Origin of the sequence: Planctomicrobium aquicomposti (assembly GCF_051466325.1) — a bacterium.
In the GTDB taxonomy this organism is placed as follows: domain Bacteria; phylum Planctomycetota; class Planctomycetia; order Planctomycetales; family Planctomycetaceae; genus Planctomicrobium.
On the sequence record NZ_CP195792.1, the window covers coordinates 864,643 to 962,500 of the forward strand.

At 59.9% G+C, this 97,858-nt stretch carries 58 protein-coding genes, 4 tRNA genes and 2 rRNA genes (2 of these 64 running past the window's edge); 30 read left to right on the top strand and 34 right to left on the bottom strand.

What is annotated here, in order from left to right; translation table 11 throughout:
• Both SH664x_RS03330 and SH664x_RS03335 read right to left on the bottom strand, forming a co-directional pair.
• Positions 1-351: the 5' portion of a YebC/PmpR family DNA-binding transcriptional regulator gene (locus SH664x_RS03330; RefSeq protein WP_437205040.1), read on the bottom strand. 405 nt of this gene lie to the left of the window's left edge; only the first 351 of its 756 coding nucleotides appear in the window; its start codon is at positions 349-351; its stop codon lies off the left edge, out of view.
• Positions 352-805: 454 nt separating this feature from the next.
• Positions 806-3,073, bottom strand: coding sequence for a tetratricopeptide repeat protein (locus tag SH664x_RS03335; protein ID WP_437205041.1), 2,268 nt, complete (start codon positions 3,071-3,073; stop codon positions 806-808).
• Positions 3,074-3,456: 383 nt separating this feature from the next.
• Between SH664x_RS03335 and SH664x_RS03340 the strand changes: the two genes are divergently transcribed.
• The 4 genes from SH664x_RS03340 to SH664x_RS03355 all read left to right on the top strand — a co-directional run bounded on the left by SH664x_RS03340 (position 3,457) and on the right by SH664x_RS03355 (position 8,538).
• Positions 3,457-4,902, top strand: coding sequence for an acyltransferase family protein (locus SH664x_RS03340; RefSeq protein WP_437205043.1), 1,446 nt, complete (start codon positions 3,457-3,459; stop codon positions 4,900-4,902).
• 146 nt (positions 4,903-5,048) lie between these two features.
• Positions 5,049-5,690, top strand: coding sequence for a hypothetical protein (locus SH664x_RS03345; protein ID WP_437205045.1), 642 nt, complete (start codon positions 5,049-5,051; stop codon positions 5,688-5,690).
• 202 nt (positions 5,691-5,892) lie between these two features.
• Positions 5,893-7,767, top strand: coding sequence for an ArnT family glycosyltransferase (locus SH664x_RS03350; protein WP_437205047.1), 1,875 nt, complete (start codon positions 5,893-5,895; stop codon positions 7,765-7,767).
• 192 nt (positions 7,768-7,959) lie between these two features.
• The gene (locus SH664x_RS03355) at positions 7,960-8,538 is read left to right on the top strand and encodes a metallophosphoesterase (protein ID WP_437205048.1); all 579 of its coding nucleotides are present in this window, start codon (positions 7,960-7,962) and stop codon (positions 8,536-8,538) included.
• A gap of 65 nt (positions 8,539-8,603) precedes the next feature.
• Here SH664x_RS03355 and SH664x_RS03360 read toward each other — a convergent pair whose 3' ends face one another.
• Positions 8,604-10,406 carry a tetratricopeptide repeat protein gene (locus SH664x_RS03360; protein WP_437205049.1) on the bottom strand — a complete coding sequence of 601 codons (1,803 nt, stop codon included), beginning with the start codon at positions 10,404-10,406 and terminating at the stop codon, positions 8,604-8,606.
• A gap of 50 nt (positions 10,407-10,456) precedes the next feature.
• Complete coding sequence (locus SH664x_RS03365) at positions 10,457-11,389, bottom strand: YybH family protein (protein WP_437205050.1); 933 nt, start codon at positions 11,387-11,389, stop codon at positions 10,457-10,459.
• A 1,423-nt stretch (positions 11,390-12,812) separates the two neighbouring features.
• Here SH664x_RS03365 and SH664x_RS03370 point away from each other — a divergent pair.
• The 4 genes from SH664x_RS03370 to SH664x_RS03385 all read left to right on the top strand — a co-directional run bounded on the left by SH664x_RS03370 (position 12,813) and on the right by SH664x_RS03385 (position 21,047).
• Complete coding sequence (locus SH664x_RS03370; protein WP_437205052.1) at positions 12,813-14,141, top strand: DUF1501 domain-containing protein; 1,329 nt, start codon at positions 12,813-12,815, stop codon at positions 14,139-14,141.
• A gap of 235 nt (positions 14,142-14,376) precedes the next feature.
• Entirely contained in the window at positions 14,377-16,794 is a 2,418-nt protein-coding gene (locus SH664x_RS03375) for a PPC domain-containing protein (RefSeq protein WP_437205054.1), read from the top strand.
• 35 nt (positions 16,795-16,829) lie between these two features.
• Positions 16,830-19,316 carry a DUF1549 domain-containing protein gene (locus tag SH664x_RS03380; protein ID WP_437205055.1) on the top strand — a complete coding sequence of 829 codons (2,487 nt, stop codon included), beginning with the start codon at positions 16,830-16,832 and terminating at the stop codon, positions 19,314-19,316.
• Between the two features lie 141 nt (positions 19,317-19,457).
• Complete coding sequence (locus SH664x_RS03385; protein ID WP_437205057.1) at positions 19,458-21,047, top strand: c-type cytochrome domain-containing protein; 1,590 nt, start codon at positions 19,458-19,460, stop codon at positions 21,045-21,047.
• A 198-nt stretch (positions 21,048-21,245) separates the two neighbouring features.
• Here the strand turns inward: SH664x_RS03385 and SH664x_RS03390 are convergent, their stop codons facing one another.
• Positions 21,246-21,785: a hypothetical protein gene (locus SH664x_RS03390; RefSeq protein WP_437205058.1), complete on the bottom strand. Its 540-nt coding sequence runs from the start codon at positions 21,783-21,785 to the stop codon at positions 21,246-21,248.
• Positions 21,786-22,138: 353 nt separating this feature from the next.
• On the bottom strand, positions 22,139-23,707 hold the full coding sequence (locus SH664x_RS03395; protein ID WP_437205059.1) for an Rne/Rng family ribonuclease: 1,569 nt from the start codon (positions 23,705-23,707) through the stop codon (positions 22,139-22,141).
• 1,205 nt (positions 23,708-24,912) lie between these two features.
• On the opposite strand from SH664x_RS03395, the gene SH664x_RS03400 reads away from it, so the two are divergent.
• Complete coding sequence (locus tag SH664x_RS03400; RefSeq protein WP_437205060.1) at positions 24,913-26,067, top strand: SDR family oxidoreductase; 1,155 nt, start codon at positions 24,913-24,915, stop codon at positions 26,065-26,067.
• A gap of 447 nt (positions 26,068-26,514) precedes the next feature.
• Here SH664x_RS03400 and SH664x_RS03405 read toward each other — a convergent pair.
• Positions 26,515-26,599: transfer RNA gene (locus tag SH664x_RS03405), tRNA-Leu, on the bottom strand.
• A 207-nt stretch (positions 26,600-26,806) separates the two neighbouring features.
• On the opposite strand from SH664x_RS03405, the gene ruvA reads away from it, so the two are divergent.
• Together ruvA and SH664x_RS03415 are read left to right on the top strand one after the other, a co-directional pair.
• Positions 26,807-27,433: a Holliday junction branch migration protein RuvA gene (ruvA, locus tag SH664x_RS03410; protein WP_437205062.1), complete on the top strand. Its 627-nt coding sequence runs from the start codon at positions 26,807-26,809 to the stop codon at positions 27,431-27,433.
• Between the two features lie 88 nt (positions 27,434-27,521).
• Positions 27,522-28,013 (top strand): hypothetical protein, encoded by a 492-nt coding sequence (locus SH664x_RS03415; protein ID WP_437205064.1) that lies wholly within the window; start codon positions 27,522-27,524, stop codon positions 28,011-28,013.
• A gap of 60 nt (positions 28,014-28,073) precedes the next feature.
• Here the strand turns inward: SH664x_RS03415 and mqo are convergent, their stop codons facing one another.
• Positions 28,074-29,582: a malate dehydrogenase (quinone) gene (gene mqo, locus SH664x_RS03420; RefSeq protein ID WP_437205066.1), complete on the bottom strand. Its 1,509-nt coding sequence runs from the start codon at positions 29,580-29,582 to the stop codon at positions 28,074-28,076.
• A gap of 262 nt (positions 29,583-29,844) precedes the next feature.
• On the opposite strand from mqo, the gene SH664x_RS03425 reads away from it, so the two are divergent.
• The 11 genes from SH664x_RS03425 to ilvE all read left to right on the top strand — a co-directional run bounded on the left by SH664x_RS03425 (position 29,845) and on the right by ilvE (position 43,448).
• Positions 29,845-30,774 (top strand): DUF1801 domain-containing protein, encoded by a 930-nt coding sequence (locus SH664x_RS03425; RefSeq protein WP_437205068.1) that lies wholly within the window; start codon positions 29,845-29,847, stop codon positions 30,772-30,774.
• 196 nt (positions 30,775-30,970) lie between these two features.
• Positions 30,971-33,886, top strand: a complete 2,916-nt coding sequence (gene purL, locus SH664x_RS03430) for a phosphoribosylformylglycinamidine synthase subunit PurL (RefSeq protein ID WP_437205069.1) — start codon at positions 30,971-30,973, stop codon at positions 33,884-33,886.
• Positions 33,887-34,299: 413 nt separating this feature from the next.
• Positions 34,300-35,304 (top strand): EF-P beta-lysylation protein EpmB, encoded by a 1,005-nt coding sequence (gene epmB, locus SH664x_RS03435; RefSeq protein WP_437205070.1) that lies wholly within the window; start codon positions 34,300-34,302, stop codon positions 35,302-35,304.
• A gap of 6 nt (positions 35,305-35,310) precedes the next feature.
• On the top strand, positions 35,311-36,306 hold the full coding sequence (locus tag SH664x_RS03440) for a DMT family transporter (protein ID WP_437205072.1): 996 nt from the start codon (positions 35,311-35,313) through the stop codon (positions 36,304-36,306).
• Between the two features lie 226 nt (positions 36,307-36,532).
• Entirely contained in the window at positions 36,533-36,958 is a 426-nt protein-coding gene (locus tag SH664x_RS03445; RefSeq protein WP_437205074.1) for a hypothetical protein, read from the top strand.
• A 202-nt stretch (positions 36,959-37,160) separates the two neighbouring features.
• Positions 37,161-37,538: a hypothetical protein gene (locus SH664x_RS03450; protein WP_437205076.1), complete on the top strand. Its 378-nt coding sequence runs from the start codon at positions 37,161-37,163 to the stop codon at positions 37,536-37,538.
• A gap of 142 nt (positions 37,539-37,680) precedes the next feature.
• A complete protein-coding gene (locus SH664x_RS03455) occupies positions 37,681-38,256 on the top strand; it encodes a hypothetical protein (RefSeq protein ID WP_437205077.1) in 576 nt (191 codons plus the stop codon).
• 181 nt (positions 38,257-38,437) lie between these two features.
• On the top strand, positions 38,438-40,027 hold the full coding sequence (locus tag SH664x_RS03460) for a hypothetical protein (RefSeq protein ID WP_437205079.1): 1,590 nt from the start codon (positions 38,438-38,440) through the stop codon (positions 40,025-40,027).
• 105 nt (positions 40,028-40,132) lie between these two features.
• Positions 40,133-41,689, top strand: a complete 1,557-nt coding sequence (locus tag SH664x_RS03465; RefSeq protein ID WP_437205081.1) for an ABC transporter permease — start codon at positions 40,133-40,135, stop codon at positions 41,687-41,689.
• 69 nt (positions 41,690-41,758) lie between these two features.
• A complete protein-coding gene (locus SH664x_RS03470; protein ID WP_437205083.1) occupies positions 41,759-42,475 on the top strand; it encodes an ABC transporter ATP-binding protein in 717 nt (238 codons plus the stop codon).
• A 112-nt stretch (positions 42,476-42,587) separates the two neighbouring features.
• A complete protein-coding gene (gene ilvE, locus SH664x_RS03475) occupies positions 42,588-43,448 on the top strand; it encodes a branched-chain-amino-acid transaminase (protein ID WP_437205084.1) in 861 nt (286 codons plus the stop codon).
• Positions 43,449-43,622: 174 nt separating this feature from the next.
• Here the strand turns inward: ilvE and SH664x_RS03480 are convergent, their stop codons facing one another.
• The 4 genes from SH664x_RS03480 to SH664x_RS03495 form a co-directional block, all read right to left on the bottom strand.
• Entirely contained in the window at positions 43,623-45,074 is a 1,452-nt protein-coding gene (locus SH664x_RS03480; protein ID WP_437205086.1) for a protein kinase domain-containing protein, read from the bottom strand.
• Positions 45,075-45,646: 572 nt separating this feature from the next.
• A tRNA-Ile gene (locus tag SH664x_RS03485) sits at positions 45,647-45,720 on the bottom strand.
• Positions 45,721-45,848: 128 nt separating this feature from the next.
• Positions 45,849-51,077 carry a protein kinase domain-containing protein gene (locus SH664x_RS03490; protein WP_437205088.1) on the bottom strand — a complete coding sequence of 1,743 codons (5,229 nt, stop codon included), beginning with the start codon at positions 51,075-51,077 and terminating at the stop codon, positions 45,849-45,851.
• Positions 51,078-51,134: 57 nt separating this feature from the next.
• Complete coding sequence (locus tag SH664x_RS03495) at positions 51,135-65,177, bottom strand: beta strand repeat-containing protein (protein WP_437205089.1); 14,043 nt, start codon at positions 65,175-65,177, stop codon at positions 51,135-51,137.
• 587 nt (positions 65,178-65,764) lie between these two features.
• Here SH664x_RS03495 and SH664x_RS03500 point away from each other — a divergent pair.
• Positions 65,765-66,259, top strand: coding sequence for a MarR family winged helix-turn-helix transcriptional regulator (locus SH664x_RS03500; RefSeq protein ID WP_437205091.1), 495 nt, complete (start codon positions 65,765-65,767; stop codon positions 66,257-66,259).
• 10 nt (positions 66,260-66,269) lie between these two features.
• Here the strand turns inward: SH664x_RS03500 and SH664x_RS03505 are convergent, their stop codons facing one another.
• Positions 66,270-66,476, bottom strand: a complete 207-nt coding sequence (locus tag SH664x_RS03505) for a hypothetical protein (RefSeq protein ID WP_437205092.1) — start codon at positions 66,474-66,476, stop codon at positions 66,270-66,272.
• 588 nt (positions 66,477-67,064) lie between these two features.
• On the opposite strand from SH664x_RS03505, the gene SH664x_RS03510 reads away from it, so the two are divergent.
• Positions 67,065-67,553: a flavin reductase family protein gene (locus SH664x_RS03510; protein ID WP_437205094.1), complete on the top strand. Its 489-nt coding sequence runs from the start codon at positions 67,065-67,067 to the stop codon at positions 67,551-67,553.
• A gap of 98 nt (positions 67,554-67,651) precedes the next feature.
• On the opposite strand, the gene SH664x_RS03515 is transcribed toward SH664x_RS03510, so the two are convergent.
• The 3 genes from SH664x_RS03515 to SH664x_RS03525 all read right to left on the bottom strand — a co-directional run bounded on the left by SH664x_RS03515 (position 67,652) and on the right by SH664x_RS03525 (position 70,320).
• On the bottom strand, positions 67,652-68,155 hold the full coding sequence (locus SH664x_RS03515) for a Fur family transcriptional regulator (RefSeq protein WP_437205095.1): 504 nt from the start codon (positions 68,153-68,155) through the stop codon (positions 67,652-67,654).
• 229 nt (positions 68,156-68,384) lie between these two features.
• Positions 68,385-68,738: a hypothetical protein gene (locus SH664x_RS03520; RefSeq protein WP_437205097.1), complete on the bottom strand. Its 354-nt coding sequence runs from the start codon at positions 68,736-68,738 to the stop codon at positions 68,385-68,387.
• Between the two features lie 229 nt (positions 68,739-68,967).
• Positions 68,968-70,320, bottom strand: a complete 1,353-nt coding sequence (locus tag SH664x_RS03525) for an NAD(P)/FAD-dependent oxidoreductase (protein WP_437205099.1) — start codon at positions 70,318-70,320, stop codon at positions 68,968-68,970.
• Between the two features lie 151 nt (positions 70,321-70,471).
• On the opposite strand from SH664x_RS03525, the gene SH664x_RS03530 reads away from it, so the two are divergent.
• Both SH664x_RS03530 and SH664x_RS03535 read left to right on the top strand, forming a co-directional pair.
• On the top strand, positions 70,472-71,620 hold the full coding sequence (locus SH664x_RS03530; RefSeq protein WP_437205101.1) for a hypothetical protein: 1,149 nt from the start codon (positions 70,472-70,474) through the stop codon (positions 71,618-71,620).
• 96 nt (positions 71,621-71,716) lie between these two features.
• Positions 71,717-72,634 carry a hypothetical protein gene (locus tag SH664x_RS03535; protein WP_437205103.1) on the top strand — a complete coding sequence of 306 codons (918 nt, stop codon included), beginning with the start codon at positions 71,717-71,719 and terminating at the stop codon, positions 72,632-72,634.
• 125 nt (positions 72,635-72,759) lie between these two features.
• On the opposite strand, the gene SH664x_RS03540 is transcribed toward SH664x_RS03535, so the two are convergent.
• The 3 genes from SH664x_RS03540 to SH664x_RS03550 form a co-directional block, all read right to left on the bottom strand.
• Positions 72,760-74,085 carry an MgtC/SapB family protein gene (locus tag SH664x_RS03540; protein WP_437205104.1) on the bottom strand — a complete coding sequence of 442 codons (1,326 nt, stop codon included), beginning with the start codon at positions 74,083-74,085 and terminating at the stop codon, positions 72,760-72,762.
• Between the two features lie 204 nt (positions 74,086-74,289).
• Positions 74,290-74,364: transfer RNA gene (locus SH664x_RS03545), tRNA-Pro, on the bottom strand.
• A gap of 354 nt (positions 74,365-74,718) precedes the next feature.
• Positions 74,719-75,714, bottom strand: a complete 996-nt coding sequence (locus tag SH664x_RS03550; protein ID WP_437205106.1) for a deoxyhypusine synthase family protein — start codon at positions 75,712-75,714, stop codon at positions 74,719-74,721.
• Between the two features lie 205 nt (positions 75,715-75,919).
• Between SH664x_RS03550 and SH664x_RS03555 the strand changes: the two genes are divergently transcribed.
• The 3 genes from SH664x_RS03555 (at position 75,920) to SH664x_RS03565 (ending at position 80,577) form a co-directional block, all read left to right on the top strand.
• Positions 75,920-77,230, top strand: coding sequence for a lactate racemase domain-containing protein (locus tag SH664x_RS03555; RefSeq protein ID WP_437205107.1), 1,311 nt, complete (start codon positions 75,920-75,922; stop codon positions 77,228-77,230).
• A 408-nt stretch (positions 77,231-77,638) separates the two neighbouring features.
• On the top strand, positions 77,639-80,098 hold the full coding sequence (locus tag SH664x_RS03560) for a DUF1592 domain-containing protein (protein ID WP_437205109.1): 2,460 nt from the start codon (positions 77,639-77,641) through the stop codon (positions 80,096-80,098).
• 405 nt (positions 80,099-80,503) lie between these two features.
• A tRNA-Met gene (locus tag SH664x_RS03565) sits at positions 80,504-80,577 on the top strand.
• 193 nt (positions 80,578-80,770) lie between these two features.
• Here SH664x_RS03565 and SH664x_RS03570 read toward each other — a convergent pair.
• The 9 genes from SH664x_RS03570 to SH664x_RS03610 all read right to left on the bottom strand — a co-directional run bounded on the left by SH664x_RS03570 (position 80,771) and on the right by SH664x_RS03610 (position 89,815).
• Positions 80,771-81,241 (bottom strand): hypothetical protein, encoded by a 471-nt coding sequence (locus tag SH664x_RS03570; RefSeq protein ID WP_437205111.1) that lies wholly within the window; start codon positions 81,239-81,241, stop codon positions 80,771-80,773.
• Positions 81,242-81,402: 161 nt separating this feature from the next.
• A complete protein-coding gene (locus SH664x_RS03575) occupies positions 81,403-81,774 on the bottom strand; it encodes a response regulator (protein WP_437205113.1) in 372 nt (123 codons plus the stop codon).
• 52 nt (positions 81,775-81,826) lie between these two features.
• Positions 81,827-82,288, bottom strand: a complete 462-nt coding sequence (locus SH664x_RS03580; protein ID WP_437205114.1) for a chemotaxis protein CheX — start codon at positions 82,286-82,288, stop codon at positions 81,827-81,829.
• Between the two features lie 94 nt (positions 82,289-82,382).
• Positions 82,383-83,219, bottom strand: a complete 837-nt coding sequence (locus SH664x_RS03585; protein ID WP_437205116.1) for a CheR family methyltransferase — start codon at positions 83,217-83,219, stop codon at positions 82,383-82,385.
• 88 nt (positions 83,220-83,307) lie between these two features.
• Complete coding sequence (locus tag SH664x_RS03590; protein WP_437205118.1) at positions 83,308-84,432, bottom strand: protein-glutamate methylesterase/protein-glutamine glutaminase; 1,125 nt, start codon at positions 84,430-84,432, stop codon at positions 83,308-83,310.
• Positions 84,433-84,473: 41 nt separating this feature from the next.
• Complete coding sequence (locus SH664x_RS03595) at positions 84,474-84,872, bottom strand: response regulator (protein WP_437205120.1); 399 nt, start codon at positions 84,870-84,872, stop codon at positions 84,474-84,476.
• Between the two features lie 162 nt (positions 84,873-85,034).
• The gene (locus SH664x_RS03600; protein WP_437205122.1) at positions 85,035-86,888 is read right to left on the bottom strand and encodes a methyl-accepting chemotaxis protein; all 1,854 of its coding nucleotides are present in this window, start codon (positions 86,886-86,888) and stop codon (positions 85,035-85,037) included.
• Between the two features lie 177 nt (positions 86,889-87,065).
• Positions 87,066-87,524 (bottom strand): chemotaxis protein CheW, encoded by a 459-nt coding sequence (locus SH664x_RS03605; RefSeq protein ID WP_437205124.1) that lies wholly within the window; start codon positions 87,522-87,524, stop codon positions 87,066-87,068.
• 2 nt (positions 87,525-87,526) lie between these two features.
• The gene (locus SH664x_RS03610; RefSeq protein ID WP_437205126.1) at positions 87,527-89,815 is read right to left on the bottom strand and encodes a chemotaxis protein CheW; all 2,289 of its coding nucleotides are present in this window, start codon (positions 89,813-89,815) and stop codon (positions 87,527-87,529) included.
• A 676-nt stretch (positions 89,816-90,491) separates the two neighbouring features.
• On the opposite strand from SH664x_RS03610, the gene mtnA reads away from it, so the two are divergent.
• Entirely contained in the window at positions 90,492-91,559 is a 1,068-nt protein-coding gene (gene mtnA / locus SH664x_RS03615; protein ID WP_437205128.1) for an S-methyl-5-thioribose-1-phosphate isomerase, read from the top strand.
• Positions 91,560-91,571: 12 nt separating this feature from the next.
• On the opposite strand, the gene SH664x_RS03620 is transcribed toward mtnA, so the two are convergent.
• From SH664x_RS03620 to SH664x_RS03645, 6 genes are all read right to left on the bottom strand, one after another.
• A complete protein-coding gene (locus SH664x_RS03620; RefSeq protein ID WP_437205130.1) occupies positions 91,572-92,531 on the bottom strand; it encodes a ZIP family metal transporter in 960 nt (319 codons plus the stop codon).
• A 342-nt stretch (positions 92,532-92,873) separates the two neighbouring features.
• Positions 92,874-93,881 carry an aspartate-semialdehyde dehydrogenase gene (locus SH664x_RS03625; RefSeq protein WP_437205132.1) on the bottom strand — a complete coding sequence of 336 codons (1,008 nt, stop codon included), beginning with the start codon at positions 93,879-93,881 and terminating at the stop codon, positions 92,874-92,876.
• Positions 93,882-94,235: 354 nt separating this feature from the next.
• On the bottom strand, positions 94,236-95,714 hold the full coding sequence (locus SH664x_RS03630) for an ATP-binding protein (RefSeq protein WP_437205133.1): 1,479 nt from the start codon (positions 95,712-95,714) through the stop codon (positions 94,236-94,238).
• A gap of 1 nt (position 95,715) precedes the next feature.
• A complete protein-coding gene (locus SH664x_RS03635) occupies positions 95,716-96,405 on the bottom strand; it encodes a response regulator transcription factor (RefSeq protein ID WP_437205135.1) in 690 nt (229 codons plus the stop codon).
• Positions 96,406-97,400: 995 nt separating this feature from the next.
• Positions 97,401-97,510, bottom strand: a 5S ribosomal RNA gene (rrf, locus tag SH664x_RS03640).
• A 112-nt stretch (positions 97,511-97,622) separates the two neighbouring features.
• Positions 97,623-97,858 (bottom strand): 23S ribosomal RNA (locus SH664x_RS03645); it runs 2,543 nt beyond the window's last position.

The following is a 97,858-nucleotide window of genomic DNA, read 5'->3' on the forward strand; positions in this document are numbered from 1 at the left end:
GAAGGTTTTGCGGACTTCGCCACCGGTACGATTGCGGTTTTCTGTGAGAGCATCGCACAAGACTGCGACCCCGGCGGGCCCGTACCCTTCGTAGGTGATTTCGGAGTAATCGACAGCCCCCAGCTCGCCGCACCCCTTCTTGATGGCGCGGTCGATGTTGTCCTTGGGCATGCTGTTTTTACGGGCCTTGTCGATGGCATAGCGGAGCGCCAGATTCATGGCGGGGTCGCCTCCCCGGTTCCGGGCAGCCACGATGATGGCGCGGCTCAGCTTCCCGAAAAGGGCACCCTTCTTTTTGTCCATCCGGCCTTTTTTGTGAGCGATATTCGCCCAGTGGGAATGTCCTGCCATGCTTGTCGCGTTCTCAAAAATTCTGATGGTAATGGGGACCAGAGCGGCTGAATTGCCCTCCTGCGTGCGGTCCGAGGTCCGGCTGGAAATGACGGTCGCCGCGGGACAGAGAGTTCTCCGATCTTCGAGAGGGGCTGATTCTGGCGGTTTTCCCCGGTCGAGGGCAATCCTACTCGGGAAAAAGGGGCTTCTCGACAGCCGGGAGCTGCACGCTCCGGGGGGGGCGTCACCCACGCGATCCGTGCAACCGAGAGGGACTTCAACTCCCCGGAGTAGCACAAGCGTCCGCCTCCAGCACCCCTGTCATCCCCGTTAACCTGCCGTGGCCATCGACTGGGGGCTGGTACACGCCAGGACTCCCACACAGACTGCTCGAGTGACTCAGGAACAGCTCAAACGGGGCGATCGCGTCGCGAGGGGGGGCGAGTCGACCCCGCTTTCGGCTCCGGTGGCTTCAGGCCTCTTTCAGCTTTTCCTTGAGTGACTTCTGCAGCTTCTCGCTGGGATTCTTTTTCTTTTCCTCAATCTCAAGGCTTTTTTTCCAGAACTCCACCGCCTCCTTCTGCCGGTCCAGCTTCAGCAGGCTGTCGCCGAGATGATCGTAGATCGTGCTGTCTTTCCCCTTATCGTGAGAGACAGCCTTTTCCAGATACTCGACTGCACCCTTGAAGTCGCCGAGGCGATAAAGGACCCATCCCATGCTGTCGAGGTAAGCAGGATTCTCGGGTTCCTTCGAGAGGGCCTTCTGGATCATGGAACGGGCCCGCTCCAGATTCTTGTTGTTGTCGGCCCACAGGTAACCGAGGTCGTTGTTGGCCTGGATGTTATCCGGGTCTTCCTTCAGAACCGCTTCGAGGACCTCTTCCCCTTTGGGCAGGTCTCCTTTCTCAACGTAAATACTGGAGACCATGAACCGGCACCGCTGCACCATTTCCCGATCGCTGGCGTAGTCGCGGATGACGTCGTTGAACGCCTTCAGGGCGTCGTCCCAGCGATGGGCGTGGTAGTAGATCCACCCTTCCTGAAACTGCAGGTTGGGGAGACTCGGGTTCAGCTGCTGTGCGGACTGAATCGACTGAACAGCCTCATCGGTATGCCCCTGCAGTTCCTGAGCCTGTGAGAGGTAAGAGAGGAACAGCCACTTGTCGCGTTGCAGGCTGTTCGATTCATGTTTGATCGCCTCTTCCAGAATGCTTTGGGCCTCGGCGTACTGTTCCGTGTCGAACAGCAGGTACTGGGTCAATTCCCGGTACAGGGCGGAGGGCGGATCATTCTTCATGGAAATGGCGAGTCGATAGAACTCGATTGCCTCGGCTGTCCGCTCGGCTTCGATGGACAGCTTGCCGAGGAGATAGGCCTGTGCGAATTCGAGTTTGGCATCGTCACCGGTCTTCTGGGCACGAGCCAGATTGAGCAGTCCGGTAAAGGTGGCTTCATCGCCGAGCAGTGCCGCCAGTTCGCGTTCAAAACCTTCCGCGATCACGCGAATATCGGGAGGCAGCTGTTGCACCGCCGCTCCCTCGCCGCGCGGAATTGTCTGGAAGGACTTTGTCAGGACGGTCAGCAGCTTCTCGTAATTCTTCTGCTGGCGGTGGATCGACAGCATGCCGATCAGTGCCCGGGGGTCGGTGACGTTGGATCGGCCATGTGTGTAGAGGGCGGCTGCCCGGTCCAGCTGACCTGCAGCGAGCAATTCATCTGCGAGAAAATAGCGGAGCACGTCGTTGTGCGTATCCTTCTCCTGCATTTTCTCCAGTCGGGGAATCAGTTCCGATTCTTGGCCGGATTCCTTCAGCAGGTCCTTCAGGAGTTCATAAGCCAGTCGACCGCGGGATTGCAGCTGGGCGTCAAAATAACCCTGCAGTTCTTCCAGGGCTTTGGCCGAGTTGCCGGTCTGGCGGAACACGGTCGCCAGGTTGTAACTGTGCAGTCCGGGCTTCGCTTCGCGATATTTGGAGGCTTCGGCAAAGGCCTTCAGAGCCAGTTCCGGCTGAGACGCTTTGAGAAACGCATCGCCAAATTCGTCGAAGAGTTTGCCGGGATCGGCCAGGACTTTTTTGCGGACCTCTTCGGGCAGTGTGTCGCCGGTGACCGCGTCAAACACGATCCGGTACTCTTCCGCCGCTTTCTGGGGATTGTTGGCATGCCCGTAGAGCGCGCCCAGATCGCGGTGCAGGAACAGTTCATAGACGGATCCGGGCTTCAGGCCTTTTGAAGCCAGCGCATCCTGCAGGAGCTGGATCGATTTGTTCATCTGATCCTGCCGGACGAAAATCTCGGACATCGCGAGAATCAGTTGGAAGCCCGCTTCGTTGTTTTCAGCGGCGCTCATGGCCAGCGTGCGGGCCTCTTCAACTTTCCCCTTCTGCAGCAGAATGGCGAGAGCGGAGCTGTAGGCGTCGATGGCGGTCGGGTCGATGCCGATCGCTGCCTGATAGGCTTTCAGCGCGGCATCGAAATCGCCCCGTTCCTGCAGCACTCGTCCCGTCATGTAACGGGCCAGGGCCTCTTTTTTGTTGGCGGAGTTTGCCGCTTCGGACTCGCGGGGCTGAAACGTCTGCAGCGGCTCATCACCCGGTTGAATCTGCAGCCCCTGCAGCCGGCTGGGTTTCGCTGTCGGCGGAGGAGTCTCGTTCCCGTCTGCAACGTGAGGAGCCAGTCCCCCCAGCCAGAGGCAGGCAGACAGTCCACAGATTAATCCCGGGCACTTGGGCAACTTCATCAGCAACCTCCTCAGTCCATCCGTGCAACGCCCCAGGAGCATTCGATTCCGATTCGGCGGAGCAGGCAGGAGGGTGATGCATTCGTGTGAGGAATGGTCCCCTGCCCTCGATACGGAAAAGCCTTCAGCTCCAGCAGTCTGTCGGTCATCATAATGGATGAAATTGCTCCCGACCAATCCCGAAACCTGATAAAACAGACCGCGTTTCCCGCTTCATGGCATCCCGGTGTAGGCGAAGCGGGGCGCAAATAGGGGAATTCGTCCTGACCTTCTGGAGGGGGAGTGGACGAGGCCGGCGAGTCTCCTGCACCCGATTTCCGGAATGCGGGGAGCCAACCCCCTGTTCGACTGCACACCTTCGGCACCCGATTGAAGGCCCCGCAATGTCTTACAAAATCCGCGAAGAACCACCGACTCCACGGCCGGCGAAGCCCCGTCCCCCTGAAAATTCCGCCCCGTCCTCTCCCGCTGCTCCTGTCGTTTCTACAAAGACAGCCGTTCGGCAGCCCGTCGAGCGGTTGCGGTCGCTGGATGCATTCCGCGGGTTTATCATGTTGGTGCTGGCTGCGCATGGGTTTGGTCTGGGGCAGTTGGCTCGCAGTCCGCAAGACAGTTTGGTCTGGAAGATCGTCGATCGCGGCGCGATTCGGAAAATCGGCTCCCATTTTGAGCATCCTCCTTACCAGAGCAGCTTCGTTCCCGGTTCGAATGACCCCCGCGAAGGTTCTCCGTGGAAGCATTGGGCGGTCTCCTTCTGGGATCTGATTCAGCCCGCATTCATGTTCATGGTCGGCGCTGCAATGCCCTTTTCCTATCGGCGGCGGTCGGAGGGGGGAGAGTCCCGCTGGCGGCAGACGCTGCATGCTGCGATCCGGTCTGTGGTCCTCATCCTGCTGGGGGTGTTTCTGTATTCCTTGGGAAGTTCGTCGACCCAGTGGATCTTTCCCAATGTGCTGGCCCAGATCGGGCTCGGTTACTTTTTCGTGACGCTGTTGCTGAATCGGCCTCAGTGGGTGCAATGGGGAGCCCTTGTAGTGATCCTCGCGGGGACGTGGGCTTTTCTGCATTATTCGCCACAGGGGAACTACGTCCCGGCAGACGTGGGTGCCAGTTACAAACGGGGTGAAATCTACGAGCCCCCTTACGCCCAGTGGTCGAAGAACGGAAATGCGTTTCATGCCTTTGATGTCTGGCTGCTGAACCGGTTTCCCCGACCGCAGGACGAGAAACCGTTTCGATTCAACCGGGGTGGGTACCAGACGCTCAACTTTGTCCCCTCGATGGCCACGATGCTGCTCGGCCTGCTCTGCGGACAACTGCTGATGTCGAGCGTGGAGCCGTCTCGCAAGTTCTGCTACCTGCTGCTGGGGGCATTGGTGTGCTGGGGATTGGGAGTTGTGGCGGGGGCGACTTGTTGTCCGATTGTGAAAAGGATCTGGACTCCCGCGTGGGTGTTGTTCAGCGGGGGTTACGTGATCGGCATGTTGGCCCTGTTCTATCTGTTCTTTGACCTGTTCCGTCTGAAGTGGCTGGCTTTTCCACTGGTCGTCGTGGGCATGAACTCTCTGCTGGTGTACGTGCTGGGTGAAACTCTGGCGTCGTGGATCGTGGCCAATGTCAATCGGCATTTCCATTGGGCGATCGATGGACTGCTCTCGTTGTGCAACCGGATGTTTCACTGGCTGGACGGCCTGCAGATTCCCCCGGAACAGGCGGGGCACACCCTGCATCAGGCTTTCGAACCGGTGGTGAATGGGGTGTCGGTGGCGCTGGTGCTGTGGCTCCTCTGTTACTGGCTGTTTCGGCAGAAGATTTTCGTACGCATCTGAGACCTGGCGGCCTGAATCTGCCGCTGAAAAATGTGATAGCGTGATTTTCCTGCTCATTCTAAGATGAGAGGAGCATGAGCCGGAGATGGCTCAGCGGCTGCGACCACGAGGGTCGAAGATCCCGACTGCCGGAGGATGGAATCCCAGTGCAACCCGCTCCTCAATCGACACCCCCACGCTCCCGTCTGTCTGTTGACGCTCAGCTGATACTGGCCACCGTCGTGGCACTGCTTGTCGGCATCTGGCTGACAAACATCTCCGCCAAGCCGACCGATCCCGGTTCAGATCTGTCGACAACCGACAAGCCCGACTGTGTCGTTGTCGTCGATGTGGACGACCCGGACAAGCCGGTTGCACCGCCGGCAGCCGCCGGGCCATCAGAACCGGTGACTCCCGGTCCACCCTCTGCGCAGAGCTCTGCTGAAGCGCCGTCACAACCGACCGTCTCCCTGCTGCGAGACCAGCTGGTCGGGCGCTGGCAGCTGAATGAAAGCATCTTCCGGGACATTGAAGTTCGCGACGATGGCACCGCCACGATGCAGGTGAAGCTCGATTTTGTTTCGAGTCTGATGTATGGCTCTGCGATGACGCTGCAGCTGGCGTGGAAACTCGATCAGGATGTGCTCACCCACACCATTACGTCCGGAGAGCCCAAGGCAAATGTCGACAAGCTCATCAAGGACTTTGGCAACAGTAAGTCGTATCGGATTATGAAAGTCGAACCTCGACTGATGGTGCTGGAGTCGATTGACTCCGAGAAGTCCACACAGCGCTGGCAGCGCTACTGACAGCTCATCGCTGCTGTGCATTGGTGCGGGAATTGCATTGATTCGCCGCGAATGAAGTGCGATTCGCAGCACGTTTGCAATGGATCGGTTTCAATTGGAATGCTGAAGCTGGGGAAACCGCCTGATCATTAGACAGGGGGTGTCTCAACCATCAAGATGCTGCGAATACCAGATCGGTATTCCGCAACTCTTGAGGCAGTCCGTGAACGATCGTCCGGCACCTTCGAATCTGCTGCCCGTCTCATATCGGGTTCAGCTGTGTGTCTGGCTGCTGGTGACAGGTCTGGCTGTGGTTTGCGAAATCCCCCGCTGGATGACGCCGGCCGCACGGCTCTCCTCGCTCTCCAGCTGGCTGTGCGGGCAGGGGGATTGGCTGCCCTTCATTCCCTGGCTGCTGCTGGGACCATTGATCGGCCTGAAGCTGCCGATCCGGGTTCGCAGAAAGTTTGACTCGAACTGGCAGTACTGGCTGAAGCGCTCGGCTGGTCAATCGGGAGGGTGGCTCGGCAACCTGATCGCGAGTGTGCTGCTGTTCTGCACCGCGCTGTGGATGAGCAGTGATGTCGCTCAGCGATTCGCTCCCCCCGCCGCTCCGGGACAATACGCCCCCGCCTATCATGATGAATTCAGCTATCTTTATCAGGCGGAGACGTTCCTGCAGAGACGCTTCACCAACCCAGCATTTCCGGAAGCTCCGGAGCTGTTCGATCAGATTCATGTCCTCAATGAAGGGACTGCCGCCAGCCGCTACTTTCCCGGAACGGGAGCCTGGCTGGCACCGTTCGTGGATCTCGGTGATCCCTGGCTGGGACAACGTCTGGCCCACGCGCTGATCGCCCTGCTGATTTTCTGGATCGGTCGCGAGCTCTCCAGCAACCGGGTCGGGCTGCTGGCCTCCGGGTTGTATGCTCTGGCCCCCGGCCCCTTACTGTTCAGCAGTCTGCTTCTTTCCCACCAGCCGACCTTGCTGGGGCTGATGGTCTTTCTGCTCGCGTTTCTCCGCTGGCAGCGAACGAACAGCCTGCTGATGACATGGATCGCCGGCGTCGGTCTGTCGTTCGCCATGCTCTGCCGTCCGATGACGGCTGCCGGCTTCGGGCTTCCGTTTGGGATTGTGTTCGCCTCGTGGTGGCTGACCGGCAAGCCGAGATTTGACGGTTTGCCTCCTTCGACAACGCTGGTCCGACGTTCGTTGCGGGCGGTGCTGCTGGGATTGCCGCTCGTGGCGGGAATCGGCTGCATGCTGTTCTACAACCAGCAGGTGACCGGCTCCGCCTGGAAGTCGCCGTATCAGCTCTACACCGACGTCTATACCCCGCGGCACCGCTATGGATTCAACAATGTCACGATCGGCGAACAGCATCTCGGGCCGAAAGTGATCGAGAACTATGACCGCTGGGCCGAAAACCTGACTCCGGAGCTGGCCGCCCGCAACGTGCTGGTGCGCAGTGAAAGCAGTCTCCGCTGGTCGATGGGCATTGTCCCGCTGCTGCTGGGGAGCCTCGTAGTCCTGTTGTCTCCCCACGCGGGATCAACCCGCTGGCTGCTGATCTTTGCCAGCATCTTCAGTCTGCATCTTGTGCACATCCCGTACTGGTTCGAAGGGATCATGGGCTGGCACTATGTCTACGAGACAGCCCCGCTGTGGATCCTGCTGTTTGCAGAGTCTTCGTTCCGATTGATTACCACCTGGCGGGCGAGCAATCAGGGAGGTCTCGTCTGGTGGTGGCGGGGAATGATTCTGCTCGCGGTGATTGTGAACCTGCGAACGGTGGTGCCGCTCTGGCCGGGACGATTGCCTCAAGGAGTGGCTGAAGTGAAGTTCTCCCGCGATCGCTATACGCAATTCTGGCAGCAATTCAACGAGCGGCGGGGAACAAAGCCGGTGGCGCTGTTTGTCATTCCCGATCCGGCGGACCGCCATATCGACTTCATCTTGAACCGGCCTCAACTGGAGGAGCAGGTGGTCTTCCTGCGGTTAAATGACCGCGCGCACCTGGAACGTTATCAAAAACTCTTTCCGGACCGGGACGTTCTGATTTACGATGCCGCACAGAAGACATTCAGCAGTCCGTAGCAGAAGTTGTTGTGGCCACCGCTTGCGGATGGAGACGAGAACCGGACCGCTGGTGACTGAGTGCCCAGCAAGCACGCGCGATTCGTTGGGCATTCCGGTTGCTGAAACGACGCCACTTTTTCAGGGCTTGAGGCAAATCGCCCGTCGACAGGGCTCCATTCCGGTTCATTTTTTTTCAGGTCAACGACGAAGATGCGCGTCGGAATCTTTGCAGACACTCACGATCACCTCGACAACATTCGCCGGGCGGTAAAGGTCTTCAATGACCGCGAGTGCGCGTGCGTACTCTTTGCGGGTGATCTGGTCTCCACATTTGCCGTCCCACCTTTGCGGCAACTGAAGTGCCCGTTCTATGGCTGCTTCGGCGATAACGAAGGAAACAAAATCGGCCTCGTCGGTGGACTGCGTCTGGTCGGCCAGATTCAGGAAGCACCTGCCTTGTATACGTTATCCGATGGAACACGTGTGGTTCTGGTGCACATGGAACGTCAGCTCGCCGGACTGCAGGAGGACTATGACATGGCGATTTGTGGCCATACTCATCGTCCGGCAGTCAAGCAGGATGAGCAGGGCCGGCTGCTGATCAATCCGGGGGAAACATCGGGATGGACGTTCGGCCAGCCGACCGTGGCATTGCTCGAGACCGACACGCGGCAGGTGGAGATTGTCCCTCTCGATGTGTCGCTTCCCCTGCCCAGCTGGAATGAGGATCGCCGTCAGCGTGCCGCCGGGAATGCCGCTCAGGCGTTGAACAAACAAAAACGTCCGTGACCGGCAACCCTGTGGAAGGGATTGACCATTGTCACGGACGCCGAGGTCGAGAGGAGAGACTCGAATCAACCCTTGGTGAACTGCAGGCCCGGATCAGCCGGGTTGTCGCCCGCCAGACGGAAGGTGAACTGGTTTGCTCCCTGCGGAGAAACTTCGCCGACCAGCTGCGAGTTTTCGTTCTGCTTCAGGATCAGGTAGTCGTTCGCCAGCGTGTAGGTTCCTGACATCGTCTGTGATTTCCCCTGCTGCGTCACCTTCCAGCTGAAGGTATTATCCGGCTTCAGGGACAGGGCGAATGTCGATCCATCGCTGCGCTGGGCCGACCAGTTACCGGCCAGGCTGCCTGCCGCAATCGGGGCTGCGGTTCCGTTTCCAGCGGGTGCAGGCGTCGCCGGAGGCTGGATTGCTCCGAGCGAGGTCAGCAGCTGAGTCGTGAGGGCATCGCCCGGTTTCAGCCGCAGCATCTGCTGCAGCTCGGTTACCGCATCATCATGCTGGCCGGCAGTCAGGTACTGATACGCCAGAACGAAGTGACCGGCCGCGTTATCGGGATTTTGACCGACGTAAGCAATCAATTTCTTGACCTGCCCATAATAGGTGTCGGAGCTTCCGTACAGGCCGATCATCGTCGTCCAGTCCCAGCCGGGGCCAGCCGAGAGGACGGCATAATCTGTGGCTGCGGCATCGTCATATTTCCCCAGTGCGAACTGTGCCAGACCACGGAACTGGTGCAGCACGATTTCGTTCGGCGCCAGTTTGATCGCTTCGTCGGTCGACTTGAGAGCAGCTGTGTAGTTGTTCGCCTTGAATGCTTCCCGTGCCTTGGCAAACAGCTGTTCGGCCTGCTGAACCTGCGGCGACGTCGATGAGTTGTCAGCGATCGACTGCTGTGAACCACCGGAGCCGCCATCCGTGTAGTTGTTCACAATGAGTGGCTGCGAGTAGTCGATGTACGGGGTTGTGGCATAACCGCCAGAGACGTAGAACGGGTTGCTGTAAGGCCAATAGCCCCACGTGTAAGGCGAAGCGAGTGCCGCACCGGTGACGAATCCGGCGCCCCATCCCCAGCCGGTTCCCCAGCCCCAACCCCAGGGATGGCCGTACCAGTGACCGTTCCAGTTGTTGTGCCAGTCGCCGTGGTACCAGTTGCCGTCGTGAAACGGACCGTGGTCGAAGTTGTTGACGTTGATGTTGTCGTGGTTGAAGTTGTCCCGATTTGCGATGTTGTTGCGGTCGCCGATGTTGTTGGTTCGATCACCGATGTTGGTTCGGTCGCCGATGTTGGTTCGGTCCCCTTCAAACGGGTTCTTTCCTCCTGCACCGAAGCCCCACTGGTTGGCCCCCTTGCCGGCGCCTCCCCCTTCGAAGGGGTTGTTCACGGCGGGAGTCCGGTGACCCTCCTCGCCAAACTGACCTTGTCCCAGGCCGCCAAAGTCGCGCCCCCCTCCTCCAAAGCCGTCGCGACCGCCAATGCCGCCAGAGCTGTCACCTCCAGGGCCCCGATCCCCCGCGCCAAATCCTCCCCGATCGGCCCCTCCTCCAAAATCGCGGCTGCCCCCACCGAAGCTTCCGCCTCCGAAGTCACGGCCACCACCTCCACCGAAGCTTCCTCCACCAAAGTCACGGCTCCCACCACTCGGACTGCCGCCGCCAAATCCACCGCCCCCACCCATGCTGCGGCCACCCATGCCGCCGCCAAAGCCGCCGCCTCCACCCATGCTGCGACCACCCATGCCGCCGCCAAAACCGCCACCTCCACCCATGCTGCGGCCCATGCCACCGCCCCCAAACCGGCCGGCTTCCACGGAAGAAGCCACCCAGGGTAAACAGCAAAGCAACAAAACCGCAGACCTGACCGGGAATTTCATGAATCGCTCCTGCGCTGAAAACTGAATGAGAGAATGAGACGCGTGCTGGTTTACTGGACCGACTTCAATGGAAGCGGCTTCCGCGCCATGGCAGCCGCCTGCAGATCAGGCAAAGTTTTGCCCCCCACGGTGCGGCTGCGCGACTCAAACGAGCACAGATCGGGGGAGATCCGGCGGAACGTGTTGACCGCCGTCGTCCGTTCCCCTTCGGGATTCACACCGAGCATCGTGGCAGTGAACCCATCTCCGGAACGACTCCAGGTTCCTTCCGCGAATCCGCCGCGGGAATCAAACACCCACGATCGGAGCGTCCGCGACGATGCATCCCAGCCGATCCGCTGCGAAATCGTCATCACCGTTTTTCCGGCAATCTGCACTGTCGACTCACCCAGAATGAAATTCCTGTTCTCACTCCACTTGTAAGAAGAAGTGACGAGCGAGGCCGGACTTTCATCGACCCAGTCGCCAATCAGCCAGCTCAGCTGTGCCAGATGGTCTTCCGGCGTCGTCCGGAGAGCCGGCCAGTCACGGGCAATCTTGATCAGCCACTGATTCCCTTCTTTGACATGCACGGCTGCGTAGCCGCTCTTTTCGGATCCCCCCTGATCGGGTTGAGTGAGGATCGACAGTCCCTCTTCAATGGCGACGTTGGGATCGAGCAGCTCGATGCCTCGAATCTGGATGTCGACCTTGCTTCCCGAGACCTGTTGAAACAGCGTTGTAAACAGGTTCTCGATGGCTTCGCGACCTTCGAAGACTTCCCCTTCGCCGGTAATCAGTCGGGCTGACTCCGAGAACAGGGCGCTCAGGGCTTTGGCATCGCCGGCGTTGTAGGCCTTTTCGTATGCCTCCGTTGCCGATCGGATCGCCTGTTCGTCCGGGCTGGCGGGAGTGGCCGAGTCTCCCAGTGTGGTGAGTCCGATTGCGATGCCGCACGCAGCCAGCATCGGAAAAAACATGCGTCGCCAACTCGTAATGTCCATAGATGTTTCCGCTGAGAAGATGGACGAAGATGATGTCACGATTCGTGGGAAATACTGCTGGCCATTGTCCGGCCTGACTTGGCTCGACCGGGAGGCCACATTGACGGTTCCGGCAATCAAGGCTTGCGCTCCGTCAACACGTGTCCCGATCGGGGTGGTGAAACCGCCTGGCTCCGGAGGCTGCCTTGTGCGAGTTCGTGTCTCAATGCGTTCTGTCTGTTCGTCGTGAAGAACAGAACATTCGCCAGCCCGTGCAGATCACCACTCCGGGTGGTCCAACAGCCCTGTTGTCTGAACGGCACGCTCCAGAGAATCCGTTCCTGCCCGATCTGGTTGCTGAGCATCGCTCGGTTGCCCGTTGTCGACTGGTCTGAGGACCACCCGCTTCTGGAATGCTCCCGCCCCTTTCGGCAGGAACGTCCCTCACGACTCGCTGCAACCAGATTTCATTCGCCGGAATCATTTCCGACGGTTGCCAGTGGCATTGATCACGGCTTGCTCCACCCGTTCAACGCGGGCAGCTGTGGCCGTCTCGAAAGTCGATCCTTCCTTCAGTGACCATAGCATATTAAGGCACCGCCTGCCGGAAATTGGATGAATCTGCAACAGACTTCCTGCGTCAAACCCCTTGTCCGAGCCTGCCTTCCACCGCAGATTCCGGCTGATGTGGTTGATCGTTGCCACTCGCACAGGCGGGCATCGCGATACATCCCTCTTCTGCGGATTATTGAAACGCCCGGGTGAGGTTTCGCGGCGGCTGATCCCGGGAATGCGTGCGGAGGCGGCTCCACGGGTCGGGAGATGCGGAGATCCGCTTGCGCTGTGGTCTGTGTGAACTCAACGAGTGGTTCAGCACTTCCCAGGCGTCCGCAGAGCATTCTGCTGAGGAGGAACTGACATCTGACGAAGGGTTGCTCTCACGGAAGCGAGGGGAAAGCCTCCTGTGGACGCGTGGGGACAGGGAAGGCCTTGAAGGGATGTGGTGCCAAACGTGGGAAGAACCGCGGATTTAACGCTGAGTGAGTGCAATCTGCGAAAAATTCTGCAGGCTCCCGGACATGTCCGCATTCGGCTTCCACAGTGGTCCGATGAACAGAAGGATTCAGTTCGGTTCCAGTCCGATTCGGTCTCGTTGTCAATTCCGGTTTTGCCCAGAAAGGAGGATCAGAAAAACATCGGCAAGTTTTGCCGGGAATTGATTGACCGAAGCGGCGAACCTTCGTAGTCTCAAGTTGAACTGAACGTGACGTTCAGAGGTGTTCACGTCTCTTCAATGAAACTGAATCAACCGCAGTCCTAGCCCCAGACATGCCTGCCCGCCCAAAATCGGAGATCCCGCATCTCCTCCCGCCTTAATCGACTCGCCTCGCACGGGCCTGTGCATGACTGAACCACACCGTCCCCCAATCCCGGAGGCACCTTCATGGTTCACTCACCTTCCAACTGTTCCCCGAACTTCTTCAACCGCCTCTCCCGTCGCGGGTTTTTACAGGCCGGTATTCTTGCCGGAACGGGACTGACTCTCCCGCAGCTGCTCGCCCGTCAGGCGCGGGCCGATCTCAAGGACTACGCCAACTTCCAGGGAACCGCGAAGTCGGTCATTCACATCTTTCTCCCGGGGGGCCTGCCGCAACAGGAGTCATTCGATCCCAAGCCGTTTGCTCCGATCGAATATCGCGGCGAGATGGGAAACATCGCGACCAAGATCCCCGGGGTCCGCTTTGGCGAACTGCTTCCGAAAACCGCAGCCATTGCCGACAAGATCTGTGTGATTCGCTCGATGTCGCATGGTGAAGCCGATCACGAACGGGGTGTGCATGACATGTACACCGGTTACAAGCCGAGCCCCGCGATCGACTATCCGTCGATCGGTTCAATCGTGAGCCAGCAGTTCGGCTCGCGGAATGATCTTCCGCCGTATGTCTGCATTCCCCGTCAGTCGACTCCCTATGCGGGGAGCGGCTATCTGAGTTCGGCATTCGCGCCGTTTTCGTTGGGGGCCGACCCGGCAACCGATGGCTTCGTGGTGCAGGATCTCGAACTTCCCAAGTCGGTCGACGACAGTCGCTTCGCCACACGTCGATCCGCACTCGAGGCGGTCAACTCCTACTTCCGTCAACGGGAAGAGTCGGCCCACCTGGACGCGATGGACAGCTTCTATGAATCGGCCTACAAGCTGGTGACCTCTCCTTCGGCCCGGGCGGCCTTCGATCTGGGGAAAGAGCCCGCTGCGCTGCGTGATGCCTACGGGCGGAATACGGCCGGGGCTCGCATGCTGCTGGCCCGCCGACTGGTCGAAGCCGGTGTCCGGCTGGTGAATCTCACCTACGGCGGATGGGACATGCACGACAATATCGTCCGGGGAATGCGGAATCAGACTCCCGCATTCGACCAGGCCTACAGTCGCCTCATTCTCGATCTCGAAGAACGGGGGCTGCTGGACGAAACCCTGGTCATTGTCTCATCGGAATTTGGACGATCACCCAAGATCAATACGACCGCCGGTCGCGACCACTGGCCGAAAGTGTTCAGCGTGGCCCTCGCCGGAGGTGGCTTGAAGAAGGGACTGGTTTACGGTTCCTCCAACTCGACAGCCAGCGAAGTCGACCAAGATCTGATGTCCGTCGAAAATCTGTTCACCACGATCTACCACACGCTGGGGATCGTGGCGGACAAAGAACTCATGGCGCCCGGTGGACGCCCGATCGAAATCATCGACGGCGGGGAAGTCGTCAAAGAACTGCTGGCCTGACGTTAAGTGGTCCTGGCGCAGACGTGCCCCTGCGGACCTGTCTGCGCTGGTGCAGGCTTGCCTGCGGCCTCCGGTCAGCAAGGAGGCTTTGCTTTCGCAGTTCGAAACTCTGGTGGCTTCAACCGACCTCGTCCAGGAGTTGGCGGGCCAGCTGCGGATGCCAGGTCGCCTCGACTGCCAACCTGAAATCGATATCTGGTCTCGGGGAATTCTGCTCCCGAAAGGATGATCGCCAATGCGAAAACAATGGATCGTGGGACTGGGCCTGTTGATTTGCACCACGCACGCCTGGGGAGCGTCCCCCGTGTTGAGCAATCTGCAGCCGGTGGGCGGGCAACGGGGAACCGAGGTCGTTTTGACTCTCTCCGGCCGCGCTCTGCGTGATCTGGAAGACATCGTGGTTCATGAGCCGGGGCTCGAAGTGAGCGAGGTGAAGGCCAACCCCAACGGAAATTCGGCGACGGTCCGCATCCGGATTGCACCGGATTGCGAACTCGGTCCGCGACGAATTCGCGCGCGCACCAGCACCGGGATTTCGGACTTTCAGATCTTCTATGTGACCGCTCTGCCGATCCAGGCAGAAAAAGAGCCCAACAATTCGATCGCCGCAGCGCAGGCACTTCCCCTCAACAGCACTGCTGCGGGCAAAATCGAGTTGAAAGATGTCGATCTCTACGTGATTGAAGCCCGGCAGGGTGAGCGGGTTTCGGCCGAAGTCTGCGGCATGCGGTTAGGACGATCTGCCGGTCGAACACTGTTCGACCCCAGCCTCTCCGTGCTGACGGAAGAGGGACAGGTCCTCGTTGCCAATGACGATTCGACGGTCCTCTGGACCGACCCGTGTGTCTCGTTCATCGCTCCCCGGGATGGCAAGTATTTCATTCAGGTGAATGATTCCATTCACTTCGGCGATGCCCGCTCCGACTACCTGCTCCACGTGGGGAATTTTGTGCGACCGACAGGTGTCTTTCCCCTGGGGGGGCAGCCGGGGACAGAAACCGAATTCACTTTTCTCGGTGATCCGAACGGCGCGCTGACGCAGAAGATCAAACTTCCCGAAGCGGCTGCGGAGAAGCATTTCGTTCATCACACGCACGAGCAGGGAATCACCCCGACCGGGCTCCCTGTCCGGGTCAGTGCTCTGACCGAGGTCTTCGAAGTCGAGCCGAACAACTCGGCCGACAAAGCGGTCGACGCGGTTGTGCCCGGGGCGTTTAACGGCACGATTGCCACTCCCGGAGATCAGGATACGTACCGGTTCACCGCCAAGAAGGGGGAGCGTTACACCATCGAAGTTTATGCCCGGCGGCTACGGTCGCGACTCGATCCCTCGTTTCATATCTCTGCGAAGGACGGAAAGACTCTGGTCTCGAACGATGACCGGAATGGTCCCGATTCCGGAGCCGATTTCACCGTCCCCGCAGACGGCGAATATACCCTGACGGTCTATGATCAACTGAAGCGGGGAGCGGAAGACTTTGTCTATCGCGTGGAAGTGACTCCCACACAGCCTGCTGTCTATGCCTCCGTTCTTGATGTGGACCGTTATATTCAGCCGCAGATCGCCGTTCCGCGTGGCGCAGCATTCGGAATGCTGGTCAACATTCGGCGCGATGGGTGTAGTGGACCAGTCCAGTTTGAATCGACTGATCTCCCCCCCGGAGTACATATCGACTGTCCCGAAGATTCGCGGGGGACAACGCAGATTCCCCTGATGATTTACGCGGACGAAGATGCCCCGCTCTCCGGTACGGCCTCCACGATCCGGGCTGTGCTGGTCGATCCGGCCAAGCCCGACCTGCGGGTGCAGAACCCGCTGACGCAGGAATACCTGATGACTCGGTTCTTCAATAATCAGGCGGTCTGGATCGAAAAGTTCGACACGATTGCGATCGCCGTGACGGAGCCGGCCCCCTTCCGTTGCTGGATTGAGCCGCCGGCCGTGCCCATCGTCCGGGGCGGGACTCTGCAGTTGAAGGTCTGCTGCGAACGGCTCGCGGGATGGGAGGGAGATATCAGCGTCCGGACGCTGAAGGAAGTTCCGGGAACGACTTCGAATCGATCCATCGTCATCCCCAAGGGTCAGACGGAAGCGCTGATCCCGATCAATGCCACCACGACAGCCGGTCTGGGGCAATCACAGGTCACCATCCGTTGTGCGGCGACCGTCGATGGCACCCAGCTACAATTTTGCACTCCCCTGGTCCCCGTGACGGTGGAAGAACCGTACCTGACGGTCGCGTTCGGCGAAGGGGTCGTTCGACAGGGGGGAGAAATCCCCTATGTGCTGACGTTGACTCAGCGGAAAGCCTTCGAAGGCGAGGCCACAGCCGAACTGGTCGGCCTGCCCGCGAAGGTGACCGCCGAGAAAGTCCAGTTCAACAAAGAGGCCAAGGAGATCCGCTTTACCATCAAGGCGGCAGCCGATGCTCCACCGGCGTCGACGAAGGATCTGCTCTGCCGGATCGATATTCCCGAGAACGGAGCTGAGGTCAAGCACCAGTTCGGCTCGGGAAAGCTGCGGATCGATCGCGCTCCACAGTCGACCCCGCAACCGGCGGCGACCACGGCGAGCGCTGTCCCTCAATCACGCCTGCAGCAGCTGCGCGAACGCAAGGCTGCTCCCGCCGCCACGACGGAAGCCACCAAGTAGCCTGCCCGCCCCGATTTCAGCGGAAGCGAACCATCATGAAGCCCCTGCAAAACGCCCTCCCACATGCTCCAAGCGTCGAGTTCTCTCTGCGACGTGTCACGAGATGGACTCTTCGCGGCCTGACCGCCTGTCTGGTGCTGCATTGCAGCCTCACGGCGTCTGCCGCTGAGATTGTCGACATTCAGGTTTTCCCTGCTGAGGTGAGCCTCACCTCGAAAAGCGACCGCCAGTCCGTGGTGGTTCAGGGCTTGACCGCTGACGGCCTCACCTATGACGTCACACAAGACTGTCAGTGGACGTTCGCGAACGACGGTCTCACTCGTCGTGAAGGATCGACGCTGAAGCCGGCAGCGGATGGCGAAACGCAGCTGACGATCACGCATGGAACGCTCTCCCGTCAGGTGCCGGTGGTGGTCAAGAACTCCGCGTCTGATCCTCCGGTCAGCTTCAATCTGGATGTCATGCCCATCTTGATGAAAGCCGGCTGCAATACCGGCAGTTGCCACGGCGCAGCGAAAGGGAAGGACGGCTTCTGTCTCTCTCTGTTTGGTTATGATCCCGATGGAGATCACCGTCGGATCACGGAAGAACAACCGGGCCGGCGCATCAATCTTGCCGTTCCCGAAGCGAGTCTGATGGTCGAGAAAGCCATCGGTGCGGTTCCGCACTCGGGAGGGAAGCGGTTCGAAGCCGATTCTGAAGCCTGCCAGCATCTGGTTGAGTGGATTCGTCTCGGCGTGCCGAAAGATCCACCGACCCAGATCACCTGTACCGGCATTGAACTCGGACCGACACAGGCGGTGCTCGACGGTGAAGGGGCCTCGCAACAGCTGGTCGTGGTCGCCAAATACTCCGATGGTTCCACACGCGACGTCACCGCGCTGTCTGCCTTTCTGACCAGCAACGAAGGTTCCGCCAAAGTCAGCGAGAGCGGGCTGATTACCGCCGGCGAACGGGGCGAGGCATTCGTCATGGCCCGGTTTGACGTGTACACCCAGGGGGCTCAGGTTCTGACCCTGCCCAAGGGGCTGCAGTACGAAGCTCCTGCCAGCGAGCCGGTGAACTTCATCGATGAACTGGTCATGGAGAAGCTCAAGAAACTGAGGTTACAGCCTTCCGGGTTGTGCACCGATGAGGAGTTTCTGCGGCGGGTGACGATCGACCTGACTGGGCTGCTGCCGACTCCCGATGAGTACCACGCCTTCATGTCGAGCTCCGAGCCGGACAAGCGGGCGAAAAAGATTGACGAGTTGCTGGCCAGTCCCGAATTCACCAACGTTTGGGTTTCAAACTGGGCCGACTGGCTGCGGATGCGATCCGAGGATGCTCTCTCGGAAAAAACGATTGGCCTGTATCATCGCTGGATCTCTGAGCAGCTCGCCGCGAACGTTCCTCTGGACCAGATGGTGAAATCGTTGCTGACCGGCAGCGGGGGAACGTTCAGTGTTCCTCAGGTGACCTACTATGAAATCACGAAAACCCCCGCGGACCTGGGCGAAAACGTGGCACAGGTTTTCATCGGCACGCGGATTCAATGCGCGCAATGCCACAACCATCCGTTCGACCGCTGGACGCAGAATGATTACTACGACTTCGCAGCGTTTTTTGCACAGGTCGCCCGCAAGAATGGGGAAGACCCGCGCGAACGTGTGATCTTCAATCGAGGGAGCGGCGAGGTCAAACATCCCGTCACCGGCAAAAACGCGATTCCACGGTTCCTCGGGGGGGAGGCTCCCAAGCTGGATGGCCGTGACCGTCGTGAGATTCTGGCGGATTGGCTGGTCTCCAAGGAGAACCCCTACTTCGCCAAAAACTTCGCTAACCGCATCTGGCTGGAATTGTTCGGACGGGGTCTGGTGGAACCGGTGGACGACTTCCGCATTTCCAATCCTCCGAGCAATCCGGAACTGCTGGATGCGCTGGCGGAGCGGTTTATCGAGTCGAACTATGATTTCCGTAAACTGGTGAAAGAGATCTGCGTCTCGCAGACCTACCAGCGTTCGACCCGCCGCAACGACAGCAATCGTTCGGATGAAGCGAATTACGCCCATCAGAACATCCGTCGGATCAAGGCGGAGTCGATGCTCGACATTCTGACGCAGGTGACGAAGACCACCGATGCCTTCCCGGGAGTTCCCCACGGGGGCCGCTCCAAGCAGATCGCGGATGGTCGCTTCTCCTCGTACTTCCTCACCACCTTCGGCCGGGCGACCCGGACAACCGCCTGCTCTTGCGAGGTGCGGATGGAGCCCAATCTGTCGCAGGCTCTGCATCTCATGAACGGGACCACCGTGAACGCCAAGATGCAGCAGGGGAAGCTCATCGAAACTCAGTTACAGCAGAAGAAACCTCCGCAGGAGATCGTGGAGGATCTCTACATCACCTGCCTCTCACGCCTGCCCAGTGACGAAGAACGGGCCAATCTGGCACCGCTGATCGGCGAAGGTGCGAACGTGCAGCAAGGTCTGGAAGACATCTTCTGGGCACTGCTGAACTCGCGCGAGTTCCTGTTCAATCACTGACGTTGCGTGCGGACGATCTGATTTTTGTGATCCCTCGATGCCTCGTCCGGCGAGTGCTCTGACAAAGAGGTCGCCGACGGGACATTCGGAAAGAGCTGACTGGCTCCAGGACTGATAAGACTCATGCTGAACCACCGGAACATGAAATCCCAAGGCACTGCACAGGTTCGTTTGTCGCTGTTGACCGCCGGATTGCTCGCACTGGCGGGACGATCGGCGTCGGCTGCCGAAGAAAAGCCGGCCGAACCCGCGCAGCCGAAAATCACCTTTGCGGAGCACGTTCAGCCGATCTTCCGGGCCCGTTGTGGTTCCTGTCACAACGCCAATGACCGGAAAGGGGGGCTGGCGGTTGACAACTTCCCGGGGCTGATGGAAGGGGGATCTTCCGGAGCGGTCATCGAGCCGGGCGATCTCGATGCCAGTTACCTCTGGTCCCTGATCACTCATCAGGACAGCCCCAAGATGCCGCCGAATTCGGAGAAGCTCCCGGAAAAAGAACTGGCTGTCGTCGAGAAGTGGATTCTCGGCGGCGCGCTGGAAAACTCGGGGAGTGTCGCTGCCGTCAAAAAGCAGCCGACGGTCACCAAAATCGAAGTGAGTAACACGCGCCCCGAACAGGTCGCGTTCCCGGCTCACTACCTCGGTGATCCGGTGGAGCACCCGAGCGGTCGCGATTCGGTAACGGCACTGGCCTGCAGCCCGTGGGCTCCGCTCACTGCCGTTTCGGGGTACCGTCAGGTCGCGCTCTACAACAACGAAACGCAGGAACTGTTAGGGGTCCTCCCGTTTCCGGAGGGGCAGCCTCACGTCATCAAGTTCAGCCGGAATGGGGATCTGCTGCTCGTCGGCGGGGGCCGTGGCGGAGAGAGTGGGCGGGTCGTCGTCTTCAACGTGAAGAACGGTGAACGAACGATCGAAGTCGGCGACGAGTACGATGCCGTGCTGGGGGCCGATATCAGTTCCGATCATGGACTGATTGCGCTCGGGGGACCGAAACGGATTCTGCGGGTCTACAATACCGCCACCGGGCAGCTTCACTTCGAAACAAACAAACATACCGACTGGGTCACCGCGGTTGAGTTCAGTCCGGATGGCGTGTTGCTGGCGAGTGCAGATCGCAGTCAGGGGCTGTTCGTGTGGGAAACGGAATCGGGTGAACAGTTCCAGAATTTCACCGGCCATAAGGGGCCGATCACCGATCTCAGCTGGCGGCCGGACAACAACGTGCTCGCATCCGCCAGTGAAGATGGCACGATCAAGCTCTGGGATCTGCAGACCGACAAGTTGCTGAAATCCTGGGATGCTCACCCCGGTGGTGTCAGTTCCATCGAGTACACGCCAACCGGCGAGATTCTGTCCACCGGCCGCAATGGGTTGACGCGACTCTGGTCCGGCGATGGAAAGCAGCTCCGCGAGTTTCCGAAGTTGCCAACACTGGCGATGGAGCTGGCCTGCAACGCGGAAACGAAACAGGTGTTGGTCGGCGATTGGCAGGGGAAGGTGACCATCTGGGAACTCGAGACGGCAAAGCCTGTCGGTGAACTGGGGACCAATCCCCGTTCCCTCGCAGAACAGCTGGCCGACGTTGATCGTCAGATCGAGCAGCTTCGCAAGGCTGCCACCGCAGAGAAGCCCGCGGATGAAGCCCAGCTTCAGAAACTGGAAGAGCGGAAGGTGCGGTTGCTGGCTGCCCAGGCCCAACTGAAAAGTACCGCTGCAGCCGCTCCGTAGAGCTGGTGGTTCGTCCCACACCCCGCAACATTCCGGTCGATCGGCGGGGGGACTCTGCGTCGCGAAGTCGGGGGCAATCGAATATTCAAAATGCTCTGGAGCGAATTTGCTTTTGAAGGACCCGGTCTCTTCAGGCGGAAATGAGCATTTCATCCTGCGAAACGCCTGCTGCGCGAGCCCAGGAAAGAGCAACCTGCTCTATCGTCTCGACAGCGCAGGTCCAGGAGCGTCACGGCTGGCGAGCCATTGGTAGAGCACGAAGAGACCGACCAGGACGAGGGGCCAGGTAAACCAGGGCCAGAAGCTCACCCATCTCGGGGCCGGGCCGGCTGCCTCGACAGAGAACGTACCCCGGATCTCGGGACGTTTGTTTCTCAACACCTTGACGGTGAAGACCCAGTGGCCGGGATGAGGCAGGTCGAACTCGGCCGCCCGCAGCATTTTGTTGGTCGCGGCATCGAAGGTCGCGGGATGAGTCAGCGAGGCAGTGGAATCTTCTTGCGGGGTGGCGGTGACCTCGACTTTGGCGTCCTCAACGACTTTCTCCGCAGAGGTGTCGAGAACCAGGACACTGATATCCACCGGTCCCTGCCGGACAGGGATCGGCGAGACGTAGACTGTCAGATAGACATCGTCGATCCGCTGGCTGAAGTAGATTTCACCATTGTCGGCGTGGCAATGCGACGCCGTGAGGATGCCGAAGAGCAGAGCCCCCCAAAACATCTGTCGCTTCGTCATTCCGGATTGCATGACCACTCCCCGTCGAGGACTCTCCGCTGCTCAGGACAAGTCGCGGCGGCGGCTCACCGACGGTCAATGTTCCTCTCAAAATGTTTCCAACTGGCAGCATTGGCCCTGCTGCCTCTTTTACGAAGCGCTGTCCGATACCGGTCACATGCCGTCAGTGCCCAGCGGTTTCCGGAGGCAGAGTGGTACGCATCCTCCCCGTGAGCGAAACGCCTTGCGCCTGTGGAATACCAAACCTGCTCAAGAGCATTTCGCCTTTTGCATGCCCGTCCCTGCCATGTGGACGTCAGCGTTTCATCTGACAAAATGTTTTGCTGCGCGGCCACTGGAAAGGGCAACCTGCTCTAGACCGGAGATTTGTCCGGGCTCTTCACGGGCTGGCCGATCGAGTTGAAACATTTGACCGCGAGATGCGCCGGGCTCACATTGATTCCGGTTTGCACTCGCAGCAGAACGTCGTAGCGTTCCTCGAGATGGGTGATCTCGCGTCGCTTCTTGTTGATGAGGTAATCGGCCACTCGCTGGTGGACTTCCACCCGGACTTCCGAGACTTCTTCAGATGAAGCAGCGAGCATTGCCGAACGCATGACTTCAATCGCCATGCTCTCGGCGGTTTTGACCTGGCTGGTGCCGTTGCAGCAGGGGCAGTCCTCATAAATGCTGCGGCGCAGAGAAGGCCGGATGCGCTGGCGGGTCATCTCGATCAGCCCGAACATGCTGATTCGCAGCACCTTGGTCCGGGCGCGGTCGCGGGCGATGCAGTTCCGCAGTTTTCGTTCGACTCCGCGGCGATGCTTTTCCTCCCGCATATCGATGAAGTCGTTGACGATCACGCCCCCCAGATCCCGCAGTCGAATCTGACGGGCAATTTCCTCAGCCGCTTCCAGGTTGACCTGATAGGCCGCCCGTTCGGCGTCATTATCGCTGCGTGAGTTGCCGCTGTTGACGTCGATCGCAACGAGAGCTTCGGTCTGGTCGATCACCAGAGAGCCTCCACCCGGGAGGGGAACGCGGCGGCTCTGGATCCGGTCGATCTCTTCTTCAATGTGGTACTTGTTGAACAGCGGTGTTTTGCCGTCGTAATACTTCACCCGGTCGATGTGCTTGGGGAGCACGACCTTCATGAACTCACGGGCCCGTTCGTAAGCCTCGGGCTCATCGATCCAGATGGACTCGATATCGGTGTGGTAAATGTCCCGGATGGTCCGGGTAATCATGTCGCTCTCTTCGTAGATGTCGATCGGCGAAGGAAGTTTTTCCAGCCGGGCAACAATCGTTTTCCACAGCCGGATCAGGTAATTCATGTCCCGCTGCAGATCCTGCTCGCTCCGGTCGACACCGGCGGTGCGGATGATGAAGCCCAGACCTGCCGGCGGCGCCAGCGCCTTGAGAATCCGTCGCAGGTTGCGGCGGGCATCTTCATCTTCGATCTTGCGGCTGACGCCGACCCGGTTCAGCCCGGGCATCAGCACGAGATAGCGTCCGGGAATGCTGATATAGGTCGACAGGGTCGGACCTTTATTGCCGATCCCTTCCTTGATGACCTGTACGAGCACTTCACTTCCGCGCTGGAAGATGTCCTGAATCGGCGGCTTGTTGCGGGAACTCCGCTCGTTCAACTTGGAATTGCGGCCCCGTTCGACTTCGGCGCGTTCGCGTTCGTCCAGCAGATGCTTGTAATACTGGTACTCGACATCACTGACGTGCAGGAAGCCGTTACGTCCGACACCGAAATCCACAAACACCGCCTGGATGCTGGGCTCGATGTTGACGACGCGGCCTTTGTAGACATTGCCGACATAACCTTCGACGCTGGTGCGCTCGACATACAGCTCTTCGAGCACGCCATCTTCAATGATGGCGATCCGGCTTTCCTCGGGTTGGAGGACGTTGATCAGCATTTCCTTCTTCATTGAACCCTCTTCGTCTGGAGGGACGAACGGGGCGTATGGCGCGGTCGGCGATTCTTGCGTCGCTGGGGCTTGCAGTCTCGCATCCGGTAGCGCTTTGAGAGCAGAAAACGCTGCCGGGGATTGTGGTCCGCTGCATTCGCCCAGCCAGGCTGCCGTGTGGCTGCGAGCTGTCACGGGACAGTCGAGCCTTGTCAGCCAAATCGGTCAGCGGGCGGGTCAGCGGAGGGGAGACTGTCTCTGCCATGGCAGAGAGTGATCCTGCCGTGCATGACACAGAAAGGTGCCGAGTCCATCGGGCGTTGGACGGTAACAATCGAGCTTGCGATTCAGATTGGAAAATCGAACAACCTGCAGCCAAGTTCTCATCGACCGGCCCAGCGGGGCCGGACTGAACGTCCGAAAAGCCAACCGGTGTCAACCCCCAAACAGGATTGCAGGCCGGGATGGAAAGGGTGCCGCGATACACTCTGTACGTAACCCTGAATTGTTTGTTTCAAGCATTGAAAACGGTGGTGTTTTGGCTGAGTCTCGAATTCCGGAATAGGCCGGAAAGGAGATCAGGAATGGGCATAACGTAGCGGATTCCCGCTTTTGGCGCAAGCCAGCCAAGGTTGTATTCCCTTGCGAAACCGGAGTTTCCTGCAATTCATCATCCTGTGACAAAGATTCGGGTCAGGCGGAACGCATCAGCCGGCAGTTGTGCGTGTCGGCGTAACCTGTTGTCTGATAACCTGTTTGATCATGGATGCGGCCCGGTTATCCCGCAGTAGCCGTACAGGTCCGGTGACCGGCGAGAACCGGAAAACTGGTCTGACGCCATTGTTGCGACTATTCCCGGCGACCAATCGGTCTCTCCTCTCCATTGCTCCCCGCTGGGATTGCCCGGGGGTCGGCTTGAGTTTCCCCGCCCCCCAGACCGAAATCAGGAACGCGACGGACAATTGCAGGCTCACCTGATTGAGTCCGCTCCTGCCGCAGCATAAACTTGCAGGCATCCCTGATGCCTGCATCGTCAACGGGTCACAGGAATTCAGTCAGTTGCCGGCATCAGCTGCTTACAGGTCTGCGCCGCATTTCAACTCTCAAGCCCAGTGATGACACCCTTTCTCCCTGTTTGTCGATCCGGACTTGATCTTCTGGCTGCTTGACTTTTTTTACATTCATTCTGCAACCGATCTCTGCGAGACCTCTGAGGATTCTTCCCGATGGGACACATTCTGGTAACCGGGGCCACCGGACTGCTCGGCCGGTATCTCATGCGTGATCTGATTTTGCGAGGGCAGAAGCTGGCTGTGCTCGTCCGTCCCAGTCGCCGCAGTGATCCGCAGACACGTATCGAAGCCGCCATGCGGGTCTGGGAATCCCAGCTGCAGCAGGAATTACCTCGGCCTGTCGTGCTGACTGGCGACATCAACAGCCCTGATCTCGGACTGGATGGTCGTCAGATTCAGTGGGCTGCGGAAAATTGCGACACTGTGCTGCACAACGCTGCCAGCCTGTCGTTTGTCAGCACCGGCCGCGACAGTGAGCCCTGGGTCTCTAACGTCAACGGCATGAAGACGGTGCTGGAGTTCTGCCAGCAGGCGGGCATCGACAACTTTCATCACGTGTCCACCGCGTACGTCGCCGGCAAGCGTCACGGTCTGGTATACGAGAACGAGCTCAACGTCGGGCAGGAGTTTGCCAATCCCTACGAAGAGAGCAAGGTTGAGGCGGAAGAGCTGGTCCGCAATGCCAAGTTTCTGAAGTCGCTGACGGTCTTTCGTCCGGCAATCATCGTTGGTGACAGTAACAGCGGACTGACATTTACGTTCCATAATTTTTATGTCTCGCTGCAGCTGGCTTACACCCTGGCATTGAGCATGGGGCAGGAAGACTTCACCGGGAAAATTGTCTCGGACAAGTTTCAGATCAACGTCGACGGGTATGAGCGCAAGAACCTCGTGCCGGTCGATTGGGTGTCTGAGGTGATGTCGACGATTGTTTCTGATCCGTCGCTGCACGGAAAAACCTATCATCTGACTCCGCGGGTCCCGGTGACTGCCCGGTTGATCCGCGATGTGCTGGAAGAAGTGGTCGGCCTGTACGGTCTCCGCTTCTGCGGTGCAGGGGGAACGATGGGTTCCAACAGCGAAATCGAAGAATTGTTCGTGAAGCATATGGAGGTCTATCTCTCCTACTGGAAAGATGACCCGGAATTCGATGCGACCAATACGCTGGCAGCGGTTCCGCATCTCCCTTGCCCTCATGTGGACCGGCAGATGCTCATTCGTCTGGCGAAGGCGGCGATCGACCGCAACTTCAACTGGCGGGACCCTAAGGTGGAGCGGCCTGCCAAAGAGCTGGTCGGCACGCTCTGAGAGAATCGGTTGGCGAGTCGCTCTCTGCGGTACTGGCGAGTCGTTGCGCCCCGTGAAAGGTCCCGGGTTGCGCCGCGTGTGTCGCGGCGCAGGTTCTCAGGTCCCGTCGTCGATCGCGCTGCGCCCTGTTACGACCTTCTCTGTGTAGAGGGTGCCCGTGTGGATGCTGGGTGTGCGGAGGGGGCTCGCTGGCGCGACGGCGCTTGCGGGGTGAAGGGCAGGGTGGTCGGGAACCACGGCTTCGCTTTCGTTCTCCCTCCCCGTTGCTCCGGAAAGCAAAGTGCGGACACGCAGTTCTTGCTTGCGTCAAGCTTTGGGGAAGAGCCGGAGCACGACTCGAAGCAAGAGGGCCGGGTTCATTGACCCGGCGAAGGGCGATGCTCTTTGAAGAAGTTCTTTGCGGGAACTCTTTACAGAAGCTCTTTCCTGTGGCGAAGGAAAGAAAAGTGCGGCTGAGAGGAGTCGAACCTCCACGTCCTTATCGGACACAAGAACCTGAATCTTGCGCGTCTGCCAATTCCGCCACAGCCGCGGCGATGCGGAAGTTTAACGGAAAGCGGGCTGCGGTCAACAGTCCGCTTTCCGTGTTCTCTGTAATCCCCTTTCGGGGGGCCAGTTGGGCTGTCTGTAAGCTTCGTTTCGAAATTCCCGACTGCATTCGATTTGCAGTCCGCCTGCTTTCCGACGAGACTGTCTTTCCACCTTCCGGAGTGAATCAGCATTCTTTTCAGGGACGAGCATGATCCGCAAAATTACAGGCAAACTCAGCGGACTGGAGTTGCAGTCTGCGGCAATCGAAGTCGGCAATCTCGAATATGAAGTGCTGATTCCCGAATTTGTCCGGCGGCAGCTGCAGAGCTGTCTGGATCAGACGGTCTCCCTGGTGACGATCCAGTACATCGACGGGAATCCGCAAAAAGGGAGGCTGGTTCCGCGACTGGTCGGTTTTCTTCATCCCGTGGAGCGTGAATTCTTCGAGATGATCTGTCAGGTGGACGGCGTGGGCGTGAAGAAGGCGCTGCAGGCGATGGTCCGGCCCGTGCAGGATGTCGCCACTGCGATCGAAGAACAGGACATCAAGACCCTTAGTACGCTCCCCGGAATCGGTCCTGCGGTTGCCGAGCGGATCGTCGCCAAGCTCCGCCGGAAGATGGCCCGTTTCGCCCTGCTCGTGAAAGCGGGCCGCACGGGAGACGACAAGGCCGGGAACGATGTCCTCAGTGAAGGATTCGAAGCGCTGCTGGCGTTGGGGCATTCCGCCCCCGATGCCCGCGAGCAGATCGAGAAGGCGGCGGCCTCCAAGACGAAATTCAAGACTGTCGAAGACCTGTTGCAGCAGATTTACTCCCAGCTCCGCCCGACCTGAAATGGGGACCAATCTCAGAGTGGTAGTGAACGAACGCTGGGCGGGGCCATGAACTGAAGTTGATGTTCAGATTCAGCCGGATGCACGAATGACGCACGAGTCCTCTTCTACTTCAACTTCCTGTTCCCCTTCCCAGTCGGGCAAATGGGTGGTGGCGGGAATGTTGGCCTTCGGGGTCTCGATGGTGGGCGGGCTCTATCTGTACTCTTATTTCTATTCGCTGCCGTTCCGGACATTGCGACATCAGGTGGCGGTCCGCTATCCCCATTCGGAGCCAAACATCGTCGGCGGACGCTACAAAAGCCACGAAGCGGGACATCCGGCAACGCTCCGGATGATCGTGCAGATTGCGCCTGCCGAGTTCAATCCGGAGGCCGATCTCGATCAGTGCCAAACCCGGGCACTGGAGTTGGCCAGGCTCGTGTTTGCACAACAGGACGTCAGCCCGTATGAGGTCCTGGAGGTTCATCTCGTCCAGCGAACGGGAGAAGAGCAGGAGCGACGCTGGTCGGCGATTCACAGCTTGGAAGAGTGGCGCGCCGCGCTCGGCCAACCGCCGGCTGAAGTTCCGCAGAATTGACCTCCGGCAGAGGCTTCGCGGACACGCCGCCACAATGTTTCGAAAGTGGGGAGCGCCGTCTCACGCGGGATGCAGTTGCAGCACCTCTTCCGCCCGGCTGCTGAGCTCCCGGTAACGTTCAGCGTTGGCGGGGTTCATCAGGTCTGCCCCGTGCAGTGGCAGCATCTCCTTCAGTCGGTTTTTTCCCTCCGGTGAATTGAGCAGCTGCGGGAAGCACTTCTTGACCACTTCCAGCACAATGTGCACCGACACCGATGCCCCTGGCGATGCTCCCAGCAAGGCGGATAACGTCCGGTCGGCGTCTGTGATCACTTCGGTTCCGTAGTGGACGATCCCGGCCTGGCCGTCGGTTTTCTTGATGGCCTGCACACGAATTCCGGCGTCGACCAGCTTCCAGTCTGCGAGCTGCGCGCCGGGATAGAAAATGTGCAACACGTCAAGCCGGTCCTGCATGCTTTGTGTCCCCTGCTGCACCAGGTAGCGAACGAGAGGAATGTTGTGGATGCCGATCTTGACGAGCGTGGCGATATTGTCCGGCTTGAAGGAACGGAACAGGTCGAGCCGACTCCCTTTCCCGTGCAGGAACTTGGTGGTCCAGGCAGCGAACGGTCCGAAGAGGAGCGTTTTGCGGCCATCGAGGAACCGCGTGTCGAGGTGCGGCACTGCCATCGTGGGGGCGGCGTCCAGCGCCTGACCATAAACTTTGGCGTGATGTCGGGCAATGACTTCCGGGTTGTCGCAGACGAGCCACTGTCCCCCGATCGGAAAGCAGCCGAGTCCTTTCGCCTCGGGAATGCCGGCTTTCTGCAGCAACGGCAGGCTCCCGCCCCCAGCGCCGAGGAAAACGAAGCGGGCGCGGTTTTTGCGAACCTCGCCCGTCCGCTGGTCACGAGTCGACACCTGCCAGCCGGCTGGAGTTTTTTGCAGGTCAATCACGCGCTGACCGGTGGCGATTCCGCAGCCCGGCTGTTGCGACAGCCATTGCAACAGTTTGCGGGCGAGGGCGCCAAAGTTAATATCGGTCCCCCCGTCCATCCGCGTGGCGGCGATCGGGACATCCTTGTGGCGGTGTTCCACGAGCAGGGGGGCCCACTTTTCGATGGTGGAGCGGTCGGTGGAATATTCCATCTCTTTGAAGAAGTGATGAGCCGACATCCCTTCGTAGCGGGCCCTGAGAAAGGCGACCTGCTTTTCGCCGTGGACAAAGCTGAGGTGCGGCAGCGGGTTGATGAACTCCCGCGGGCTGTCGACCATGCCCGAGGCGACCGCGTATGCCCAGAACTGTTTGGAGTATTCAAACTGCTCGAAGATCTCGACCGCTTTTTCCACCGGAACCGAGCCGTCCGGCCGCTGTGTCGGTGTATAGCTGAGCTCGCAAATGCCTGCGTGACCGGTCCCGGCGTTATTCCAGCCGTGTGAGCTCTCCTGTGCCAGCTGCTCGGTCACCTCGTAGACCTGAATTTTCAATCGCGAATCCAGGCATTTCAGCAGGGCGCCGAGGTTCGCCGACATGATGCCGCTCCCGACGAGAATCACATCGGGGTCCTGAATCGGAGTCAAAGTGCTCATCGGCTCAAAGTCTTTTTGGCAACACGGATCAAAGCAGGCTGCACTGTTTTATCGGATCGACTCGCGGGAACAAGGACTGGGCCTGTTTTTGAGCACCCGGGTCTCCCGTCGATTGGCAATTCCGCTTTTCGCCCGCCAACATGTGATACCGCCGTCACGCCAGACGGCTCTGGATTCCCACGCAACGACGGTCATTGCAAGGTGATCCGCAACAGCCCAGTGTTTCCCGGCGGAAGACAATCCAACAATCCAAGGAGCAATTATGGCGGACGGCCCATCGAAGCGGACGAAGTCTCCTCCGAAGCGGAAATCTGGAACGGCGGCTGTCCCTCCGCTGGCGTCGACCGCCCCCTCTCCATCACAACGGATCGATCAGCGGATTCAGGAGCTCAACGACTGGCGAGGCGAAACGCTCGCGGAAGTGCGGCAACTGATTCTAAAAGCCGATCCCGAGATGACAGAAGAATGGAAATGGAAGGGCATTCCGGTCTGGTCGCACGCCGGCAACGTCTGCACGGGAGAAACGTACAAGCAGGTGGTAAAACTGACTTTTGTGCGTGGAGCCTCCCTCCCCGATCCGCACCAGCTGTTCAATTCCAGTCTGGAGGGGAACACCCGCAGGGCGATTGATCTTCGCGAAGGGGAGCGGATCGGCAAGAAGGCGTTTCAGGAATTGATCCGGGCAGCGGTCGCGGAGAATCTGAAGCACAAATCGGCCCGCGGCCGTCAGGCATCAAGTCCGGCAAAGAGCAAGTCGCGGGCCCGTCCGGCATTCACACAGAATGCAGAGGGGGTGGTGTTGCTGTCGGGGGGAAATCCGCAGATCGCCAAAGGAGACGGCGAAGCCCCGGTGCGGGAGTACATCGCGGCTCTCTCGGGCTGGAAGCAGGACTTGGCGCAACGGCTTGACCATCTCATCACGCAGGCGATCCCGGGCGTTCAGAAAGGGGTTCGCTGGAATTCGCCCTTCTACGGAGTCGAGGGGCAGGGCTGGTGCACGGCGTTCCACGTGTTCACGAAATACCTGAAAGTGACGTTCTTCTACGGAATGTCGCTCCATCCGCTCCCGCCGGGACCGAGCAAAGACAAAAACGCCCGCTATCTGGACATCCGGGAATCCGATGTGCTCGATGAGGCACAGTTTCTGGACTGGGTCAGGCAGGCAGCAGCCATTCCCGGCTGGAAGCCGTAAGATCCCGTCGCGGGGAAGCAGGCAAAATACGTCTCGTGGGGGCGTATTGACGTTCCCGTCCTCTCGTCACCGTCTGAGGTGATGACCCTTTTCCATCGTCTGGGAGCGGAGGATCGGTGCGCTGTTGCCGGAATCTCCCATGAACTACGATGGCATGAGTTCCGTCCCTTGGAAATATTTGTTGAGACATTGACCGATGTTGTGGGAAATCGAGATTCATCCAGTCGCGGGGGAAGTCGATCGCGAAGGAGCACGCATTCAGGCGGAAGCGAAATCGCGGGGCTGGACCACGATTCATCACATCAAGGCTGCCCGATCATTTCTCGTTGAGGGGGATTTGCAACCGGCCGACCTTCCCAAAGTCTCCCGGTTTCTGGCCGACCCGATCACGGAACAGACACTGGTGCGGGGACTTCCTGCCACGGAAGCGGTGGCCGCCGGGGAATCGCTGCTGAATGTGCTGTTCAAGCCGGGGGTCACGGACAATGTCGGTCTCACCGCAGCCAATGCCCTGCGGGGCCTGGGACTGGCGGTCAGCGGAGTTGCCACCTGCCGCAAATACTGGATCAATGCCGATGCCGATGGCACCGAGGCGTCGCGCCTGGCCACCCGAGTGCTGGCCAACGATTCCATCGAACGTGTCATCAGCGGTCCGCTTCCTCTTCAGAGTCTGGCAATCGGCTCGGACTACCAGTTCCAGCTGCAGACGGTCTCCATCCGCGAGATGGATGATGCCGCGCTGATGAAGCTGAGTAAAACAGGGCAGCTCTATCTGAGCCTCGCCGAGATGCAGACCATTCAGAAACACTTCCGCGAGCTGGGACGCGAACCGACCGACATCGAGCTGGAAACGGTCGCCCAGACCTGGAGCGAACACTGTTCGCACAAAACACTGGGGGGGCGCATCGCCTATCGCGATGAAAATGGGGAACGGCGCTTCCAGAACATGCTCAAGGAGACAGTCTTCGCCGCGACGCAGTCGATCCGCAAGCAGCTGGGGGCGGAGGACTGGTGCGTTAGCGTATTCAAGGACAATGCGGGGGTCGTGCGGTTCGATGAGAAGCAGGATGTCTGCATCAAGGTCGAGACGCACAATCATCCTTCCGCGCTGGAGCCGTACGGGGGAGCGAACACCGGACTGGGGGGAGTGATTCGCGACCCGCTGGGAACCGGCCTGGGTGCCCGTCCGGTCTGCAACACCGATGTCTTCTGTTTCGCACCTCCGACCACTCCCTATGAAGATGTTCCGACCGGAGCACTGCATCCCAAAACCGTGATGAGCGGGGTCGTCGCCGGTGTCCGCGATTACGGCAACCGGATGGGAATTCCGACCGTCAATGGAGCTGTGTTCTTCGACTCCCGCTATCTGGGGAACCCGCTGGTCTACTGCGGCAACGTGGCGATGATTCCGCGGGGAATGAGCGACAAGGCGGTTCACCCGGGCGACTACATTGTCTCGGTGGGGGGCCGGACTGGACGCGACGGAATTCACGGTGCGACGTTCTCTTCGGCGGAGCTGACGCACGAGAGCGAAGAACTCTCGGGAGGAGCGGTGCAGATCGGCAATGCGATCACCGAAAAGATGGTGGTCGACGTGATTCTCGCTGCCCGCGATCGAAGACTGTTCCGGGCGATCACCGACTGCGGAGCCGGAGGCTTCAGCAGTGCGGTCGGTGAAATGGGAGAAGAAACCGGAGCCGAAGTCTGGCTCGAAAAAGCTCCGCTCAAGTACAGCGGTCTCTCGTACACGGAAATCTGGATCAGCGAAGCGCAGGAGCGAATGGTTCTGGCGGTTCCGCCCGAAACGTGGGACGAATTCCACGCCCTGTGTGCTTCCGAAGGGGTCGAAGCCAGCATTCTCGGGAAGTTCACCGACACGCAACGGCTGGTGCTCACCTATCAGGGGGAACTGGTCGGCGATCTGCCGATGTCCTTCCTGCACGAAGGTCGTCCGCCGGTCGTTCGCGAAGCGGTCTATCACCCGGTCCCTCGCCAGCCCTTTCAGGCACCGACGGGGAAGATCAACGCAGCCGACATCCTGAAGCGGATTCTCTCCTCGCTGAATGTCTGCTCCAAAGAATCGATCATCCGGCAATACGATCATGAAGTGCAGGCGGGGAGTGTGATCAAGCCGCTCGTCGGTCACAAAAACGATGGCCCCTCCGATGCCGCGGTCGTTCGCCCTGATCTCTCCTCCTCGCGGGGACTGGTCATCAGCTGCGGGATGAATCCGCTGCTGGGGGATCTCGATCCTTACTGGATGGCAGCCAGTGCGATTGACGAGGCCCTGCGGAACTGCGTCTCCGTGGGAGCCGACCCGCGGCGGATCGCCATTCTCGATAACTTCTGCTGGGGGAATACCGAACGTCCGGAGACTCTCGGTTCGCTCGTGCGGGCTGCACTCGGCTGTCACGACACAGCAATTGCGTTCGGCACTCCGTTCGTCAGCGGCAAGGATTCTCTCAACAACGAGTTCAGCTACCAGCAGGACGGGAAAGGGGTCACGATCGCGATTCCGTCTTCACTGCTGATCACCTCGCTGGGACAGGTCGACGAGATCGAAAAGTGCGTGACCATGGACCTCAAGGAGCCGGGGAACGTCCTGCTGTTGATTGGCGAAACCCGCGAAGAAATGGGTGGGAGCCACTTCAATCTCGTGACCGGGCACGACAGCGGCGAGGTTCCGAAGGTCAATCTGCAGCAGGCCCCCAAAGTCTTTGCCGCACTCCATGCAGCCATTCAGAACGGTTTCGTTCGCAGCTGCCATGACCTGAGTGAAGGGGGACTGGCGGTCGCCCTCGCCGAGATGGCGTTTGCCGGAGGCTGGGGAGTCAAAGCGACGCTGTCGGCCCTGACTGATGTCGAGAGCATCACCGACCCGGTGGCGTTGTTCGCGGAGAGTAATACACGCTTCCTCGTGGAAGTCTCCGAAGTGGACATTCCCGCCATCCAGGCACTGTTCGTACAGGGAGGACTGCGGGAACCGATCCGGGTCGGTCAGGTGACCGATGGCGACAGGCTGCAGATTCAGAACAAGGCGGGAGAGACACTGGTCGATGAGTCTCTGGCCGATCTGAAGCAGGCGTGGCAGTCGCCGCTCAGCAGTTTTTAAAATTCCCATTGGAATTCGACCTCGCTGAAGACACTGCCTTAGGCTCAGCGGTGGCAGTTGCCACTTTGAGCATTCCCGTTGGAGTTCTTCAGAGCCCAACGCGTCAGCGAGGGTTCTCCGTGAATCCATTCCAGCCGTCCTGTTCCAACCCAGAGCAGGACGGCTTTTCATCGCCCCGGCGTCGACCTGCGGTCGGTCCGGTGCTTTGTGCGAATGGAGTCCGGGCAAGAAAGAGCATTCTGTTCTGGAGCGATCCGCTCCAGCTCGTGGTCGCGGTTCTGCAATTTTAAATTCTCAACTACGCCCCGAGAGTCAAACGACTACAATCTGCCGGACGTGAGGGCCAACGTCGCGCGGACAGGGGCGTTGTCGCGGGACGGTTCCACAGATCTTGACTGAGACTGGCAGTGTTCGTGTCATCGGTAGCCGAATCAGATCTCGTGCGGGGGTGGCAGTTTTCCCTCTCCCAGGCGGTGCGCGATCCGGCCCAGCTGCTGGAGCGATTGCAGCTCCCCTCGAATCTGCTGGCAGAGCTGCAGCAGGCGCAGACCGATTTTCCCCTGCTGGTTCCCGAAAGCTATCTGCAGCGGATTCAACCCGGGAATGCGGCCGATCCCTTACTGCTGCAGGTGCTCCCGCTGGGCGCCGAGGTGAACGCTGTTCCCGATTTCGTGCTCGACCCGGTGGGTGATGGGGCTGCCCGTCGGGCTCCGGGAATGCTGCATAAATACCAAGGGCGGGCACTGCTGATTGCTCACCATTCCTGCGCTGTCCATTGCCGTTACTGCTTCCGGCGGCATTACCCCTATGACGAAGAGCCGAAGTCACTGGCTGCGTGGGAACCCGCACTGACGGAGATCGCAGCCGACAGTTCCCTGCACGAGATTCTGTTAAGCGGAGGGGACCCGCTGCTGCTGTCGGACCGGCGGCTGTTTGCTCTGATCGATCAACTCGAAGACATCCCCCATTTGCGGCGGCTGCGGATTCACTCCCGACTGCCAATCGTGCTGCCGGACCGGGTGACACGCGACTTCATTCAGCGGCTGAAATCACTTCGTCTCCGCAGCTATCTGGTGGTCCACGCCAATCACGCCCAGGAGCTGACCGGGGACTGTGCGACCGCACTGGAAGAACTAGTCGCGGCGGGAATTCCGGTGATGAATCAGGCGGTGCTGCTGAAGGGAGTCAATGATTCGGTCGAGGCTCTGGAAGAGCTGTGCGAGCGCTGTGTCGATCTGGGAGTCTTGCCGTATTACCTGCATCAGCTCGACCGAGTGCAGGGGGCGGCCCATTTTGAAGTCCCGGTCTCCCGGGGACTGGAACTGATCGCAGCGCTGCGGGTTCGCCTGCCGGGATACGCTGTTCCTCGTTACGTGGTGGAAGAGAAGTCCGCCCCCTCCAAAACTCCACTGGTGTGATCTGCCGTGAACGCTGCGTCCCCGCCCACAACAGCCGCACCGCCCACCAGCGCTGTCGGCAAAGGGCGCGCGGAGTTGCCCGCTCAGAATTCCGGCAACGAGCCGATGGGGACCGGTTCAGCGTTGCTGGTGCTGTCGACGGCGGTGCTGTGGGGGGCGACCGCGGTCGCCAACCAGTTCGCGCTCGATTCCATGCCGCCGCTCTATCTGGGCTTCGCCCGCTTTGCGCTGGCGGGACTGTTCATGATCGCCTGGTGCTTTTTTGAACGGGCCCCGCTGGGAGTCCGACGAAACCAGTGGGGACCGACGCTGCTGATGAGTCTGCTGCTCTGTCTGCAGATCGGAACGTTTAACTTCGGCAATGCCCGCTCCAATTCCTCACACGCTTCCATTCTGGTGAACTCGTACATCTTCTGGGTGATGGCGTATGAGTTCCTCATCCACCGGACATTCATTCCCAGTCGACTCCAGCTGTTGGGTCTGGTTCTGGCCGCTGCAGGGAGTGGCTGCCTGTTTCTGGCGACGGAACAGGCCATGCCGGAAGGGGTGCGCGATGTGCCGACGCTGCTGGGTGATTCGGTTCTCGCGCTCAGCGGCGTAATTCTGGCGGTGAAAGTGCTCTACACAAAGCACTGTGTCCGGACGATGAGTCCGGGGACATTGATCATGTGGCACGACTTTCTCGGGGGGCTGATGATGCTGGGAGCCAGCTGGCTGGTCGGCGAGACGTGGCGCGCCCCGATGACCCGGGATTCGTGGATCGCGCTCCTCTTCAGCGGGCTGATTGTTTCGGGCTTCTGTTTTGGCGCTCACGCCCTGCTGCTCCGGCGGCATGGGGCCTCGCAGGTGTCCGTCTTCAGTTTCTGCACGCCGATTTTCGGTGTGGCGCTGGCGGTCTGGCTGCGGGGGGATCAGCTCTCTTTCTGGCTGATCTTTTCAGGGGCGCTGACAGCGGCGGGAATCTTTCTCGTCAACTACGTGCCGAAGAAGGCGACAGCGTAGAATGTTGCACTTTGGCAACGCGGCGTTGCGTGCCTGCCCCCTTTTTTCAACAGACATGCCAGGGTGCCAGCACTGCTTCAAAATCTGAACACCATGCTATCTCCCGGGCTGACTTCGGTTTAAGTCGTCGCGACGTGTGACTATCTCCCAGTCGGGGATTTGTCCGGCGTGCGTCTTGCGTCTGGGGAGAGATGTCACCTCTCCTCCGTCACCGAGAAACTGAGTCATGGCCGAACGCAAATATACTCACGGGCTGGCAGTGTCCACTTCCGAGAATCTGACGGTCGTGGATATCGGAAAAATGGAGATCTGGGATGGGGCCGACCTGTCGCTGATCCGGGATACCCTGTTCCGGATCGTGCTGCAGGACGGGGTCGATGCCTTTGCGATCGATATGCACTCGGTCCAGTACGTCCCGAGTGGATTCTTCGGGATGCTCTTCGACTGGATGGAACGGGGCGTGGAAGTCCGGTTGCTGAATCCGCGTGAACGTGTCCGACAGATGCTCTGGTTTCGCCAGTTTCTGGTGCCGGTTTCAGAAAACGTGTACCGGCTCGCCGAGACGGGGGCACCGCAGGTTGACGAAGGTCCCGCAACCGAAGTGAATCGACTGGTCGTCAAGAAGCCGGAAATCCTCTCGGCGGTTTCGTGAGCACTCTCAGACCGACCGACAGGCATGGACGACTGTGCTGGGAAGAAATACGATCCGCTTCCCGGCCAGTTGAGCAGTTTCGCTGGCAGCTGTCGGAGGTAGCTTTTACTCCCCCAATCAGGGAGTGAGATATCATCCGAGCGGAGTCCCCGGGGAACGCTGGGGAAACTCTGTTCCTGTCCCCATCGTCCACGATTCCGGAATGAACCCACCCCGCAGGTCCAACCGCTTAGAAAACCACTCTCCCCAGTCACGGAGATCTGTCCTCTGGATGATGGGGGCGGGGGCCATTATGGGAGCACTCGCCTGCGGGAGTTCCTATCGCTCCCGACGATGGCGGCGACGGATTGCCAACGCCCCTCCTCCGGTTGAACGGAAATCGGCTTACGTGGCGCACGCTGTGGCAGGCTCGTTGGGGGGCGGAGCATTTGCCATGCGGGAGATTGCCCGGGAACGGCGCCTGGCCGGCACGGAAACCCCCTTGCTGCACCTCCTGTTCGGGATGGGCAACAAGTCACTGCTGCTGATCTGGTTGCCGTTGGCTGCCCTGACCATTGCGGTCCTAATGCGGTTTGACTGAACCTTGCCGGGCGATCTGCGCAGCCTCGACAGACTGTCGGTATGGCCTGAGTGGTGGTAGGATCCACTTCGGCTGATTCTGGGCGAGGGCTCTGGTTTCGTGTCGATCCCTCGGACGCATGGGCTTCTGGCGAGAGGGCAAGATGATCGAAGTCACCTGTCCGCGTTGCGACAAAGTCTACCGTTTGTCCGATTCTCTGGGGGGCAAAAAGGCTCGCTGCAAGGCCTGCCAGGCCACCCTCTGCATTCCACTGCAGGAGGCTGTGGACGAGGCTGAGGAAGAATTCGACTGGGAAGAGGCGGCTGCCGAGCCGGAGACCACCTCCCCTCCGCGTCGACAGAAAGGGAGGAAATCGCCAGCTTCCGGAGGACAGGATGCGGACTCGGCGTCGCTCCTCAAAAACGTGGCGATTGGAGCAGGTGCCACCCCCCTGATTGCGTACTCGGTTTATCGGAAGCAGCTCCGGCGAAACCCGGATTCCGCGCAGGCCCTGGATGCCACGACCTTCGCCATTGTCGCCGTCTGTCTGGTCCTCGGCGGGGGCGCAGCGGGCGCCTTTTTCACAATGCGGGATCGAGTCCAGCTGCAGAAGTCGACGGGAACGTCTTCATTGGCCATGCGAATCCTGTTCGGGATGGGCGTCTGGTCGATCCTGCTGGTGTGGGTGCCCGTGATCATCGTCGTCACCATCATTATCGCCCAGGCAACAACGTTCTGAATTCGGTCCCTGCGGGATTGTCTCGCTCCTGGGGGTGAGGAAACGAACCGAGCTGCGCGTAGAGTTGACTCCGGAACGCCGACCCGTGAGCATCTGATGCAGTCCGTCCGGGGCATCCCTCCGGAGGAATCTCCCTCACTGTCAACGATGTTGACGTTCGTCTCCGAACTGAAGGCCGAACTTGCCTGCAGCCGATTCTCCCCTTTGGCAGTACCTCCTGCTTGTGCAGGTGTTGCTGCCCTGTCTGGGGTTCGCGGTGGCGGCCACGCTCTGCAGCAGCGAGCAGCAGATCCGCCGGCTGGGACAAGTCGTCAGCACGCTGCTCGTGGCGACGGGGCTCCTGCTGCTCGTCCGGATGACGAGTGGGATGACGGTCGTGGAGGTGAACTGGACACTCCCTCTGGTCGCGGGAAAACCGAGTCTGTTTGACCGTGTGACCTGGAGTGTTGGCGGACTGAACGGATTCCTGGTGGCCCTGTTGCCGGGCGCTTACTTCACCACGACGCTGTTTCCTCCTGACGGTCCACAGCGGACAGCACTGCGCAATCTCGGGCTGCTGGCGACAATGAATCTGGCTTTTCTCGGCTGGGATCTCGGTTCGCTGTTCACGGGGGGCAGTCTCACCCTGCTGACTCTTGCGGTCGCCCTCGCCCGGAGCGGCGGCGCCGAAAAACGCTCGTGGGCCAGCATGTTTCTGACATCGCAGGTGACGGGCTGGCTCCTCGTCCTCGGGGGACTGGCCACGTTGATTGGCATTCTGGCCGTCATCCGTCAGGCCCCGCAGGGACCGCCGGGGACATCAACCGCATCGCTGGCGGAACTGGGCCGGGAGTTGAAGTCTTCCACTTTTCAGAATCCTGCTGCCCGGCACCTGTTATCGCAATATGCCGGTCTGCCCCGCTTTCTACTGGGAGCCGGAGCCTTACTGGCTGTCGGTCTGTTCCCGCTGCACTCCTGGATCTTCAGATCGTTCTCATCGGCGTCGCTGTCGGAGCGGATCTGGCTGATTGTCTGGGTGAAAGGTTCCTTCCTGGTCCTCGCGCGATTGTTCAGCACCCTCCTGCCCGACGCCCTGCCGTCGCTCATGCCGATCGGACTGACTCTGGCGATGTTCGGCAGCTTCTATGCAGGACTCATGATTCTCTCGCAGGGAGAATTTCCCGGATTGCACGCCAGCATTCTGCTCTGGACCAGCCAGATCGTTGTTCCTCTGGCGATCTTTCTGCCCGCAGAAATGCAAGGGCTGGTCGGATGCATTGTGGGCTGTCAACTTGCCGCGCTGATGCTGTTTGTGGTGGCGACTTCGATTCTGCAGGACCGCTATCAGACTCCCGAGCTGATGGCGTTTCAGGGAGTCTCGTCGCGCGCGGGCTGGCTTGGTCCAGCGCTCCTGGTCGCGACCGCTTTCCTGACCCTCACCCCCTCTGCTGCCGGTCTTTACCTCGCCTGGCACACCACGGGCGTGCTCCGGGTCGCCAATCTGGCCGCCGTCGGTCCCATCGGTTTTCTGGTCGGGAATCTGATTGCATTGGCGGGGCTGCTGCGGGTCTCCACCCGTCTCCTGGCGGGACCGCTCCGCCTGCCGGAAATGTCTCCGGGGTTGCTGGAACGGTCGCAACTGCCTACCGAGTCCAGGTCTCTGGAACTGACAGGCCTGCAGCAGACCATGCTGTTTCTCTGGGGACTGTGGGCGTTTTTCATCGCACTTTCCTTTCCGGGCTGGCTCGGGCTGACTCTGACGACGGCAATTCAGAACCCTCCCCCGACCTGAAAGCGAGCGGATTTCCGGCTGCTGGAATTCGCCTCGACTCATTTCGTCGCGAGCGGCTACACTTCGGGCAATTGGCACGGATCGCCAGATCGCAAGGGATTGCACATGTACAAATTTCTGCTCGCCAACCGCTACCTGCGGACACGGTTTATCGCGCTTGCCAGCGTGATCAGCGTGACGCTCGGGGTGGCGACGATGATCGTCGTCAACAGCGTCATGTCCGGCTTCTCTTCGCAGATGCGCGACCGGATCCACGGCATTCTGTCGGATATGGTGGTCGAATCCCAAAGCATGGACGGCACACCGTTCCCCGACCAGATCATCGCCGACATTGAACGTGTCGCGGGGCAATACATCGAGGCCATCACGCCGACGGTCGAAATCTACGGCATGATGAGCTTTCAGGCGTTTGGACAGCATGTCAACCGCCCGGTGACGATCATCGGTATCGTGCCTGACACGAAGGAACAGGTCAGCCCGCTTTCCAGTTATCTGCTGAACCGACAGGAGATCAAGGAAGATGGCGAACTGATTCGCCCTCCGCTGATTCCCGCCAACACTCCGCTGGACTGGAGCCTCACTTCGGAAGCCCTGGCCGTGCGTGAAAACTGGATGCGGCTGCAGCGTTTTCAGGAACTCGACAGCCGTTATCAGGCAGCCCGCAACGCGACGACAGAGTCTCCTCTGGTCGATGATCAGGATCCGTTTGCGACTGCTCCGCCTCCGGCTCATGGCGGCGTCCCTGCTGCTCCGCAAGATCCCAATGCCCCGATGCGGGCCAGACTGTTTGTGGGGGCGGGCGTGATCAGTCATCCGACTCGCGACGATAAAGGCAAGTTTCGCACCTTCCACTACGCCTGCCCCGGACAGGATGTGGTGCTGACGACGATTAAAACCGGAAATCCACAGCCGGTCTCGTTCAAGGCGACCATCGTGGACGTCTTCAAGAGCGGCATGAGTGAATACGATTCCAATCTCGTCTTTTGCAATCTGGAAGAACTGCAGCTGGCCCGCGGGATGCTGGCGGCTCCCGATCCGACCCGCCCGCATGACAACCTGAACTGGCGGAACGGGGCGGTCACCTCGCTGCAGATCAAACTGAAGAACTTTGACGATGCTCCGGAAGTGGCCCGCCGGCTGCGTGGAATCCTGCCGCTCGATCTGATGATCCGGACGTGGGAAGAAAAGCAGGGACCCCTGCTGCAGGCGGTGGCGGTCGAGTCGGCGATTCTGAACGTGCTGCTGTTTTTGATCATTACCGTCGCCGGTTTCGGCATTCTGGCGATCTTCTACATGATCGTGGTGGAGAAGACCCGCGATATCGGCATTCTCAAAGCCCTGGGAGCCAGCTCACAGGGGGTCATGTCGATCTTCCTCGCCTATGGGCTCTCGCTGGGAATCGTGGGGAGCGGAGCAGGGGTCGTTCTCGGCCTGTTGTTCATTCGCTACATCAACCAGATTGAGAGTGTGATCTCCTGGATGACCGGTCAGAAAGTCTTTGACGAGGCGATCTACTACTTTCACGAAATTCCGACTTCGATTTCTCCCACCATGGTGGTCTCGGTGGCTGCCGGCGCGATGCTGATTGCGATTCTGGCCAGCGTGCTGCCGGCCCGTCGGGCGGCCAGTCTGCATCCCGTGCGTGCCCTGCGTTACGAGTGAGATAACGGCGGAACCGGCCAGCCCCCGCTCAGGAAGACGACACCCATGCACCTCCCGCGAACCCTGTCCATGACCAAGCGAAAACCCCACCTCAGCGCCAAAGCACTCGATAAGGCCTATGCAAAGGGGCAGAATCTGGTTCCGGTCCTGCGGGGGGTCGATATCTCCGTCCACAAGGGGGAGTTCCTGTCGATCGTCGGTCAATCGGGCTCCGGCAAAAGCACACTGATGCATCTACTCGGCCTGCTGGATGAACCGGATCATGGGGAGGTCTGGCTGGATGGCAACCGCATTGACCGGTTGCCCCAGACCACCCGGGACGAAATCCGGAACCATGTTTTTGGCTTCGTCTTCCAGTTTTATCACTTGCTCCCCGAACTCACGCTGCTGGAAAATGTCCTGTCTCCGTTGATGATCCGGCATTCCGTGTTCAGCTACTGGAAGCGTCGTCGGGAATTTCGCGAACTGGCACTGGAAATCGTGGAAAAAGTCGGCCTGGGGCACCGAGTCAAACATCGTCCATCGGAACTTTCCGGAGGCGAGATGCAGCGGGCCGCAATTGCGCGTTCACTGGCCGGAAGACCATCGGTCCTGCTGGCGGACGAGCCGACCGGCAACCTCGATTCTTACACCGGCAACGAAATCATGACGCTGCTGCACAAGTTGAACGAGGAAGAGCAGCTGACTATCATCATGGTCACGCACGATGATGCAATCGCCAATCAGGCCCAGCGCATTGTTCGCCTCAGTGAAGGTCGCATCCAGACGCTCGAAGAGGCAGCCTGACAGGCAGCCTGGCGACCCCGTCTGACGCGGATTCCGGCGATCTTTTCATCAGCCGTGGCTGGCTGTCCCACTCCCGGCGTTTCACGCGGTATTCATTTCCCGGAATTTCCGAATGTCTCAAAAGATCTATCTGAGCGGCGCTCTGGTCAACAAGGAAGACGCGGTCGTGAGCGTATACGACCATGGCCTGCTCTACGGCGATGGGGTCTTCGAAGGAATTCGGGTCTACTCCGGACGGGTTTTCGAACTGAAAATCCACATCGACCGTCTGTACGAAAGCGCATTGGCCATCCGTCTGCAGATTCCCATCTCCAAGGAGGAGATGATCAAGGCGGTGCAGGATACCGTGGCGGCCAACAAGCTGGTGGACGGCTATGTCCGGCTGGTCATCACCCGCGGGGCCGGCTCGCTGGGGCTCGACATCCGCAAGACCAGCCATCCGCAGGTGATCATCATCGCGGATACCATCACGCTCTATCCTGAAGAGCTGTATGAAAAGGGGATGTCCATTATCACGGCGAGCACCATCCGGAATCATCCGGGTGCGCTCAGCCCACGCATCAAGTCTTTGAACTACCTGAACAACATTCTGGCCAAGATCGAAGGGACCGATGCCGACGCCCCGGAAGCGTTGATGCTGAACCATCTCGGACATGTGTCCGAGTGTACCGGCGACAACATCTTCATTGTGAAAAACGGCGTGCTGATGACACCACCGACCGATGCCGGAATCCTCGAAGGGGTGACCCGCAACGTCGTGATGAAACTGGCTGTCGAGGCGGGAATTCCGGTTGAAGAGAAAACCCTGCTGCGGCACGACATCTACGTGGCCGACGAATGTTTCCTGACAGGAACCGCTGCGGAAGTGATTGCGGTGGTGAAGCTCGATGGCCGTCCCATTGGAGCCGGAACGCCGGGACCAATCACCCGTCAGCTGCGGAAGCGGTTTCAGGAGTTTGTCCGCGAAGAGTAGAGCCGGTGCGTTCTGCGGACACGCATTCCGACCGTCGAGACCGACACAACGATTCAACAAGGCCCGCGTTGACTACGCGGGCTTTGTTGTTGGCGACATCGATGTTGCTCGCTCCCACTGCCCGATCGCAGTCGGAGCCGAACACCATCTGACCCGTCCATCCCAGGATCGCATTTACTCCGGACCGCTCTCGAGCCAGCGGGCCACTTCCTTCATCGTGGGGCGCAGGGCGGGATCCGGATCGAGCATCGCTGCCACCATCGGGCGATAGCCCGCATCGAGTGACGCGGCCAGTTCTTCCGACAGATTCGCGCTGCGCAGCTTCATCAGCACCGCAATCGGGGAATCACCGGGCAGTGCCCGGCGGTGTGTAATCAGCTCATACAGAATCAGCCCGAACGCAAAAACGTCGGAAGCGGTGCTGGCCAATTTGCCGAGAGCCTGCTCCGGCGACATATAAGCCGGTGTTCCAGAGACGGTCACCCGTTCCAGCGGGCTGTTCCCCCCCGCCACTTCCACCACGGTGGTGGCGTCGCTGTTTTCAAGATCGACCATAATTGAAGCGACGACGGCCCGCTTGGCGGCGAGCCCGAAATCGAGGATCTTTGCCCGATCATCCATCGTGACCATGATGTTCGCCGGCTTCAGATCCCCATGAACAATGCTCGCCTGATGCGCCGCAGCGACGCCGGCCGCGACATCGCGGGCCAGTCGATGGGCCAGCTGGGGAGACAACGTTGCGGCGATCCGATCCGACAGGAGTGCCCCTTCCAGCAGTTCCATCACAATCAGCGGCAGGCCGTCCTCCTCGTCGATGCTGAAGACCGTGCAGACCCGCGGATGGTTCAGCCGGGCCGCCGCCCGGGCTTCGGCGAGCAGTGCTGCCCGAGAAGCTGTCAGCTTCTCCTTGAGCACTTTAACTGCCACGCGACGCTCCAGCCGCAGATCCCAGGCTTCAAAGACATTTCCGAATGTCCCCGAGCCGAGCTTCTCCCGAATCCGGTAGTGCCCCACGATCCGGCCTGGGCGGAGTGCCGCTTCGGCATCGATTGTCCCGTCGGCCCGCGTCCAGCTGACCGGACAGAGTCCCCCGGATTGCAGGGCGTCGAGCACGCGCAGCACCTCATCTGTACTGCGTCCGACACTCAGGTTGTGAACGACCGAATACTGCAGCGTCCCTTCCGGATCCACAATAAACAGTCCGCGTGTCGAGACCTGTTTTTCGAAATCCCAGCACCCCAGTTGTCGGGCGACCTCCCCCTCCGGATCCGATGCCAGCGGGAACTGCAGTGGTCCCAGTCCCCCCTCTTCAGGGGGCGTCGACAGCCATTCCCGATGCAGGTCCAGCGTGTCGACGCTGACTCCCAGCAGTTCGCAGTTTCGCTTGCGGAACTCTTCTGCGCGGGCACTGAAGGCGGTCAGCTCGGTCGGGCAGACGAAGGAGAAATCGCGGGGATAGAAAACGAGCATCCACCAACGACCACGTGCTTCGTCACTGCTGAATCTGACGGGAGCGGAGGACTGCGAGTCCACTGCTTCGAGTTGCAAAGGGGGGACCTTCTGCCCCACCAGTACGGAAAAATTTGGGCTGGGCCCGGAATGATTCATCTGTTTGACATTGGACATGCCGGTATTGTAGCCCGCGAATAAAACTGTGAAATCCTGTGAGCAGCAAGAGTCATACTGCCGATCCGCCGCGGCGTGCAATCGTAGTTTCTGTCTCCCGGACGCAGGATTCAGCAGGTTGCTCGTTCAGTGCCCGAGCAGCAAGAATTTCGTGCGATGAAATGCTCATTTCCGCGTGGCATGAACGAGTGCGTCAAAAGCGACTTGTTCACTGAGACACCGCAGTCCGGCCTGCCGTTCAGACTTCAGCGACTCAACTGAAAGAAAGGGAACCGGGCCTCTCATGGGGCGGCATCGCGCCGCATCGTCACGGAAGCAATGGCGGCCTGAGCGGACCGCTTGGTGAAGTCGATTTGAGAAGCACCCTCTCCACTCAAAATCACCAACCTCTTTTCAGCGACATCGCACGTCTTCCTTTGAGCCGGAAACTTCGGTGGCGTCGAGGGGGGGCAGGATCTGATCGTGACGGAACCGGCGGAAGCCGCATCCCGTCTCCACGGTCAGGGGTCATGACAGAGATTCGAGATTGACCAGTGAGTTGTAAGGTGTGTCTGGGGGGTGGTTTGCGGAAATGGGGCCACAGGGACTCGAACCCTGAACCAACGGATTATGAGTCCGCTGCTCTAACCGATTGAGCTATAGCCCCAGAACGCCGGCAGGACCTGCATTATGTCGGTCTGGTTCACCGTCGTACAGTCTGCCTGACGTGACCGCTGCTCCACGATTCGAAAAATCACACTCTGCCCCACTGATCCGATCGCCCTCTCCTTGCGGTCACTTCCGCTGGCGCAACTTGAGGTGCGGGAACTCAGCCAGCGGCGGAGCCTTCTGCCAGTCACTCGTCATCCACAGGACCGCTGTGCCATCGCGACTGGCCGTCAGGATTTGACGACCGTTCGGAGAGACGGCGATCGATGTCAATTCCTCGGAATGTCCGGTGAGCGTCAGAATCTCGGTCCCTTCCCGTTTGGGCGTGGCATCCCACAATTTCGCGCTGTTGTCCTGGCTGGCGGTAAAGACGCGACGGCCATCCTGAGAAAACGCGACGGATGTGACCGCTGCGGTGTGTCCTTCATAGGTGGCGATGCATTCTCCCGTGGCGGAGTTCCAGAGTCGCGCGGTGTTGTCCTCGCTGCCGGTCAATACACGTTGTCCATCGGGAGAGAAGGCTCCGCAGAGCAATGACCAGCGATGCCCGACGAAGGGCTGTCCCACCGGCTGCCCGGTCTCCGCATCCCAGAGCCGGGCCGTGCGGTCGCTGCCGACTGTCAGGATCTGCTTGCCATCCGGGGAAAAGATCGCCTGCCGGACCCGTCCCACATGGCCATTCAGCACGAGCATGACTTCTGCGGTTTCAAGGTTCCAGAGCTTGGCCGTCGCATCGTCAGAGGCGGTGAGGACACGCTTCCCGTCTGGAGAGTAGACCACGCTGTTGATGTATCCCTGATGACCGTTTTCCAGGCGTCGAACCGCCTGCGCTGTCTGCACGTTCCAGATTTTGGCGGAGTTATCCCAACTGCCGGTGATGATCTGCTTGCCATCCGGAGAAAAGTTCGCAGCCGCCACAGCGCCGTGGGGACTGAAGGCCATCTTCTCCCGACGAGTGCCAAGGTCCCAGAGCCGCGCTTCGCTGCCGCCGACAGTCAACATCGATCGGCCATCGTGGGCGTAGGCCACCGACCAGACAAGCCCCCCCAGTTTCTGGAAATCGAGCCACGGTTCGCCCCCCCGGTCGGCGGGAGACTCACCCTGCAACCGGAAGAGACGGACGGTGTTGTCCGAACAGACCGCGGCGGCAGATGTCGTGTGCGGGACAAAGGTGATGGCATTGACGCTGTAGCCGTGGACTTCGAAGGACTCAAGGCGACGGGCGGTCGCGGTGTCCCAGAGGTGCACCCGGGCCCCCTGTTCTTTCGCAGACGACTCCAGAGATTCGACCGTCAGAACCTGCTGGGAATCGGCGGAGAGATCCATCGCGATCACCGGACCGGCATGCTTGAGAATGAGGCTGGCGAGCTCCTCACCCGTGGCGGCATCGAGCCGGCTGACGGTGTGGTCGCTGCTGGCGGTCAGAATCTGAGTTCCATTGGCGATAAACCGACAGGCGTTCACCCGCCGGGTGTGATGCTTCACGTTCCAGAGAAGCTGGTCAGTCTCCACATCCCGCAGCAGGCAGCGGCCGTTGGCATCGCAGGTGAGCAACAGATTTTTTTGCGGGGCGAAAGCGACTGCGGTAATGCGGCCATGATGGTCACTGATCGGGCGAAACTCCGGCAGCTGATCGCGTGAGCGAATCGCTTCTCCGTCGGCGGCGAACGGCATGAGGTCGGCGACTTTCCACAGCTTGGCGGCATCGTCTTCACTCCCCGTGACCAGCCAGCGGGCATCGGAGGAGAGGGCGAGTGCGGCCGTCCGTCCGGTCTGGCCCAGGCGGAGAAACTGTGTCCCGGTGGAGACATTCCACATCCTCACCGTGTTGTCGGCAGCGGATGTGATCAGCGTCCTTCCATCCGGGAAGAACACGGCACTCGAAGCGAGGTAATCATGCCCTTCGGCAAAGGTCTTCAGCACTGCGCCGGTGTCCGCGTCCCAGGTCCGGGCGGTGCGGTCGCGGCTGGCGGTGAGTATTGTGTGGCCATCTCGGGAGAATGTGGCGTTGAGAATGGCATCCTGATGACCGGCGAGCTGTCGGCCGTTCAGCACGCGAATTTCTTCATAGTCTTCGACGCTCCAGACGATGGCCCGCTGGTCCTGTCCTCCGGAGAGAATGCTGCGACCATCGCGACTGATGGCAACGCTCCGGACGGCGCTGTGATGACCGCGAAACGTTTTCATGGCCTTCAGTCCACTCACGGACCACGCTTTCACTGCGTTGTCCCGGGCTCCTGAGATCAGCATTTCGCCTTCCGCCGAGAACGCCAGCGATTCGATCGGGGCGGTGTGGCCAAGCAATTCCCGGCATTTCAGCTCCGGCTTTTCTCCGGCGAGCACTTTTTCCAGACTGAAGGCGGGAAGGTCGGAGGGGTTCCACAGCAGAATCCGTTTGTCATATCCGGCCGTGGCAATGGACTGTCCATCGGGAGAGAAGGCGACGGTATAAACCGGTCCCTGATGACCCGAAAATGTGGCGACAGTGTTGGCGGCGACGTCATTTCCCTGCTGCCGGATCTCCCAGACGATCGCCTTCCCATCCTGACTGACGGTGACCAGCTGGTTGGGTGCATCGGGCTGCTGCAGGTTGAACTCGGGATGAAACGCGGCATCCCAGACCCACCAGTTGTGTCCGGTGAGGGTCTGGAGTTCTCGTGGGGCACTCAGTGTGGTGAGATCCCAAAGCTTGGCCGTCTGGTCATAGGATGTGGAGAGCAGCTGCTTTCCATCGGGAGAAAAATGGACACTGACAACCGCGTCATGGTGACCATTCGCGTGTCCGAGCTCCCGACCCGAAGCGGCGTCCCAGAAGCGGATCAGCCCCTGCGGATCATTCCCGCCGGTGACGATCACCCGCTGGTCCGGCGACCACGCCACCGCATGCACGTACAGGGTGGCTTGAGGCAGCTCGAATAACTGCTGCTGTGTCTTCAGGTCCCAGACACGGGCCTTGCGATCCCAGCTGCCGGCGACGAATTTTGTTCCATCGGGAGAAATTGCGATCGAGTCGATGGGGCCGTCCGCGAAGTATTCCTGGGAAATCTGCTGGCAGAGATGCATCAGCCGGCCCCATTCCCAGTTTCGCAGCGCGGGGGGACATTCATTCAGCAACGTCAGTGCGACATTGAAAGCATTTTCTTCAATCTTCGCGGCTGCCAGTCCAATCCGGGCGATGTAGGCTTCGTATTCTTCGTCCAGCTTGGCCTGTTCTGCCAGTCGCCGGGCTGCGGCTTCCTGTTCACGGGCCGCTGCCTCCTGCTGCCGGGCTGCGGCTTCTTCCTGTCGGGCGGAGGCCTCCTGTTCGCGGGCTGCCAGGGCGACTTTCTCGGCAGCCAGAGCCTGCAGTCTGGCCTGCTCAGCGCGATTTCGTTCGTCAATCGCCACCTGCCGCTGTTCCAACGCGATCTGCTTTTGTTCGACCGCGATCTTCTCCTGCTCCTCGGCAATCTGTTTTTGCTCAATGGCAAAATTCCGCTCGCTGCGAATCCAGAGCAGTGCGGTGGTGATGACGGCAAACAGGAGTATTCCCAGACCCGCCATCAACTGTTTGGCCAGCCGCAGGCGGTGCTGCCGCGCTTCACGTTCCGCTTTGGCCGTGCGGATCTTATTCAGCAGTTCGCGCTGGGATGGCTGATCTTCCCGCAGTAATGTCGCCCCGAGGTCGTAGTCCCCTTTGCGGTAGGCGCTGTCGGCATAGGCGAGTTTGGCGGTGTCGATTCCTTCTTCGGCGACCCGATTCCCCTTCCAGAGGTCAAAGGCTTCTTCGAAGCCGAAGACCGACTTCGCATAATCGCTGTAGACATCGGTTCGACGGGCCAGCTCCAACTCGGCCTGAGCCCGGTCGGCCATGGCCACGCTTTCCGCGTGCGAAAACGACTCCCGGATCGCCTGCTGAAACTCACGCACCGACCCATAGCGATCGGCCGGATTTGTGGCCATCGCCTTGAGCGCGATGTCGACCAGTTCGCCATTCTTCTCGGTCGGCGCGATGATGTTGCGGATGGCAGCGAGCAGACACTCCTGCACCTTCTTGCCCGGGTGCGGAGGTTTGCCGGTAATGATTTCCCAGAGAATGGCCCCCAGCAGATACTGATCGCTGTAGGGGCCGATCCGTTCCAACGGGCCAGTCGCCATTTCCGGCGCCATATAGGCCGGCGTCCCTCCCATGCTCATCGACTGCCGGAGCTGTCGCGCTTTTTCGAGATCTCCCGTTGCCAGTGCCAGTCCCCAGTCCATCACCAGCACTTCGCCATACTCTCCGAGCATGACGTTTTCCGGCTTTAGATCGCGATGAATGATGCCGCGGGCATGGGCGAAGCTGACGGCGTCGGCCACGCGCATCAGAATCTCAAGGTTCTCGAGCTGAGTCTTTTCCTTGAGCACCTTCAGCCAAGGGGTCCCCTTCACCTGCTTCATGGAGTAGAAGAGGGTGCCGTGGGCATCCGTCCCGACGTCGTAGATGGGGACGATATTGGGGTGGTCGAGATCTCCGGTCACCACCGCTTCTGCGAGGAACTTCTGCCGTTGAGACCGCTTCTCCGCCAGCGGTCCCTTGATCATCTTCACGGCGACATGACGATCGACTGACGTCTGGCGGGCCGACCAGACAACCCCCATGCCCCCTTCGCCGAGGACCTTCAACAGCTCGTATTCCGCCAGCTGGGGACCCGAGGCGAACTTGTCTCCGACGGTGCGCAGGGATCGGTGCGGGACGGCGTTCAGGGTGTCGCCGAGCACGGCTGAGCCAGACTCGGACTCATCCGCGCGTGACTTGATCGTCATCTGCGGTTCACCGTTGTCGGCCTCGCTCCAGTTGGATTGCAGCGTCTTCAGTTCCGCGGCCGTGGCTCCGCGATCCTGATAGGTGTGGGGGAGGTCATCATGCAGGTCGAAGTTGGCATCATCACCGACGAATGTGCGGTCGGCGAGATTCCTGCCTTCGCTTTCCACAAAGGTCTGATCGGCCCGACCGTCATCCACCGAACCCAGGCTGTCGACGTCGACCAGCGTTGCCAGTCCCCGGTCGGGAGGTGAGTCATCAGGATTCACCTGAATGGTCTGCAGACTCGGATCATCGGCCGAGGCGAGGGAGTCGGCTGTTCCCAGGGAATCGCCCGTGCCGAGTGAGTTCGCCGTGCCGAGTGAGTCAGAGGTCCCCAAAGAATCGGCGGTCCCTCCGGACTCGACGGATTCTTCTTTCGCCCAGTCTTCACTGACGAATGTCGCTGCACCGGATGCGGGCGAGTGGAAAATCGAGTCCGGGGAACTGGAGACAGGGCAGACTCCTCCGCAAGCGGGACAACGTCCCTGCGGGGTCGGCGTCACATCATGTTGACAGACAGGACATTTCATAGAAGTCGCCAGCACCCTATCCTGACATCGATTCCCGGAACGGCAGCCCTACCAGCATTATCTGGCAACACCTGCTCCGGCAGAAGAGATTTCCCGACGATCACGACCCGACTCTTCGAGAAACGGTCGCTCTCCGGCCTGTTCTGCATATTCCGAACGAAACAACCAGTCGGCGGTGACGGATTGTTCCTGATGAAAGTCCGCTTCCACCAGCGCCAGCAGGTCTGCTGCCCGCTCCGGGGCCGAGAACTCGCTAACTTTCCCCATCGGCTGCACTTGCACCGGCCAATCCAGGGCAGACCCCTCCGGCGGGGCCATCGGCTGCATCTCATTCGACTCAGTGGGAGGCCGGTCCTGCGTCCCCGCTTCTTCACTGGCCGGTTTGCCGTTCCGGAGCAGAACGTCGCGCACCAGCTGCGGCTGGGCATCTTCCCCTTCTTTCAGGAAGATTCGCCAGCGCCCCTCATGCAGCTTGTGGAACAGCCCCGAGAGGTCGTTCAGGATCAGCTGGGCTTCGTCGCCGAAGACAGCCCGCCGGATCGGCAGTCCATTGCGGTCGAGTTCAACCAGTCCGTCCGCACCGACTTTCTCGATCAACACGATCCGCTCGTCGTGCTGCACCTCCGAGTCGGTGAAGGTTTGAATGTCGTGCGTCACATTAAACGAGATCACGCTGCTGCCGGTCGTGGCCGAAACCGTGCCGATCTGGACGCGCGGCGCCTCGATCGGCGGGACGACGATGGACAGGTCATAGATGAAGAAGAAGCCGATGCCGGTTCCGGGGACATCTGCATACGAAGTGACCGACACCACTCCGAGGTCGACTCCGGCTGCGGTGAAGGTGATGTTCCGGTCGTCGTAGAGAGTCATCGTGATCGGAATTGGATTGGCCGGGTTCGCGGGATCGGGGTTCGCCCAGTACTGGTGATTGAAGCTGAACGTCCCAGGGCCGACTCCCGGTGCGGGGCCAATCAGCTTGCCGGTTTCGGCGTCGCGATACATCTGCCCGCTGTCGATCACTTCCATCACCGGCCCGTTGACGTCCCAGGTGATCTGGAACACAAAGGTGTTGTCCCCGGGCCGTCCGAATTCCCCGTTGATGACCGCGATCCCTGTGGGAAGGACCTGTGGAGTTGTGACGTTCTGCAACAGCGGAGTCGGACTGGTGACGGAACCGGTGGAACTTTTCACCACGAAACCGGGCTGATACAGCACTTCCCGGGCGGCAGCGCCGGTAATGCTGACTCCCTGCAGGTCATAGGCAACGGGCGTATCCAGCAGGATCAGATCGGTCCCCGCATTCAGGGTGATGTGTCCGTTGGCCCCGCCCGCGAAGATCGGGGCGCTGACTGTGAGATGATCATCGTCTCCCCCATCGGCGATTGCGAAGAGGGTCACTTCGCCGCCGGAGAAGTTGGCAATGGCATTGGCGACCGTGAGTGCACCCACGTTGTTGACGAGAATCCGGCCATTGCCCGTCCCGGAATTGATGATGCCGTTCAGTGTCGGCAGGATGCCGTCGTTCACCGAGCCGATGGTCAGTGGGCCGCCGACGTTGTTGTCGATCCGCACATCGCCGCTCAGCCGGTTGAGCACCGCCAGGTTGCTGACCGCCGTTTCCAAGGCGTTGCCGCTGCCGACTCCCGTGGCAGCATCGATTCCGAGATTGGCAGCGACCACATCCGCCCCGCCGGTGTCGCCCCCGTCAATGATTCCCCCGTCACGAGAGGTCAACCGGACATCTCCCCCGGTGACGACTCGTCCCACGGTGACCGAGGTCTCACCCCGCAGATCAATGCGGCCGGTCTGGGAAGTGATTGTGGCACCATCGGCCATGACCAGCTTGCCGGTGGTGGTGTCTGGAGAATTGGGATCTCCCCCGGCAATCACCAGCGTGCTGCCGGAGGTTGTCGAGATCGAGCCCTGGCTGCTGAACAACACATCACGGCCGGCTATCACGCGGACCGTTCCCGTGGTGGTCTGAAGGGCGTGTTGAATCTGGATGTCGGACGTGGCTCCCTGGCTGCGAAGTTCGACATCTCCACTTGTCGCTGTGATCCCGGAACCGGTGGAGAGCACCCGCAACGTTCCGCCGGTGGTGATGGTGACATCATTCGGAGCGGCCGCCTGCTGGTCGACTCGCTGAATGTCGAGGCCATCGGTTTCGATCAGGGTCACGCTGCCGGAATTGCGGTTGATCAGATCCAGCGAGCCGACGGTGGTCCGTATTGGCGAAACGCCCGCACCGCTATCGATGACGAGTCGACCTGCTGCGGCGGTAATATTCAGCAGCGACCCGTTGGCACTGTTGATGTTGCCGGTCGTCGTCAGTGACACCGCGGCATTGTCTTCGCTGAGTGTGATCAGCCGTCCCAGCGTGATTTGCCCGTGTGCATTGAGGCGGATCTGTCCCTGACCGGCGTTCAGCACGGCATCGGCGGACTGCAGAATCTGTCCGCTTCCGTCAGTCGCGCCGGCTTCCACATCGATGCGGCCGGACTGCGAAGTGACATCTCCCTGGGCATTGAACGTGACATCATTCCCGGCCGACCGCAGCAGAATGTTCCCCTGTGTCGAGGTGATGGTGCTGTTGATGTGCAGATCTCCGTTGCCGTCGTTGTCGGCATCTCCGGCGATGAGCGTGATCGTTCCCCCCTGTGTGGTCTGCACGGGCCCCTGAACGGACAGTGTTCCATCCTGCGTGCGGATGTCGATCTGACCCAGCTTGTTGGTCACTCCATTCACAATGAGAGCCTGATCACCCGCACCCGCCAGCTGTGTCAACAGGATTTTGCCACTGACGGCGTTGACCGCTGTCACCGTCTGCACCTCGAGATTCAGTGCCTGTGTCGATCCAATGCCCGTGGCAGCGCTCAGCGACAGATCGGCTGCACGGACATTCGCCAGCGAGTTCGCCTGCACATTGCGAATTTCTCCGGCGCCGTTGCCGACGAAACCCGCCACCCCGTTCTGATCGGCGGAGATCACGACATTGCCCCGCACGTTGTTGAGGTCACGGTCGGCGTCAATCCGTCCCAGTTCGACATCTGCGGGAGCCCGCACAGTGATATTTCCGGAGTTCGAACCGATCAGGGCATCGGTCCGCATCAGCAGGGAGGCGGCGGTGTTTCCGGTGGTGACTCCCGTCCCCTGATTGAACAGCACGCCCGCCCGGGCTTCGATTTCTCCGGTATTCGTCAGGACTCGCGAGCCGGTCTCCAGCACGAGAGAATTGCCCGCGAGCAGCGTCACTTTCCCGGCTCCTCCGGCCTGCACGTCCTGACCGGCGGCAACGGTCAACGTTCCGGCAGCAGCATCCGCTGCGAGTGTGACATGGCCCGCGTTGTTGGTGACGTTCCGGTTGATATTCAGAGAGCCGGGGGTGCTGATGGTCACGGCATCGGTGGCTGCGCCGGCGGTGATCGATACGCCGCTCAGGCCATCGACCGTTCCCACGGTCAGTCCACCGGTGACATTGCGAACCTGGATCGCCCCGGACTGTGTCGTGGCGGCCAGCGTGGAGACCTGCACCTCCAGCGGATTACTGACGGAGATCCCTTCGGCAGCCCGGATGGCGAGACTCTGGGCGATGATATTCACCTGTGTCTCATCCGCATCGAGAATTTCACCTTGATTGCTGGCATCCAGTGCGACCTGTCCCGTTCCGGCTTTGATCTGCCCGATACTGAGATCCCCGGCGGCCAGCAGGCCGGTATTGATCCGGACATTGCCATTGGTCGTCTGCACGCGGCGAGCGATCAGCGAGTCATCTTCGTTGACCGTCACCCCGGCGGTGGATGGTGCACCGGCCAGATCGATCTGAATCTCGCGGACATGGGTGTTCAGGGTCGTGGAACCTCCGGCAGATCCCGAAACGAAAATCAGATCATCGGCCGTCAGTTTGCCGAGGTCCCGCCCCGAGGGGTCGATCACATCGTGCGTCCCGGTGAGCCGCAGCTGGCCGTTGCCGACATTCACGCCGACATCCGGCAGAACCAGTGTTCCTCCCGCATGCAGGCCGACACGATCGCCGTTTGTCAGGACCAGGGCATTCCCCAGCGTCCCGACATCGAGATTGCCGGTCGTTTCGATCAGCAGTGTCGCCGCTCCGGGGGATGGATTGATGGAACCGGCTGCAGCGCTGAGATTGCCATTCACTTTCAGGTACAGCGAACTTCCCGTTCCGGTGGACGAAAGATTCAGCAACTGCCCGGTCACGACAGCGTCGATGGCGTTGCCGGTCCGGGATTCGAAATCGGTGATGTTCCCAATGTTCCCGTACGCGGTCAGGCTCAGATTCCCGGTGCGGATCAGTGTCTGCCCATCATTGCCGTCAATCAGGTTGCCGCCGGCGCTCAGACTGACCGTTCCGTCGGTTCCCGGGACAGCTCCTCCGAGAGCGGTGATCCCCCCCGTCAACGTCAGATCCGAAGCCCGCGAGGCATCGGCATCCCCGGCGGTGACAGTCACGTTCCCGGCAGCACCGTTGGCGGCGCCGCCGGAAGCCGTCACATTGGTCAGCAGCACAGCTCCATCATTGGTGCTGATCGTGACATTCCCCCCCGCGGCGTTCGTGGCCCCGGTTGTGACAATGTCTCCCCGCAGCTCGATGCGTCCTGTCCCCTGAGCCGTCAACTGCACATTCCCGGATGCAACTCCCGCAGCACCGGTGGTGGTGATGTTGTTTCCCACTGTCGATGACAGATTCCGACCCGCAGTCAGGAAGACATTCCCTCCGTGTGTCACGACATCATCATTCAGCGTGATGTCGGAGGTTGCTCCGTCGGCAATCAACGTCACCGAACCTGTCTGAGACTCGATTCCCCCATCATTACTCTGGACGGTCAGCGCGCCGTTGGTGGTGGCAACGCGGACATTTCCATTCCCTTGCTGGGTGACCGAGCGAATCACCAGTGCATTCGTTTCCTGAATGTCGATGTTGCCGGAGGTCGTGTTCGTTGCCCGCAAGCGGTTGACCGTCGTTTCAATGGCGTTGGCAGAACCGATGCCGGTCGCGGCGGTCATCGTCAGCTGTCCGTTGGCGGCATCGACGTTAGTGACCAGATCGCCCCCATCGACAATCGCTCCCTGACGAGAAGTGATTTGCACCGCATCATCGCCGGCGTGTGTTGTTCGCAGCCCACCGAGTGTGATATCCCCCGCCGCTGACAGTTGAATGCGGCCGCTCCCCGCGTTGATCAATGAACCGGCGTCCTGAGTGATGGCGCCGGTCCCGGAGAGATCGGCATCGGCTCCCAGCGTGATGTCGCCAGCAGTCGACGTCACATCGCCGTTTGCCCCGAACACGAGGTTTCGACCCGCACTGAGATTCACCGAGGCCGAGGCCCCTTGAATTCCGCTGTTGACAACAAGATCGGCGCTCGCCCCATTCGCCTGCAGCAGGATGGTGCCACTACCATTGGTCCGGATTGCGGTTGCCCCACCGTGATCGACGGTAATCGAGCCGTTCGTGGTTCGCAGATCGATCGTCCCGGCTCCGGTCCCCTGTATCAGCTGGCGAACCGTGATGGAATCCGATTCCCGGAGCGAAATGTTTCCGGAGGTGCTGTTCACCGCATCGAGGGTATCGATTTGTGTGTCGAGTGAAGTTGCAGAGCCGATCCCTGTCGCTGCGCGGATCGTGACCACGGCTCCGGCCGAGTTAGCCACGAGATCCAGTTGCGTTTCGCCGCCATCGACGATGCCTCCCGAAACGGATGTGATCCGGACGGCATTGGCGGTCGCATTCGTCGTCCGCACCCCCGTGAGCGTGATGTTCTCGTCGGCGCTGAGTTCAATTGTTCCGGAGCCAGCATCGATCACCGCCGTGGCTGCCATCAGAATCGCACCGCCGCTGCCATTCTGCTGGTTGTCGGCATCGGCGACGACGCTCACCGCCCCGCTGGTCGAACGGATGGCCCCGGCGGCCGTGATCGTTACGTCGTCATTCGCCCACAGAGTGATGGCAGCAGAATCACTGATCAACTGGGAGTTGATTATCAGGTCATCGCTGGCGGTCAGTTGAATCGTTCCGTTCCCGGAGCGGGTGTCGATTCCCCCATTCACCACCACATGAACTGTCGACAGGTTGACTCCTCCGGCCGCGGTGGTTGTGACCAGACCATTCAGCGTGGTGGTGCCGGTGCCGGCCTGCTGGGTGAGGGTGCTGGCGGTGAACGCCTGCTGGGCGGTGACGTTGTGGGCGTTCTGGATGGTGACCGCACCGAGTGAACGAACCTGCCCGACCGCGCCGCTGAACAGGACGTTACCGGCAGCACCGGCCTGAAGGGTGAGGTTCTCGGCTCCGGCGGTGGTGCCGTTGAGTGTGGAGTGGAACGTCACATTCCCGCCGTTGGTGGTGAGCGCCACACTGCCGGTGAGAGTGGTGGCAGCATTGAAGGAGATGGGATCACCGGTGGTGGTGATGTCTCCAGCCAGCGAGACGTTGCCGGTGCCGGTCTGGGCGAATGCCCCATCCAGCAGGAAGTCAGCGGCAGCGGCGATGGTCAGCAGTCCGCTGTTGGCGAGGGTGACCGCTCCCCCGTTGTTGGTGGTGACCGCTCCCTGGAATGTGAATGCGTTGCCGGTCAGCTGGATCCCCCCCGCACCACTGGTGCTGAGGGTGCTCTGGAATGTGGTGGTGCCGGTGCCGGCCTGCTGGGTGAGAGTGCTGGCGGTGAACGCCTGCTGGGCGGTGACGTTGTGGGCGTTCTGGATGGTGACCGCACCGAGTGAACGAACCTGCCCGACCGCGCCGCTGAACAGGACGTTACCGGCAGCACCGGCCTGAAGGGTGAGGTTCTCGGCTCCGGCGGTGGTGCCGTTGAGTGTGGAGTGGAACGTCACATTCCCGCCGTTGGTGGTGAGCGCCACACTGCCGGTGAGAGTGGTGGCAGCATTGAAGGAGATGGGATCACCGGTGGTGGTGATGTCTCCAGCCAGCGAGACGTTGCCGGTGCCGGTCTGGGCGAATGCCCCATCCAGCAGGAAGTCAGCGGCAGCGGCGATGGTCAGCAGTCCGCTGTTGGCGAGGGTGACCGCTCCCCCGTTGTTGGTGGTGACCGCTCCCTGGAATGTGAATGCGTTGCCGGTCAGCTGGATCCCCCCCGCACCACTGGTGCTGAGGGTGCTCTGGAATGTGGTGGTGCCGGTGCCGGCCTGCTGGGTGAGAGTGCTGGCGGTGAACGCCTGCTGGGCGGTGACGTTGTGGGCGTTCTGGATGGTGACCGCACCGAGTGAACGAACCTGCCCGACCGCGCCGCTGAACAGGACGTTACCGGCAGCACCGGCCTGAAGGGTGAGGTTCTCGGCTCCGGCGGTGGTGCCGTTGAGTGTGGAGTGGAACGTCACATTCCCGCCGTTGGTGGTGAGCGCCACACTGCCGGTGAGAGTGGTGGCAGCATTGAAGGAGATGGGATCACTGGTGGTGGTGATGTCTCCGGCCAGCGAGACGTTGCCGGTGCCGGTCTGGGCGAACGCCCCATCCAGCAGGAAGTCAGCGGCAGCGGTGATGGTCAGCAGTCCGCTGTTGGCGAGGGTGACCGCTCCCCCGTTGGTGGTGGTGACCGCTCCCTGGAATGTGATGGCTCCTCCGGTGAACGCAATGTCCCCCGCCACGGTGACTGCGGATTGTGCGAGGATCTGACTGGCTGCCGTGACGGTCAATGCTCCCAGTGCTCCGCCGGCTGCTGTACCGACTCCCTGGGAAAACTGCACCGTTCCGGACGGCGCGGTCAGGCTGAGCTGATGTGCTGCTCCGGTGTTGCTGTTCACCGTTCCGTTGAACAGGATGTCAGAATTCTGCGAGACAATAACGACGCTGCTCATCAGCACGACCGAATGGTCAAAGCGAATCTGTCCCAGTGAGGTGACGTTGCCTCCCAGCTCGGAAGTCCCTCCCCCATTCACCAGCAAGCTTGAGATCGCTGCACTGTTGCCGATGGCTCCATTGAACTGAACCGTGTCAGCAGTGGTGATCGTGAGGCTGGAGGAGGTCCCGGCGTTGCCATCGTCATTGATCGTGGAGTGGAACCGGATCGCAACGGTGCCGCCCCCGGTCGCTGCCGCGGAGAGGGCTGTCGTGTTGAGGAGAGTGACCGCTCCCTGATATTCCTGGCTGCCGACACTGGAGATCACCCCGCCCAGCTGCGCCGTTTGCGAAACAGAAATATTCTGAGAAGAGCTGATCCCGAAACGGGCATCCAGATTCCCCGCGACAGTGATTGAGCCGGAAGTGGTGGCGACATGGTCGGCGGCGGTCAGGTCGCCGCTGATGTGGATCGAGCCCGCGGTGAGTCCCCCCGCAAGTGTGGTGAGGTCGTGCACTCCCGCGGCGACTGCCCCTCCGATCGTAGAGGAAGTGCCTTGCAGGACCAGGCTGTGAGGCCCGCTGACATTCCCTGCGATCTCGATTGCGGAGCTGGCGGTCACCTGCACGTCTGCCGTGAGCGAGACGTGATCGGCCGCGGTTGTCCCCAGCTGGACGGAACCGGCCGTGGCGGTGAGGTCGCCTCCGAGTTCGCTCGCTCCCGTCACCCGTACTGACTGGGCCGTCAGCGTCGATTCGGTGTCGATCGTGTCTGCCAGGAAACTCGAGATGCCGGTCGCGGCTCCCTGAAACTGACCACCCCCTGTGATCGTGAGGGCGTGGCCGTCTCCATTGAAAGTGGACGCGAATTCGATGGCTTCGCCGTCGGCATCGGTATCCTGTCCGGTGAGCGTCAGATTGCTGCCGGCAATCACCGTGGAGTGGAACTGCTGCTGGCCGACCGTGGTGATCGATCCTCCACTCAGACGAATTGTTCCCCCACCGGCTGCCAGCTGTTGCAGGGAATCGGTGGCGCCAACTCCCCCCTGAAACCGGACTTCTCCCCCGTTGGTCGTGACCGACAGGGAGTAGTGCGTTCCCGCAGCACTGTCGACCGTCTGGGCGAATGTCACGGCTCCCGGACCCGCTTCATCAATGATCAGATCATTCAGCAGAATCACGGCGTCATTGAATGTGACCGTTGAGCCGTGCACCTGCAGCAGTCCCCCCTGAATGCGGGTCGTGCCATCGGCGTTGGTCGTCAGAGCCGACAGCCGGTCGACTCCTCCAATGGCTCCGTTGAATGTCGTGATGCCGGATGCGGTGGTGTTCACCGTCAGGGAGTTTCGCTCTCCGGACTGACTGTTCAGCAGGGCGTCGAAAGTGATGTTGTGGCCGGTCAGCGTGATATTGTTTTCGAGCAGGACCGAGTCGCGGAACTGTTGATTTCCGGCTGTGGAAACATTGCCCCCGAGCGTGGTGGTCCCCTTGGCGTCGGTCTCCAGGTTTCCGGACAGCTGGACCGTCGATGCGAACAGGGTTTGTCCGGAAGCATTGACGGTCAAATTGGTCAGCGTGGAGATTCCGCCGGTGAACGTGACATCGGCTCCCGTCACTGTCAGATTCTCTGTTCCCGGGGAACCCTGCAGGCTGGAGTCAAACCGCACTGTTCCAGCGGTCGAAGTCAGAACATGGGAGCCGGTCAGGGTGACCCCGGTGCGGTACCGCTGTTGACCGGCGGTGGAGACATCACCCGACAGAACGATGCCGGTGCCGGCATTGGCGTCGAGCTGTTGCACTCCCGTGACACTGGCGAGCAGCAGTTGTGTCGCTGCCGCTAAGGTGAGATTGGTAGTGGCACCGCTGGCTGCCAGACTTGCCTGGCTCAGGTCGATTTTGCCCGAAGTCGAAGTCAGGCTGAGGCTGGAAGAGAACGAGACCATTCCCGACAGGGTGAACTCGCCCGCTGTCAGGTCTCCATTGAGGGTCAGGGAATCCGCGAGCAGTTCGAGATCAGCGACATCGATGACTGTGGAAAGTGAAATCGTCTGGCCACTGAGTGTGACCTGGCTGAGGTGTGAGAGCGTGTCGGACAGGGTGATGGTGCCCATCGCCGAGACCTGCAGATTCTCACTCCCAGCTTCTCCCTGCACCGTCGCGTCAAACGTCACATCGCCTGTGGTCGACGTGAGCGTTCGATCGCCACTGAGCGTCACGGCGTTGTGATAGTTCTGGTTCCCGCTGGTGGAGACGTCTCCCTGCAGGTTGATGTCGGATGCTCCGGTGACGTCCAGCGATGTAGTCGAATTCACACTCTGCAGCGTGACGACATCAGCCGACAGAGTGACCGCTCCCAGATTGGAGAGAGTGTCGCTGAACGTGGCTGTGCCGTGGGCGTCGACGTTGAAGGCTTCAGTGCCAGCTTCTCCCTGCACCGTCGCGTCAAACGACACATCGCCAGCGGTGGACGTGAGCGTTCGATCGCCGCTGAGGGTCACGGCGTTGTGATAGTTCTGGTTCCCGCTGGTGGAGGCGTCTCCCTGCAGGTTGATCCCGGATGCCCCTGTCACATCGAGTGAAGCAACGGAACTGACGCCCTGCAGCGTGACGACATCAGCCGACAGAGTGACCGCTCCCAGATTGGAGAGAGTGTCGCTGAACGTGGCTGTGCCGTGGGCGTCGACGTTAAAGGCTTCAGTGCCAGTTTCTCCCTGCACCCTGGAGTCAAACGACACATCGCCTGTGGTGGAAGTGAGTGTCCGATCCCCGCTGAGCGTCACGGCGTTGTGATAGTTCTGATTCCCGCTGGTGGTGACATCTCCCTGCAGGTTGATCCCGGATGAACCTGTCACATCGAGCGAAGCCACCGAGTTCACGCCCTGCAGCGTGACGACATCAGCCGACAAAGTGACCGCTCCCAGATTCGAGAGGGTGTCGCTGAACGTGGCAGCGCCGTGGGCGTCGACGTTGAAGGCTTCAGTGCCCGTTTCACCCTGCACGATCGAGTCGAACGTCACATCGCCGGCGGTGGACGTCAGCGTTCGATCGCCGCTGAGCGTCACGGCGTTGTGATAGTTCTGATTCCCGCTGGTGGAGACGTCTCCCTGCAGATGGATGCCGGATGATGCGGTCAGGTCCAGCGAAGCAACCGAGTTCACACCTTGCAGCGAGACAGTGTTTCCACCGAGGGTCACAGCTCCCAACTGTGAAATTTCACCACTGAACGTGGCAGCGCCGTGGGTGTCGACGTTAAAGGCTTCAGTGCCCGTTTCACCCTGCACGATCGAGTCGAACGTCACATCGCCGGCGGTGGACGTCAGCGTTCGATCGCCGCTGAGCGTCACGGCGTTGTGATAGTTCTGATTCCCGCTGGTGGAGACGTCTCCCTGCAGGTTGATCCCGGATGCTCCAGTGACGTCCAACGATGTCATCGAGTTCACACTCTGCAGCGTGACGACATCAGCCGACAAAGTGACCGCTCCCAGATTCGAGAGGGTGTCGCTGAATGTGGCAGCGCCGTGGGCGTCGACGTTAAAGGCTTCAGTGCCCGTTTCTCCCTGCACCGTGGAGTCAAACGACACATCGCCTGTGGTGGAAGTGAGTGTCCGATCCCCGCTGATGGTGACGGCGCTGTGGTAGTTCTGGTTCCCGCTGGTGGAGACGTCTCCCTGCAGGTGGATGCCGGATGCCCCTGTCACATCGAGCGAAGCCACCGAGTTCACGCCCTGCAGCGTGACGACATCAGCCGACAGAGTGACCGCTCCCAGATTGGAGAGAGTGTCGCTGAACGTGGCAGCGCCACCCGCATGGACCGTGAAGGACTCGGTGCTGTTCACTCCGACAACAGTTCCCTCGAAAGTGATGCCATCGAAGTCGACCGTCAACGTCACGCTGTCTGCGATGATGACATTGTTTCGGTACCGCTGCAGCGCCCATGACGAAACGTCTCCCAACAGTGTGATCGTGGTCCCCGCATCAATATCCAGGCTGCCCAGGTCGGTAGCAGAGGACATGACGACGGACGTAGCAGCCACCAGAATCAGATCGCTGAACGGAGCACCGGCGATCACGGACGCGTTCGTCAGATCGATTCCGCCGGTGCCGGCGGTCATCCGAATGCCTTGCGAGAGATGAACTTCGCCAGAAAGGACAATCGAATCTGCGAGAATGTCTCCTCCGAAGGTGATCGTATCGGTCGCGGTGATCTGCAGGTCGCCGACGGAATCCAGTCCTGCCAGTGAGACGGTCTCGGCGGTAATGCTGTAAGCCTGCAGCCCGGACGAGGTGAAATTCACGGTGTAGGAACCGTGTGACTCAATTGTCAGGGTTTCGGATCCTGTCTCGCCCATCAATCCGGCTTCGATCAGGATGTCCCCTCCGGTCGAGGTCAGGGTTCGCGAGCCGGTCACCACCGCCACTTGCTGGTAGGTCTGGCTCCCGGTGGTGGTCACGTCACCCCTGAAGATCACAGTCCCCTGGACTTCAATGGAGGCCACGTCGGAGACTGTCAGCAACTCCACGTCAGGCGCTGCGAGAAAGACGTCTCCCAGCTGTGAGATTGTCCCCTGAACCCGAATTCCGGGGCCCGACGTCACGGAGAGGTTTTCGGTTCCGGTTTCGCCTGACACTGTCGAGCCGAATGTGACAAAGCCGCCACCCGATTGGAGAACGCAGTCTCCGCTGATCGTCACCGCTCCCCAGTAATCCTGGTCACCAAAGGTGATGACATCCCCGGTCAGGGTAATTCCATTTGCGGCCGTCAGGCCCACAGAATGTACGCTGCTCACCTCTGGCAGAACGATGGTGTTGGCGGTCACATAGATTCCCGCCACGCCGGAGACCGAATCGGCGAAGGTCACGTCCTGGGCCGCTTCGATCATGAAGATTTCTGTCCCGGCATTTCCGGAGACTGCCTGATTGAATTGCACTCCCCCCTCAGTGGATGTGAGCTTCAACGTGTTCTGGACGACGACGGCCCCGTGATACGACTGGTCGCTCTTGGTCTCAACGTCCTGGTTGAAATGAATGGCTGAAGTCGCGGTGACATCAAGCCCGTCCAGTCCGCTGACCCGGGAGAGAATCACGTTTTCCGTAGCGGAGAGAGTCAGGGAGACGTTGGCCGAACCTGCAGACAGCTCGGACGAATGAAAATCCACGGACCCATCCAGCGCAGAGATCGTGAGTGTCTGCTTCAGTTCGACGTGGCCCTGAAAATCGATTGAGTTGGCTGAGAGGGAATCTCCGAGCACGATCCGGTTTGCGGTCAGGCTGAGGGCATCGATGTCGCTGACCGTCCCCAGCAGCAGATCGCCGCTTGCTTCCAGTGTCAGACTGTCTGTGGCGACATGATCGCTGGTGATTGGCGCGAGGCTGAGATCGAGATCACCGCCGGTCGCCTTGATTACGACATCGGAATTGATGTGCAGCTCCCCATCGATGTGGACGCTGCGGGCGGAATAGTCACCCTCGAGGTCGATCTGCCCAGCGGTCAACTGCAGCGGATCAAACAGTTGAGCGCCGTGCAGTGTCAAATGGCCGGTGCCGGCATCCAGATGCACCGCTCCCAATTCCGACCCGATCACCCCCAGCTGGCCATCAATCGTGATGTCGTGGTCGGTTGAGGAGACGCTGAGGTTGAACAGGCCCGGGGAATGCACATCTCCGGTCACGTGAAAGTCCCCCTCCAGCGTGACCGATTGATGCATGTCGACGATCAGCGATCCCTGAATGTGGACGTCAACGGTTCCCAGCACGAAATCGGCATCGCCGAACGAAGTCGTTTCCGCAATCACACTCAGTGCTGCGTTCGTGGCAGCGGGATCGGCACCATTTCCGTACAGGGTGACATGGTCAATTCCGTCTCCCCCCTCGACGGAGATGTTCAGGAGCGGCGTCATCAGTCCGGTCGGAACGGACAGGGCCAGGAGGTCGTCATTTCCTCCGAGATTGATTTTGAGTGCTCCGGCCGTCAGATCGGAGGTAAGAATGCTCTCGTGATCGGTCCCCCCAATGGTAATTGGAACCAGAACGCCGTGGTCGTAGATGAAAATCGACTCCAGATCGGTTCCTGCATTCTGGAGCTCGATCCGGACATCGTCGGCGTCGCCGTCTCCATCGATGAGCAACTGTCCGGCCACGAGGGCTGCGGAGACACTCAATACGCGGCGTTCTTCAAGCCGTTCACACCAGAGCGGTGAGCTGAGAGGCGCCGGCAGAGGAGATTTGCCCGACAGCGACAGCGCCGAACTCCCTTTCCAGGGGAGAATTGCGTGCAGTCTGGAAATAAGGCGCATGCTGAGAATCCTGCTGCAATTCACGTAACGTCAGCCGGGCACAGGACCAACCGAATTCAAATCGTCGATTCCGCGACCGCCAGTACACGTTAAGTTGTGCCGTCTGGGCATGACGGGGGGTTTTCTGAGAATTCTGCGAAACCTGCTGAGAATAGGGGCAATGCCGCTCCATTCAGCCCCTCGAACTGTCTTGGGGCTGCTTTAAAATGCATCAACTCGGCAGCTTGAGGCCTCCGATTGCTGGAATTGCAATGATTATGCCTCCCCTGCGTCTTTGGGGGAAGATGCCAAATCGCCGGATTCCTGATGACCATTTTGGTTCCGGGCGCTTGAGAAGTCACCACTAATTAACGTATCGTGAGGTGAAAACCTCGTGGTTGGGCTTGGCCGGTAAATTGACACATTTGTTTGCGTGAGTGGGAATCTGACCTGCTAAAATCTACAGATCTCGATGAACTTGTTTACACCGCGCGGAGCCGTGTTACCTTGGTCATCATCTCCGGAGAGAATTTCCAAGTCACTCGGGGGAGGCCATTGGGAAATTACCTCAGGCAATGGAGGTAAGGTTTTACGTTGGGAGATTCAACGTGTTGGAATACGACTGGGAAAACAGTGTAGGGCATTGGGTCTGCTCGACCTCACATGCCCTGAGGAAAGCGGTGGGAGCAGCTCTGCAGAAAGAGGGAATCACACTGCGTCAGTGGGAAGTCCTCGCGTGGCTGTCCTGCAATGAAGGCTGTGGCTCACAGTCTGAACTCGCTGACGCGATGGGAATTGAGCCTCATACGCTCGCCGGAGTGTTGAGCAGGATGGAACGTGACGGCTTGTTGCAGCGGAAAGTCTGCCAGCTGGACCGCCGCAAGAACCGCATCGAATCGACGGGCAAGGCAGAAGCGATGTGGGTGCGCGTCACCGAAATCTGTCACGACTTGCGGAACAAGGCGGTCGAAGGTTTCTCCGGAGAAGAGCTGGAGATGCTGCGCATTGCCTGCGAAAAGATCCGCAACAATCTCAGTAGCGACGATCTGGTCGCTGCGGGGGCCCCGGCGGTCTTCAATTCCACGATCCGCACTGACGATTAGCGCTGGTGCCTTATTGCGGCAACGGGGCTGGACCTGCCATGAGAAGTTCCAGAAACCGCAGGTGCGCATGGAAGGTCCGCTCCGCGACATCGATGCGGTCTTTGCGATTGGTGGCAACCCGACGCGACTTCGAACGCGCCGGATGAGACGTTGCAGGTTCGATCGGGGCCGGTCGACGTGCATTCGCTTTGGATTTGCGGGGAGTTTGGACGGTCATTGCTTGGCTCCTCCAGTCAGTGAGAACCCGAAGAACGGGAGCGCTTGGCTGTTGGTATGTCCCTCCTCACCACGCGAGCGTGTGCGACGACTCGCCGTGTCGCACTCCTCGAGGTGAACGGGACTGGCAACCTGCTCCGAGCCCATCAGGTCTTACGAATCGTTTTCACTTCTCTTCCTTTCCTATCCCGGAAACTGAAGCTGATTCGAAAAAACCACGCAGCCTGTTTCGAAATGGAAACATGCCGTGGTGACGGCAACGGTAGCTGCTAACTTGCCGTTTGTAGTGATCTTAGCTTCTCTGCCGGGCGGGGACTGTTGGAATAGGTCCCCGCGACGTCAACACCTGCCGTTGAATCTGCCTGAACCAGGTGATTCTCGCGAGTCCGTGCAGCAAGTGTTTTTTCGGGTGAGATGCTGACATCGACTTGACGGGGAGGTAGCCACGGAAGGCAAAACGCTCTCGTCTCTCGATGAATACGAAGGAATGTGGAGCCCCGCCACGAATTTTCACGGGGGATGGCAGGCAGAACGGCACTTTCCTCCTATGATTCCGGCTGCGAATCCCGTCGACACCTGCAGGCAGCCCATGAATCACTCTTCCGAGATTGCCCCCGTCCTTGGCCGCATTCCCAGCGGAGTTTTCATTCTGACTGCCCGCAGCAAGGCGGGAGAAGAAACCGGGATGCTTGCCAGCTGGGTGCAGCAGTCCTCATTCGAGCCTCCGACTATCACCGTGGCTCTGAATCAGAAACGGTTCCTCAATGACTGGCTGTCGGTCGGTGCACCGCTGGTCGTCAATCTTGTCGGAGAAACGCAGAAGCAGTTCCTCAGCCATTTCGGAAAAGGGTTTGAGCCGGGCGTCCATGCGTTTCAGAATCTGGACGTTGTCCGCTCTCCTGCCGGCTTACCCGTTCTGACGGGAGCACTCGGTTGGCTGGAGGCCGAGGTCCAAACCGTTGTGGACTGCGGGGACCACCGCCTGTACCTCGCCCGCGTCCAGGCGGCCGGGGCGAGTGAAAAGCTGTCGAGTGAGAAGCCGTTCGTTCACATCCGGAAGAACGGGTTTGGCTATTGATTCGCCGAAGCCGGCGAGCGATCGTTCCTCGCACCAGCGCAGATGCACGGGATCAAATGCTTGGACGTGCCTGCAGCCCGACACTTCGTGGACAACGACTACAGCAGGTTCAGCTTCTTCGGACGAGTGCTCGGAGGCCGACAGCAGTTGTCGCAGAGTCCTGAGACCTCGAGCCGATGACCTTCCATCCGGAAGCCGTATTCCCGCGCGATCTTGGCGAGAATCTCGGAGATCTGCGTGTTGTGAAACTCTGTCAGGTTTCCGCAACGATTACAGATCAGGTGGTCGTGCTGCGGATAGCCGTAATCGTGTTCATAGAGATCCCGGTCTTCCTGTCGGGCGATCTTGCGGATCAGTCCGGCATCCTCGAGTTGCTTCAGCGAGCGATAGATCGTTGACCGGCTGACGCGGCGACGGTCATTCCGACGGGCCAGGCGCTGGACGAGTTGCTCGGCATCGAAATGTTCGTGCGATGCGAATACTTCATCCACGATGATCGACCGCTCACGCGTCATGCGCAAGCCCTGGGTCGCCAGATACTCCCGAAATTTTTCTGACGGAGAAACGGCAACATCAACCGCCGTCAAATCCAACTCGGACACAACGCCATCCTTCTGATATCAGGTGCCTGTCTTACGGGTCCGGACGACTGCCTCCCGGACAACTGCCGACACTGCGGAACGACCTCCGGAACGTCCAAGTGCAGTTGCCTCCCTGCAGCAGCCAGCCCCGTTCGAGCAATTTGCCTATTGTTCTTCCTGTCCTCGCCCTGCGGAGTGGTTCCTCATCAATCAAACACACGCAGCGCGGGCACAGGAGAGCAACCTGCTCTTAATCCACCAGCACACCGAGCATCCGTTCAATGGCGGCTTCCAGCTTTTCCGGCGTTTCATAGGTGCCGGATTGGATTTCACGGCGAATCCGGGCCAGACGCTGGGCGCGTGTCTCCCCCTGAGACCGCTCCGAAGCGGGTCCGGTAGCGGGCGAATTCGACCGATCTTGAGGATTCTGATACGTTTCCATCACAGCCTCCGGGGCTTGACCGGAAGTTTTGCCGGCGATCTGGGTACGGTACACCGGCAGATTCTGCAGGTGATTGTAGACCACGTCCCCGGAAGAGGGCAATCCGTACTCGGCAAACCCGATGAACTGGACGAAACGATCGAAAGAAGTGGTGGGTCGCATGGATCAAGTCCTCGCGACCGTCCTGGTGCCAGCTACACGCGTGCTTCGCGTGGCGTCCTGCATGAAGAGTGAGTGATTCGGCCTGTGAATCACGTTTCGTTGATGCTGTTTTTATCGGCTGCAGGCCCCCGGAGTCTGCATCAAACTTCGAATTCCGTGGGACCTCACCCCGCATCGGCCATTTTTGCCGCTCGTTCGGCCGCGTCCGACCCGGCTTCCCGACAATGAATTAACGGCCGCTCCCCGAAATCGCTTTCAGGGCTTCCGTCTCCGGAGAAGCGACAGCTCCCAGTCCGTGCCGTTCATTTCCTGTGATCAGACGGGCGGAACGATCGTAAGTCACGTAATTCCAACCCCATTGCAGTAGGACCAGCACCCGGTTCCGAAAGCTGACAATGTGCATCAAGTGCACGAACAGCCAGATCATCCAGGCGAACCACCCGGACATTTTGAATTTCCCGAAGTCCGCCACTGCGGAAGACTTACCGATTGTCGCCAAGCTCCCGAGGTCGCGGTAGTGGAATTTCGGCTCGGCGGCCCCCTGCACCCGGGCGTCGATTAGGCGGGCGACAAACTCTCCTTCCTGAATGGCCACCTGTGCCACCCCGGGGAGCATTTTTCCATCCTGATGCGAGTAGTTGGCAAGATCTCCAATCACAAACACGTTGGGCGCCCCGGCCAGACTCAGGTCGGGTTCAACAACGACGCGGCCCGCCCGGTCCAGCGTGGCCTGTGATCCGTTCACCAGATTCGCCCCCAGAGAGGAGGCCTGAACACCGGCCGCCCACAGGACGGTCTTCGTGGGGATCACCTTGTCCCCCTGGCAGTGGACCTCAACTTGATCGGCGGTGATCTCGGTAACGCGGCAATTGACCCAGACGCTGACACCCAGCCGGGTCAACGACTGCTCTGCGCTGCGCGAAAGCTCCTCCGGAAACGCTCCCAGCACTCGCGGGCCCGCTTCCACCAGCAGCACCTCCGCCTCCGCTGGATTCATGGAGCGGAAGTCATGCTTCAGGCTATGACGGGCAATCTCGGCCAGTGCGCCGGCCAGTTCGACACCGGTCGGCCCTCCCCCGACAACCACAAATCGCAACCATTTTTTTCGCAGTTCAGGATCGTGCTCCAACTCGGCGGCTTCAAAAGCCGTAAAGATGCGGGCACGAATTTCCGTGGCGTCTTCGATCGTTTTCAGTCCCGGCGCCAGCGGCTCCCAGTTTTCTTTCCCGAAGTAGCTATGCTTGGAACCGGCGGCAACCACCAGCGTGTCGTAGGGCACCTTCCCGGAGGCCATCACCAGGTGACGATTCTTCAGATCGATGTCGGTGACATTCCCCAGCAGCACTTCGCAGTTCTTCTGCCGCGAAAAGATCTGCCGCAGCGGAGCGGCGATGTTGGCGGGCGACAGCCCTCCGGTCGCGACCTGATACAGCAGCGGCTGAAACAGGTGAAAATTCCTTCGGTCAATCAACGTCACATCAACGGGAGAGTGCCGCAGACCGCGGACGACGTGAAGCCCGCCGAATCCACCTCCCACCACGACGACCTGATGGCGGCGGGGGGATTCTGGTTGTTCCTGCATGAGATTGCTCCTCGATCGCGCATTGTTTCCAATGCATTCAGTGCCGTCAATTTGGATCTCCCTCTCCGGCGACACGTTCACGAGAAACGGGCGCATTTCCCAACCTGAGGAATGGTGAACTCCGATGATTGCCGTCGCGTCATGTCGAGGAATGAGCCGGTCTTTATTCGTGTTGCTCTTGCTGCTGGGAGGAAGTCATTCCGTCGCTCCTGCCGAGACTCCACCCGCGCAGCCGTCGACAGCACCGGCGACCTCTCCATCGACCGCAGTAGAGGCTCCTCCTGTCAGAAAGAAACTGATCGAATGGGGGACGGATGAACCGAACACCCAGTTCCTTCGTGCGCATCTGAAGGAGATGGAGCAACTCCCCTTTGATGGCGTGGTGCTGCATCTCAACGGCACGCCGTATGGGAACTTCAGCTGGGAGACGTGGGGACCCCGTCGCTATGAGCTGTCGGAATTCGCCAGTTGCATCGAGGATCTGCTGGCGAGTCGTTCGGGCAAGCTGACGGAGCGGTTCATTCGCGTCAACGTGACCCCCGGGACCGCCGACTGGTTTGATGATGCAGCGTGGGAGACGATTCGTCACAACTTTGGCGTCGCTGCGGCTGTCGCGAAGCAGGGGGAGTGCCGGGGACTGATGTTCGACACCGAGCAGTATCAGGGGGACCTGTTCGCTTACCAGAAGCAGCCACCCCGTCCGTTTAAAGAGTATCGGGAGCAACTTCGGAGACGTGGTCAGGACTGGATTCGGGAAATCAACCGCTACTATCCCGACATCACGATTCTGATTCCCTTCGCCTATACCTACGCCAAGCCTCGGCCGGGCCAGACACGGGAAGAAGCTCATTACGGGCTGCTGGCCGATTTCCTCGATGGTGCACTCGAGGCGTGCACCCCCGGGACCCGCTTCGTCGACGCGTTCGAGCAATCATATCCGTACCGCGATGCCGAACAGTTCGCTCAGGGCTACGAGCGGATCACTGAGACCTCGTTGAACTGGACGATCGTGCCTGAGAAATACCGACAGCACTTCCGCGCCGGCTTCGGTGTCTGGATGGATAACCGGCTCAAGAACGAAGACTGGGACGTGGCCGATTTCAGCAGAAACTACTTCACTCCGGAGCAGTTCACAGCCTCCGTGCGGGCAGCTCTCGACCGCTCCGACGAATATGTCTGGATCTATACCGACCGCCCCCGCTGGTGGACCAACGAAAATTTACCGAAGGAATACATCGAAGCGCTGAAGGATGCGAAAGCACCTGCTACGGATGCAAATGAGAATGCTGGAGATAAGTGACCCTTGCGGCCAGAGCGGGGCAACGTTGGCTAGTCGTTCACAAGGCGTCCTGAGGGTGACCAGTCTGACGATTTTCTTTTCAAGCTGGGAACAAGCATGACCACACGTATCGTGGGTGACGAGTCTGGTGATCTCCGGACAGGCTATTTTTATCGTTGGTATGCCATGACATTCGACGTCGATTTGGATATTCCATTTAATTTGACCAGACAGCAGGCCCTCAGGCGCGGAGTAATCATTCGCCCTGCACTCGCACAGGGCACAGCGGTCTACCAGGTGCGGGGAGAGGACGTACTGGAGTCGCGGGTCTTGTTTGAGTGTCCGGAGGACTCCAGGCACGAACCGGTAACAGTGGATATTCGGGCCGATGCCGAACTTGCAGGGGACGTGTTGAACCCGCTTGTCCCGGGATATGGTGCAAGGTGCGTCGATTCCATCATGTCTGAGCAGTTGCTGAAATGCGGATTGATCCGCGAGCGGCCGACGAGACTGGAGATCGAGTTCAACCAGTCTGCGATCGACAATCCCGAGATCTACATGCTCATTTCCGAGGCACCAAATCCAGCTAAGCCGAGCATCGTTGACCCGCCATCCGAAAATCGTTGCCCCTTCTGCGGCTATGGCCCGCTCGTATGCAGCACTTGCGGGGACATCATGGTCTGTTGTTTTCAATGCGAGAAGATTACTAGCCAAACACGCTATTACCGCAAAGGCAAAGAAGACCCCACTGTTCTTGAAGATAAATTCCCTCATCTCGATGTTGTAATGGACCCCCGCCGCTGGAGTGGGAGTCATTACATGACGGAATGTATTATCACCAAGCGTTTTCTGGACTGGTTGCTGGCAGCGGGAGCTTGCCCGTTTGTCGCCACCCCTTTAAGAACAGACGTGAGAGGTCTGACAGAATCTGAGTGGAGCCACCTGAAGACGGCGCAGGCACCGCTGACCCAGCGGGAACTCGATGCGGCCAAGGTCGTCAGGCAATCCCTGAGCGGCCGAGTGCGCGAGAATTGAAGGCTCTTTCGATAGGTTGCACGCCGGCCTCCCCCGCGACGCGGCCACGTGAATTCGCTGACTCTCAAACTCGGCGGCACTCCAGCAGCCTGAGTCAGCGGCCCAGCGTGTCGTGAAATCACCGATTACGGCCGCGATGCAAAATACTGCTGGTTTAAGACCATCGCCGCGGCGCCCGCCAGGAAAAAGATGATCAGCATCCGAATCGCTTTGCGCCGTACGTCTTCCTGCTGCGACAGCAGGAACGGGATGTTCGCCAGAATGCTCGTCAGGCTGGAGAGGATCACTCCGTTTGCGCAGGCCATCACCGAGATCTGATTCTGGTTGAGCAGGTTACCCGCTGCGGCAATCGCCGAACCGCTGGAAAAGAATCCTCCGAGAATGGAGATGACATAGAAGCTGCCGTTCCCGTACGCCCGCTGCGTGATTCCAGCGACGATGTTGATCGCCAGAAACACGAGGCCAAACTTCAGTGCCGAGGTCAGGCTGAAGGGGGAATCGACTGCAAGCGGCTCCGACACTTCGGCCGCTTCGGTTTTCACGGAATGCCACCAGATCAGGACCGCCGCGGCAAAAATCGTCAGGAAGGGGATCGCCAGGTACTTCAGCACTTCCTGATTGAAGACGCCGACGATGATGGCGTTGCGTACCAGCATGGCTGCCGTGGCCAGCGTAATGGACCGCGACACAATGGGAGCGAGTTCCTCTCCCCCCTGCTTTAATCGACTTGTCAGCTCGACGACGACCTGACGGCTGTTGACCAGTCCGCCGAAGAATGCGGTGAACTCCATGCCGCGGCTCCCCAGCGTCTTCAACAGGATGTAATTCACAAAACCGATCGCAGCTATCGCAACGACGCTCAGCCAGTTCTCGCGGGGGCGAATCAGGTTCCACGGATCGACCGGATTCTCGGGGAGGACAGGCAGAATGACGAACGTCAACACCGCCAGCAGAATTGCGGAGCGGACTTCGCTCTCGGTCAGTCCCCCCGCGAAGCCGTGAATCCTCTTTTTAAACGCCAGCAGTCCCGCCGTGATCGTGCAGACCGCCACGGGTGCGCTGACGTGCCCGAGTCCGCACAGGATGCCACAGACGAACACCAGAAGCAGGGCGACAGAGGTCGTGAGTGACAAGGATTGATCGGCCTTGAGCTCGCGCCAGTTCATCAGAAAGGTCAACACGGTCAGGAAGAGACCGGCCAGCAGAGTCAGCTGTGCACCGAGCATGCCGCTGAGCGCCCCGGCCAGGGCGACCAGTGCAAAGGTCCGGACCCCGGTCTTGCGACTCTGCTCCCGTTCCAGACCGATAAAGGCTCCCAATCCGACAGCCAGAATCAGACGAATCAGCATCTGATCGACCGGCCAACTCGCGGTCGAGGGGAGGCCGGGGTTGATTTCGAAGCTGAAGGGCATGCCGGGTTCCTGCGGAGTGGAGAGCGTCTGGGAAACCATTTCACCCGCTTCGGGCAACGGAGTCTATCCAGGAGCTGTTTTCCGGCGGGATCGAATTCCAAACCCGTGTCCCGGCACAGCCTGCGCCCGAAATGGAGCAGGGCACCACTTTCACGTGGCAGAGTCTCGGCGTGAGCGAGGGAGGGCCCAGAAATGCAGAAACCCCGCGACGTTGCCGCCGCAGGGGTTGTGGTTTGCAATCAGTCGGAGTGACAGGATTCGAACCTGCGACCTCCTGCTCCCAAAGCAGGCGCTCTAGCCAAGCTGAGCTACACTCCGTTTTCGTCCTTCAATCGCGTCTCCGTGCTGGTTCCTGCATGGCTGGGGGCCCGTCAGGATTCCGACTCGACGACAGCTCTGCCGCCCTCTTGTCAGGACTGGCAGGCTTGAGCAAGCGGGCGATTCTAGCGGGAACCGCCCTCCCTGCAAACTGTAGTTTTCAAATCGTTTCCGGAGAGACCACGACTGCTCCCGGAAGGTTCGGGCTGCCCTGCAGCTTTCCGGGCCGCCGCGTCTGAACCCGTTCCACTGCCGTCCATGCGTCTGGTCGGCAGCGGACGTGAGGATCATTCTGCGGCGGATGGCGCCGGCTCTCGTAAGGAAAGGGCCCGGGCGACGAGTCTCTCGCGCCGGCTACCAACCGAGAATGTGGGCGAAAATCAGCGGAGCGACGATCGTGGCGTCCGATTCGATGATGTGCTTTGGGGTGTCGACCCCCAGTTTTCCCCAGGTGATTTTCTCGTTGGGAACTGCTCCGGAGTAGCTGCCGTAGCTGGTGGTCGAATCGCTGATCTGGCAGAAATAACCCCACAGCGGAACGTTGGTCCGCTGCAGGTCCTGATGCAGCATCGGCACCACGCAGATCGGAAAATCTCCGGCGATTCCCCCGCCGATCTGGAACATGCCGATGGTCGTGTCGCGCGTCGTTTCGGTGTAGAAATTCGCCAGCCAGGTCATGTATTCGATGCCGGTCCGGACAGTGTGGACATTCTTCACGTCTCCCCGGATCACTGCGGCGGCGTACATGTTGCCGAGTGTGGAGTCTTCCCACCCGGGGACAATGATCGGGAGGTTTTTCTCGGCAGCTGCGAGCATCCACGAGTCTTTCGGGTCGATCTGGTAGTACTCCTTGTACATGCCGCTGCGAAGGACCTGATAGAAGAACTCGTGGGGGAAATACCGCTCACCCTTCTTGTCGGCGTCGCCCCAGACCTGCAGCATGGCCCGCTCCATGCGGCGCATCGCTTCTTCTTCGGGAATGCAGGTGTCGGTCACGCGGTTCAGGTGGCGGCTGAGGAGTTCCTGTTCTTCTTCGGTCGACAGATGGCGATAGTGGGGAACCCGCTCGTAGAAGTCGTGGGCGACGAGGTTGAAGACGTCCTCTTCGAGGTTGGCGCCTGTACAGGAGATGAGGTGGATCTTGTCCTGCCGGATCATTTCGGCCAGTGACAGACCCAGTTCGGCGGTGCTCATGGCGCCGGCGAGGCAGACCATCATTTTTCCGCCGGCGTCGAGGTGCTCGGAGTAGGACCTGGCAGCATCCACGAGCGCCGCGGCGTTAAAGTGGCGGAAATTGTGCTCGATGAACTGCGAAACCGGCCCGGCCGGACGGGATTGCGACTTGCTCACTTGTGAACGCCTCAAATCGGGGACAGTGCCGCACTCTTGCAGTGCGGAGCGAATAGCTAGAATTCAGAAACCGTTGACGTGCGTTATACTCGTTGACTCGCGGTACGGAAACCACTCCGCGATACTTCCAGGAACGGCGTGCATTCCGGAGCAGCTCTCCGGTTCAATAGCAGCCAGACAATGCTGATCAGAAAGAGAACGTTCGATGCCTTGGATTGTTGAGCAGGGTTCAGAAATTTCTTGGAGCCGGCTGGAAGAGCTGATGCGACAGACGGTCGCCGAGGCCCGCAAGCGGATCTGCAAGTCTCCCAAGCGGGTGTTGTTGCTCCCCCCGGATATCACCCGGATGCACTCGGGGGCCGGTCGCCTCACCGAGATTCTGTATCAGCTGCTCTCTCCTGAAGCCGAAGTGCATGTGATCCCGACGCTGGGGCAGCATGTGCCGCACACGCCGGAAGAGAACCAGCGGATGTTCGGTTCGATTCCGGAAGAACGAATTCACGCTCACGACTGGCGCGGTGGCTGCGTGCAGGTCGGCGAGATCTCTGCGGAAGAAGTGGCCCAATCGTGCGGCGGAGTTGCCAACTGGCCGATTCCGATCACGCTGAACCGCTCGCTGATGGAAGATCAATGGGATCTGATCATCAACGTGGGGCATGTCGTGCCGCACGAAGTGCTGGGCTTTGCCAACCACAACAAGAACTACTTCATCGGCGTCGGCGGCAAGGACCTGATCTGTGCCGCTCACCTGATGGCAGCCCGTTGCGGAATCGAAAACAATCTGGGGAATCTCGTGACCCCGGTGCGTCACTGCTTCAACCTGGCGGAAGAACGCTTCCTCGGCAATTTGCCCGACCTCTACGTGCAGGTCGTGATGGCTCGCAACGCCAACAATGACCTTGTCCACACCGGCGTCTTCATTGGCGATGATCTGGAGACCTATCTCCAGGCTGCCAAGCAGTCCCGCGAGCAGAATATCACCGTCTTTGATGAACCGGTGAAGAAGATCGTCTGCGTCATGCAGGGAGATGAATTCGTCAGCACCTGGGTGGCCAACAAGGCGGTCTACCGGACCCGCATGGCGATCGCGGATGGCGGTGAACTCCTGATTCTGGCCCCCGGACTGAAGCGGTTCGGTGAACAGCCGGACGTCGACCAGCTGATCCGCAAGTTCGGTTACGTGCCGACGCCACAGGTGATGGAGCACTACCATCGCGAGCCGATCATGCAGGATCTGGCCCACGCCACCGCTCACCTGATGCACGGGACCTCGGAAGATCGTTTCAAGATCACGTATGCCCCCGGCTTCCTCTCGAAAGAAGAGATCGAGTCGGTCAACTTCGCGTACGCGGATCTGGATGAAATGCTGAAGCGCTACGAGCCCGACACCCGCAAGGAAGGGTGGAACAAGACTGCAGATGGGGAAGAGTTCTACTTCATTCCGACGCCATCGGCCGGACTGTGGTCGACACGGCAGCGGCTGTACGATCGACCGACCGGCTTCACGCCGTCGTAAGCAGTGATTTCGAGAACGCTGAGCATCGACACCCTGCCTGGTCTCCGGGCGGGGTGTTTTCATTTCCGGACGGGCGATGCCGGCGGATCGGTGGCGACGTTTCTGGTGAGTGACATTTCAGGAGGTTTCAGCCCCTTTTGATGCGAGATCGCATCGATCAGGAGATCGTCAGCGATATACTGGAATTATGGTGAGGAACCGTTGCTCCACTGGCTTTGTGGACGTTGGGCTTCCTGTTGCGGGAGAACAATTCTCCATGCGAAGGGCCCGATTCCGGTCTTCGCATCTGCCCGCCCCACGTTGCCCTGCGAGGCTTCGGCCTCCCCGATTCCGAACATCCTGAGCACGCCCATGAACAAATTGCAGCCATCCTGGCACAGGCTGATTTTGTCGGCAGGGATTGCCCTGATGACAGCCGTACCCTGCATTGCAACTCGTGCCGTCTGCGCACAGGGGACCAAGGCTGCTTCCGTCTCAGTCACGAAGGCGGGGGGGCCGACGGCACCAGATGCCGCCTTCTTTGCCCGGCACTGCAACGATTGCCACACGGGGGAGTCCGCCGAAGGGGGGCTCGACCTGACCACGCTCTCGACCGATCTTGGCAATCCGAAGGTGAGCCGCCACTGGGTGCGGATCGTCGATCGCATTGCCGCGGATGAAATGCCGCCAAAGGATGCTCCGCGTCTGAGTTCTCAGGAGAAGGACCGCTTTCTGGCGTCCGCATCCACCTGGCTGAAGGAACGCCAGAAACAAGTGCAGGCGGAACAAGGGCGGGTCCGGGGGCGTCGATTGACGAACCGCGAACTGGAACGTTCGCTGCAGGCCGTCGTGGGCGTCGATATTCCGGTCAATCATCTGTTGTCAGAAGAAACGGGGATTGCCGAATTCGCAACGATTGCAGAATCGCAGGCCATGTCCCACTTCCAGCTGGAAAAGCACCTGGAAGCAGTCGATCTGGTGCTGGATGAAGCGTATCGCCGGGCCTTTTCGGACGACGATGTCTACCAGAAGCGGCTCCTGCCCGACGATCTGGGCTACCGCGAAGGGAAGCGGGGGTTCCGGACCTTTGAAGTCTATGGTCAGCGCGTGCTGGGCTGGATGACGAACATGGCGTTTTACGGTCGAATCGATGCGACCGCCGCACCCGCAGACGGCTGGTACAAATTCAAAATGAGGACCTGTGCGATTCGTCCGCCGGAGGGGAAGGGGGTCTGGATTACAGTTCGGAGTGGACTCCTGCATTCCGGTGCACCGCTGATCGATTGGATTGCCGCGTTCGAAACTGAGGAGAAGCCGAAGGACGTGGAGTTCGAGGCATGGCTTCCGAAAGGACACCGACTGGAGATTCGTCCCAACGATATCACGCTGAAACGTGCCAGATTCGCGAGTGGGGGCAACAATACCTACGGTGAAGGGGAGGCCCAGAAGGCGATCGGGATGGCCATCTATTGGCTGCAGATGGAGAGAATCCACAAAGGTCCTGACAACGCCGGACTCCGGAAACTGCTGTTCGGGGATGCGAAGGTGACGTACCCGGCTGCCAAGGCGGGGGGGGCGAAGAAGCCCTCGACCACAGTGACACGCGGGTCCGCTGCCAAGGCTCCATCGACCCCCTTGGCAGAGAAAGCGGAAGTGATTGGCGACCCCGAAAAAATTCTCGTGCAGTTCGCCTCCCGCGCCTTTCGCCGACCGGTTACTTCCGAAGAGATCCGCAGCTATCTGGCGCTCGTGCAGAAGTCTCAGCAGGAGGGCAACGATCTGGCCTCCGCGCTGCGGGTTGGGTTTCGGGCGATCCTGTGCTCTCCCCGTTTTCTGTATTTATATGAACCTCCGGGGCAACTGGATGACTACGCTCTCGCCAGCCGCCTGAGCTACATGTTGACGGGGGCGCCTCCGGATGAGCAATTGTTGCAGCGCGCAGAAGCGGGCCTGCTGCAATCGCCACTGTTCATCAAGAAGGAGGCTGATCGACTGTTGACCGGGGATGGTCTGAAGCGGTTCGTGAAAGACTTTGCGGACGAATGGCTGGATCTGGACCAGATCGAATTCACCGAACCGGATCGCAACCTGGTTCCCGACTTCGATCCGATCGTTCAGAACTCAATGCTTGAAGAGACCCGGATGTATGTCGAGACCATGCTCAAAAGCAATCTGCCGGTTTCCGTTTTGGTCGATTCGAACTTCACGTTCCTGAACAGTCGGCTGGCGGCTTATTACGGAATCCCGAACGTCAAAGGGGAGACGATGAGGCGAATCGTCTTCAAGCCGAATTCTCCGCGAGGGGGAATTCTGACGCACGGATCGATTCTGAAAGTGACCGCCAACGGCACGAATACCTCCCCCGTCATTCGCGGGGTGTGGATCAACGAACGGATTCTCGGTGAAGCGGTTCCTCCCCCACCCAGCAATGTGCCGGCCATTGAACCCGACATTCGCGGAGCCAAAACGATTCGTGAGCAACTTGCGCTGCACCGGGATCATGATCAGTGCGCCAGCTGCCATGTCAAAATCGATCCCCCCGGCTTCGCACTGGAAAATTTTGATCCGGGCGGAAAGTGGCGGGACAACTATGTGAAGCTCGAGGGACGTAAGCGGGTGGCTGGTCCGCGCGTTGATCCGAGTTACTCATTCCCCGACGGCCGATCGTTTCGGAATTTCGAAGAATTCCGGGTGATGGTCGCCGGACAGCCGCAGCAGCTCGCTCACAATTTTGCCGAGAAGCTGATGGTGTACGGCACAGGGGCTCCGGTTTCGTTCGCGGACCGGGAAGAGATTGAGGGGATCGTCACACGCGCCCGTCAAGAGCGCTACGGGGTGCGGACCATTCTCGATGAAGTGATCACCAGTCCCCTGTTCCGGTCGAAATAGTGCTTCAGGACTTTTGATTGCCCCGTTTCGTCACCCAGCTCGTCAGCCCGGACCATCCGGAAATTGGGCGACGCGGGGGGCGGGATGGACAACCTGCTCGTGCCGGGAGCGGGAGGAAGATTCTGTGGGGAGCCATTCGGTTCCGGGGAGGAAAACAGCCCCCAGAATTGCCGTCTGGAGGAAGAATTCCTCAAATACCAGTTGTCCGGCGCCCCCTCGCGACAGCCGGACGAGTTCCCCTCGGCGAAAACTTGCAGAACCAAATCCGGTTCGCCATACTCCGGTTTCGCCGACGGCGGGATCTGTCCGATCTGCCGAAGGTGGAAGCCATTTCAGAGGGTTGGTTTTCCGGCGAACAATTTTCCGGGAAAGCGGTCCAGAGAGTGGCAAGAGGGTGACCTGTGTGGCGGTGTAGCTCAGTCGGTTAGAGCAGCGGAATCATAATCCGCGTGTCGGGGGTTCGAATCCCTCCACCGCTACTGCACAAAGTCAAAAAGCCTCGGTGAGCAAATGCTTTCCGAGGCTTTTTGCTTGTTGCTCTCGCAGGCTCGTCCGCCTTCCCGGCAGAGGTCGTTCCGATGGATGAAACGCACGATGTCTCCCGGCGAAATCGGACCGATCCGATCGGGCGGGCTTCCGGAAAACCGGCTGCGGCCGATGTCGGAATTCTCTTCATGCTCCTGCGGCGGCCAGAGTGATCCGGCCCAGTGGATAGCGCGGGACCTGCACTTCGAACGACTCCAGAACCACCAGCGGCGGCAGCTGTACCGCAGGACCGGTGGTCAGATGGACGCCGGATAACCGTGGGGCGTCGAGATACGGGGTCTGAAACAGATTGCTGGCAATGTTGAGAACCTCGCGGAAGTTGTCGACGACGTTCTCTTCCACAACGCGACGTTGAATCGCTTTCTGGATGACCGCCGGTCCAATCATCGACAGCGCTGCGCCGGCGGTGTTGGCGAAAGCAAAATCGCACAGAATGTAATGTCGCACAGCCCCTGCCTGGTCACTGTATTCGGCGAGTCCGCCGACTTCTGTGGGGGTCAGAGCCGACTTCGACTCTTTGACGGTGGTTTCTCCGCCAAGTAGCAGAGCAAAGGTTTCACGGACGAGGCTGATTCGAGAAAGTGTGGAGGCAGTCATCTCAGTCATTCCTGATGCGGACCCCTGCATGGGGCTGGTGAGAAGGAGGGCATGAGAGCATTCTGACCGTTGATTGCGCCGTCCGCGCCACGCGGAAGTCAGCGGTTCACGAGACGAAGCACAGACTGGCGGCGACTCAAAAGAGCAACCTGCTCTGGATGTCAGCAGCAGCCGGCGAGCAGCGGCTTCAATGCCGTTTCGAACGTCTGCGGTGTGAACGGTTTGATGATGACGAACGCCGCGCCGGCATTCAGGGCTTCTTCCCGGACTGCCTGTCCGCTTTCCGACGTCACAAACCCGAACCGAGTCGATCGGCCTGCTTCCCGGAGTTTCTGCAGCAACTCGATTCCCTTCATCTCGGGCATGTTCCAGTCCGAAATGATGAGGTCCGGGTTCTGGGTGGAAACGATTTCCAGCGCTTCCTGTCCATTGCCGGCTTCGAGGGTCTTGAAGCCGGACAGGCCGGCCTGCTTCAGCGTTCGCAGAATGATCATCCGCATGGCCTTGCTGTCGTCGACAATCAGTATCAGCATCACTCACTCCTGACGAATTCACAGTGACTCAGAGATTGGATCGATCTGGCGATTAGTGCGATTCCGCAGGAACGCTGCCCACCGCATGTTGCTGCAGCCGCAGGGACAACATCTCTTCGCCTACTCGCAGATGCAGTTCGGTCGGCCTGACGGCGGTTTCCCCCGGAGCATCCAGTGCGGGCCCGGCACAGGGGAGTGACAGTATGGTCTCCCCCTGACTCAAGCCTTTGATATTGCCGCCGATCATGTTGACGATCTCTCCCAGTGCATCGGCAATTTCGGCTTCCGCCAGATCGTCGCCGGACAGCCCGAACATCTGTTCGGCAATCTGACGCGCTCCGCGCAGAGGGGTTTCCACTTCGAGCCCTGCTTTCCAGTCTCCGGAGATCTGAATCGAGCTCACGAGACTTGACTGGGTCGTGGCATAGTTGCGGACCGGTTCCACTTTCAGTCCGAGCATTCCGGTCAGAACGTCGATGGCGATCTGCTCGAGCTGAGTATTGTCGACTTCCATAAGGTTGATCCTCGATGTCTGGCTTAGGAGCATTCGGGCCTGTCTGGGAATCCCGGTCTACTGGCAGCGGGGAAATCTCCGTGCAGCGGACGGTTCAGGCGAGAACCGGTCTGCTCTCAAGGGGACGGAAAAAAGGAGCGGGTCCGGCCATCTCACGCTGAAACGGCACCTGAAGATTGATCAAGGTTTCACCGCCTCCCAGAAACAGACAGCCGTCCGTTGCCAGAACGCGATGAACCCCGGCGAGAATGGCTTCCTTGCGCGGTTGGTCGAAATAGATCAACACATTGCGGAGGAAGACGACATCGAATGCGGGCAACGCGCCGATCGACATCAGATTCAACTTGCGACACTGAATCAGCGAGCGGAGCTCCGCTTTGGCCTGCCACACCAGCCCGGTGCGCTCGAAGTAACGGGCCAGCAACCGGGCCGGCAGACCTCGGTTCACCTCGAACTGGCTGTAAGTGCCGTTGCGGGTACGTTCCAGCATTTCGTCGGACAGGTCTGTCGCCAGAATCTCGACTGTCCATGTCGCCAGTTCCGGAAAGTATTCCCGGATGGTCATGGCCAGGCTGTACGCTTCCTGACCGCTGGAACAGGCCGCTGACCAGATCCGCAGCCGTCGCAGCGGTGTGCGTGCGGCAATCAGTTTTGGTAGCAGCTGCTCGCGCAGAACATCGAAGGGCTGCAGGTCGCGAAAGAAACTGGTTTCATTGACGGTCATCGCTTCGGCGACTTTGTCGTGCAGCGCTGAAGCCGGAGTCTTGCGGAGTTCCGCGACCAGTGATTCGACATTCTGCAGCCCCATTCGCTCGGCGAACGGAGTCAGCCGGGACTCCAGCAGGTAACTCTGCGTGGAGGAGACGGTGTTTCCGGATCGTTGGGAAACGACGTCGCGCAGATAATCGAAATGCACAGCGGCGAGTGGCATCTGCGAAATCTCAGACGGAGGAAGAGTGAAAACTTGTTGCGATGGCTGACATCAGGCGCTCCGGACGGAACAGATTCCGCCGGTCGGGTTACCTCGCTTGTGGAGACGAGTAGATCCGCAGTGGAGCGGCGGCCACGGATCTGAGAATCTCGGGTGCGATGTCCCGGAGAGCGAGGACCTGATGGGCGAGGCCTGCTTCCGTGACGGCGCGGGGCATGCCCCAGACAACACTTGTTTCCTGATCCTGTGCGATGATTCGACCACCGCGCTCTCTCACCAGTTTCGCTCCTTCCAGTCCGTCTTTTCCCATACCGGTCAAGACGGCCGCCAGAACTCCGGCTCCATAGAGTTCCGCCGCCGACTGAAACAGAACATCGACCGCGGGGCGACAGCTGTTGACCGGCAGCCCGTCGTCCAGCTGGATGCGTTCTTCGCCGTCTCGCCGAACGATGCGCACATGCCAGTTGCCCGGGGCAATCAGCACCTGTCCTGCGATCAGCGGCTCGCCGTCGACCGCCTCTCGCACGGGGCAGGGGCAAGAGTCGTTGAGCCGATTGGCCAGTAGTTGCGTGAACACCGGAGGCATGTGCTGCACAATCACGATCGGAACCCCGAAGGTTCTGGGTATGGCGGGCAGGACTTCAGCCAGAGCGTTGGGACCTCCGGTTGAGACGCCGATGACCACGACCTCCACAGGGTCGCGTCGAACCGCCTGATGGACCCGGACAGCAGGGGGGAGGGATGCCCGCACCACAGTAGGAGCAGGGTGAGTAGGAGCAGGGTGTTCCTGCTGCTCAATCCGCTTCTCGCCCCAAAACCGGATTTTGGTCACGAGTTCGGAGTCGATGAGATCGAGTGACTGCGCGAGGTTCACGACATTGCGCGGCTTTGTGACATAGTCGTTGGCTCCCTGTGCGATGGCGTCGAGGGTGGAGTGCCCCCCTTCGACCGTCAGCGAACTGAACATCACGATCGGCAGAGTACGGTCCAGTCGGCGAATCCCAGCCACCGCTTCCACACCGTTCATTTCCGGCATTTCAACATCGAGGAGCACCACATCAGGCTGCAAGGACTGAAACGTGGCGACCGCTTCGGCACCATTGCGGGCCACTCCGACCACCAGCAGATCACGGTGGCGGCTGAGGGCCTGCACGAGAATGCGGCGGATCACCAGTGAATCGTCGGCCAGAAAGATGCGAATCGGACGGGACACGGGCCAGACCTTGTCAGAGGAGAGAAGTTTCGACGAAACCTTCAGCAGAGTTCGGAGACTGAGACTGATGGGGGAGACCAGGCGCCGATCAGTCGCAACTTGTCGATCAGAATTTCGGGAGTGAAGGGCTTCATGACGAACTCATCCACACCCGCCATGAGGGCTCGGGCCATTTGCCGGGGTTCTGTTTCGGTCGTGACCATGACGACCTTCAGGTTCGAATACATGGAATGAGTCCGCAGCGCCTGGACGAATTCGAGTCCATTCATCTCGGGCATGTTCCAGTCGACGAGCACGACATCGATATCCGGCAGGGTGTCGAGCTGCGCGATCCCTTCCCGACCGTGGGCCGCCTGGGAAACCCGGAAGCCAAGAGGCTCGACGATCTGCTGCAGGATGCGCCGCATGGCGCGTGAGTCGTCAATGATTAAAGCATGCATAGGAGAATTCACGACCTTCAGGAAATCCGACGAGGTGCCCTCCCGGCATGATGAGTGGCCTCCTGCGATCAATGGCGACCGAGTCGCCTGCTCAGGCAATCAACAGGGGACCGCAGTGGAACGACGCGGGCACTGCGATCCCCCGCACACAGACGGGCCGACTCAGATTTTGAACCTTCCCACAAGGTTCTGCAGGGCAACTGCCATGCGTGAGAGCTCATCGGCTGCCTGTTGCGTGTTGCCGGCACCCTGCATCGTGCCGTCTGCTGCTTTCGCGACGGAAAGGACACGTCGCACAATGTCGGAACTTCCGCCGGCCGCTTCCTTGATGCTGCGGCCGATCTCACCCGTGGTGGCTGTCTGCTCCTCGACAGCGCTGGCGATGGTCCCCGAGACGTCGCTGATCTGGTTGATGATCTGCGTAATCTGCTTGATCGCCTGCACGGCCCCTTCGGTATCATTCTGGATGGTTTCAATCCGCAGGCTGATATCTTCCGTGGCTTTAGCGGTTTCCTTGGCCAACTCTTTGACTTCGTTGGCGACAACCGCAAAGCCCTTGCCCGCTTCACCGGCCCGCGCCGCTTCGATGGTCGCGTTCAGGGCGAGCAGATTGGTCTGTTCGGCGATCGAGTTGATCACCTTCACCACCTTGCCGATTTCAACGCTGCTGTCTCCCAGCTTGGCGACTGTCTGGTTGGTCGATTCCGCAACTTTCACTGCACTGCCGGCGATCGTGGCGGCTTCGGTGGCACTGCGGGAAATTTCGCGGATCGAGGAATTCATCTGTTCCACGCTGGCCGCCACGCACTGCACGTTCTGGCTGACCTGCTCGGAAGTCGTGGAGACCACATTGGCCTGTTCGGAAGTACTGCCGGCGGTCGACCGCATTTCCGTACTGACGGCAGCCAGCTCGTTGGATGCGGCGGCCAGTGTCTGCGCATTCTCCGTGATTCCGGCGATACTCAGACGCAGGTCCTTCAGGAACTTCTCCAGTCCCGCACCGATTTTGCCGACCGCATCTTCTCCCGCGACTTCAATCTTGCGGGTCAGATCTCCCTGGGTGGCGGCATCGACCACCGAGAGGAGCAGCTCGACCTTGCGGGCCTCTTCGGCCCGTTCCCGCTCACGCTTTTCACTGTCCGAGAGCTGTTGCAGCAGCTGCTTCTGAGAGGTGATGTCTGAAGCGTATTTCACAACCTTGAAGGGCTTGCCGTTGAGATCGAAGATCGGGTTGTAGGAAGCCTGCAGCCAGATTTCGCGTCCACCCCGTGCGAGTCTGCGGAACTCTCCGGCAAAGAACTCACCACGGCCGAGATTGATCCAGAACTCCCGATACTCGGTGCTGCGGGCATAGGTTTCATCAGCGAACAGGCTGTGATGCTTGCCTTTCAGCTCTTCCAGCGAATAGCCCATCGTGCGGCAGAAGTTCTCATTAGCATCGAGAATGGTGCCATCCATGCGGAATTCAATCACTGCCTGAGATTTGCGGATGGCGGCAATCTGGCCGGCATAGTCGGCATTCCTGATCATCTGCTGAGTGATGTCGGTGGCGTATTTCACAACCTTGAATGGGACCCCTTCCTCATCGCAGATCGGATTGTACGAAGCCTGAATCCAGAGTTCTTTTCCTTCTTTGCCGATCCGTTTGAACTCTCCCGCCTGGAATTCTCCGCGGGCCAGGCGAGTCCAGAATTCCCGGTACTCCGGGCTGTTGCGTAGCTCACTGTCGACAAACAGACTGTGATGCCGACCCTGAATCTCTTCCAGCCGATAGCCGACGGCATTCAGGAAATTGGTGTTCGCATTAACAATGGTTCCATCCAGTTCGAACTCGATCACCGCCTGTGATTTGCCGATCGCTGCCACCTGTCCGGCATAGTCGGCGTGTTGCCGGGTTTGCTCCAGTGAGGGGCGCGCCACACGGGCAGCAGCGGGTTTGGTTCGTTTCGCCGGGCCACGCCCGGAGGCCGCGGAACTGCGGGAGGGAGATGTCTTACGTTTTTTTACGGCAACCATCGGCGGACTCCGGTCATGAGGGGAATAAAGATGGCAATTGTGGGAAGACGATTACTGTTCAACGGCATTGGCGATTGCGCCATTCCGGCTTGTCATGGCCCCGTCCTCGCCACGCGGACGTGAGCAGTTCACCCGACGAAGCGCTGGCTGCGCGGGGACTGGAAAGAGCAACCGGCTCTAACCCGCCCAGCCGACCGGGCGGGCCGACTCATGGCGCGGTTCAAGGCTTTGAGTATTGAGAACCAGCATCAGCCGGCCATTCAGTTTGTACACTCCCTGCACCGCCTGACGGATGCGCTGTGGCAGCGTATCGGGGGTTGGTTCGAACTGGTTCTGTTCCACTTCCAGCACGTCGCCGATTTCATCAACGAGCAGGCTGACCGGTCCATCGGCGGTGCGGAGGACGACATTCATCGGAGGGCGGGTCTGCTGCGGGTCGAACAGCTCCAGGCATTGCCGCAGATCAAGTGCGGTGACAATCTGCCCGCGCAGGTTCATGAGTCCATGCAGCATCTGCTGTGCGAGTGGGACCGTTGTCGTACGCTGGTGTCGCAGCACTTCCTGAACATGTCGGACTTCGACTCCGAACAGGAGATGCGCGACCTGAAACGTGCAATAGGCCGATGAGTTCTGCATAGCTAGTTGACTCCCTGTCGTGAGCGGGCCGCCGTTGCGGCTGACACGGTCGCCGAAGACGCCGTCGAGTAATGAGGGCCCTTGAGATCGGCGAGGAACGTCTGGGGGTCGATCAGACGGGTCACCTTCCCCGCAATGATCTGCGTGTTCAATGTCCCTTGTGACAGGGCTGCACATTCCACGATGTCGACGACGCTCTGGACCATCAGCCCGACACTGTGGGTCAGGTCGCTGAAGACGACGACCGGCAGTTTTGCAGTATTGCTCCGGGAAGTTCGGTCGTGTGTCGCAGCCAGCCGGACCAGCGGCATGATCCGTCCGCGGTATTGCACGACTTCCTGACGGCTGTCGTATTCAATGGAGTGCACATCGATCTCTTCCAGACGCGAGACGCTGGCGAGCGGAATGGCGGCCCGGGTGCCGTCACCTGGGTCGACGACCAGCCAGGACTGCCGGGTCTCCACACGTTCCGGCATGGAGCTGTTCAACTCAGCCAGTGTGGCGTCGCGGTGAGCGACCAGAATATTCGCCTGCTGCGCGAGGCCGGAGACATCGAGAATCAGCGAGACCGTTCCATCCCCCATGATGGTTGCACCCGCATAGGCGGAGAGCGATTTCAGATGAGGACCCAGCGGTTTGACGACAATTTCCTGAGTGTCCCGGATGTGATCGACAATCAAGCCGAACTGATGATCTTCGGCCTGCAGCACGATGATGTTGACTGCTTCGCCCGCCCGGTGTTCGGCCACGGTCCGGCGCTCACGCAGACCGAGTTGCTCATCCAGATAAACAAGCGGGAGGAGTTTGCCCCGCAGCCGGTAGACCGGGGAATCGTGGATGAGCTCAATATCCCGTCGGGACCGTTCTCCTTCCAGACGGACCAGTTCCAGGAGGCTCACCTGCGGGATGGCGTAACGTTCACTGCGGCAGGCCACGATCAGTGCCGGAACGATCGCCAGCGTCAACGGGATGCGGATACGCAATGTGGTTCCCTGGTGCAACACGCTGGAGATATCGAGTGTCCCGCCAATCTTTTCGACATTGGTTTTCACGACATCCATCCCGACACCGCGGCCGGAGACGTTGGTCACCTTGTCGGCCGTGGAGAAGCCTGGCAGCAGAATCAACTGGATCAGCTCCCGCTCGCTCATCGCGTCCGCCTGTTCGGCGGTGATCAGCCGCTGGCTGACCGCTTTCGACCGGACCCGCTGGACATCGATGCCGCCGCCGTCATCGCTGATCTCGATGTTGACCTGTCCCCCTTCATGGAAAGCACGCAGGCAGAGTGTCCCTTCCGCCGGCTTCCCCCGGGACTCGCGAACTTCGGGAGATTCGATGCCGTGATCGACACTGTTCCGCACGATATGCGTGAGGGGATCCTTGATCGCTTCCAGAATCGTCTTGTCGAGTTCCGTTTCCGCGCCTTCCAGTTTGATCTGCACCCGCTTGCCGCACGAATTCGAGAGGTCCCGAATCACTCGGGGGAGCTTGCTCCACGCATTGCTGATCGGCTGCATGCGGGTCTTCATGACTCCCGCCTGCAGCTCGGTGGTGATGTGATTCAGGCGCTGGGACGCGGCGGCGATCGTGGAATCTTCCGAGGTGCGGCTGAACTGCAGGATCTGATTGCGGGCCAGAACCAGTTCGCCGACCAGATTCATGAGACGGTCGAGCAGTTGCACGTCGATGCGGACTGTGGAGTCGGTGATCGAGGCCGTTCGCTCGGCGGTCTCCGGCTCGATGTCGGGAGTGGAGTCGTTGACGTGGACCGGTTCGACAACTGGTCGGGGCCCCGGAGCCGGTGCGGTCAGCGTGTCAGGCAACGGCTCGGAGAGTCTGCTGCTTGTATGGGCTCCGTTTCCGTCTGCTGTCCGGATTGTCTCATTAACCTCCGCGCGAGTGGAAGGGGGATTGCGGAGGTCCTCCAATGTGGCGATGAGAGAGTTGTAATCGGCGTCACCTTCCCCACCGCTTGTTTCGATGTTGGCGAGGATGTCGCGAATGGCGTCGACCATCGAGAGCAGTCCGCCGGCGATTTCCGCATTCAGCCGCAGACCTCCATCACGGAGTGGCACCAGCAGGTTTTCGCCGACATGGGCGACATGTTCCAGTTTGGGATAAGCCAGAAAGCCGGAGGTCCCCTTGATGGTATGGATCGTTCGGAAGACACTCGACAACCGTTCGCGATCGCAAGGGGTTGATTCCAGTGCCACCAGATCGCGATCCAGTCGATCGAGATTCTCGTAGCTCTCCACGAGAAACTCTTTCACGATGTCGTCGAGTTCTTCCATCGGCTCGCCCGGCTTTCCCTGTCAGAAAGTGATGCGTGTCGGCCGCTGCCGATGCACGCCAAATCTATATCGTGTGCAATCAGGACCCTGTTGCGATTTTTCATCACGCGCCAGGATAGAATCTGCTGGGGAACGCCTCCTCAGGTCGGTCCCTGATGACGTTGCCGCACAACGTGATGGTCGGAATCCGGACCATCGCAGCGGCCAGCACGCGCGGAGAATATGCAGGTCTGAGTAGGTTCACTCTCCACACTTCACAGGACCGCAGAAGAAACATGCGGGCGTGCCAGTGCCCACTTCAGATCCGGCATTCCACAAGTCAACACGCAGGGTTGAACGGAGTACGTTCGCATGCCGCAGCAGAAAGAACTCAGATTCGCGTGGGGAGTGCGCGAAGCTACGCGACCTCCAATGTCTTGAGGCGAAGCGGGACGTTGACGATTCAGCGCACAGCCCAGCCAGCTCGCTCGCTCTCGAACCGAACATGTCCTTTGACGGGAAGATCGACGGCAGAGGCTGAGTGGTGTAGAACCTCCGTGCGGACTCGACTGCAACGCTGTGTTGCACGAGCGTCGAGTCTCCTCTTCGCCAGAATCGGTCTGTCAATGTCGGAACCGGATTCGGGCGCGGAGTCAACAGCCGTGATTGCCATGCGCTCCAGGAAGAATCAAACACGATGAGTATTGTTGCCGCTGCCAAGGTTCCCGCGACGTTGCGGTGGGTCGGAGATTTCGATGGCTGGCTGGCCTTGCTGGACCAGACCTTGTTACCGCTGGAGTGTCGGGAGCTGGAATGCCGGACCGTCAACGACGTCTGGGAAGCGATCCGGAGGCTGTCGGTTCGTGGGGCTCCGGCCATTGGCTGCGCAGCGGCGTATGGAGTGGTGATCGGGCTGCAAGGTTTGCCGACGGGAGAGGAAGCTCCCTTTGAGGCCCGTCTGCAGGAAGTGGTCGATTTTCTGGCAGGGAGTCGTCCAACAGCCGTGAATCTGTTCTGGGCCCTGGAACGGATGAAGCAAGCGGCAGCGACAACGCGTGGTCTTCCCGTTGAACAGCGACGCGCGCGATTGCTGATCGAAGCCCAAGCCATCGAACGGGAAGACCGGGAGATGTGTGCTGCCATGGGGCGGCACGGGGCGGCGTTGCTGGCCGATGGCATGGGGGTTCTGACGCATTGTAATGCCGGCGGATTGGCCACCGCTGGTGACGGCACGGCACTCTCGGTGATCTTTGCGGCAGCGTCTTCGGGGAAAACGTTACACGTCTACGCGGATGAAACCCGCCCGCTGTTGCAGGGGGCCCGGCTCACCGCCTGGGAACTTCAGCAGCGGGGCGTCCCGGTCACGCTCATCTGCGACTCGATGGCCGGGTGGGTCATGAAAGAGAAGAAGGTTCAGGCCGTCATAACCGGGGCTGACCGGATCGCAGCGAATGGAGATGCCGCCAACAAGATCGGAACCTACTCTGTGGCGTTGCTGGCGAAAGCTCACGGGATCCCGTTTTACGTCGCTGCTCCCTCAAGCACATTCGATCTGGCGATGCCGACCGGTGACTCCATTCCGATCGAGCAGCGGCGACCGGAAGAGGTGACGATCCCGTTCGGAAGTCAGACGGCTCCGGATGGAATCGACGTCTACAATCCAGCCTTCGATGTCACACCCGCCGAATTGATCACAGCGATCATTACCGAGCGTGGAATCATTCGTCCCGTCAACCGGGACAGTTTGTTGCAGATGCTCTCCTGATGCGATGTCGCCTCACGGGTATTCGAGAGAAATCGTTGCCGCAGGAGCAGTCGGGTCGATCGAGAACATGACGGGTGAGGTCGTGGCGGTGGGAGGCACCGCATGCGCATCGGCCGGTTCCAGATAGCGGATTCCCCAGGCCAGCGCGATTCCCAGCAGCAGCGAGATGGTGAGTGGCACGCGATGGTGTGAGTGAAACTCCATCTCCGGCAGGAGATCACTCAGCGATATGCAGAGAAAGACTCCTGCGGAAAAGGCCAGCACGCCACTCATCAGCATGGTCTGCTGATCGATAAGCAATTTGGCTCCTGCAAGAAAGAGAAGTGCTCCCAGGGGACACATGGCGGCGAAAGCGGCGTTGACCGCCAGTTGCGATCGCGGGGACCAGTTTGACCCACGCATCAGGGCGGTGATCGACAGGGCATCCAGCGGCTTGTGCAACAGGATGGCCAGAAAGGTTCCCAGCGCCGGCAGTCCCCACCCCGCAGCGTGTGACGCATCGATCTGCAGACTGGCGCCGAGGGCCAGACCGTCCATTAGCGTATGCAGCGACAGTCCGACAAACACTCCGATCCAGCTCATGTCGGCAGCCAGTTTGCCGTGGTGCGCGGCGTGACCATGCTCGTGGCTGTGATGGTGACCTCCACAGTCGTGGTCGTGGCCCGGCTCATGCAGCTGTTCCGGCTCGTGATGATGAAAATGAAACGTGCGCAGCAGAAAGAACATCACCAGCAACCCCAGCATCACGCAGAGGGCCACCCGGTCGACCCCCGCCGGGCCGGGGCTATGCACCAGTGCATGAGGAAGCATGTGAAAGAGGGCGATGCCGAGCATCAGTCCCCCCACAAAGCTGATCAGAATCTGCATGCGTCGGTGAGTCAGTTCGATCAGGCTGGGGAGCCGTCCCCCCAACAGGGAGGCCAGAATGATCAGCACGCAGTAAATCAGCAGGATCAGTGAAGATGATGCCATGAGCAGGCAGCGGCCAGTCAGAGGGAGCAAACAGGAAATCCGCCATTCTACGGCCATCTCCCGCATCCGCAATGTGGCGGGCCGGTTTCGCGTGGCACGACGGTCACCGCCGGATACTTCTCATGGGGACGGGAGGGGGCTTGCCGATTGGTCGGCACAGAAAGAAAAAGAGCAGGGGCTTCCCGAAGAAAGCCGCCTGCTCATCGTGTCGACCGCTCCCGGATTGTGCGAGCCTGCTGCCGTTGGATTGGTCCGTTCTTGCGGTGTGGAAGTGAACTCTTCCTCACTCGAAGCGCGTGGGGAATCATCCTGCCGCAAGGAGACCGCTGGGTTCAATCTGTTTCAGGCGGAGTGCTTGGCCAGCAGTTCCGCAATCTGCACGGCATTGGTCGCGGCACCTTTCCGGAGATTATCGCTCACGCACCAGAACGACAGGCCGTTGGGGTGCGACAAATCCTTTCGGATTCGACCAATGTAAACCAGGTCGGAACCGTCGCACTCATGCGGCAGCGGATACTTGCCGTTTTTGAGGTCGTCGACCACTTTGATCCCCGGGAAGCTCTCGAACAGCCCGCGGGCCTCTTCCGGGCTGACCGGGCGTTCGGTTTCAACGGTGATGGTTTCGCTGTGACAGTTGGCCACGGGAATGCGTACGCAGGTCGCATTCACCAGAATGCTCTGGTCCCCCAGAATCTTCCGGGTTTCGTAGACCATTTTGAGCTCTTCGCTGGTGTAGCCGTCGCTCTTCTCGCTGCCGATCTGCGGAATGCAGTTAAAGGCGATCGGATGCTTGAAGGTCGTGTACGTATACGGCTGGCCCGCCAGATAAGCGCGGCTTCCTTCCACCAGATCGGCTGTTCCCATCACCCCGGCCCCGCTGGTGGCCTGATAGGTGCTGACAATCACCCGCTTGACGCGTGCAGCGTCGTGTAAGGGCTTCAGCGCGACAACCAGCTGCGTTGTGGAACAGTTGGGGCTCGCGATGATTCCCTTGGCGTTCAACGCCGCTTCCGGATTGACCTCCGGGATGACCAAAGCGACATCGTCCTTCATTCGCCAGTAGCCCGATTCGTCGATGACCTTGCAGCCTGCTTCGACGGCGGCGGGGAGATACTCAGCTGCGACGTCATCGGGAGTGGAGGCGATCACCAGATCGGAGCCGGCAAAGCACTGCTTTGTCAGTTCCTCGATCGTGTATTCTTCCCCTTTGAATGTCAGCTTGCTGCCTGCGCTCCGGGCCGAAGCCAGGAACCGGAATTTCTTGGCGGGAAAGTTCCGCTCTTCGAGTAACTGTCGCATGATGCGACCGACAGCCCCGGTGGCGCCGATGATGGCAACGTTCTGAAACACACTTCGCTCCAAAGGGTAAAACCGCAAACCGCCCGCGTAAAATCAAACCGACAATTCTAATGCCCGCAAGGTTCGGACTCAAATCCCGATCTGGAGGAGCTGGAAGCATTCTGAATGTTCGCTGTCCCTCTTCGTCGTGCGGATGAGCTGCCGGGGGGCGAGGGGGACCGATTCTCCGGTTCGAGGGTGTGGAGAGTTCATTCTGATGGGACCTGGGAAATTTTCCTCAGAAGTCAGGGCGCCTGTCGGAATCGGACTTCAGTGCTTCGCCTCCCAGCAATCGCAGGGAATCAGTTTGCGATGCGTCCCGCTGCCGCTCGGTGTGCATTTTCCACTGTGGAATCAACAGTCTCCTCAGAAGTGGCTCTTTGGGGCAAGCTGCCCGTACACCTGAGCGGAGCGGGTTTCCGGAAACTGCGGCGCCATTGCCGGGAACCGCAGGAGAAATGCCGCTCCCCCCGCAGGAGAGGTTTCGCACCCCACCGACCCATGAAAGAGTTGAGCCACACGCTGGACGAGGGGAAGTCCTAAACCTGTTCCCGGGATTCGGTTATGCCGGGATTCGACCGTGCGGTAGAACGGCTCGAAGATCGCCTCCCGCTCTGAATCGGGAACTCCCCGGCCCCCATCTTCCACACGAATCCATATGCCGTTGCGGTCTTCCCCCGCCCGAATGCGAATGGCCGAACCCGCTGGACTATATTGAATCGCATTGGCGATGAGGTTGTTCAGAGCCTGGGTCAGCAGAACGGGCGAAGCGATCACGGACGGGCTTCCCTCGCAGGAAATTTGGAAATCGCCCCAGCGGGGGTGGTTTTTCCACGGGACCAGGGAACTGGACAGCCACGCTGAGACATCCACTCGTCCCGTATCGGGAGGAGGGGTCCCTGCCTCGGTCCGTGCGAGGAACAGCAGGGTCTCCACCATCTGCTGCAGCTCTTCCGTCTGCTTCCCCAATAAGGTCAAAGTTTCTCGGTACTCATTGTCGGAGCGGGGTTTGCGTAAGGCGACATCGATCTGGCCCCGCAGCACAGTCAACGGCGTGCGAAGTTGATGCGCCGCATCTCCGGTAAAGCGGCGCTGCTGGTTGAAGGCGGTCTGCAACTGGTCGAGGAGCTGATTGAAAGATTCCGCCAGTTGTGCCAGTTCATCCCGTCGGTCGGGGATCTCCAGCCGGGACGAGAAATCCCGCCCGCTCATCGATTGGGCTCGACGGGACATTTGACGGACCGGTGCCAGCGCGCGAGCACAAAAAGTCCGGCCCCCCACCGCCGCCAGCGACCAGACAATCAGGGGGGTCATACAGACGAGCCAAGTGAGCCGTCGCAATTCGGAGTGGAGGAGACCGGTGTGCTGGGCGGCAACAATCACGACTTCAGCCGATTCATCCGGGTCCCGCTCATCGGCCGGTTTGGGCGACGGGGCTGTCAGCCTCCGAGTCTGATACCGCCACGGAGACTCGGTAAAAATATCGGAATTCGGGTACGCGAGGGAGTTGGTCAGTTCCAGCAGACGCTGGCTCTCGGCGGTCGACAAATCCAGATTTCTTGAGTGATCGACGATTTGTTTGTCCTGGTCGACGATCACCCAGCAAATTTCGTTTTCTTCTCCGTCATTGCCGATCGCAATGGTGTGGTCTGTCGGCTGCCACTTGACTCCGTCTGGCTCTACTTCCGTGGCCGCCACAAGAATGTTGATCGCACTGGTCACCTGCTGATCAGACTGGGAAAAAAGGTGGTGGCGAATGATGAGAAACGTGAGCGCCGAACAACCGGCCAGGCAGACCGCGACGGCCGCCAAAAAGAACAAGGAGAGCCGGTTCACCAGAGTCATCTCAGCTTCCAATCGGCTGTTCGAACTGCAGGATGTACCCGCTCCCCCGACGGGTCTGGATCAGGCGAGGACCATATTGCTCCAGCTTTCGTCGCAATTCCTTGACGTGAACCTCGATTGTGTTTGAAAGCCCATCGAACTGGTCCCCCCAGACGGCATCGAAAATCCGTGTTCGTGACAGAACCGTTCCGGGATGTTTCAGGAACAGGCAGAGGAGTGAAAATTCCTTCGCGGTCAGATCGAGAGGGTGTCCATCGCGCGTCGCCCGTTGGCTGGCGAGATCCGCTTTGACATCGGAGTACTCGAGAGTAAGCGAATTACGCTGCTCCGGTCGCCGCAGCAATGCCCGGACGCGTGCCAGTAACTCTTCGAAAGCGAAGGGTTTACAGAGATAGTCATCTGCTCCGGCATCCAGCCCCTCGACCCGTTGGGACAAGGCGTCCCGAGCGGTCAGAAACAGCACCGGAGTCGCCCGGTCGCGACGACGAAAGCGCTTGAGAACCTCGATTCCATCTTCGCCGGGTAACCACCAGTCGAGCAGCACCAGATCCCAGGGGCCCCGTTCCAGCATCAATGCTGCAGCGGGACCATCGGGAGCGTGTTCAACACGGTAACCTTCTTCGGACAGTCCCCGAACCAGGAAATCCGCAATTCGCGGCTCATCTTCCACAACGAGAATGCGACTGCTCATGCCGTCCTCAGGCGAATGGCCCGAGTGAAATGGAAAGAAGGTCGCCTCCGCAGAGGGCGAAATCGTCACGTCAACCTTTAGCCGGCTGCAGCGCTGCACTCAGTCCGGCGGCCCGCCGCACAACGCCATTGTAGGAAGAGTTTCGCTGGAAAGGGGGTGATGAAGATAAATTCCAGCTTATCTACCGGCCCGGTGAAGCGACGTCGCAATCAACCGGCCCACCCCTTTCGCAAAGAAGCTGGCCAAAAACCGGGAAATCCCAAGGCTGCGGCGAACTTCAGAAGTGACAGACGAGCCATAAAAAAGATCAGCAGCCCCGGAACTTGAGATCTGACCGCAGGAGTGGACGAGAAACGGAAGCCGCCCCTCAAAAGATAAGACGGGAGCTCAAACTGCCACAGGGGACGTGGACCAAAAGCAGCCACAACACAACCTGTTTGTCAGACGGGGGATGCAGGCGGTCGGGGCCGGGGAAACGGACGGCGGGCATCCGCAATCAACCAGGCGATTCCACCCGTCAGAAGAAGAAGTGAAACGACAAAGAAGGCGACCGACTTTCGAAAATCGTTTCCGACCAACCGTGAAGAACCCGGAATACTCGGGAGAAACTCCACTTTGGCTCGCTCCTGTGGGACGGGAAAACTGAGGGAAACCAGATCTCTCCCGCTCTGCAGGACTCCTTGGTCGTCAACAAACTCGTAGTCCACCTGCTGCAGACGGATGGTCCTGCCACGACTTCCGGGAAATGCGACTTCCGATACCCGAAGAACGGAGGCGAAAGCGGACCGGGAAGATGTCAAATAGGGGAGCTCTTCCCAGGACCTCCAGCCAGTGACGACCATTGCCACGAAAAAACCGAGGAGGAGGATTGCCTTGAACCTCTCGGCCTGAGCGTCGAAGGTGTGCATCGAGGAGACTCCGGTGCCTGCACGGAGAGAAGAGCACAACAGCAACAAAAAAACCCCGCCTCTTGCGAGACGGGGTTTTTAAAATTAAACCGGCAATGACCTACTTTCGCACCTTTCGGCACTATCATCGGCCCCAACTGCTTAACGGTCGTGTTCGGAATGGGAACGTGTGTTTCCAGTTGGGTTTGGTCACCGGAAGACCCTGAAGGCATGGTTAGACACCAGCAGGGAGTATTAAAAAATGGTGGTTAGACGCGTGTCATTTTGCTCTTGAGTAATTGTAGCACGACTGCGTGATCTGAAACTAAAATGATCAAGCATTTGTCCGTTAGTACTGGTCAGCTGAGAGCATTACTGCCCTTACACAGCCAGCCTATCAACCTGGTAGTCTTCCAGGGGACTCAATCGAAATCTGATCTTGGGACTGGCTTCGCGCTTAGATGCTTTCAGCGCTTATCCGAACCGTTCTTAGCTACCCTGCGCTGCCTCGAGCGAGACAACAGGAACACCAGCGGAACGTCCCTCCAAATCCTCTCGTACTAAAG

Coding starts and splice junctions, on each gene's coding strand:
- SH664x_RS03335 (WP_437205041.1), bottom strand. CDS start 3,073: ATGAAGTTGCCCAAGTGCCCGGGATTAATCTGTGGACTGTCTGCCTGC.
- SH664x_RS03340 (WP_437205043.1), top strand. CDS start 3,457: ATGTCTTACAAAATCCGCGAAGAACCACCGACTCCACGGCCGGCGAAG.
- SH664x_RS03355 (WP_437205048.1), top strand. CDS start 7,960: ATGCGCGTCGGAATCTTTGCAGACACTCACGATCACCTCGACAACATT.
- SH664x_RS03360 (WP_437205049.1), bottom strand. CDS start 10,406: ATGAAATTCCCGGTCAGGTCTGCGGTTTTGTTGCTTTGCTGTTTACCC.
- SH664x_RS03365 (WP_437205050.1), bottom strand. CDS start 11,389: ATGGACATTACGAGTTGGCGACGCATGTTTTTTCCGATGCTGGCTGCG.
- SH664x_RS03370 (WP_437205052.1), top strand. CDS start 12,813: ATGGTTCACTCACCTTCCAACTGTTCCCCGAACTTCTTCAACCGCCTC.
- SH664x_RS03375 (WP_437205054.1), top strand. CDS start 14,377: ATGCGAAAACAATGGATCGTGGGACTGGGCCTGTTGATTTGCACCACG.
- SH664x_RS03380 (WP_437205055.1), top strand. CDS start 16,830: ATGAAGCCCCTGCAAAACGCCCTCCCACATGCTCCAAGCGTCGAGTTC.
- SH664x_RS03385 (WP_437205057.1), top strand. CDS start 19,458: ATGAAATCCCAAGGCACTGCACAGGTTCGTTTGTCGCTGTTGACCGCC.
- SH664x_RS03390 (WP_437205058.1), bottom strand. CDS start 21,785: ATGACGAAGCGACAGATGTTTTGGGGGGCTCTGCTCTTCGGCATCCTC.
- SH664x_RS03395 (WP_437205059.1), bottom strand. CDS start 23,707: ATGAAGAAGGAAATGCTGATCAACGTCCTCCAACCCGAGGAAAGCCGG.
- SH664x_RS03400 (WP_437205060.1), top strand. CDS start 24,913: ATGGGACACATTCTGGTAACCGGGGCCACCGGACTGCTCGGCCGGTAT.
- ruvA (WP_437205062.1), top strand. CDS start 26,807: ATGATCCGCAAAATTACAGGCAAACTCAGCGGACTGGAGTTGCAGTCT.
- SH664x_RS03415 (WP_437205064.1), top strand. CDS start 27,522: ATGACGCACGAGTCCTCTTCTACTTCAACTTCCTGTTCCCCTTCCCAG.
- mqo (WP_437205066.1), bottom strand. CDS start 29,582: ATGAGCACTTTGACTCCGATTCAGGACCCCGATGTGATTCTCGTCGGG.
- SH664x_RS03425 (WP_437205068.1), top strand. CDS start 29,845: ATGGCGGACGGCCCATCGAAGCGGACGAAGTCTCCTCCGAAGCGGAAA.
- purL (WP_437205069.1), top strand. CDS start 30,971: ATGTTGTGGGAAATCGAGATTCATCCAGTCGCGGGGGAAGTCGATCGC.
- SH664x_RS03445 (WP_437205074.1), top strand. CDS start 36,533: ATGGCCGAACGCAAATATACTCACGGGCTGGCAGTGTCCACTTCCGAG.
- SH664x_RS03450 (WP_437205076.1), top strand. CDS start 37,161: ATGAACCCACCCCGCAGGTCCAACCGCTTAGAAAACCACTCTCCCCAG.
- SH664x_RS03455 (WP_437205077.1), top strand. CDS start 37,681: ATGATCGAAGTCACCTGTCCGCGTTGCGACAAAGTCTACCGTTTGTCC.
- SH664x_RS03465 (WP_437205081.1), top strand. CDS start 40,133: ATGTACAAATTTCTGCTCGCCAACCGCTACCTGCGGACACGGTTTATC.
- SH664x_RS03470 (WP_437205083.1), top strand. CDS start 41,759: ATGACCAAGCGAAAACCCCACCTCAGCGCCAAAGCACTCGATAAGGCC.
- ilvE (WP_437205084.1), top strand. CDS start 42,588: ATGTCTCAAAAGATCTATCTGAGCGGCGCTCTGGTCAACAAGGAAGAC.
- SH664x_RS03480 (WP_437205086.1), bottom strand. CDS start 45,074: ATGTCCAATGTCAAACAGATGAATCATTCCGGGCCCAGCCCAAATTTT.
- SH664x_RS03490 (WP_437205088.1), bottom strand. CDS start 51,077: ATGAAATGTCCTGTCTGTCAACATGATGTGACGCCGACCCCGCAGGGA.
- SH664x_RS03495 (WP_437205089.1), bottom strand. CDS start 65,177: ATGCGCCTTATTTCCAGACTGCACGCAATTCTCCCCTGGAAAGGGAGT.
- SH664x_RS03505 (WP_437205092.1), bottom strand. CDS start 66,476: ATGACCGTCCAAACTCCCCGCAAATCCAAAGCGAATGCACGTCGACCG.
- SH664x_RS03510 (WP_437205094.1), top strand. CDS start 67,065: ATGAATCACTCTTCCGAGATTGCCCCCGTCCTTGGCCGCATTCCCAGC.
- SH664x_RS03520 (WP_437205097.1), bottom strand. CDS start 68,738: ATGCGACCCACCACTTCTTTCGATCGTTTCGTCCAGTTCATCGGGTTT.
- SH664x_RS03525 (WP_437205099.1), bottom strand. CDS start 70,320: ATGCAGGAACAACCAGAATCCCCCCGCCGCCATCAGGTCGTCGTGGTG.
- SH664x_RS03530 (WP_437205101.1), top strand. CDS start 70,472: ATGAGCCGGTCTTTATTCGTGTTGCTCTTGCTGCTGGGAGGAAGTCAT.
- SH664x_RS03535 (WP_437205103.1), top strand. CDS start 71,717: ATGACCACACGTATCGTGGGTGACGAGTCTGGTGATCTCCGGACAGGC.
- SH664x_RS03540 (WP_437205104.1), bottom strand. CDS start 74,085: ATGGTTTCCCAGACGCTCTCCACTCCGCAGGAACCCGGCATGCCCTTC.
- SH664x_RS03555 (WP_437205107.1), top strand. CDS start 75,920: ATGCCTTGGATTGTTGAGCAGGGTTCAGAAATTTCTTGGAGCCGGCTG.
- SH664x_RS03560 (WP_437205109.1), top strand. CDS start 77,639: ATGACAGCCGTACCCTGCATTGCAACTCGTGCCGTCTGCGCACAGGGG.
- SH664x_RS03570 (WP_437205111.1), bottom strand. CDS start 81,241: ATGACTGCCTCCACACTTTCTCGAATCAGCCTCGTCCGTGAAACCTTT.
- SH664x_RS03575 (WP_437205113.1), bottom strand. CDS start 81,774: ATGCTGATACTGATTGTCGACGACAGCAAGGCCATGCGGATGATCATT.
- SH664x_RS03580 (WP_437205114.1), bottom strand. CDS start 82,288: ATGGAAGTCGACAATACTCAGCTCGAGCAGATCGCCATCGACGTTCTG.
- SH664x_RS03585 (WP_437205116.1), bottom strand. CDS start 83,219: ATGCCACTCGCCGCTGTGCATTTCGATTATCTGCGCGACGTCGTTTCC.
- SH664x_RS03595 (WP_437205120.1), bottom strand. CDS start 84,872: ATGCATGCTTTAATCATTGACGACTCACGCGCCATGCGGCGCATCCTG.
- SH664x_RS03600 (WP_437205122.1), bottom strand. CDS start 86,888: ATGGTTGCCGTAAAAAAACGTAAGACATCTCCCTCCCGCAGTTCCGCG.
- SH664x_RS03605 (WP_437205124.1), bottom strand. CDS start 87,524: ATGCAGAACTCATCGGCCTATTGCACGTTTCAGGTCGCGCATCTCCTG.
- SH664x_RS03610 (WP_437205126.1), bottom strand. CDS start 89,815: ATGGAAGAACTCGACGACATCGTGAAAGAGTTTCTCGTGGAGAGCTAC.
- mtnA (WP_437205128.1), top strand. CDS start 90,492: ATGAGTATTGTTGCCGCTGCCAAGGTTCCCGCGACGTTGCGGTGGGTC.
- SH664x_RS03620 (WP_437205130.1), bottom strand. CDS start 92,531: ATGGCATCATCTTCACTGATCCTGCTGATTTACTGCGTGCTGATCATT.
- SH664x_RS03630 (WP_437205133.1), bottom strand. CDS start 95,714: ATGACTCTGGTGAACCGGCTCTCCTTGTTCTTTTTGGCGGCCGTCGCG.
- SH664x_RS03635 (WP_437205135.1), bottom strand. CDS start 96,405: ATGAGCAGTCGCATTCTCGTTGTGGAAGATGAGCCGCGAATTGCGGAT.